Origin of the sequence: Sphingomonas glacialis, assembly GCF_006439055.1 — a bacterium.
Taxonomy (GTDB): Bacteria; Pseudomonadota; Alphaproteobacteria; order Sphingomonadales; family Sphingomonadaceae; genus Sphingomonas; species Sphingomonas glacialis_A.
The window spans coordinates 687,130-802,472 of the sequence record NZ_RCZC01000001.1; the positions used below are offsets into that span (position 1 = coordinate 687,130).

General features: G+C 63.1%; 102 protein-coding genes, 1 tRNA gene and 1 pseudogene (2 of these 104 only partly in view). 58 read left to right on the top strand and 46 right to left on the bottom strand.

Going from position 1 to position 115,343, the window contains the following annotated elements:
• Positions 1–845: the 5' portion of a hypothetical protein gene (locus EAH76_RS03095; RefSeq protein ID WP_241659528.1), read on the bottom strand. 1,369 nt of this gene lie to the left of the window's left edge; only the first 845 of its 2,214 coding nucleotides appear in the window; the start codon lies at positions 843–845; its stop codon lies beyond the left edge, outside the window.
• Between the two features lie 171 nt (positions 846–1,016).
• Between EAH76_RS03095 and EAH76_RS23865 the strand changes: the two genes are divergently transcribed.
• The 4 genes from EAH76_RS23865 (at position 1,017) to EAH76_RS03110 (ending at position 5,258) form a co-directional block, all read left to right on the top strand.
• Positions 1,017–1,190, top strand: coding sequence for a hypothetical protein (locus EAH76_RS23865; RefSeq protein WP_161988956.1), 174 nt, complete (start codon positions 1,017–1,019; stop codon positions 1,188–1,190).
• Positions 1,191–1,227: 37 nt separating this feature from the next.
• A complete protein-coding gene (locus EAH76_RS03100) occupies positions 1,228–1,572 on the top strand; it encodes a hypothetical protein (protein ID WP_140847938.1) in 345 nt (114 codons plus the stop codon).
• Positions 1,573–1,940: 368 nt separating this feature from the next.
• Positions 1,941–2,423, top strand: coding sequence for a DUF4142 domain-containing protein (locus EAH76_RS03105; RefSeq protein ID WP_140847941.1), 483 nt, complete (start codon positions 1,941–1,943; stop codon positions 2,421–2,423).
• A gap of 393 nt (positions 2,424–2,816) precedes the next feature.
• Positions 2,817–5,258, top strand: a complete 2,442-nt coding sequence (locus tag EAH76_RS03110; RefSeq protein WP_206667832.1) for an ATP-binding protein — start codon at positions 2,817–2,819, stop codon at positions 5,256–5,258.
• 151 nt (positions 5,259–5,409) lie between these two features.
• Here the strand turns inward: EAH76_RS03110 and EAH76_RS03115 are convergent, their stop codons facing one another.
• From EAH76_RS03115 to EAH76_RS03150, 10 genes are all read right to left on the bottom strand, one after another.
• Complete coding sequence (locus tag EAH76_RS03115) at positions 5,410–5,778, bottom strand: response regulator (RefSeq protein WP_140847947.1); 369 nt, start codon at positions 5,776–5,778, stop codon at positions 5,410–5,412.
• Between the two features lies 1 nt (position 5,779).
• The gene (locus EAH76_RS03120; protein WP_140847950.1) at positions 5,780–7,267 is read right to left on the bottom strand and encodes an ATPase domain-containing protein; all 1,488 of its coding nucleotides are present in this window, start codon (positions 7,265–7,267) and stop codon (positions 5,780–5,782) included.
• Complete coding sequence (locus EAH76_RS03125) at positions 7,264–8,145, bottom strand: sensor histidine kinase (protein WP_140847954.1); 882 nt, start codon at positions 8,143–8,145, stop codon at positions 7,264–7,266. The genes EAH76_RS03120 and EAH76_RS03125 overlap by 4 nt, the downstream gene beginning before the upstream one ends.
• Positions 8,146–8,898: 753 nt before the next feature.
• Entirely contained in the window at positions 8,899–9,030 is a 132-nt protein-coding gene (locus tag EAH76_RS24715) for a hypothetical protein (protein WP_277754251.1), read from the bottom strand.
• Positions 9,031–9,108: 78 nt separating this feature from the next.
• Complete coding sequence (locus EAH76_RS03130) at positions 9,109–10,503, bottom strand: efflux transporter outer membrane subunit (protein WP_140847958.1); 1,395 nt, start codon at positions 10,501–10,503, stop codon at positions 9,109–9,111.
• Positions 10,500–11,666: an HlyD family secretion protein gene (locus EAH76_RS03135; RefSeq protein ID WP_140847963.1), complete on the bottom strand. Its 1,167-nt coding sequence runs from the start codon at positions 11,664–11,666 to the stop codon at positions 10,500–10,502. Before EAH76_RS03135 ends, EAH76_RS03130 begins: the two co-directional genes overlap by 4 nt.
• Before the next feature lie 118 nt (positions 11,667–11,784).
• Positions 11,785–11,949, bottom strand: coding sequence for a hypothetical protein (locus EAH76_RS23870; RefSeq protein ID WP_161988957.1), 165 nt, complete (start codon positions 11,947–11,949; stop codon positions 11,785–11,787).
• Between the two features lie 815 nt (positions 11,950–12,764).
• Complete coding sequence (locus EAH76_RS03140; RefSeq protein ID WP_161988958.1) at positions 12,765–13,820, bottom strand: FecR family protein; 1,056 nt, start codon at positions 13,818–13,820, stop codon at positions 12,765–12,767.
• Positions 13,817–14,425 (bottom strand): RNA polymerase sigma factor, encoded by a 609-nt coding sequence (locus EAH76_RS03145; RefSeq protein WP_140847969.1) that lies wholly within the window; start codon positions 14,423–14,425, stop codon positions 13,817–13,819. Before EAH76_RS03145 ends, EAH76_RS03140 begins: the two co-directional genes overlap by 4 nt.
• A 306-nt stretch (positions 14,426–14,731) precedes the next feature.
• A complete protein-coding gene (locus EAH76_RS03150) occupies positions 14,732–15,166 on the bottom strand; it encodes a hypothetical protein (RefSeq protein ID WP_140847972.1) in 435 nt (144 codons plus the stop codon).
• A 307-nt stretch (positions 15,167–15,473) separates the two neighbouring features.
• Here EAH76_RS03150 and EAH76_RS03155 point away from each other — a divergent pair, with 307 nt between their 5' ends.
• The 3 genes from EAH76_RS03155 to EAH76_RS03165 all read left to right on the top strand — a co-directional run bounded on the left by EAH76_RS03155 (position 15,474) and on the right by EAH76_RS03165 (position 20,096).
• On the top strand, positions 15,474–18,221 hold the full coding sequence (locus EAH76_RS03155; protein WP_140847975.1) for an ATP-binding protein: 2,748 nt from the start codon (positions 15,474–15,476) through the stop codon (positions 18,219–18,221).
• A gap of 134 nt (positions 18,222–18,355) precedes the next feature.
• Positions 18,356–19,521, top strand: a protein-coding gene (locus EAH76_RS03160; protein WP_140847979.1) for an IS3 family transposase whose coding sequence is annotated in 2 segments (ribosomal slippage) — positions 18,356–18,617 and positions 18,617–19,521 — 1,167 coding nt in all. Because the reading frame shifts where the segments join, the coding sequence is not laid out codon by codon here.
• 215 nt (positions 19,522–19,736) lie between these two features.
• Positions 19,737–20,096, top strand: coding sequence for a response regulator transcription factor (locus tag EAH76_RS03165; RefSeq protein WP_206667833.1), 360 nt, complete (start codon positions 19,737–19,739; stop codon positions 20,094–20,096).
• A gap of 78 nt (positions 20,097–20,174) precedes the next feature.
• Here the strand turns inward: EAH76_RS03165 and EAH76_RS03170 are convergent, their stop codons facing one another.
• Entirely contained in the window at positions 20,175–20,579 is a 405-nt protein-coding gene (locus EAH76_RS03170; protein WP_140847986.1) for a hypothetical protein, read from the bottom strand.
• 332 nt (positions 20,580–20,911) lie between these two features.
• Between EAH76_RS03170 and EAH76_RS03175 the strand changes: the two genes are divergently transcribed.
• The gene (locus EAH76_RS03175) at positions 20,912–21,547 is read left to right on the top strand and encodes a response regulator transcription factor (RefSeq protein WP_347233082.1); all 636 of its coding nucleotides are present in this window, start codon (positions 20,912–20,914) and stop codon (positions 21,545–21,547) included.
• An 11-nt stretch (positions 21,548–21,558) separates the two neighbouring features.
• Here the strand turns inward: EAH76_RS03175 and EAH76_RS03180 are convergent, their stop codons facing one another.
• A complete protein-coding gene (locus EAH76_RS03180) occupies positions 21,559–23,583 on the bottom strand; it encodes a PAS domain-containing sensor histidine kinase (protein WP_161988959.1) in 2,025 nt (674 codons plus the stop codon).
• Between the two features lie 124 nt (positions 23,584–23,707).
• Positions 23,708–26,971, bottom strand: a complete 3,264-nt coding sequence (locus EAH76_RS03185; RefSeq protein ID WP_140847992.1) for a TonB-dependent receptor — start codon at positions 26,969–26,971, stop codon at positions 23,708–23,710.
• A gap of 129 nt (positions 26,972–27,100) precedes the next feature.
• Here EAH76_RS03185 and EAH76_RS03190 point away from each other — a divergent pair, with 129 nt between their 5' ends.
• From EAH76_RS03190 to EAH76_RS03205, 4 genes are all read left to right on the top strand, one after another.
• Positions 27,101–28,063, top strand: a complete 963-nt coding sequence (locus EAH76_RS03190; RefSeq protein ID WP_140847995.1) for a 3-hydroxyacyl-CoA dehydrogenase NAD-binding domain-containing protein — start codon at positions 27,101–27,103, stop codon at positions 28,061–28,063.
• A gap of 97 nt (positions 28,064–28,160) precedes the next feature.
• Positions 28,161–29,657: a CoA transferase gene (locus EAH76_RS03195; RefSeq protein ID WP_140847998.1), complete on the top strand. Its 1,497-nt coding sequence runs from the start codon at positions 28,161–28,163 to the stop codon at positions 29,655–29,657.
• Positions 29,658–29,684: 27 nt separating this feature from the next.
• Positions 29,685–30,587, top strand: coding sequence for a 3-hydroxyacyl-CoA dehydrogenase (locus EAH76_RS03200; protein WP_140848001.1), 903 nt, complete (start codon positions 29,685–29,687; stop codon positions 30,585–30,587).
• Between the two features lie 143 nt (positions 30,588–30,730).
• The gene (locus EAH76_RS03205; RefSeq protein ID WP_161988960.1) at positions 30,731–31,369 is read left to right on the top strand and encodes an OmpW/AlkL family protein; all 639 of its coding nucleotides are present in this window, start codon (positions 30,731–30,733) and stop codon (positions 31,367–31,369) included.
• A 128-nt stretch (positions 31,370–31,497) separates the two neighbouring features.
• Here EAH76_RS03205 and EAH76_RS03210 read toward each other — a convergent pair whose 3' ends face one another.
• The 3 genes from EAH76_RS03210 to EAH76_RS03220 form a co-directional block, all read right to left on the bottom strand.
• Complete coding sequence (locus tag EAH76_RS03210) at positions 31,498–32,361, bottom strand: HNH endonuclease signature motif containing protein (protein ID WP_140848007.1); 864 nt, start codon at positions 32,359–32,361, stop codon at positions 31,498–31,500.
• Positions 32,362–32,519: 158 nt separating this feature from the next.
• Positions 32,520–33,386, bottom strand: coding sequence for an MBL fold metallo-hydrolase (locus tag EAH76_RS03215; RefSeq protein ID WP_140848010.1), 867 nt, complete (start codon positions 33,384–33,386; stop codon positions 32,520–32,522).
• Between the two features lie 207 nt (positions 33,387–33,593).
• Entirely contained in the window at positions 33,594–34,424 is an 831-nt protein-coding gene (locus EAH76_RS03220; protein WP_161988964.1) for an alpha/beta fold hydrolase, read from the bottom strand.
• 754 nt (positions 34,425–35,178) lie between these two features.
• On the opposite strand from EAH76_RS03220, the gene EAH76_RS03225 reads away from it, so the two are divergent.
• Positions 35,179–36,636, top strand: coding sequence for an MFS transporter (locus EAH76_RS03225; RefSeq protein ID WP_241659529.1), 1,458 nt, complete (start codon positions 35,179–35,181; stop codon positions 36,634–36,636).
• A gap of 153 nt (positions 36,637–36,789) precedes the next feature.
• Here the strand turns inward: EAH76_RS03225 and EAH76_RS03230 are convergent, their stop codons facing one another.
• On the bottom strand, positions 36,790–39,570 hold the full coding sequence (locus EAH76_RS03230; protein ID WP_161988961.1) for a TonB-dependent receptor plug domain-containing protein: 2,781 nt from the start codon (positions 39,568–39,570) through the stop codon (positions 36,790–36,792).
• A 373-nt stretch (positions 39,571–39,943) separates the two neighbouring features.
• Here EAH76_RS03230 and EAH76_RS03235 point away from each other — a divergent pair, with 373 nt between their 5' ends.
• Both EAH76_RS03235 and EAH76_RS03240 read left to right on the top strand, forming a co-directional pair.
• Positions 39,944–41,371, top strand: a complete 1,428-nt coding sequence (locus tag EAH76_RS03235) for a spinster family MFS transporter (RefSeq protein WP_140848018.1) — start codon at positions 39,944–39,946, stop codon at positions 41,369–41,371.
• Between the two features lie 93 nt (positions 41,372–41,464).
• Positions 41,465–44,293: an ATP-binding protein gene (locus tag EAH76_RS03240; RefSeq protein ID WP_140848020.1), complete on the top strand. Its 2,829-nt coding sequence runs from the start codon at positions 41,465–41,467 to the stop codon at positions 44,291–44,293.
• A gap of 73 nt (positions 44,294–44,366) precedes the next feature.
• Here EAH76_RS03240 and EAH76_RS03245 read toward each other — a convergent pair whose 3' ends face one another.
• Genes EAH76_RS03245 through EAH76_RS03255 form a run of 3 tightly spaced genes read right to left on the bottom strand, consistent with a single transcriptional unit; the run spans position 44,367 to position 46,904 of the window.
• Positions 44,367–44,498 carry a DUF2474 family protein gene (locus EAH76_RS03245; protein WP_140848023.1) on the bottom strand — a complete coding sequence of 44 codons (132 nt, stop codon included), beginning with the start codon at positions 44,496–44,498 and terminating at the stop codon, positions 44,367–44,369.
• On the bottom strand, positions 44,485–45,486 hold the full coding sequence (gene cydB, locus EAH76_RS03250; protein ID WP_140848026.1) for a cytochrome d ubiquinol oxidase subunit II: 1,002 nt from the start codon (positions 45,484–45,486) through the stop codon (positions 44,485–44,487). Before cydB ends, EAH76_RS03245 begins: the two co-directional genes overlap by 14 nt.
• Positions 45,483–46,904 (bottom strand): cytochrome ubiquinol oxidase subunit I, encoded by a 1,422-nt coding sequence (locus EAH76_RS03255; RefSeq protein WP_140848387.1) that lies wholly within the window; start codon positions 46,902–46,904, stop codon positions 45,483–45,485. The genes cydB and EAH76_RS03255 overlap by 4 nt, the downstream gene beginning before the upstream one ends.
• A gap of 275 nt (positions 46,905–47,179) precedes the next feature.
• On the opposite strand from EAH76_RS03255, the gene EAH76_RS03260 reads away from it, so the two are divergent.
• A complete protein-coding gene (locus tag EAH76_RS03260) occupies positions 47,180–48,631 on the top strand; it encodes a mechanosensitive ion channel family protein (RefSeq protein ID WP_140848028.1) in 1,452 nt (483 codons plus the stop codon).
• On the opposite strand, the gene EAH76_RS03265 is transcribed toward EAH76_RS03260, so the two are convergent.
• Positions 48,583–48,882, bottom strand: a complete 300-nt coding sequence (locus tag EAH76_RS03265) for a TetR/AcrR family transcriptional regulator (protein ID WP_140848031.1) — start codon at positions 48,880–48,882, stop codon at positions 48,583–48,585. The two genes, EAH76_RS03260 and EAH76_RS03265, sit on opposite strands and share 49 nt — an antisense overlap.
• 20 nt (positions 48,883–48,902) lie before the next feature.
• Here EAH76_RS03265 and EAH76_RS03270 point away from each other — a divergent pair, with 20 nt between their 5' ends.
• On the top strand, positions 48,903–50,234 hold the full coding sequence (locus tag EAH76_RS03270; protein ID WP_140848034.1) for an NAD(P)/FAD-dependent oxidoreductase: 1,332 nt from the start codon (positions 48,903–48,905) through the stop codon (positions 50,232–50,234).
• 36 nt (positions 50,235–50,270) lie between these two features.
• Positions 50,271–50,534: a response regulator gene (locus EAH76_RS03275; protein WP_140848037.1), complete on the top strand. Its 264-nt coding sequence runs from the start codon at positions 50,271–50,273 to the stop codon at positions 50,532–50,534.
• On the opposite strand, the gene EAH76_RS03280 is transcribed toward EAH76_RS03275, so the two are convergent.
• The 4 genes from EAH76_RS03280 to EAH76_RS03295 form a co-directional block, all read right to left on the bottom strand.
• On the bottom strand, positions 50,515–51,156 hold the full coding sequence (locus EAH76_RS03280; RefSeq protein ID WP_140848040.1) for a GntR family transcriptional regulator: 642 nt from the start codon (positions 51,154–51,156) through the stop codon (positions 50,515–50,517). The genes EAH76_RS03275 and EAH76_RS03280 overlap by 20 nt on opposite strands.
• Entirely contained in the window at positions 51,153–52,046 is an 894-nt protein-coding gene (locus tag EAH76_RS03285) for a phytanoyl-CoA dioxygenase family protein (RefSeq protein ID WP_241659530.1), read from the bottom strand. The genes EAH76_RS03280 and EAH76_RS03285 overlap by 4 nt, the downstream gene beginning before the upstream one ends.
• Positions 52,046–52,654: an acyl-homoserine-lactone synthase gene (locus EAH76_RS03290; RefSeq protein ID WP_140848043.1), complete on the bottom strand. Its 609-nt coding sequence runs from the start codon at positions 52,652–52,654 to the stop codon at positions 52,046–52,048. The genes EAH76_RS03285 and EAH76_RS03290 overlap by 1 nt, the downstream gene beginning before the upstream one ends.
• Positions 52,655–52,731: 77 nt before the next feature.
• A complete protein-coding gene (locus tag EAH76_RS03295; RefSeq protein ID WP_241659531.1) occupies positions 52,732–53,475 on the bottom strand; it encodes a LuxR family transcriptional regulator in 744 nt (247 codons plus the stop codon).
• A gap of 211 nt (positions 53,476–53,686) precedes the next feature.
• Between EAH76_RS03295 and EAH76_RS24825 the strand changes: the two are divergent.
• The 5 genes and pseudogenes from EAH76_RS24825 to EAH76_RS03315 form a co-directional block, all read left to right on the top strand.
• Positions 53,687–53,887: pseudogene (locus tag EAH76_RS24825) on the top strand (transcriptional regulator domain-containing protein); the annotation flags it as partial.
• A 76-nt stretch (positions 53,888–53,963) separates the two neighbouring features.
• The gene (locus EAH76_RS03300) at positions 53,964–54,524 is read left to right on the top strand and encodes a DNA -binding domain-containing protein (protein ID WP_140848048.1); all 561 of its coding nucleotides are present in this window, start codon (positions 53,964–53,966) and stop codon (positions 54,522–54,524) included.
• Positions 54,525–55,149: 625 nt separating this feature from the next.
• Entirely contained in the window at positions 55,150–56,121 is a 972-nt protein-coding gene (locus EAH76_RS03305) for an ArdC family protein (RefSeq protein WP_140848050.1), read from the top strand.
• Positions 56,118–56,564 (top strand): DUF2958 domain-containing protein, encoded by a 447-nt coding sequence (locus EAH76_RS03310; RefSeq protein WP_140848052.1) that lies wholly within the window; start codon positions 56,118–56,120, stop codon positions 56,562–56,564. Before EAH76_RS03305 ends, EAH76_RS03310 begins: the two co-directional genes overlap by 4 nt.
• 131 nt (positions 56,565–56,695) lie before the next feature.
• On the top strand, positions 56,696–58,453 hold the full coding sequence (locus EAH76_RS03315; RefSeq protein ID WP_140848054.1) for a ParB/RepB/Spo0J family partition protein: 1,758 nt from the start codon (positions 56,696–56,698) through the stop codon (positions 58,451–58,453).
• 94 nt (positions 58,454–58,547) lie between these two features.
• On the opposite strand, the gene EAH76_RS03320 is transcribed toward EAH76_RS03315, so the two are convergent.
• Positions 58,548–59,435: a DUF4365 domain-containing protein gene (locus EAH76_RS03320; protein ID WP_241659547.1), complete on the bottom strand. Its 888-nt coding sequence runs from the start codon at positions 59,433–59,435 to the stop codon at positions 58,548–58,550.
• Between EAH76_RS03320 and EAH76_RS24410 the strand changes: the two genes are divergently transcribed.
• On the top strand, positions 59,319–59,873 hold the full coding sequence (locus EAH76_RS24410) for a hypothetical protein (protein WP_241659551.1): 555 nt from the start codon (positions 59,319–59,321) through the stop codon (positions 59,871–59,873). The genes EAH76_RS03320 and EAH76_RS24410 overlap by 117 nt on opposite strands.
• Positions 59,874–59,965: 92 nt before the next feature.
• Positions 59,966–60,208, top strand: a complete 243-nt coding sequence (locus tag EAH76_RS03330) for a hypothetical protein (protein ID WP_140848060.1) — start codon at positions 59,966–59,968, stop codon at positions 60,206–60,208.
• 51 nt (positions 60,209–60,259) lie between these two features.
• Here the strand turns inward: EAH76_RS03330 and EAH76_RS03335 are convergent, their stop codons facing one another.
• Entirely contained in the window at positions 60,260–60,679 is a 420-nt protein-coding gene (locus tag EAH76_RS03335; protein ID WP_241659532.1) for a thermonuclease family protein, read from the bottom strand.
• Between the two features lie 314 nt (positions 60,680–60,993).
• On the opposite strand from EAH76_RS03335, the gene EAH76_RS03345 reads away from it, so the two are divergent.
• From EAH76_RS03345 to EAH76_RS03380, 8 genes are all read left to right on the top strand, one after another.
• Positions 60,994–61,293 (top strand): DUF736 domain-containing protein, encoded by a 300-nt coding sequence (locus tag EAH76_RS03345; RefSeq protein WP_140848065.1) that lies wholly within the window; start codon positions 60,994–60,996, stop codon positions 61,291–61,293.
• A 333-nt stretch (positions 61,294–61,626) separates the two neighbouring features.
• Positions 61,627–61,866: a helix-turn-helix domain-containing protein gene (locus EAH76_RS03350; RefSeq protein WP_140848067.1), complete on the top strand. Its 240-nt coding sequence runs from the start codon at positions 61,627–61,629 to the stop codon at positions 61,864–61,866.
• Positions 61,853–62,437, top strand: a complete 585-nt coding sequence (locus EAH76_RS03355; protein ID WP_140848069.1) for a S26 family signal peptidase — start codon at positions 61,853–61,855, stop codon at positions 62,435–62,437. The genes EAH76_RS03350 and EAH76_RS03355 overlap by 14 nt, the downstream gene beginning before the upstream one ends.
• Complete coding sequence (locus EAH76_RS03360) at positions 62,425–63,033, top strand: lytic transglycosylase domain-containing protein (protein ID WP_140848070.1); 609 nt, start codon at positions 62,425–62,427, stop codon at positions 63,031–63,033. Before EAH76_RS03355 ends, EAH76_RS03360 begins: the two co-directional genes overlap by 13 nt.
• Positions 63,034–63,251: 218 nt before the next feature.
• Positions 63,252–63,620, top strand: a complete 369-nt coding sequence (locus EAH76_RS03365) for a hypothetical protein (protein ID WP_241659533.1) — start codon at positions 63,252–63,254, stop codon at positions 63,618–63,620.
• A gap of 264 nt (positions 63,621–63,884) precedes the next feature.
• Entirely contained in the window at positions 63,885–65,861 is a 1,977-nt protein-coding gene (gene rlxS / locus EAH76_RS03370; protein WP_140848072.1) for a relaxase/mobilization nuclease RlxS, read from the top strand.
• Entirely contained in the window at positions 65,854–66,651 is a 798-nt protein-coding gene (locus EAH76_RS03375; protein ID WP_140848074.1) for a helix-turn-helix transcriptional regulator, read from the top strand. The genes rlxS and EAH76_RS03375 overlap by 8 nt, the downstream gene beginning before the upstream one ends.
• Positions 66,648–67,889 (top strand): VRR-NUC domain-containing protein, encoded by a 1,242-nt coding sequence (locus tag EAH76_RS03380; protein ID WP_140848076.1) that lies wholly within the window; start codon positions 66,648–66,650, stop codon positions 67,887–67,889. The genes EAH76_RS03375 and EAH76_RS03380 overlap by 4 nt, the downstream gene beginning before the upstream one ends.
• Here EAH76_RS03380 and EAH76_RS24415 read toward each other — a convergent pair.
• Complete coding sequence (locus EAH76_RS24415; RefSeq protein WP_241659534.1) at positions 67,886–68,365, bottom strand: excisionase family DNA-binding protein; 480 nt, start codon at positions 68,363–68,365, stop codon at positions 67,886–67,888. The two genes, EAH76_RS03380 and EAH76_RS24415, sit on opposite strands and share 4 nt — an antisense overlap.
• Positions 68,366–68,711: 346 nt before the next feature.
• Between EAH76_RS24415 and EAH76_RS03390 the strand changes: the two genes are divergently transcribed.
• Both EAH76_RS03390 and EAH76_RS03395 read left to right on the top strand, forming a co-directional pair.
• Positions 68,712–69,365, top strand: a complete 654-nt coding sequence (locus tag EAH76_RS03390) for a hypothetical protein (protein ID WP_140848079.1) — start codon at positions 68,712–68,714, stop codon at positions 69,363–69,365.
• Positions 69,362–69,910: a PIN domain-containing protein gene (locus EAH76_RS03395; RefSeq protein ID WP_206667834.1), complete on the top strand. Its 549-nt coding sequence runs from the start codon at positions 69,362–69,364 to the stop codon at positions 69,908–69,910. Before EAH76_RS03390 ends, EAH76_RS03395 begins: the two co-directional genes overlap by 4 nt.
• A gap of 433 nt (positions 69,911–70,343) precedes the next feature.
• Here EAH76_RS03395 and EAH76_RS03400 read toward each other — a convergent pair whose 3' ends face one another.
• The 6 genes from EAH76_RS03400 to EAH76_RS03425 form a co-directional block, all read right to left on the bottom strand.
• Positions 70,344–70,853 carry a GNAT family N-acetyltransferase gene (locus tag EAH76_RS03400; RefSeq protein WP_140848081.1) on the bottom strand — a complete coding sequence of 170 codons (510 nt, stop codon included), beginning with the start codon at positions 70,851–70,853 and terminating at the stop codon, positions 70,344–70,346.
• Positions 70,838–72,265, bottom strand: coding sequence for a Shedu immune nuclease family protein (locus EAH76_RS03405; protein WP_140848083.1), 1,428 nt, complete (start codon positions 72,263–72,265; stop codon positions 70,838–70,840). The genes EAH76_RS03400 and EAH76_RS03405 overlap by 16 nt, the downstream gene beginning before the upstream one ends.
• Positions 72,266–72,303: 38 nt before the next feature.
• Positions 72,304–75,000 (bottom strand): TrlF family AAA-like ATPase, encoded by a 2,697-nt coding sequence (locus EAH76_RS03410; protein ID WP_347233083.1) that lies wholly within the window; start codon positions 74,998–75,000, stop codon positions 72,304–72,306.
• A 351-nt stretch (positions 75,001–75,351) separates the two neighbouring features.
• On the bottom strand, positions 75,352–77,199 hold the full coding sequence (locus tag EAH76_RS03415) for a hypothetical protein (RefSeq protein WP_140848086.1): 1,848 nt from the start codon (positions 77,197–77,199) through the stop codon (positions 75,352–75,354).
• Between the two features lie 40 nt (positions 77,200–77,239).
• The gene (gene tcmP / locus EAH76_RS03420; RefSeq protein ID WP_140848089.1) at positions 77,240–78,397 is read right to left on the bottom strand and encodes a three-Cys-motif partner protein TcmP; all 1,158 of its coding nucleotides are present in this window, start codon (positions 78,395–78,397) and stop codon (positions 77,240–77,242) included.
• Positions 78,398–79,135 (bottom strand): DUF5131 family protein, encoded by a 738-nt coding sequence (locus EAH76_RS03425; RefSeq protein ID WP_140848091.1) that lies wholly within the window; start codon positions 79,133–79,135, stop codon positions 78,398–78,400.
• A gap of 225 nt (positions 79,136–79,360) precedes the next feature.
• On the opposite strand from EAH76_RS03425, the gene EAH76_RS03430 reads away from it, so the two are divergent.
• The 14 genes from EAH76_RS03430 (at position 79,361) to EAH76_RS03495 (ending at position 92,646) form a co-directional block, all read left to right on the top strand.
• Positions 79,361–80,230: a DUF6615 family protein gene (locus EAH76_RS03430; protein ID WP_140848094.1), complete on the top strand. Its 870-nt coding sequence runs from the start codon at positions 79,361–79,363 to the stop codon at positions 80,228–80,230.
• A gap of 171 nt (positions 80,231–80,401) precedes the next feature.
• Positions 80,402–80,644 (top strand): hypothetical protein, encoded by a 243-nt coding sequence (locus EAH76_RS03435; protein ID WP_140848097.1) that lies wholly within the window; start codon positions 80,402–80,404, stop codon positions 80,642–80,644.
• Between the two features lie 213 nt (positions 80,645–80,857).
• A complete protein-coding gene (locus EAH76_RS03440; protein WP_140848099.1) occupies positions 80,858–82,894 on the top strand; it encodes a conjugal transfer protein TraG in 2,037 nt (678 codons plus the stop codon).
• Between the two features lie 2 nt (positions 82,895–82,896).
• Positions 82,897–83,298: a CopG family transcriptional regulator gene (locus tag EAH76_RS03445; protein WP_140848102.1), complete on the top strand. Its 402-nt coding sequence runs from the start codon at positions 82,897–82,899 to the stop codon at positions 83,296–83,298.
• Positions 83,295–84,284, top strand: coding sequence for a P-type conjugative transfer ATPase TrbB (gene trbB, locus EAH76_RS03450; RefSeq protein ID WP_140848105.1), 990 nt, complete (start codon positions 83,295–83,297; stop codon positions 84,282–84,284). The genes EAH76_RS03445 and trbB overlap by 4 nt, the downstream gene beginning before the upstream one ends.
• Complete coding sequence (locus EAH76_RS03455; RefSeq protein WP_241659536.1) at positions 84,281–84,622, top strand: TrbC/VirB2 family protein; 342 nt, start codon at positions 84,281–84,283, stop codon at positions 84,620–84,622. The genes trbB and EAH76_RS03455 overlap by 4 nt, the downstream gene beginning before the upstream one ends.
• Positions 84,619–84,891: a VirB3 family type IV secretion system protein gene (locus EAH76_RS03460; RefSeq protein WP_140848111.1), complete on the top strand. Its 273-nt coding sequence runs from the start codon at positions 84,619–84,621 to the stop codon at positions 84,889–84,891. Before EAH76_RS03455 ends, EAH76_RS03460 begins: the two co-directional genes overlap by 4 nt.
• Complete coding sequence (trbE, locus tag EAH76_RS03465; protein WP_140848114.1) at positions 84,885–87,323, top strand: conjugal transfer protein TrbE; 2,439 nt, start codon at positions 84,885–84,887, stop codon at positions 87,321–87,323. The genes EAH76_RS03460 and trbE overlap by 7 nt, the downstream gene beginning before the upstream one ends.
• Before the next feature lie 4 nt (positions 87,324–87,327).
• A complete protein-coding gene (gene trbJ / locus EAH76_RS03470; RefSeq protein ID WP_140848116.1) occupies positions 87,328–88,074 on the top strand; it encodes a P-type conjugative transfer protein TrbJ in 747 nt (248 codons plus the stop codon).
• A 114-nt stretch (positions 88,075–88,188) separates the two neighbouring features.
• On the top strand, positions 88,189–89,490 hold the full coding sequence (trbL, locus tag EAH76_RS03475) for a P-type conjugative transfer protein TrbL (protein ID WP_140848118.1): 1,302 nt from the start codon (positions 88,189–88,191) through the stop codon (positions 89,488–89,490).
• Positions 89,490–90,302, top strand: a complete 813-nt coding sequence (gene trbF / locus EAH76_RS03480) for a conjugal transfer protein TrbF (RefSeq protein ID WP_140848120.1) — start codon at positions 89,490–89,492, stop codon at positions 90,300–90,302. Before trbL ends, trbF begins: the two co-directional genes overlap by 1 nt.
• Positions 90,299–91,231 carry a P-type conjugative transfer protein TrbG gene (trbG, locus tag EAH76_RS03485; RefSeq protein WP_140848122.1) on the top strand — a complete coding sequence of 311 codons (933 nt, stop codon included), beginning with the start codon at positions 90,299–90,301 and terminating at the stop codon, positions 91,229–91,231. Before trbF ends, trbG begins: the two co-directional genes overlap by 4 nt.
• The gene (locus EAH76_RS03490; protein ID WP_140848124.1) at positions 91,228–92,421 is read left to right on the top strand and encodes a TrbI/VirB10 family protein; all 1,194 of its coding nucleotides are present in this window, start codon (positions 91,228–91,230) and stop codon (positions 92,419–92,421) included. The genes trbG and EAH76_RS03490 overlap by 4 nt, the downstream gene beginning before the upstream one ends.
• 9 nt (positions 92,422–92,430) lie before the next feature.
• Positions 92,431–92,646 (top strand): DUF2274 domain-containing protein, encoded by a 216-nt coding sequence (locus EAH76_RS03495; RefSeq protein ID WP_140848126.1) that lies wholly within the window; start codon positions 92,431–92,433, stop codon positions 92,644–92,646.
• 131 nt (positions 92,647–92,777) lie between these two features.
• Here EAH76_RS03495 and EAH76_RS03500 read toward each other — a convergent pair whose 3' ends face one another.
• From EAH76_RS03500 to EAH76_RS03510, 3 genes are all read right to left on the bottom strand, one after another.
• Positions 92,778–95,324, bottom strand: a complete 2,547-nt coding sequence (locus EAH76_RS03500; RefSeq protein WP_140848128.1) for a DEAD/DEAH box helicase family protein — start codon at positions 95,322–95,324, stop codon at positions 92,778–92,780.
• A complete protein-coding gene (locus EAH76_RS03505) occupies positions 95,321–97,651 on the bottom strand; it encodes a site-specific DNA-methyltransferase (RefSeq protein ID WP_140848130.1) in 2,331 nt (776 codons plus the stop codon). Before EAH76_RS03505 ends, EAH76_RS03500 begins: the two co-directional genes overlap by 4 nt.
• Positions 97,652–97,716: 65 nt before the next feature.
• A complete protein-coding gene (locus EAH76_RS03510; RefSeq protein ID WP_140848132.1) occupies positions 97,717–98,586 on the bottom strand; it encodes a phospholipase D family protein in 870 nt (289 codons plus the stop codon).
• A 548-nt stretch (positions 98,587–99,134) separates the two neighbouring features.
• On the opposite strand from EAH76_RS03510, the gene EAH76_RS03515 reads away from it, so the two are divergent.
• A complete protein-coding gene (locus EAH76_RS03515; RefSeq protein WP_140848397.1) occupies positions 99,135–99,341 on the top strand; it encodes a helix-turn-helix domain-containing protein in 207 nt (68 codons plus the stop codon).
• Between the two features lie 67 nt (positions 99,342–99,408).
• Here EAH76_RS03515 and EAH76_RS03520 read toward each other — a convergent pair whose 3' ends face one another.
• A complete protein-coding gene (locus tag EAH76_RS03520; protein WP_140848135.1) occupies positions 99,409–100,683 on the bottom strand; it encodes a tyrosine-type recombinase/integrase in 1,275 nt (424 codons plus the stop codon).
• A gap of 189 nt (positions 100,684–100,872) precedes the next feature.
• Positions 100,873–100,959 (bottom strand) — tRNA-Leu (locus tag EAH76_RS03525).
• Between the two features lie 109 nt (positions 100,960–101,068).
• Between EAH76_RS03525 and EAH76_RS03530 the strand changes: the two genes are divergently transcribed.
• The 8 genes from EAH76_RS03530 to EAH76_RS03565 all read left to right on the top strand — a co-directional run bounded on the left by EAH76_RS03530 (position 101,069) and on the right by EAH76_RS03565 (position 111,285).
• Positions 101,069–102,019 (top strand): complex I NDUFA9 subunit family protein, encoded by a 951-nt coding sequence (locus EAH76_RS03530; protein ID WP_140848137.1) that lies wholly within the window; start codon positions 101,069–101,071, stop codon positions 102,017–102,019.
• A gap of 37 nt (positions 102,020–102,056) precedes the next feature.
• Positions 102,057–102,866 (top strand): undecaprenyl-diphosphate phosphatase, encoded by an 810-nt coding sequence (locus EAH76_RS03535; RefSeq protein WP_140848139.1) that lies wholly within the window; start codon positions 102,057–102,059, stop codon positions 102,864–102,866.
• Between the two features lie 154 nt (positions 102,867–103,020).
• On the top strand, positions 103,021–104,475 hold the full coding sequence (locus EAH76_RS03540; protein ID WP_140848140.1) for an NAD(P)-dependent oxidoreductase: 1,455 nt from the start codon (positions 103,021–103,023) through the stop codon (positions 104,473–104,475).
• Positions 104,472–105,053, top strand: a complete 582-nt coding sequence (locus tag EAH76_RS03545; protein ID WP_140848142.1) for a DUF2059 domain-containing protein — start codon at positions 104,472–104,474, stop codon at positions 105,051–105,053. Before EAH76_RS03540 ends, EAH76_RS03545 begins: the two co-directional genes overlap by 4 nt.
• Positions 105,050–109,561 (top strand): glutamate synthase large subunit, encoded by a 4,512-nt coding sequence (gene gltB / locus EAH76_RS03550; RefSeq protein ID WP_140848144.1) that lies wholly within the window; start codon positions 105,050–105,052, stop codon positions 109,559–109,561. The genes EAH76_RS03545 and gltB overlap by 4 nt, the downstream gene beginning before the upstream one ends.
• A gap of 205 nt (positions 109,562–109,766) precedes the next feature.
• On the top strand, positions 109,767–110,207 hold the full coding sequence (locus tag EAH76_RS03555) for a hypothetical protein (protein WP_140848145.1): 441 nt from the start codon (positions 109,767–109,769) through the stop codon (positions 110,205–110,207).
• Positions 110,208–110,279: 72 nt separating this feature from the next.
• Positions 110,280–110,951 carry a glutathione S-transferase family protein gene (locus tag EAH76_RS03560; RefSeq protein WP_010185761.1) on the top strand — a complete coding sequence of 224 codons (672 nt, stop codon included), beginning with the start codon at positions 110,280–110,282 and terminating at the stop codon, positions 110,949–110,951.
• Positions 110,938–111,285 carry a tRNA-binding protein gene (locus tag EAH76_RS03565; RefSeq protein WP_140848147.1) on the top strand — a complete coding sequence of 116 codons (348 nt, stop codon included), beginning with the start codon at positions 110,938–110,940 and terminating at the stop codon, positions 111,283–111,285. The genes EAH76_RS03560 and EAH76_RS03565 overlap by 14 nt, the downstream gene beginning before the upstream one ends.
• Here the strand turns inward: EAH76_RS03565 and EAH76_RS03570 are convergent.
• The 6 genes in view from EAH76_RS03570 to EAH76_RS03595 are tightly spaced (at most 14 nt apart) and all read right to left on the bottom strand, a layout consistent with a single transcriptional unit that may run on beyond the window.
• Positions 111,277–112,749, bottom strand: coding sequence for a hypothetical protein (locus EAH76_RS03570; RefSeq protein ID WP_140848148.1), 1,473 nt, complete (start codon positions 112,747–112,749; stop codon positions 111,277–111,279). The two genes, EAH76_RS03565 and EAH76_RS03570, sit on opposite strands and share 9 nt — an antisense overlap.
• Before the next feature lie 4 nt (positions 112,750–112,753).
• A complete protein-coding gene (locus tag EAH76_RS03575; protein ID WP_140848150.1) occupies positions 112,754–113,269 on the bottom strand; it encodes a DUF2306 domain-containing protein in 516 nt (171 codons plus the stop codon).
• 14 nt (positions 113,270–113,283) lie between these two features.
• Entirely contained in the window at positions 113,284–113,715 is a 432-nt protein-coding gene (locus tag EAH76_RS03580; RefSeq protein ID WP_140848152.1) for a hypothetical protein, read from the bottom strand.
• An 11-nt stretch (positions 113,716–113,726) separates the two neighbouring features.
• A complete protein-coding gene (locus tag EAH76_RS03585; protein WP_140848154.1) occupies positions 113,727–114,263 on the bottom strand; it encodes a demethoxyubiquinone hydroxylase family protein in 537 nt (178 codons plus the stop codon).
• Positions 114,260–114,733, bottom strand: coding sequence for a disulfide bond formation protein B (locus tag EAH76_RS03590; protein ID WP_140848156.1), 474 nt, complete (start codon positions 114,731–114,733; stop codon positions 114,260–114,262). The genes EAH76_RS03585 and EAH76_RS03590 overlap by 4 nt, the downstream gene beginning before the upstream one ends.
• Positions 114,733–115,343, bottom strand: partial view of a S41 family peptidase gene (locus EAH76_RS03595; protein WP_140848158.1) — the final stretch only. 727 nt of this gene lie beyond the right edge of the window; the window shows 611 of its 1,338 coding nt (coding positions 728–1,338); its start codon lies beyond the right edge, outside the window; it ends in the stop codon at positions 114,733–114,735. Before EAH76_RS03595 ends, EAH76_RS03590 begins: the two co-directional genes overlap by 1 nt.

Here is a 115,343-nt window from a genome sequence, read left to right on the forward strand (position 1 = left end):
TCGTCCAGCGTCTTCTCTGCGCGCCACACCCAATCGCGATAGTCGGTCGGCGGCGGTTCGAGCTGGCGATAGGCTGTGCCGAGCATTTGAAGGAAACGGCGCGCCATATCCTGCTCGTCGCAGGCGGTGTCGTCATGGAACACCAAAATCGCGTCCGACATTGTGACCGTCGCGTCCGCCGGTATCGGATCGGTCGGCGGTGTGCCGCTTTGCGGCGGGGTCGGTGGCAGATAGCCTAGTTCCGGCCACTCCCCGCCAACGGCGGCATCAGGCTTGGTCTTAGTGGCAGTAAAATAGGTGTTCAGGGCCGTCAGGTTCTGAAAATACAGAACGCTGCCGAACGCGGGCTCGTCTATGTGGAAAAAGGTGATGCCGCTGTTCAAGCCGCGTTGAGCCGCTTCAACCTGACCATGGGCCGTCAACGGATCGTCGTTCAGTCCAAGTGGGTACACGTCACGCGGGTGAAACGGCACGAGCAACGGCGCATTTGGCGTGAGCGTCACCGTCGCCCGAAGTAGGCCCAGTCCTAGCGTGTCGATGCGCAATACGATCTCATGAAGCCCGATCGCGCTGCTCACTTCAATACGAAGCTGTTCATCCGAGCGTTTACGACGTTTGCGAATCTTAGCGCCACCGCCGGGACAATGTGCAAGACGCACGGCGAGGCCACCCAGGTCCGGCCGGCGTATAATCGCCCAGACCGCGTCGCTGCCAAGAGCAATAGTGACCCTGCGAATGCCGATGTCGAACAGCGCGATCAGCCGCATGCCTGCGGCCAGCTCTTCGCGCAGTGCGAGCACCGCTCCGCTCACTGCCAGCTCAGTATCGGACTGCCGCCGTACCATGTTTCCCCCTTCGAACCGCCATCGCAACGTGTCTCAGTCGAATAGGTTTCGAACCAATTTTCCGTAAAAGAAAATCACAAATCGGCATTTGCAGCCTCGCTCACGATCGCGCGATGAAACCAATTTTGAAGTCGCGTTTTGTCATCACTGTATCGCTCATTTGGAGGTGGTATGGCCGAGCCGGACGATAGGAATTATTTTCAGCGACGCGCGATCCGCGAAAGGGAGATTGCGGGCACGTGCAAGGACAAATCAATTGCGTCCGTTCATAAGCAACTTGCTGACGAATATGAAAAACGCGCCGGCGGCGAGACGGCAACCCTAAAAGTAGCACGCGATTCGTAGGAAAACCCAATATATCAGTGCGTGAGATAGTTCTGCTTTGCTCGCGGCAAAGTTCATTGCAACAGGTAATAACACCTTCACCGGGTTGGCGCCGGTGAAGTTTACGAGCCACCTGCGCGAGCGGCATTCGGACACCATGGCTAAACTATCAGCGACCTGGAAAAAAACGGGAGCAGATGGCTTACGCCCCTGCAAAGACCTGACAACCCGAAATCCAGCAATTCGTCGTTCAGTCCCATATATAAACGCCCTTATTTTTACGGGTTCGCGGCTTGGCATCAATCGCAACACCCTGATTAATGAATGCCAGCAATTGGTGATAGGAAAAGGCGGTAAAAACGGCCGGGGTTGGATCAAAAATACCTTCGTTGCCTCCCCCTGATACATCACGGAAGTAATCACAGGTGCATGTGAAAGTTTACGCGATCTTGGAAGGATTTGATCTTAATTGCAATGACCTCATCGTAGCTCAGCAGCCACAAGCGCCCAGCTCGCGAACTAGCTCGGTTTTGATCCGCGAGTACCGGCAGGAGGGACGATGACCGACAGGACGAATTTTCGATAGCGACGAGTTGATCCATCGACAGTTTTCTAAATTTCAGCAGAGACATGCGCTGGCTCAGACAGCTTCCTCCCTCCTGTGCTGGGCGGTGATAAATCCTGCCCGGTCGTGAGGGAGGTGGGCTGCGGGACCGGCAGAACCAATCCGCCGATGATGCGTTTGGGGAGCTCTACGACAGGGAGAGCTTTATGAAAATCATCGTTCTTGGAAGTATCGCCTTCACGCTGGGACTGTCCGCCGCCGCCAATGCGCAGTCTGTTTCGCCTGCACAGTTCGTCTCCAAGGCTGGCGCGAGCGATAAGTTCGAAATCGAGTCCGCAAAACTCGAGACCACCTCGGCCAATCCTGATCTCGCGAAGTTTGCGAACCAGATGATCACTGATCATACAAAAAGTACGCAGATGGTGAAGCAAGCCGCAACCGCGGATAAGCTGACGCCAAAGCCGTCTATGCTAAGCGCAAAGCAGAGGAAGGATCTCGCCGCCCTCCGTGCTGCCAAGGGTAAAGCACGCGATACGCTCTATGTATCCCAACAAAAACTGGCTCATACTGAGGCGCTGAACCTGATGCAGACCTACGCATCCAGCGGAACGGCGACGAACTTGAAGGACGCTGCCGGGCAGATCGTCCCCGTCGTGCAGATGCACAAGGATATGATCGATAAGATGTAGGGCTTGGTGCCAGGTCGCCCCGTCGTGGGGGCCTGGTACTTTCTTTGTGCGGCGCAAATTAATGATGCGGTCAATCATTGCCACGGCCGGTTTCGGACACCGACCGGCTATGGCACCAGAAACATGCTTGGCGCGACTAACGGTAAGATTCATACCTGTCAGAGGTCATTACGTTCAAAGCTGTTCCGCCGCTTCCGGATACGTTCGACCATAAAGACCGGTGTAGGGTGAATGATGCACGAAGCTGAGCCGCTAATTGCCGGAAACGCTCCCTCGGTTGTGACCGACGTCTTCGTCGGGGACAGCGGCATGGCGCGACAGATGCGGACGTTCGGCTGGGCAAGTTCGCCGGTAGGCGACCCAAACGGGTGGCCTATAGCGTTACGATCGAGTGTGACACTGCTGCTTGGTTCGCGATTTCCAATGTTCATCGCTTGGGGCGACGAACTAACATTCTTATACAATGATGCCTATTCGAGCATCCTTGGCGCAAAGCATCCGGAAGCGCTCGGCCGCTCCTTCCACTCCGTCTGGGCCGAAATATGGCCGTATATCGCGCCTCTGATCGACCAGGCGCTGGCAGGAGAAGCTGTATGGCTGGAAGACCTGCCACTACGCATGAATCGCTTCGGCTATGACGAGGATACTACTTTCACTTTCTCCTATTCGCCCGCGCGGAACGATGCCGGCGAGATCGTAGGAATATTTTGCGCCTGTTCTGAAACGACGCGACAGACCCAGGCAGAAAATGAGCTGCGCGGACGTGAGGCGCGCCTGCTTTTTTTCGACAACCTGGAGGAACGTCTGTTCCACTCGACGGAGGCGACTGATGCGATGCGCGCCGCAACCGAGATGTTGGGTTCGAGGCTCAGGGCATCGCGGTGCGCTTACGCCGACGTGGCGGCGGACGCTGATCGCTTCTGCATCCGCAGCGACTTCACCGCTCCTGGCATTGTGAGTTCGACAGGCGAATATAGCCTGGACCTGTTCGGCCCCCGGGCGGGCGGGGAGTTACGCGCCGGGAAGACTCTCGTCGTTCATGATGTTTCGAATGAACTCAGACCGACCGAAGGCAGCGAGATGTTTCAAGCGATCGGCATCGACGCGATCATATGCTGCCCGCTCATCAAGGATGGGCGCTTGGCCGCCATGATGGCCGTTCACCAGGATCGGCCCCGAACATGGACCGCCGGGGAAATTGCGCTGGTAAAAGAGGTGGTGGAGCGCTGCTGGGCGCATGTCGAACGGGTTGGGACAGAGGCACGCCTGCGCGAAAGCGAGGAACGCCTGCGACTGGCGGTCGACAATGCCGATGTAGGGTTTTGGGATGTTGATCTGATTCACGACGCGCTGATCTGGCCGCCGCGCACCAAGGCGATGTTCGGGATCTCGCCCGATGTACCCGTCACGATGCAGGACTTCTACGAAGGTCTTCATCCCGACGATCGCGAAGCGACCAGCGCGGCATACGCCGCAGCTGCCGATCCTGAGCAGCGCGCGCTCTATGACGTCAATTACCGAACCATAGGCAAGGAAGACGGGATCGTCCGATGGGTTGAAGCCAAGGGGCGGGGTGTGTTCGACGCTCAAGGGCGTTGCATACGCGTGGCTGGAACCGCGGTGCAGATCACGGCGCGCAAGGAAGCCGAAGAGGCTTTGCGCGAACTGAACACCACGCTGGAGACGCGGATCACAACCGCAATCGCCGAACGTGAGGATGTTCTGGAAGTATTGCGCCAAAGCCAGAAGATGGAAGCGATGGGCCAACTGACCGGGGGCGTTGCACACGACTTCAACAATCTGCTGACCCCGATCGTCGGCAGCCTTGACCTGCTTCAGCGGAAGGGACTGGGCGGCGAGCGGGAACAGCGATTGATCGCAGGAGCGGTGCAGTCCGCTGACCGTGCGAGAACACTTGTTCAGCGACTGCTCGCCTTCGCCCGCCGGCAGCCCTTGCAACCGATACCGATCGACGTGCCCGAGCTTATCTCCGGCATGGGAGAACTTGTCTCGAGCACCATCGGCCCGCAGATTAGGGTAGTGGTGGAGGTGCGAGACGAACTCCCGCCCGCTCTTGCGGATCCCAACCAGCTTGAAATGGCGATACTCAACCTTGCCGTAAACGCGCGGGACGCGATGCCCGACGGAGGCACGCTACGCATCACGGCCCGGCGGGAGTCGATCCGGAGCGGTCACCGCTCTAAGCTCAGGACGGGGCATTATATCTGTCTGTCGGTCGCCGATACCGGTGTGGGAATGGACGCCGCGACCCTCGCACGAGCCGTTGAACCGTTCTTTTCGACCAAGGGCATCGGCAAGGGAACCGGGCTTGGTCTTTCGATGGTCCACGGCCTCGCTTCGCAGCTCGGCGGTACGATCACGATCCAGAGCCAGCTGGGGCTGGGTACGACTGTTGAATTATGGCTTCCCCAAAGCAGTGCAATTGCGGGTGAGGAAACTCAACTTGGAGATGAGCCCATGGCGCAGGTTGGAAGCGGCACGGCGCTGCTGGTCGATGACGAAGAACTTGTCAGGATGAGCACCGCTGACATGCTTGGTGATCTCGGCTATTCGGTCATCGAGGCGGTTTCCGGCGAAGAAGCGATGCGCCTGGTAAAGGCAGGAACGCACTTCGATCTCCTTGTCACCGATCACCTGATGCCAGGTATGACCGGTACTGATCTTATTCAGGCGGTCCGGTTAGCGAAGCCCGGCACGCCGGTCCTCTTGGTGTCCGGCTATGCGGAAAATACTGCGATCGACCCAGGCATACCTCGGCTTACGAAACCATTCCGCAAGGACGAGCTTGCGTCTTCTCTGGCCCTGCTATCCTGAATGCAGGCTCGATGTCAGAATCGACCGTTTATAAAACGCCGCTACTGCCAGTAGGGTTTATTTAATCAGCTTAGGAAGGACTACCACTGGAGCGGGATATAACTCACGTTTAAGTTAATATGTTATAGTCCTACTCATGTACCTTTTATTGCTATTTTTTACTTGCTGACAACAGCGAAGACACAAGATCAATCATCGCGAATATTTTGAATGGCTTGCGAACGAAGGTCGTGTAGCCGGAGCAGCGCTCTGCTACCGACTCTTCTGGCATCGAGCTCATCAGGACAACCGGCACGTCAGCAAGTTTCGGATCGGCCGCCATCGCTTTGACCAGCGCCGCACCGTCCATGACCGGCATCATGAAGTCCGTCACAACCAGATCTGGTTTTTCAGCCATGGCATGATCGAGCGCCTGCCGTCCATTCGAGGCGACGACGACGGTGTAACCCTCGTCCTGGAGCACGTCCTCCAGCAGTCCGGCTATACCAAATTCGTCATCCACAACGAGCACAAGAGACATATTAGCCTCCGTGCTTAGAGAAGTCGCCTACCTCGGCTTCACGGTCGGAGGAACCTGATAAAATGTCCTCGACGGTGTTGGTCGTATCGCGAATCTGAAAGCCTGTGTCGCCGAGTACGTACTCATAGAGCGAGGGGTCGAAATCGCTGTCTCTGACCTTCAGGATAGAAATCAGACGATAGAGACGCGACCGTCGCTCAACGAACCGCAGCAGGATCATGTTCTCGGCAAGGCTTGAAGCGTCATCGACCGGGACGCGGACGGCCGGTCCCAAGATATCGGGGACTTCCAACGAATACACAGTTGTCACGCCGAGAACGCGGAGTTCGTTTGCCAGTGCGGAGAAGAAATTGCCGATACGTGATGGATCGATGGCGGCGCTCTGGAAAGCGGTAAGGCCATCGATGAAAAGCCTTTTGACCTTACGCCGATGCACGGCTTCAAGAAGCCGCTCCCCGTAGGCATCCATCAAATCACTCGTAGGCGTTTGCCAGAGCAACTCGACAGTCCCGTTATCGAGAAGAGGCCGTAGAGCCGGGCGGAGACGATCAGCCTTCACAGCGAGCCGCGTAGGCGTCTCGTAGAAACCGAACATAAGCCCAGGTTCGGCCTCCGACGACCCGGACAGGAAATGCATGCCCATTGTGGTCTTGCCCGCCCCCGATGGCCCCATGACCATCGTCGTCGAGGCGATCGGCACACCGCCACCAAGCATGGCATCGAGCCGATCGATGCCCATCGACGCACGGCCAGTCGATAATTCAGCTCCGCGACTTGGGTGTGCATACCGGGCTTCAATCCTCGGATATACGGTCACACCGTCGTCGCTGATCTGATAGGAATGACGCCCGCGAAGGAAGCCACCGCCCCGGAATTTGGTGACCTGAAGGTCGCTTTCCGCCTGCCAGCCATACATGCGGTCTGTCAGCACGAGCAGGCCATCGACCATCGTTTGCTCGGGCGAGACCTTGTCTCCCGCGTTGGTCGTCAGGAACATTGTGCAGTCGGTCGCGAGCGCGACTTCCTGAAGATCGTGCACGAACTCTTTGAACGCTTGGTCGCTTTTTGCGCTCGCCTGCGCCGACACCAGGCCGTCGATCACCAGCATCGTCGTGCGGCTTCGCAAAATCTCGCGGCGTAGGAGCTTGCCCAACGCTTCAAGTCCGCCATCCCGCATTTCGTTAAATGCGCTCAGATAGCTCATCTGATCGGGTATCATTGCCTCGTCGAAAAACGATAATCCCCGCAGATTGCCGATCATCCGGGCGTGATTCTCGGCCAACAGCGTGACGAACAACGCGCGTCCACCCACGCCAACGTGATGGAAGCAGATTTGGTTGGTCAGGATCGTCTTGCCCGCGCCCGGCGTCCCCTGAACGATATACATCCCACCGAGAATGAACCCGCCGCTTAATATCGTATCGAGACCATCGATGCCGCTGGTCACGCGGTCTGGTTTGGAAATTGGTATTGGCAACATATCAGTCATTCCGGCTCCTTCGAGCCTGCGAGAGGTAATGTGATGCAAAAAGTCGAACCAGCGCCCGGCGTCGATTTTATCTCGATTGTTCCATCCATTGCCTCGCAAAGCTGCTTCACGATCCACAACCCTACGCCAAATCCGCCAGAATGCTCCCCTGGCTTCACGGCACGCTCAAAGCGTTGAAAGATGCGCTCTACGTTATCCGGCGATATTCCGGGTCCGTCATCCGACACCGCAATATGAGCGACGCCTTTCCCGGTGTCAGCGGATGCCTTAATAAGGATCGGCTTGCCGCCAGCATATTTGATTGCGTTCGATACAAGATTATCGATTATCTGTTCCAGTGCCAGACTATCCGCCATCACCGTGAGCGCGTCTTGCGGAATTTTAATCTTAAGATCGGACCGTGCGTGCAAAGCTAATGGTCTGAAGTTCTCGGAAATCAGCCGGACTAACTCACATACTTCGACCGGGACTTTGGCAATCGAGACTTCTACCCCAGAAGTTAGGCGCGAAACATCCAAAAGAGTCGTGGCACGCTTTACAAACCTCGATATGAGCCAATCGATCTGGTCTAAACTCCACTCGATTTTCTCTTTGCTCGCCTTGTCGAGCGTCCGCCGCAACAGGTCCAGCCGGCCGACGATCGGCGTCATCGGATTGCGCAATTCGTGCGCGGCGACGGCGAGGAAAGCGTCGCGTGCCGCCACCGCCTCGGTGAGCCGCGCATTCTCTCGAGTCAGATCGGCGATACGTTGGTGCAGGTCGCTTGAAGCGGTGCCACCACCATTCGATGTTCGCGACTCATGGGATTGCCCGTCCGGCAATGAAGCGCTGGCTTTGCTCTTGCGGAGCGCTGACGAATCTGGCGCTGTCGTCGGCAAGATAAGACCCCTGGCTTATACCGCACTAATTGCCAGCGTCTTTTGGCGTCGGCAAGTTGAATCAGGCGGAGGTCTCGAGAATGCGCTGCACAAACGCCGGCAAGCGGTGCCAACGGAGCGTCCGATCCGATACGACCCGGCAAGCCGGTGTCGCAACCGAACGGGTCTCGCACCCGTCTACCGGCTGCCTTCGGCCTGATGGCACCGAGAAGCTCTCTGACAGCACGGGGTCAGCCGTGCCCGTTCGCGGACGTTCCGGAACCGAATGCTTGAAAGGCGGCTTCTGCGGGAAGCCGACATTCAACAGTTCGCGCGAAGATGGCAGGTAAGTCCCAAATCTCGCCGTTCCAGCGGAGTTGCAGGGCAATCCCGCACAGCTGAATGAACGTCGGAAGTTTGGGAGGCGAATAGGCGCGCGGAATGGCGGGGAACGGGTCATTCGCTGCCGGAAATTGAAGATAGCAGGCGATGCAATAAGTCGATTCCGTATGGGAGCGACCCTTCGCCACTGAGCCGCTACTGGATCACCAGTTGGCCCAAATTCGGAGTTGGCGGCAAACGCAGACAACCTCGCGACCTCCCTCTCCGTCTTTTGCGCATGTGCGATAAGAATTCCGACACCGCATTGCGCAGCTCAATCACCTGCAATTTCATATCTTCTGCGGAAGTATCGACGGCATTGGCGATGAAGCGGTTGTCGCGACCTGCTCCCTGTAGCCGGGCGATCGACTCCTCCACTACGCGGGTCGTCGGCTAATCGAATTTTCCCGAGGACGGAGGATCGCTCGCCGGAAAGCTATCCTCCTCAGCCTCGTCAATCAGCGCCTCAAGATGGTCTCGATCGGAATCAATTTTTGTTGGATCCGGTTTCAGCGGCTCTGTCATGCTCACTCCTTCGCTTTTGCCGGCTAGCAATTGCCATCCGGTCCCAAAATTCCAGTTTCTGCTCGATATTCTCGTGCTTCACTTGGCGCTGGCGATGGTCGAAGGTTCGGTCGCTCGCCAACCGCCGCCCAGCGCTTGAAAGAGCGCAATTTGCCCGGTCAGCCTGTCACTACGTGACTGCGCGAGCGCCAACTCGGCACCAAGGAGCGATCGTTGCGCGTCGAGTTGGTCGAGGTAAGGCGAGTAGCCCGCGCGATACCGCTCCGTCGCGGTCTTCAGCGCGCGATCGAGGGCGGACCGCTGCGCGACCAGTGCGACCTCCTGCTCGCGAGAACGGTCAACCGTAGCCATCGCGTCTTCGACTTCGCGAAAAGCTATGAGCGCGGTGCGTCGATATGCGAAGGCGGCCTCATCCCGTCGGGACGCGGCAACCCCCTGTTGTGCTCGGCGACGGCCCGCATCGAAAATCGGCGCAAGCAGGCTCGCTCCCAGCGAAAAGACACTGATCGGATCGGGTATCAGGCTCGATCCGACCAGCCCACCCGACGCCGACAGGCGCAGGTCGGGCAAAAACGATGCGCGAACGCTGTCGAGGCTAGCGTCGGCCGCGACGAGTTGCTGTTCCGCCTGTGCGATATCAGGCCGGCGGCGAACGAGATTGGCCGGTAGATCGTTCGGCAACGTGGGGAATCCGATTGCTGAAAGCTCCGTGCCGCGTACGACCTCGCCAGGCGTCGTGCCCATGAGGACACTAAGTCCGTTCTCCTGGCGACGTATCGCCAGCAGCGTCGCCGGAATCAACTGCTCGGCGCTCCGATATTCGGCCTCGGATTGGCTAAGATCGAGACTGGCGGCATATCCGGTTTCGTAGCGACGCCGCGCGAGCTTCAGGGCTTCGCTGCGAGCCACGAGCGTCGCGCGTAGGATAACCAATCGCGCGTCGAGTGCGCGCAGCCCGACATAGCCGCTCGCTGCGGCACCCGCGACGGCAAGACGGACTCCATCTCGTGCAGCCTCGGTCGCCAGCAGCGACGCTCGGGCCGCGTCGCTCGCCTTCGCAAGTCGTCCAAAGAGATCAGCGTCCCAGGAAAGTGTCGCTTGTGCGCTATCGACGCGCTGATCCGTGCCTATGCCGAAGGCGTTGACGTCGCGTTGGTAGCCGCCGCCGACCCCCAAAGAAAGGTCGGGAAGGCGCTGCGCGCCTGCCAGGCGGAACTGCGAACGCGCTTCCTCGACCCGTGATGCTGCGATGGCAATATCGACATTGTTGCGAAGCGCCTGCTCGACGATCGCGTCGAGTGCGGGGTCATGGAAACCAGTCCACCACGCCGCGTCCGGAGCCGGACCCAGGTCGCGAGCGTCGCGCCACCCCGCGGGTGGGACGACCGCTGCGCTCGAAGGAGCCTGAGGACGCGGGCCGGCGCAGGACGCCAGGAGAGTGGCAACCATGGCGAGCGTCGTGAAGCGCTTCATTGTCCCTCTCCCGTGTCGATGGCCATGCCGACGGACATGCCAGGTCGCAAACGTGCCGCCAGTGGTTGGTGCGGATCGACTGCGACCCGAACACCGATGCGTTGAGGCACTTTCACGAAATTGCCTGTGGCGTTGTCCGGTTTCAGAACCGCGAATTCCGAGCCGGCCGCCGGCGACAACCGTTCCACACGGCCCGTCAATGCCGCACCGCCAAGCGCGTCCACGCTGAAGTGGGCATGCTGCCCCGGCACGATCCGGGCGGTCTGGGCTTCCTTGTAATTGGCGATGATCCATCGCTCCGGGGGTACGAGCGAGAGCAGGGCGGAGCCGTTGGTGACATACTGCCCGAGGCGCACGCCAACTTCGCCCAGTCTGCCGGCTTCGGCAGCGCGAATGACGGTGTGGCCTAGGTCGATCTCTGCAAGCCTAAGCTGCGCCTGCGCCGCCTCGACCTGCGCCTGGAGCCCGCCGCGGCCGACGTCGACCGTCCGCACGTCCTGTCGTGCGATGTCGCCGGCCGCCCGCGATTGGCGCACCTGCGCTTCGGCGAGGGCGAGCGCGGCTGCCGTCTGGTCGCGCTCTCGGCGCGACACCGATCCATCGCTGACGAGGTCGTCGACGCGCGCCATATCGGCGCGGGCCTTCAGCAATTGTGCCTCCGCACCGGCAAGCCCGGCACCCTGCGACTGCACGCCCGCTTGGCGAGACGCGCGAGCCTGCCGGCTGTTCGCGAGGGCCGCAAGTTGGGCCGAGAGGTTGGCGTGGGCCTGTTCGACGCGTGCTCGGTAGATGCTGTCATCGATGCGCACCAAGATCTGGCCCGCGGCGACGTCCTCATAATCGCGTACCAACACCTGCGTAACATAGCCGCTGACCTGCGGCGCCACGGTGGTGGTACGCCCGCGCACGTAGGCATTCTCGGTGGTTATTACCGTTTCGGCAAAGGGCGGCAGCCGCCATGCGTACAGAATCGCGGCAATGGCGATCAGCATAGTTAGCGCGATGATCCCCAGCGTCGACTTCGATCGGGCCGTCGGTCGCCAGTGCGATGCTTCGGGCGTGGGGGTGGGGCCCGTGGGTGTATCCGGAGATGGCGGCGCCGGCGTTGGTGCCGGACCGGGGGATTGCGGGTCCGGCCTCACGTCGGCAACTGTCGTGCTCATAACGCCCTCCCTATGGCGGCTCGCTTGTCTTGCTGGTTTGGATGTCGTGTGGGTAGGTGAGCCGTCCGGGATCGGACCTGCATCGGTTGTGTCGGCACTGTTATGCTTACGCAGCTGCTCAGTGGGTGTGGCTCGATCTGGAATTACCCGACGAGGCCAATCCGAGGAAACCGGCGGCCAGCGCCAAAACAACGACCGCACTGATCGCGAGGTCTCCCAGAACATGGGAAAGCGCCACGCTGGCAAAGGGGATGAGGCCGAAGACCCCGAGACACATGCGCATTGTTGGACTCCTGCGTTGGATGCCACGCGACCGGCGCCGGCTACCCACAATCAATGCGCCCTCGCCACGCGGATGGTCGATCAGGCACCCTGGTATGTGGATCACCCTTTCGTATGAGCCGAACGACCCGCATGGTTGGTAGCCCGCGTGCGATCGATAAGAGAAAAGGGGTATGCAGACGGAGCCCGCCCCCCCCGCTCCGCTGCGCACGTCAACCACGGCGTGCAGGCGGGCCGGCCTCCCCCCAGCCGGCCCGCCCCCCTGCGGGGCTCGGAGGCGAAAAATGCAGGGCGCGGCCAAACAAGCCTTCAGTAGCTTTCTGGATGTGGCGCCCCCCGCGCGATCGCCGGGGTTGTCCTTGGTCGTTTCGACGGCCCCGTCACTCTCGGAGCTCGAATTGACGGCTGTACGCATCGGCATGTCCGACCCACGCTCGTCGTCCGTCCGCCCAGGTAAGCTACGACGCGCGGTGAACCGGCTTTTCGGGTTTCGAAGTCCAACAGAACTCGCGGATCCTGACCTCGAGGCACTTCGGGTCCTCGCGATCGGTGTTCGTTCCAAGCTTGCAACCAGCGTGTCGACATCAGTGCGCGAGGCCAAGCAGGCAGGAATGTCCCCCAGCCGTGTCCAACTCGTCCTCGACCTCGTGCAGGGCCGTCGATAGCGAACGGCCTCGCCCGGCGGAAATTTCGGCTAGCCGCCCGGAGTTGCTACGGTAGGTTCCCATGCGACCGCGCGCTTGCGCTGACATGGCAGGCACGCCGGGCGGTTCCATCGGCAATAATCGAGCGGTCGCCGCTTTCCGGAACCCCCTGCTACCGACCCGAACGAACGATCCGTAGGGTATGCGGAGCGAAGCGCTCTATCCGGACGGGAAAGAGTTCGGACAGCGTCCGCGCGAACGTCGCCGAGTCACCGGTCTTGAACGATCCGCTGATCCGCAGTGAGGCGACTTTCGGGTCGGAGACAATCATCTTATCGTCCGAGTAGAGGTTCATCCGGGCCACAGCGTCGACCAGACGCTCGTTTTCGAACGTCACCATCATCGGGCGAGACCCCGGCGTTGTGCTTGCTTGTACGCGGCCGGTCTCACCCGCGTTCGCCACGAACTCCTGGCCGGGTTTGAGGAACACCGCGCCGCTCGCTGGGAAGCGTCTCGGATCATTGCCACGCGCGATGGCGACGCTTCCGCGAATGAGAGCGACGCGTACTTGGGAGCCATCCAGGCTGGTGATGAAATACGTGCCTACGTCCGACACTACGCGGTCGCCGATAGCGACTCGGAATGGAGAACGCTGATCATGGTGGACATCAAATGCAGCACGGCCTTTGACCAGCCGAGCCAGCCGCTTCCCGTCGGAATACGCAATATCTACGGCGCTATCAGGCGATAGGGTCACACGACTTCCGTCCGGCAACGCGTAGCGAGTGGTTTGCCCTTGTCCGGTGGAGAAATCCGGTCGCCCGAACCGCGCCGTAGAACCTGTGTCCAGCTGCGCGACGACGGAACTGGGATCGGAAGACGATCCGCGCCGCAACTCGATAAGGGTGAAGGACCCCACACACGCCAGAAGGCTCGCGGCGGCGGCATAGGGAATCCACGCGGGACGATGCCGCTCGGGCCGCGCACGGAGCGCCGCGGCTCGCATGCTTGCAAAGGCGGAGTCATCGCCGATCGCGTCGCTGAAGTCCCAGGCGTCCCGTACAGAAGACCAAGCGCGTCTGTTCTCCTCACTGGCCGATAGCCAACGATCCAGAAGAGCATCTTCGATCGGCGCCTCGTCGCGCTGCGACCGCTCGACGAACAGAGCGGCGGCTTCGATAGGAGACAGGCCAGCGACGTCGTCCCAATCCAAGGCTGCGGGGGTCATTGCCATGACTCCATTCGCAGCGCGAGCAGTTCGAGCGCCTTTGTCACGTGCTTTTCTACGGCGCTCACGGAGATGCCCAAACGGATGCCGATCTCCTTGTAACGAAGACCTTCAACCCTCCGCAGAATGAAAACCACGCGAGTACGCTCCGGGAGCGACATCATCGCCTCTGACAGCGCGTCGAGTTCCAACCTGCCGGCAAGATCACGGTGAGGATCGATCTCGTCGGCGACCCCATGGTCATCGTCGATCGGCACCAGAACAGCTCGTCGTTTCAATCTATTCACATGGCGGTAGCGGTCGGTGAGGACATTAGCGGCTGTGCGATAGATGTAGCCGTCCAGATGCTCCATTGCATCGAGGTCGGGCTGCTGAGCAACGCGGAGAAAGCTCTCCTGGACCAGATCCTCGGCATCGTGCGCATCGGAGACCCGCCGCGTAAACCAGGATACGAGGGAGCCGCGCAGCGACGCAAAGCGTTCCGCCAGCGCTTCCGCCCGTTCTTCTGTTGCGTTGTGCGCGTCCATCACGGCGTTTTGGACCAGCCGCCATGCAAGCGCCAGCCTTTGCGGGGCGTGATCGTATGTGAGGGCAAGTGCGGCCATATACTGCAGAACGCTGTTTTCTCGGAAATCCACAGCTGCCCGGCGTGAGAAAGCGATCTATCCGGAAACTTTGTTTGGACCAGCCGCGCGTTTGGGCATTGGCGGACGATTGCTACCGGCCGCGGGCGGTCGAGCCCACTGGGTCGGTGCCATTTTCACAAATGCTTGTCGTCTGCGGATCTTGGTCAACGCATCGATAGGCGACATGGGCGCCAGCCAGACCGCGGAGACGCCAGTTGCGCGGCGGGTCAACTTGTCGTGGTTTGCTCCGGGCTAAGGTCGCTCCGGATGTATCATGTTAGCTCCTCAGCCCAGCGCGTGCAGCTGCCGGAGAGCGTCTTGGGCCAGATCCAGTGCGTCCTGAATCTCGTCGAGGGCGGAAGGGTCAATCTTCGTCCAGCGCTGCGCCGCTTCTAGCGCGCAGTTGAGCGTGGTAAGAGCGTTGGCTCGCGCCGTATTCGGTATATTCGTGCGGAGGCGTACAGCCGACGGCCGGAGAGCCGTATGACCGTAGCTTTGCAGATTGATCATGTGCATCGCGGTATCCCCTGAAGCGCTGCGGTCTATCTCGCTACCCTTCGCAAGACAGAACGGCATCGAGATCGAAATCCACATCGGCTCCAAGCTAATTTCTTTTAGGTCGGTGCCGATGCCGCTTCGGAACCCAGGCGGACCCATGCCCAACTCCGGCATCGCTCTGTCGGATGGGGAGAGCCACGCTTTCGATGTTTGATGTCGCATCGCCGTTTCCCTTGCGTTGAGGTGGACATGCTGCCGCTCAACCGTCCGAAACGCGAATTAATCATTGCTAATTCCAGCAAACGCCCTGGCCGCCAGCACCAGTGTATCCGGACGCAAACAGCGCTATGGCTGCTCAGCGGTCAGGGTAAAAACCGCCGGCTGCCGTCGCGTCGGTTGCTAATTCTACTACGGTGGTGGTCGTGGACGCGGCCGATGTTTTTGGTATCGTCATGACGAGTTTTCAGGGGAAGCAACTGCGTTGAGTGAAACGCGTAACGCATACACCTTTGGACCCTTCCGGTTGTCGGTGGTCGAGCGCACCTTGATGCGTGATGGAGATCCGCAGCCGCTAGGAAGCCGGGCATTCGACATCCTTCTTGCGCTGGTCGAGCGTGCGGGGACGCTTGTCAGCAAGCAAGAGTTGATGCGTATTGCATGGCCGGCAACCACGGTTATCGAGAGCAATCTTACCGTGCATGTCGCGGCATTGCGCCGGATCCTCTCGGATGGCCAGGAGGGCACGCGCTACATAACCAACTTACCCGGTCGGGGTTATCTGTTCGTCGCCCCGATCCATTTCGCGGAAGATATGTATATTGGACCCGTCGGTGAGACGGGAGCGCTACAGCCTCAGGATCTCCCGGCAGCCTTAGTCCGGCTGATCGGCCGGGATGAGGCGGTGTCCTCGGTGATCGAGCGCACTTTGAAGCACAGGTTCGTAACCCTTGTAGGGCCTGGCGGGATCGGAAAGACATCGGTTGCGCTCGTTGCCGCCAAACGCCTGGGCGCAGAATTTAAGGGTGGGTGTCGGTTCGTCGATCTGTCACCGCTCCAGGACCCTGGCTTGATCGCATCGACGATTGCCCAGGTGCTGGGCGTGAAGGTGGGCGACGGGGACCCTGTCGCGGCGATTGTCGAACGGCTAAGGCTTCAGCCGGTCCTGCTATTCATCGACAATTGCGAGCATCTCATCGCTGCGGCTGCAGCTGTCGTCGCGACCTTGTTGCAAGACGTGCCAACGCTTCATGTGCTGGCGACGAGCCGAGAACCCCTCGGCATTGCTGGAGAGCGCGTCGTCAGACTCGAGCCGCTTGCCGCCCCTTCGGGTGATGGCCCCCTGTCCCGCGATGTGGCTCTTTCCTACCCTGCGCTCGAGCTGTTTTTAGCTGTTGCCCGGGCAAACAACGATCGTTTCGAATTCAGCGACGCGCAGATTCCGCTTCTGGCGAGCATCTGCCGCCGGTTGGACGGGTTGCCACTTGCCATCGAACTCGCCGCTGCCCGTGTCGACCTGCTTGGCCTGACCGCCCTGCTCGGCCGCCTCGATCGGGGGCTCGCTCTTTTGACCCAGGGTCGCCGCAACGCGCGTCCACGTCAGAAGACAATGTTGGCGACGTTGGAGTGGAGCTACGATCTTCTCACGCGCGAGGAACAGCTTGCGCTGCGCCGGTTGTCTATCCTCAGAGGCTGGTTTCCACTGCAGATGGCGATTGCGCTCGCCGGCGCACCAGGCGCGGATGAGCTTGACGCCGCAGATCTCGTGGCCAGTCTAGCGTCCAAATCGCTTTTAACGGTCGAGCATCGCGGACCTTTGCCTACCTATCGCCTTGCCGAGATTACCCGCGAGTTCGGCATGGCAAAGACGGAGGAAGCCGGGGAGCTGCCAGAGCTGTGCCGGTCAAGCGCCCGATATCTGGTTGAACTTCTCACCGGCCCCGACCGGGCAGAGTTGCGATCTGGCGGTGTGTCGCGTCACCTCATCGACGATGTACGCCGAAGTCTCGAATGGGCGTTGTCGCCCGACGGCGATGTTCGAATGAGCTGCGAACTCATCATTGCGTCGGCACCAACCTGGATCGATCTTTTACTAATTTCCGAGTTTCATAGCTGGACCCAACGCGTGGCTGCGCCTGCCGCGCTAATCACACCACCGGATGCGAGCCTCCAGATGCGGCTTGCGAACATTCTAGCTCTGGCGGATCTTGAGAACGGCGTAACGCCGGTATTTTGGACAGCCCTTCTCCAAGCTTTGACGTTGGCGCAGGACATCGGCGACGCAAACCAAGAGTTGCTTGCGCTTTTTGGGCTCTTTCAGAGCCGGGGCGCCGATCTCGAATGTGAGGTAGCTGCATCCTATGCGGCACAAGTCGGCCCGGCAGCGCGGCGCGCAGGCCATCCGATGGCGCAGCTTCAGCACCAATCCCACTTGACCCACTCGCTGTTCTTTCTCGGTCGTTCGTTGGAGGCGAAGGTAGTCGCCGATGACATGTTGTGCGGCGGCGCTGCTATTGTTGGTCTGCCGCCTGCCTTGCCCTTCGAAATCGATCCCCGCATATCTGCCCTCACCAATCGCGCGCGCTCCAATTGGGTTTGCGGATTTCCGGATCAGGCGCGCGCGGATCTCGAAATGGCTTTGGCGGAAGCCATGAGCCTCGATCATCTGGTTTCGCTCTACCATGTCCTGACGAGTGGTGCGTTGGTGCCTCTTTGGCTTCGCGATTTGGCGCTGGCTGACCGCATGCTGGATATCGTCAAGACGCAGGCCGCAAGCCTGCGCGTGGAACATTGGAAGGCGTGGGAGAGCGCGTTCGAGTTCGCGTTACTACCTCTGCGCCAGGAGAACGAAGCGGAACTTCCTAGCCAGCTTGCTCGGCGAGAGATGGAGTTTCGCCCCTACGCGCGCGCCATGGGATGCACCGCGCATCCGGCGCATTTTGGGTCGTGGATCGATCATCGCGCGGAGCGTGACGATGCGATTTGGTGTCGCGAGGAGGTCTATCGCCTACGCGGCCTCCGTCATTTGAACAGCACAGGAGGGGCCGGTATCGCCGAAGCTGAGCGGCTCGTCCGGCTGGCTCTCGACATGGCAAACGGACTAGGATCGCGAGGATGGGCGCTCAGGGCCGCAATGAGTCTGTGCGTCGTTCTAGACGCGGACGGGCGATCATCGGAGGCACGAGATTCTCTTGCGGACATCTATGCGGGATTTACCGAAGGGTTCGACACGTTCGACCTCCGACAAGCCAAGCTGATATTGAACGTGGAGACAGCATGAACCGGCTGATGATCAGGTGCCGCGCCAAGTCCTGCTATCGCGCTACCGTCAATCGCACGATCGACGTTTTGACGTGACCCCCGTTTTTTCCTCCAGTTGGAGCTAGAGTCCGACCCCGAAGAAGGGACGGACAGATGAAGCGGAAGCAGTTTTCGGAAGAGCAGATCATCGGCATCCTGAAGGAAGCCGAGGCGGGCGCGGTGGTGACGGATCTGTGCCGACGGCACGGGATGTCGAGCGCGACCTATTACGCGTGGAAGGCCAAGTTCGGTGGCCTGGAGGTATCCGATGCGAAGCGGTTGCGGGCGCTTGAGGAGGAGAACGCGCGGCTCAAGCGACTGCTAGCGGATACGATGCTCGACAACGCAGGTCTGAAGGACCTGCTCTCAAAAAAATGGTGACGCCTGCCGCGAAGCGGGAAGCGGTCGCGCATCTCCAGACGGCGCTGGGGATGAGCGAGCGGCGGGCGTGTGCTGTCGTCGGGGCGGATCGCAAGAGCATGCGGTATCGCTCGAGACGGGCGGATGATGGCGACCTTCGGTCGCGTCTGCGCGAGCTGGCGCAGCAGCGCCGACGGTTCGGCTATCGGCGGTTGCACATCCTGCTTCGGCGGGAGGGCATCACGGTCAACCGCAAGAAGACACAGCGGCTTTACCGCGAGGAAGGTCTGACAGTCCGTCGCCGGAAGGGACGAAAGCGCGCCGTCGGCGCGCGGGCACCTGCGCCGGTGCTGGCGCTACCCAACCAGCGCTGGAGTCTGGACTTCGTTCATGATCAGATGGCCACGGGGCGGCGGTTCCGTATCCTAAACATTGTCGACGACGTGACACGTGAGTGTTTGCGGGCGGTGCTCGACACGTCGATATCGGGCAAGCGGGTGGTGCGCGAGCTGGGCGACCTGATCGCCGAGCGTGGCGCGCCTAGGATGATCGTCAGCGACAATGGCACCGAGCTGACCTCAAACGCGGTGCTCGCCTGGTCAGGCGATGTCGGGGTCGACTGGCATTACATCGCGCCGGGCAAGCCGACGCAGAATGGGTTCATCGAGAGCTTCAATGGTCGCATGCGCGACGAGCTGCTCAACGAGACGCTGTTCTTCACGGTCCGCCAAGCGCGCACAATCCTCGCCCGCTGGGTCGAGGACTACAACACCGAGCGGCCGCACTCCTCGCTCGGTTACGCCACACCGGCGGCGTTCGCCGCCGAACTCGAAAAGCAACGGTCGGGTTTAAACCCGACCGTTGCTTCACCCGCGCTCCTGCGCGACAATAACGGTCGGTCTCTGGTTGCAGCTGGATGAAAGGCGGGGGGCACGTCAGTTTGAGCGGAGGGCAGCAAGGATCGTCAGCCCTCCGGTGACAATGTCGCACCTTTTAAAATGGTCTCGGTTCGGCGCTAATACGTTTGTGTGATCGTCAGTACGTTTGTGTGAGCTTCGCCCGGCCACATTGGTGATAGAGAGAATGCCTTATGGCACCCGTAACGCGCCCCTTGCATAGCCCATCCCATGTCGCGGTGATCGACGATGACCTATCCGTGCGCCGATCGCTGATGAGCTTGGTTCGGTCGCTCGGGCACGTCGTGGCGGGGTACCAGTCGGCTGATGGATTCCTAGCGGAAGATGGATTGCAGCAATGTGATTGCATCGTGACGGACATTCAGATGCTAGGAAGCGACGGAATTGCGCTCAAACGAGAGGTCGTGCGGCGGGGGTCTAGCATCCCCGTGATCATGTTGACGGCACGCGATGACCTCGCGCTTCATGCGCGCGCGAAGGCAAGTGGTGCGTTCGCCGTCCTCCGGAAGCCGTTTGATGTGAATCAGTTCATCGATTTGCTCGAACGCGCGCTTGAGGTGCATTTTCCGGCCAGCTGACGGCTCAGGTCTCACCCGAGCGCTGAAGGAAGTTTCCTCTGAAGCGCCGTAGAACGCACGGGCAGTACCCCCAGCGGGTCAAGCGTAGCGTGCCGAAGTTCCACCCGCCTGAAGCTGCGTTGCGCGCCCGAGCTTTGCGACGCGCCGTGTGGTATTGGCAAGGAGGCTTGATGCCTCTTTGACCGAGCAGCAAATTAGCTCGAACTCAAGCGGCGTGATCCGCATGACCGCGGCCATGAGGGCCGGCGTGGCGGTCCGCGTATAAGCTATCGACCGGCGCAGCATTTTCCCTGACTGGCGAGTCTCCCGCAAGCGGTGACGCATGCCGACAGTCCCGCAGTCCGGGAAATCGGGGCTATGTCGGTGATCCTTTGGTTGGATGCCGCAAATCGCAACGGCGTTTGATGGCTGGGGGTGCTCCTCGCCGTCCTGATCCAAGCTCAAGGTTGCGGGAAAGCTGCGATAAATCTGTTCGTCAGCCATGGTACCATCTCCATCAATGCTGACGAAGATGGCCTGAACGAATGCGTCGTGCCATTCTACACGAGGGCACGACGGTCATGCTTTGGTATATGAGGCTGTACCTTAGCGGTGCTCGCCCGACCGGCGTCTCACTCGTAGACAGTTCAAACACCGGCATCGAAGTCTGGCTTTTCGGGAACAGGACGAATTTCTATTTTCCGCTCGTCATCACCCCCCCTCGCGATGGGCGAACGGTGTGTGGGAACTTAGCTTAGAATACGGTAATCGGCCGGGGGGGGCAAACTCGTGCGGGACCAGCACGGTTTGCTCGGTTTGTCGCAATAGGCGAAGGTATGCAGATGCTCGATCAACCAGTGGTTCACATCATAGATGACGATGCGTCGCTGCGTTTCGGCATCGAAAGCTTGCTCAGATCCGTAGGCATCGTTTCGCGCAGCTACGAGGCCGTCAGTGCGTTCCTCGAGGCGAAGCTCGACGACGCGCCAGGCTGTTTGCTGCTCGACGTCAGAATGCCTGGGATCGGCGGCCTCGAATTTCAGGCACAGCTCGAATCGCTAGGGATACTCTATCCCGTCGTCATGATCACCGGACACGCGGATGTCCCGATGTCGGTCAGGGCGATGAAGGCCGGGGCCGTCGATTTCCTGTCCAAGCCGTTTCGCGATCAGGATCTGTTGGACGCCGTCGCATCGGCGCTCGAACGCGACGGCGCACGTCGTGTCGTAGCGGCGGAGAATGCAACATTGGCGAAACGTTACGCCTCCCTGTCGCCGAGGGAGCGTGAGGTGATGTCGCTGGTCACCATCGGTAAGCTCAACAAACAGGTCGCTTTCGAGCTCGGACTTAGTGAGGTGACCGTGAAGATCCACCGCGGGTCGGCGATGCGGAAGATGTCCGCGGCGACGCTCCCGGATCTCGTAAGCATGGCGCAGCAGCTCGGGGTGAAAGCAGACAAGCCGGCCGTTTAAGAATTACGGGGTCAGCTTGGGGTGATAGGCAGGCATACACGCAGGCGCGCACCCCGATCGCTTTCCAGCAATTCGATCTCACCATCGTGTGCGTCGAGGATTGATCGGCAGATCGGAAGGCCTATGCCCATGCCATTCTCCTTGGTCGAGAAGAAGCTGGTGAAGAGGTGGTCCCGACTGTCGGCAGGGACGCCGGGTCCCGTGTCCTCGACGATAACCTCCAGCCTGCCGGGGGGGACGAGCGAAGTGGTGATAAATATTAGGCGTTCCGCTCTTGGCGTGTTCGCCATGGCCTGAACGGCGTTGATGATGAGATTGACCAGGACCTGTTGAATCTGAACGCGGTCTCCCTGAAAGGTGGGCAGTGCGTCGGTGAGCGCGATCCTCGGCTCGACGCCGCCCTTCGCCAGGTCGTTGCGAACGATCTCAATCGCTTCCAAAACCACCTCGTTGAGCGACAGCGGTTCCGATCTGGGGGCGCCCTTGACGGTCATCGACCTAATCCTGGCGATGATCGCGCTCGCGCGTTCGGCGTCCGCCACGACGTACTCAGCAAGCGCCCGGACCTCGTCTAAGTCGGGGACCGGCCTGTTGATCCACCGGAGAATGGTCTGCCCGTATGTCGAAAGCGCCGCGAGCGGTTGGTTGACCTCATGTGCGATCGATGCCGTCATCTCGCCGAGCATGGCGACCCGGGCGGCATGGGCGAAGTCGGAACGGACCTGATGCAGCGCCAACTCGGCTCGTCTGCGATCCCCAATATCGATTATGCTTGCAAGCACGGGCTCGTTCGAGCGGCTCGATTGCCCCGCCCATATGGCAAAGACGACGTCGATGCGTTCGCCATCCATTCCCGACACGGCAATTTCGAACGGCGCGACCGGCTCTCCGCGAAACCGGGCCGCCAAAACGTCCCGCATCGGCCCCTCGTCACCCGAGGGAATCATCGCCGTGCGAAATGCACCGCCTTCGACGGCGACGCGACCGTGCAGGATTTCGGTCGCCTTGTCGCTTAGCGCGAGCATGCGGATCGTTCCGAGCATTTGCCTGAGTGAACCAGGATCATGCGCGAAATGGACATTCAAGTCGGTGACCCCGTCGAGGCGGAGGCGTTCGAATTCGGCATCGACGCCTGCAAAGTCGAATTCGACGTAGCCGGCGGCCATTGCCTGGAACAGCCGCCGGTATCGTTCGTCGCTTTTTTCCAGATCGCGCTGCGTCTGCTTCAGACCTGTGACATCGACGTACCCGAAGAGTGCGATCCGTCGTTTTCGATCGCCATCCTGGGGAAGTGCGGTGAGCAGAACATCCAGCGGCGCGCCATCCCAACGGGTGAGAGCGACGTGCGCCGTGAAGGCTGGATCCCCACGCCATGCCGCCACCAGGGCGGCCGCGAAGATGCCCCGGGAACTGATGGGCCATGCCCATTTACAGTTGCTATCGAGGACCGCCACCCGCGACGGCGCTCGGAACATCTCGACACCAGCGTCGTCCACTTCGACAATACGAACGGCTTCGATCGCCCGGTCACTCATGTCGGGATGGTCTTCAACGTGCATCGCAAGATCGGTGATGCCACTGTCGGCGAGTGCATCGAGCATTTGCAGAGCTGGTCCGACATCCAATTGCCAGCAGGACCCGGACATCGCGCGAAACAGCGAGCCGAGGCGTTGAGTCTCGCCATCGTCACTTCCGTCGATTAGTCGCTCGCTTGACGTCTCGACGACGACTTCGTTCTGCTCCGAGATGGCGATCGTCCTGATAACGGATACCGCGATCTCCCGCCCATCCTTGGTCCTACGGTAGACGTCGCCTGCCCAACGTCTGTCGCGAAGCAACTTTCGTTCGATCGTTTCGGCGTCTTCGCTGGGACGCGACCGCAGCAGGGTGTCGACGTCTCGGCCCAGCGCTTCTGCGGGTGACCAGCCGTAGAGACGTTGGGCCTCTGGGTTCCAGAGCGTCGCTGCTCCGGTTCGATCGCGAACAATCAGGCTGAGAGCGAGATGCTCCGCGAGGGAGTGGGCGAGATCTTCCACATGCTTTCCTATTTCGGCCCGATCGTCATCGCTGCCGGAGCGACGAAACCGGTCCGCTCGGGATATGGCGCGACGAGGATGCGACACCATGTCACACCACTACGCCCGATTGTGCCGGCTATCGTCAAAAGGCCGACGCTACGCTGAAGGAGAAGCGACGCATGCGGGGATCTCCGTAGAAGCTGTAGCCCGGCCCGCCATACAGGGCCGGTGGCGCGTGATTGAGGAAATTCGTGACGCCGGCGCGGAAGATCATTTCGCGGGGCCTTCCCTCGCTTCGACCAACGTCGATCCTGTACGACATGTCGAGGTCCAGATAGACTTGCGCCGGAACCCGATCTGCACCCTGGAGGGCGAGTATGTAGCTCGGGGTGCCATACGAGGCGCTTACATAATAGCTCGAGTAATATTGGCCGTTCAGTCCAACCGAAAGCCGGTTTAGGGACCAATCGATCCCCGCATTGCCCTTCCAGTCCAGCGGACCGTCCGAATGATCGTCGCGCCTGATCCATGGCCCGTCGAGCGCGATTTGCTGACTGAACTCCGGTTCCCATGTTGCCGCTCCGTAGAAGCGGGCGGTTCCGAGCTTGTGAAAAGCGATCGCCCAGCTGAGATCAATGTCCACCGTCTGAACGCGAGAATGGCCGCCATTAATGGATGTAGCGTCGATCAGCGTCAGAGCGCCAGCGGTATAGCCGAGCGCCCGGTCCGCATCCGTCAAAGTCGCGCGCACGACACGGTCTGGGAAGGCCGCCTCGTTGCTGATGAGTTGGTCCGATGTAAGACCTAGTGCAACGATTTCGCGGCGCTTCTCCAACAGGACGTAGTCGATCGAAAGTCGAGGTCCTGTTCGACCGTTGGGGTTAAAGACCGCTCCAATCGAGAATGACCGAGCGCTCTCCGGCTGAAGCTGGAGGGAACCGCCATCCTGATAGGCGACCCTGTTGAAGGAATTGCCGCGCTGTGCATCCTGCACGAGGATCGAGGTTCTGTAGCCTCCGATCTGGCTAGGCGTCGGGGGCAGGCTGCCTGTTGCAACGCTCGCTCTGACCATAAGCAGCTTCAAGGGGAACGCGCGGACACCTACCGTATAGTTGGTTGTGCCGTAATGCGCGCTGGCGCGCTCGGCATCGCCCGTCGTCAAGTCGGAGAACGACGGCGCGTCCAAACGCATGCGATCGTATCTTATTGCGAGTTGCAGCTCGAGGCTTCTCAACCCCGGAAACTTCGCCTCGGGTGAGCCGATTGGCGCCCGCAACTCCGCATAACCGGAGGTGACCTGCTCCGAGACGTTGGGAGTCTGGTATGCGTAGCCGTCCGGCGCGAACTCCGTACTTCCGGTCACGGTCGAAACCGGTTCGCTTTCACGGCGGCGTTCGACGAGGGTCGTCAAGGTGAGTTCACCGCCTGGCAGACGCAATATCGGACCGGCAAGACGAAGATTTGCGTCGCTGAAGTCGTTTTTCAAAAGGAAGTGGCCGGTGAGGCTGGTGCGGTAGGCAGCCAAATTGGTGACGAAAGTCTGCCAGTCGCCAAATGGGTTCAGCGACGGCTTTCCGTCTGTACCGGGACGTCCGGTGCTAAGGCTTTGCGACGCGGTATACGAAAGGGTGGTGCCGGATTGATCTATCTCGTTGCGGACCCCTCCGAAGCTGTAGCTGCCATCGGCCTTCCACCCCTTGGGCAGCGAGGCGATCATGCCTATCGTTACCCGGGCCGTCTTGGTGCGCGTGACGAGTGCGGTTTCAAAGCCGGGCAGCGGGAAGGTAATTTGCACTCCTTGCGCGAATGGATTTGTCGGTGCGGATCCACTGACAAATCCCGAGCTTCCGGCCGTTTGACCCAGCGCGCTCCCGCGGTTCTCGAGACCTATGAAGTCTACGAAACCTTCGATGGCCGGACTGAAATGATGCCGGACGCTGCCAAGGATGGACAGCGCCGAGGATCCGCTGAGGAGCGGGCGGTCTTCGCCGTTTGCATCGGGTGAAAGCGTGGTGGGAATCGTACCCGCGTTCGCGACGAGCTCCGAGGAGACAGTCGCAGGAGTGCGCGGCGTCGTAAGCGCCAGGTATGTGTTGCCGGCACCGAGGGTGCCGCTGCCAAATGCCGGCTTGAGTGAGAGGTTTCCCGCTTGGCTGAATACAGTGACGGCGTCTGCGGTCGGGAAGTTGAAGAGATAGGCGGTGGGCGCGTTCAGGCTGGCGACCGCGTTGGTCCGCTCGGTAAGCGAACGCTGCCCTTCGCGTAGCGTGTCGATCGTCTGATACCCCACGTCGACCATCACGTCGGTCGTTCCGTGATCTGGAGTAAAGCCAAGTCTCGCCTCGACACGGCGCCGATCTCCACCACCATGCTCGCTGAGCGAGGTGTCCACCGTCAAGGCAGCACCGCGATAGTCACGTTTGAGCACGACGTTCACGACGCCGCCGGTCGCGCCTGGACCGTAGATGCCGCTCGCGGAGGTCGAAAGGGTCTCGATCCGTTCAATCGAGCCAAGCGGTAGTCCGTTGATGTCCGGCTGCAGGAGATCGGTCGTAAGGCTCGGGATGCTGGGCATCCGCAGGCCGTCCACCAGGACCAGGGTCTGTTCCGGGCCGAGCCCGTGCAGGTCGATCTCCGAACGCGTACTGCCAAATTCGTCTGCAGGGTTCTGCGACGGTGTTCGGAGTTCGGCGTTGGCCGGGAGACGGTTGCGCAGGAATTGATCGGCGTTGTCCGTGCTCGAGCCGCCGATTTCGCGCGCCGTCGCCACCCGGTAGGGTTGAATGTCGTTCGTCGTCCGCCGAATGTCGGCGTTCTGCGTGCGCCTTCCCACAACGACGATGTCGGGCAGCGCTTGTTGCGCGACCGATGCGTCAGGCACCCGGTAGATGACGAAAGCGCCGTCGGCTGTCCGGCGGAAGGCCAATCCCGATCCAAGCAACAGGCGATCGAGCGCGGAGTCCGGTGGGATGTTGCCATCCAAACCCGATGTCTGCCTGTCACCCACATCGGCGGGAGAGAACAGCAAGTTGATACCGGCCTGCGCCCCTAGCTGCGAGAGCGCGGTCGTAAGCCGGCCGGGATTAAGATGGATCTTCTTCGGCGCCGCGGCAGCCGGCATCGCGGTTAGCGCGGCTGTAACGGCGACGACATAATGGCGTCGACGCATCTGACTTTCCCCCAGCGCGCCGGTTAACGTAGCGCCATCCATTGGCAACTGAAACGACCTCGATCCATATCGTCTGGAAATGGACCGAACGCAACGATCTACGGTTGCTAAGGGCTCCGTATCCCCATCGCTGCCTTTCAGCACAGGCGTCCCGACGAATTCATGACGCTCGGTCGACGTCCCCAACCACTCCACATCCATGCGCAGATCATCTCTCCGGTCGCCCGGATCATCCAAGGGTATGATTGATGGGCCTACTCGGCTGATTCAGTCGAGCCGCGGACCCTGCCAAAACCATCGAACAGCCGGGTTAGCGAAAAAGCGCCCGGCCGGTGCGCTGACGCTTCATCCATGCGGAGACCGACCATGCCTATTTCTTCTTCGGATCGTCCTTTTGCCGGCAAGACGGCCGCCATCATCGGTGGCGGCGTCATCGGCGCGTCGTGGGCGGCGCTCTTCCTCGTCAACAGTCTGAAGGTGATCGTTAGCGACCCCGACCCGGAGGTCGAGCCGAAAGTTAAAGCGATCGTGGCGGCTGCGCTGCCCGCACTCGAAGAGCTCGGTTATAACATCGCCGACGTCGAGAGAAATTTGTCGTTCGAGAGCGACAATTCGCAAGCTGTGATCGACGCCTATCTCGTCCAAGAGTGCGGACCCGAAAAGCCGGCCTTCAAGCAGGCTCTGTGGAAAGCGATCGAAGCTGCGGCGCCGAAAAACGCGCTGCTGTGCTCGTCGAGTTCGACGATCCCTGCCTCGGTCCAGTTTACCGAGATGACCGACCAGAGCCGTCTCGTCGTCGGACACCCCTTCAATCCGCCGCACCTGATGCCGCTCGTCGAAGTGGTCCCGACGCCGAAGACGACGCCGGAAGTCACCGCGCAGGCACTCGCCTTCTATAACGGGATCGGGAAGGTCGCCCGGGAGATCAAGAAGGAGATCACCGGATTTGTCGCCAATCGGCTGCAGGCAGCGATCTTCAGGGAATCTGTGTTCCTCGTCAGCCAGGGCGTCGTGACGTTGGACGAGCTCGACGACGTGGTCACCAATTCGCTTGGCATTCGCTGGGCCACGTCGGGACCGTTCCTCTCGTTCCACTTGGGCGGGGGTCCAGGCGGCCTGACGCACTTCATCGAGCATCTCGGCCCCCCGATGGAAGCCGCTTGGCAGCACCTCGGTACGGCAGCGTTCGACGACGCCACGAAGGCATTGCTGACCGAGCAGCTGGGACGGTCATACGGGACCACCTCCTTCTACGCTCTCTCTGAGACGCGCGATGCGAAGGAGGTCGCCGTCATCAACGGCCTTTCGGCGGTCGAGGCTGCCGCCTGACGGCCGGAGAACCTACCGCTCCTACCAGGCCCCTGACATCGGCCCGCGAAGGCCGTGCGCATTCTCAATCATCATTTATTCCAATGAGGAGATCATCATGTCCGTCGAGACCGGAGAGAAGTTCACTCAGCAGCTCGAATACAATCTTGCCAACCGGTCGCACACCAGCGACTTCGACATGGCGGCGGAAACCGAGGCTGTCCTCAATAGCGTCGGCGCCTCGACCGCGGATAGCGGTGGCGCGCTCAGCTTCTACGGGAAGGATCCGATCGTTCCCAGCGTCGTCCGCTTCGGCGCGATGGCTGCGGTTGCCATGGCCGCCAAGTCGACGATGATCGCGTCGATCTGGAAGGACCGGACCGGCCGCGCGCAGGACATCCATGTCGACGTGCGCAAGGCGCTGCGCCGCTTCAGCCCGTTCATCGACCGGCGTTGGGAGCTGGTCAACGGCTACGACGGCGGCATTTACACCGAACCGGACACGCCGTTCTTCGGCACCTTCTACCAGACGAAGGACGGAAAGTGGGTGCTGCCGACCAACTTTTACCCACGGTTGCACCGCGATGCCGGGGCGTTTCTGGGCGTTCCAAGCACCGAGGAAGCGGTAGCGCGCGCGATCAAGGGATGGGACGGCGAAGCGCTGGAAGAGGCGGGTAACGCGGCAGGCATCGTGATGCCGCTCGGTCGGTCGCTGGACCAGATCCTCGGGATGGACGTGTTTCAGCAAGGTCTCCGCGACCAGCCGTTAATCTCGGTCGAGAAAATCGCGGATAGCGACCCGGTGCCGTTCACGGCAAACCCCCAAGACCCGCTTTCGGGCATCCGTGCACTTGGTTCGGCCCACGTCATCGCCGGGCCTTCCATCGGACGAGCGCTGGCGCTTCATGGTGCTGATGTTCTCAATGTCTGGGCGCCCGAGGATTGGGAGCACAACGTGTTCCTCTATACCTCTCATGTCGGCAGCCGCTCGGCGATGCTGGACATCAAAAAGGCGGAAGCGCGCGCGAAATTCATGGAGTTGGTGGCTGGAGCCGATGTGTTCTACGCAAACCGGCGACCTGGTGTTCTGGAACGCCATGGCCTGACCGCCGAGGAGCTGTGCGCGGTCCGCCCTGGCTTGGTCCATACGTCGATCGTCTATGCCAATGAGACCGGACCCTGGTCAAAGCGGGTAGGCTTCGATGTGTCGACTGGCCTCACCATGGGCCTGTTCCACCTAGAAGGTACCGAGGAACGCCCAACCCCGCCGCCAATCCAGGTCGTCAACGACTATGTCGCGGGTTGGTTGGCGACCGTGGGTATCCTCCAGGCGCTCAAGCGTCGCGCGACCGAAGGCGGAAGCTACAAGGTCGTCGTTTCGCTCTCGAAGGTAACGCTGTGGCTGATGTCGATGGGCATCTTCGACAAGAGCTATGCGCAGGCGACGGCAGGATCGGATGATGAGCACACGTATGTCGATCCCGACCAGTTCACGGCGATGACGCCGATGGGCTTGTACACCGGTGTGACCGAGCAGGTCGTGATGTCGGACACGCCCGGCAGCTACCGCTTCGTGATGGAGCCGCGCGGCTCCGCCGAGCCGAAGTGGCTCTGACCTCATCTCCGAAAGAAAGGCACTGACATGACCTCGGACCGCATCCTGCTGCTTAATATCGGCAGCCCATCCCGACTCCTATCCATCGCGCCCGATGGAACCGACGTGAAGACCCTGGTCGCCGACTTGGGCGTTGCACCGGACGGCATCTCGGTCGACCCCGTGCACGGGCATATCTTCTGGACCTACATGGGGACCAGCCACGACGGAGAGGATTTCAACGTCAACGACGGCTCGATCGAGCGTGTCGACCTAGACGGCACCGGGCATGTCACCGTGATCCCGACAGGTAAGACGTTCACGCCGAAGCAAATGCAGTGCGATGCCACGAACGGATACATCTACTGGTGCGACCGCGAAGGTATGCGGGTCATGCGCGCCGGCCTCGACGGATCGGCCCAAACGGTACTGGTGCAAACCGGCTCGACCGATGAGGACCGGCGAGACCGGCGGCGTCACTGCGTCGGCGTGGCCGTCGACCCTGCCGGCGGCTATCTCTACTGGACGCAGAAGGGCAAGCCCAACGGCAACGAAGGGCGCATCATGCGCGCGCCGCTCGATCTGCCGGAGGGCGCCGATCCAGCGGCACGGGCTGACATCGAGGTCATGTTCGACAATCTGCCAGAACCGATCGATCTGGATTGGCATGCCGAGACCAGTTCGCTCTACTGGACTGATCGCGGCGATCCCCCACGCGGCAACACCCTCAACCGCGCCCGCATCGAGCGCGACTTCACAATGGATCCGGAAATCGTTCTGTCCGGTCTTCACGAGGGGATCGGGCTTACGATCGACCGCAAGGGACACCGTGCGTTCGTCAGCGACCTTGGTGGTTTCGTCCATGCCGTCAGTCTGACGGATCCGGATGAAAGCAGCATCGTCTTCTCCGGCCATGGCCCGTTCACGGGCATCGCGTACCTACCGTCGTGATCGGCCGGGAGGAATCTGGCGGACACCTGATCATGTGGCTTCTCTGGGCGCTCGCAGCGCCCGGAGTTTGCCTCCTGACTTCGGCTCCGTCATACGCCCAAAGCGGCGCGAATGATGAAGGTGTCACCCAGGGGCTCGCATACATGGCAACTGCGGCAGGCGGGGTGCAGGGCGCATCCACCCTGCCTTCGGAGGCGGGGCCGCATCGGATCAAGGACGACTTCTATCTTCATGTCGGCCCAGGCGCGGTGCTGTTCGATGCGAATGCCGTGGTGAGGTCGCAGGGCACCACAATCCCGGGTGCAACTGTCTCGATCGATCCCAACGTCACGCTGATTACCGAAATCGGTTATCGTCGTCGGAACCTCGGTCTCTCAATCACTGGTGGTTTTCCGCCGCGCGCGACCGTCGACGGCGCGGGGACGCTCACACCGTATGGGGCGCTTGGCCGCATTCGGTACGGCACCGTAATGGCGACCGCGCACTACCACTTCACCCAGTTCGGACGCTTACAGCCCTATGTGGGCGGCGGCGCCGTGCTGCTTCTGATCTTCAAGAACGAGGATCTTGCAGTTCACGAACTGCGAGTGGACAATCATGTGGGTGGGGTGCTTCAGGCCGGCGCCGACTTCAAACTGTCGCGACACATGTCATTGTTCCTGGATGCCAAGAAGGTGATCCTGAAGACCAACGCCACAGCCGTTCTCGGCGACACGCCGATCAGCGCCAATATTCGACTCAACCCTGTCGTTCTTACGGGCGGACTATCGTACCATTTCTGAAAACTGTTGCACCGGACCAGAAGCTCTTGATCCGATAGATTTGAAAGAACAGATGGACTGGTCGAAAAGCCTGAGGCGGGGATCCCGGGCACCATGTTGCAGCACCCGGAGTGTACATGCCCTCGCGATCAGTCGAGCAGGCCGAATTTTAGATCGACGAGCAGCGCGTGAAGGGTCGTACCCTTACTTTCGGCGAATGCCATCAGCTCAGACCAGCTCAAGTTGTTACCCAGGCCGCTGATGAACAGCTCATACTCTTGGTCGTCGGCATCGATCGAGCCCAGGTTGTGCCGATCCAGAGTTTTCGCCAGCTTCCCAATCCGGTGGCTCGACAGGCGGCTATGGTTGATCCGGATCGTCTTCAAATCATCGATATGAACGGTAATCCCGTGCTCGCTCTCGCGCCGGCCGCCAAGCGCTAGCGCCTTTTCAATCACGGCCACCATGAGCTGTCGGTCCTCCGCGACGAGATGACGCAACTTCTCGACATAATCGGCAATTTCGCGAGGGGTATCCTCGTCGATGAAAGGCGTTTCGCCCCTTGCCGTCAAAAAGCTGGTATAGGCGGCTAGGTCTTTGGGAAGCGTTGCGCCGATCGTGTTCGCATCGTCCGTGATCTCGTTGAGATAGGACTTTTGGAGCAAGTCGCCGATCGCTTCGAAGCGTGCCTCCCGATCACGCTTCCACTGCCGGAGAGTCGACTTCTTGTACTTCACGGGATCTTTGTCGACGAGCGTGTGGCAGGTGGGGCACAGCAGCAGGAGGTTCTCGAAGCCGCGACGCTCCTCTTGGCTGAGCTTGGCATCCCATCGCGGACCGCCTTCGCTTTCGGCAGCGATATGCGCCACCTCAGCCACGAGTGTGCCCTCGGCGGACATCAGCACGGTCGGACAGCCAGGGCGCGCGCATTGGTTACCAGAAAGCGCGAACAACCGCTTTAAAGTGTCTGTGCCGGGTGCCTTTCGGACTTTCTTCACTGCGGCTTGCGCCATATTTTCCTTGCCTTATCGCCGCTCCGTCCGCCGTCATCGAGGGACTCATGTCCAAGGCAATCGCCTCGGCCACGAGACTAGAGCTGCCGCTCAACGGTGCCACTGCAGGCGACCCTCGGTTCCAATTACGAGACCTTCTGTTTTCGAGCGTCGAGAAGTCAACTGTCAGGAACGTATACGAAGGCGTCTCCGCGGCGCTCGGCGAAGCCGACGCCCGGATAGGTCCAATGATATCCGAGCAGTTTCGTCCGGTCCTTGGCGGCGCGATCGAGCAGAGTTTCCCTCGACCGTATGGCAAGCTCTGGCAGCGTGTCGTAGCCGAACACCCATTCGGGATGCTCGAAGGAGACGATCTCGTTGGTAGCCGCGTCCGCAGTGATGATCAGGCCGTCCCCGCCCGCGAGCTCAAAGGATAGGTGTCCCGGCGTGTGACCGGCGGTATCGATGGCACTGAGCCCCGTGACAACCTCGTCGCCCGGTTGCAACATGACGACACGATCCGAGATGGCGGTGAGGTCGCGCTGAGCACCGTCCGCGAACCCGTGAAGCTCGCTCGGCATCTTCGTCCGGAAGTCCGGATCCATCCAGAAGTCCCACTCGGCTGACCCGATGTAGTAAGTCGCATTCGGAAACCGGAGCGCGCCGTCGGCGAGCAAAGTTGCCCAGATGTGATCGGGATGGGCATGTGTGAACACGATCTTCGTAACGGCTTCGGCACTTACGTCGGCCGCAAGAAGGTTGAGCGGCAGCTTACCGTCAGAGGGCTGATATTTATCGCCGGCGCCGATATCCACGAGGATCAGTTCGCGACCCTTCCTGATCACCGGAATGTTGCACTTGGAGAATACGACCCCGTCCGCCCCATCGAGCCGAGACGCGACCGCGCTGCGGTCTTCGGTGGGCGCGCCGGCCAATACGATATCGGTCGGAACCGAGATGAAGCCGTCCGACAGGACCGTCACGTCGAAGTCACCCTGCCGAAAACGGTACACATCTGCATTGGCCATCGAGCGCGGCGTGGTCATGGAATTCTCCTGAAGGCAGTGGTTGGAAGGTTGGCGAGCACCGTGGTTAGGGCTCCGCCCTCCGCGCCGGCGGGCTTTCTGACGAGCGAAGCTGCGTCATCCACTGGCGATCGCCCGAGAAAGCGTAATACACTCGAGGCCTGAGGCCTTAAATACGCGCTTGCGGTGGCACCCGGACGTTGCTCGTCCAGGTGCCGGCCAAACGCCTTAGCTGCGCACGAAGGCGAGGAGATCCGGGTTGATGATCTCGGGATGCGTTGTGCACATCCCGTGCGGGAGCCCCTTGTAGGTCTTGAGCGTGCCCCGTTTCAGCAGCTTCACCGACAGCGGTGCGGCGTCCGCGTATGGGACGATCTGGTCGTCATCTCCGTGCATGACGAGCGTCGGAACCTGGATCTGCTTGAGGTCTTCGGTAAAATCGGTTTCCGAGAAAGCCTTGATGCAGTCGTAGTGCGCTGCCGCACCGCCCATCATCCCTTGCCGCCACCAGTTATCGATCACGCCCTGGCTGATCTTTGCTCCCGACCGGTTGAAGCCGTAGAACGGCCCCGTCGGCACGTCGATGTAGAACTGGGCCCGATTGGCGGCCAGAGCGGACCGGAAGCCGTCGAACACCTCGATTGGCAGGCCGCCCGGGTTTTTGTCGGATTTGACCATGATCGGCGGCACGGCTCCGATCAGGACGGCCTTCGAAACGCGCCCTGGTTTGGCGCGCGCGACGTAGCGCGCGACTTCGCCGCCGCCGGTCGAATGTCCGACATGGACCGCCCCCTTGAGGTCGAGCGCGTCGGCAAGTTCGATCACGTCCGCGGCGTATGTGTCCATCTCGTTGCCGATCGAGGTCTGGGTCGAACGACCGTGCCCACGCCGGTCGTGCGCGATGACGCGGAAGCCATGATGGAGGAAGAAGATCATCTGGGCGTCCCAGTCGTCGGCGCTCAGCGGCCACCCGTGATGGAACACGATCGGCTGGGCATCCTTTGGACCCCAGTCCTTGTAGAAAATTTCGGTGCCGTCCTTGGTCTTGATCATACCCATCGTCTTCGTTCCCGTCTTGGAGGTTACCGGCTTGCCGATTGCGGCGGCCATGGCGGGCGATTCGATCATCGCGGCCGCAAGGAGTGCCCCAGCCGTGCCGACGAGCACGTCCCTTCGGCTGGCATTGCGGCGCTTCGCGTCAATGATCATCGCTCGTTCCCATGTTGTTGGCGTTGAGAGGTCTAACCCGTCCTCGCTGGCCGAGCGACTTGTCCGATCGTGTGTCGAAGCACTTTTGTCGGTTGAGATAGCCATACGAAGGTATGACGCCGGATCGCCGCCCACCCCGCACGCGAAATCAATCGAACCCACATGGAAAGCGGGGCGCACCCGTAAACGAGAACGTATCGGCTGCAATCTGGCTCTCAAACAAGCCTTGTCGATCAAGGGCGGCCATACGAAGGCGTTAGCCGCGCTACCGCTCGGGTGATCGCCGGCTCGCATCCTACCGAATAGGGATTTCGATAGGAACACCCCGCGACAGCGGCGGCGAGCGCAGCGAGTCAATCGGTGCGAAGCTAACCACCGGAAGGACGACGATGGTCGAGCCGCAGACCGCGCCAATTGTCGAAGTATTCAGATCAATCCCAGCGGGATCTAGCGCCGCCCGGCGCTGCGGTGCCTTTGGTCGGTTCCTGGAAACGTCATGACCACGGAGAGCGCATACGTCTTCGCAGCCGACGAGCAGGCCGGATTTCCGGGCTCGCCTTTCTCGCCACGCCATTCGTCCGGGCGAAAGGTAGCCTATGCAGCTATGGCCGTACTGATCGGCATAGCCGCCACGTTCGGGAACGCGCTCGTGACCGTCAACCTGCCGGTGGTCGCCGGGGCCAACGGCATCGATCTGGTAGCGGCGAGCTGGCTCTCGTCCGTGTTCATCGCGTTCAACGCCAGCGGCAACCTTCTGTTGGTACGGTCAAGGATCACTTGGGGCATACCGGCGGTCACCCGGACGCTGCTCATCCTGTACATCCTCGCCGCGTTGATCGAAATCGCATATCCGGGGTTCGCAACGGCTCTTGGTGTTCGCGCAATCTCGGGACTGGCCGCCACAGGACTTACGACGCTCGCGATCTATCATCTGCTCCAGATATTCCGGGGCCGGCTGCAACCAATCGGCCTGTGTATCGGCATGACGCTTCCGCAATTCGGTACGCCGCTCGCGCGTTTGGTGCCCGTTGAACTACTTGCGGCAGGCCAGTGGCATGGTCTGCAGCTCGTCGAGATTGCTAGCGCGCTGCTTGTGCTCGCGATGACGACAGCGCTTCCCCTGCCACCTAGCCGCCGCGGTCCGGCTTTTGAACCACTCGATTTTGTCACCATCGGCTTGCTTCTACCAGGACTGACGCTGCTATGCGTCGCAGTGGGGGCCGGTCGCTACGCCTGGTGGACCGACACGCCGTGGATCGGAGCCTCCCTGGCCGCGGCCATCTTCCTTCTGATCTCCGGCATGGCGATCGAGCATTTCCGTGCGCGCCCACTGATCCAAACCCGATGGCTGGCGACAAGAGACATTCTCCGGCTCGTCGGTGTCGCGCTCATGGTCCGCTTCGCCTTGGCCGAGCAAACTTACGGTGCAGTTGGGCTTCTTGGCCTTGGCGGGCTTAACAACGACCAGTTGCACGGGCTTTTCGTCGTGATCGCGATTGCAATGGCAGGGGGTTCGATTACCGCCGCAGTCACGTTGTCGGAACGCAGATTGCCGTATCAGGTAGCGATCGCTGCGCTTCTCATCGCCGCTGGCGCGTGGATCGACAGTGGAGCCAGCAATCTCACACGGCCGGGCGAGCTATATGCCAGCCAGGCCATGCTCGGCTTCGGTGCCTGCCTCTTCCTCGGCCCGGCTCTCCTGTACGGCCTTCTCCGCGTTCTCAAGCTCGGCCCCAACTACCTTGTCAGTCTGATCGTCGTCTTCAGCATCTCCCAGAACGTGGGTGGTCTGATCGGTTCGGCGTTTCTTGGGACCTACCAAGTGATCCAGTCGAAGGCGCATGCAGCGGCGTTGGCAGAACATCTCGTCGTCGGCGACGTCCCGGTTGCTCAGCGGCTGTCGGCACAAGGCATAGGTGGCCTCTACCAGGCCCTGCAGCGAGAGGCGTCCGTTCTCGCATTTGACGACGTTTTTCGGCTGGTTGCCGTGATTGCGCTCGGGATCGCCGTCTGGGTTATCCTCGTAACTGCGACGAAGCGGCATGCCGCCAGTGGTACCTAGTGGGAGTATGGCCTGACCTGCAGACCGAACATTTGTGACGATCTATTATTCGGAAGAAGGACGGTCGGTGACGGCTGTGAAATTATGGGTGCTGCCTGTCTGGACTATGACCAAATCGCTCGCCGTCCCGGTCCGCTCTGTTTGAGAAATAGCTTAAAGCGCGAAGCGCACGCCGACAGTGATGTAGCGCCCGACAAGGTCATAGATTGCTCCATTCGAGGCGCGTGGGGTTGTCGCCGCGCCACTGGGGGCTACGGGCGGGTCCTGGTCGAACAGATTGTTCACCGTCCCGAAGATTTCCATGGTCCTCGTTTGCATCGGGAGCATGTAGCCGAACGTCAAATCCGTGTAAAACACACGCGGAATATTCGTCTCGCCGCCGTTGGCATACACGAGTGTATGATCCAGCTGCCCAGGACCGATGTAGCGCTCCTGCGCGAAGGCATGAATGTGTGCACCACGATAGTCCGCGCTTACCGAGCCGCTCCAGGCGGGGGCGCCGGCAGGTGTTGAGGTGGGGGTGACGTTGAGATCCCCGACCCTGTCGATGGTGGAGGTGCCAACCGTCAGCGCGAGCGTCCTGATGTGGGTCGCCAGTGCGCGGATGCTGAGCAAGCCGCTCAGTCCAATTCCTTCGAGGCGGCTCTTGTAATCGATCTCGTAATCCTCGCCGCGGGTTCGAAGCTGAGCGAGGTTCTGATTGGGCGTGATAACGGTGTTGATTGTGCCGTCGGCGTTACGAGTGACGAGCGAGCAATTGGCGAGACCGCAGGCGTCGACGACCTGTTGCAACGAGGGCTGGGCGATGACGTTCTTGATTGTGATGTCGTAATAGTCAACCGAAGCACTGAAGCCCCGCAGGAAGGAGGGGGTGAGAACGACGCCAAACGCCGTTGTCCTGGACGTTTCCGGTCGCAGGTCGACGTTGCCGATCTGCAGCTGCGTGACGGCGTACCGGGCATTATCGTGCTGCGGGTCGTTGACGCCCAGCCCAATGATCGGTGTGCCCGTGGTGAATCGTTCCTGGATGTTGGGGGCACGGATGTCGCGCGACAGGGTACTCCGAAAGCGAAGATCGCTGACCGGTTCCCAGCTCGCCCCCACCTTCCATGATACCGCGCCGCCGACCGAACTGTAATCTGCATACCGGATTGCGCCATCGACATCGAGCGAGCGAAAGACGGCGACGTCCTTCAGGAGCGGGATGCTGACCTCCATGAAGGTTTCCTTGACGTCGAATGCACCGGAGAGTGGCTGCGGGGGCGTCAAGACGTAATCGCCGAGGAGGTTCTTCTGGGAAGCCGGATAGCCTCGAATGCCATCTCCGGTTCTAAGCTTGGAACTAAGAGGATCAACGGTAAGCACGCCCGTTTCGCGGCGATACTCGAAGCCGGTGGCGACCGATACGGACCGGTCCAAGATCGAAATTAGGCCCCGAACCTCCAATGAAGCGACTGTCTGGCCGATACTATAATCGGAAACCGTAGTTCCCTTGATGTAGTTCTGGCTCCCCCCCCGGGTTGTAGCACCGTCACCGAACAGGTTGATGGGCACGCACCCCGCACCCGCGACTGTGTTGAGCAAAGTGGAACGGCACACAATCTTTCCGTCCGCAGGGTTCACCACAGCATCTATCGCGTTGTAGAAGTTGTCGACGATTTCGTCGTTGGTCGCCTTAATCTGGAGGTGGGTGTGTCCATATTGCGCGTACGATGAAAGTTTCCAGCTGCCACCTAGGGCAATATCGATGCCGCCCAATATCCGCTTCGTCTCGGTATTGTTGATGAAGTAGTTATAGCCGAGATCGCGATTGACACGGGCGAGCGTGAAGGATGCAACGCCGTTGTCTGCCATGGACGCGCGGACGGCGGGTGGAAGATAGGCGTTGTCGGCATAGATGGTCGCCGCTGCGCTGGTCACGTTTGCCGGTACGGATCCGAGATACCTGGCGTGCACGTTGCCATACGATCCTTCGGCAAAGAGATGGATGTCGTCAGACACATCGAAAGTGACGCGCGAGAACGTCGTCACCGTGCGAACCGCGGGCAGAAGATTGGTACGGCGTGCGGTACCGTCGCCGCCACTCATCGTGGAACTCGAGACATTCGTTCCTTGCCGATAAGCGGTAAGTGAACCGTCTGGCAGAAACTGCATGCGGGCGATCGGGCAGGCGGCCCCGGCTGGCTGGCAGGCAAGAACAAGTCCACCGTAGGTCGCGAGCGCATCCCGGACGTCTGGTGCAACGACCAGTTCCGCCGAGGTCGCGCTCGCGCCGATGACGCCGTAGCCAGCTTCAGCCCAGCCACGACCATGATAATCGAGGTCTATGCCTTTCTGATCGAAATAGTCCGCGGAGAGCAGCAGATGCAGTCGGTCCTCTGCGAAACTCTGCCCGGCAACGATGCTCGCCCTCATCGAACCGGCGTCGCTGTGGGACGACAATCCGCCTTGTATATTGCCCTTCACGCCCTTGTATTGGCTATCGAGCACGAAGTTGGCGACCCCTGCCACCGCGTCTGAGCCATAGGCGGCCGAGGCGCCTCCGGTGACCACGTCCACTCGCTTGACGAGTCCCTGCGGAATGAGGTTGGCATCGGTTGCCCCGATCAGTGTCGTCGGGACGATTCGCCGCCCGTCAAGCAGCACCAGCGTTCGGGAAGGTCCTAACCCCCGTAACGCTAACAGGTTGGCACCAGCGCCTGATGTCGTGGTTGCCGACCCTGCTGACGTGGGACGTTGAGATCCGCGGAACTGCGGGAGCTGATTGACGGCGTCGGGCAGGTTACCTGGGTTAGCCGAGGTCAACTGTTCGGATGAGGCGACGGTGACAGGCGTCGGAGCACTGGCCCCGCTGGTAATTGCGCGGCTACCTGTGACCACGATGTCGCTTCCGCCATCGCGCTGGGGTGGCGTGTTCGACGGCGCCTCGATCACGGTGGGCACCGCCAACGCCGCCTGCACATCGGTTTGCCGCCCCGCCAACGCTGGCGATGCCGTACCCGCGCAAGCACAGCTGCAGAGCAGCGCAGCCCGTATTTTGAAAGATGACTTCATCGAATCCACCCCTGCCGCTCCCGCCACGCAAACAGTTAAGCGTGATGGGGATTTGTAGATAGGCGTGAGTGCTCAATCCACTTTTTCTGCCAATGACGCGGTCAAAAGCCCCACTGTCTTGCGGTTGAAACCGTACGCTGGGGGGACGTCATGCGCGCGCGCGGACCTAACAGGATATCCGTTGGCGCCTTGCCCAGCTTGCTACTGCCCAGACCCAATCATCTGCCCCAATTTCTTTCCCCGGCGGCAACCCTTGTGGTATCGGTACCGGATTGGTTCCAGCAGGGCTTTCCGGATTGTGCGTGCCTCGAATAGTCCATCCAAACAAGACTTTGTTGCAGGTGAGATCCGCCCGGCCGCTTCCATCGGGATGCGGCAGATTCCGGCGAGCGAGGCGCGGCGCGCTCTCTGGATACTCACGGTCGTTTATACCCTGAGCTTCCTAGATCGTCAGATCATCAGCATCATGGCCGAACCGATCAAGCGGGAGTTGCATCTGGCGGACTGGCAGCTGGGCGTGCTGACGGGTCTGGCGTTTGCGATATTCTATACGACGGCAAGTTTGCCCGTCGCACGATATGCCGACCGGGCCAACCGACCTCGGCTGATCGCGGTCGCGCTGACGATTTGGAGCCTGTTCACGGCGGGTGCGGCATTCACCACCAGCTTTGCGCAGCTCGTGGCCATGCGCTTTGGCGTAGGGTTGGGGGAAGCAGGCTGCACCCCTCCCAGTCATGCCTTGATCGTCGACTACTTCCCCCGGGAGAAGCGCGCCGGAGCTATCGGCTTTTATAATATGGGGATCTCACTTGGTACCTTGCTGGGCCTCGCGGTCGGTGGCTTGGTACTTGACCGGGTCGGCTGGCGGACCGCGTTAGTCGTTGTCGGGCTGCCCGGCGTGCCGATTGCGGTGCTCGTAGCCTGGCTGCTTCGTGAGCCACGCACCCACAACGCCCGCTCGGCACCACGAACCGCTTCGTTGTGGACCATATTTAGCCATCTATGGGAAAAGCGGGCGTTTCGCTGGACCTTGCTCGGCAGTTCACTTGGCAGCCTAATGGCGTATTCGCTGGGCGCGTTCACCGCGGCATTCTTTCTTCGGGGACACGGTTCCGAGTTGGGTGTGCTGGCCGGTCGACTTGACGCCGCGACAGGTTTTTCGGTCGGAACCATCGGGTTTCTTGGCCTCTCGCTGGGCATCGCCACTGGGGTATCGGGGGCGGCCGGGACCCTAATCGGCGGACGGACGACCGACCGCTTCGCTCGCCGGGGCGTAAATGCGTATATGCTTGTGGCGGCGCTGTGCACGGTTCTTGCGATTCCGCTTTTCGTGCTCGTCCTGATAATACCGAGCGCTTGGATGGCACTGTGCGTATTTCTTTTTGCCAACTTCACGCTGTCGTTCGGTTATCCTGCTCCCTATGCCGGCGTGCAGGCTTTGGTAACTTCGGAGATGCGGGCGACGGCTTCTGCGCTTCTCGCGTTCGGCATCAATCTGGTCGGTCTAGGCCTCGGGCCGTTGAGCGTCGGAGCCTTGAGCGACGTCCTCTTTCACCGCGGGTTCGATACTACCGAGAGCTTGCGCCTCGCCCTATTTGGAGCGTGTGCGGTTGGCTTCCTCGGTGCGCTTGCCGCATTTCGCGCTAGCCGGTGTTATGCGCTCGACGCGGTCGCGGACTAAGAGAAGCGGTGCATCGTACGATCCATGACATTGCAAGCAGCCGAATGAGTACGCAATGTGTGCACTTGTCGCAGAGTTTGATAAGTTTGAATAATGGCCGCTGACATCAAGCTGGAATTCGAACGGTTCCGTCTCCTTCCGACGCAGAGGCAACTGCTCGAAGACGGTGTGGCCGTTCGGATCGGTAGCCGCGCATTCGACATACTGAACGTGCTAGCACTGGCCGGTGGGGAACTCGTCACCACACGGGATCTCTTCGACCAGGTTTGGCCGGAATCGACGGTCGACCAGAACACTCTTCGCGTACATGTCGCCGCACTCCGCGCAGTGCTGGGTCATAACAGCGCAGGTAAGTCGTTCGTAATAAACATCGCGGGACGTGGCTATCAGCTAGGGGCCGAAGTGAGACGGCTCGATGCACCGGACAGTCGCGTGATGGATGCCAGAAGCCCAATCCGGCCAATCCCGATCCGGGTGAGCCAGATTCTTGGTCGGGACGACACCATAAGCCTGCTGGCATCCGAACTTGGCACGCGCCAGTTCATTACGGTAGTCGGGTTTGGAGGAATTGGTAAGACGACAGTCGCACTGGCCGTCGCGGAGCGCTGCAAGGATCTCTACGACAATATCGCGTTCGTGGATCTTGGACTGCTTCCACCGAGCAGCCACGTTGGGCAAGCGGTCGCGCTCGCTGTCGGCCTTACGATGGACGTCGACGATACCGTCCCGGTGCTCACCGCGTTATTCGAGCACACCAAAACGCTCATCATCCTCGACAATTGTGAACACCTGATCAGCTCGGCAGCTCTATTCTCAGAGACCCTGTTCCGAAGCGCACCGAACATCGCTCTGCTTTGCACGAGCAGGGAGCCGCTTCGGGCTTCGGGGGAATGGGTTTACCGCCTGAAGCCTCTTCGGGTTCCTCCAGCAGGCAGAGAAAGCGAGACGGCTGAATCCGCGATGAGCCATTCAGCGGTCCAGTTTTTCGTTCACCGTGCGAAGTCGGCGAACATCGACTTCGCTCTTGGCGAGACTGACATCGAGGCGGTGTGCGAGATCTGCCGAAAGCTGGACGGTATCCCTCTCGCCATCGAGCTCGCAGCGAGCTGGTCGGACATGTATGGCGTGCGCGCCTTGGCGGCAAACCTGAACGAAATAATCCTGTCCCAAGGACTTGGACGGCGCGGTGCCGCGGATCGCCACACCAGTCTGCGCGCTACCATGAAGTGGAGCTATGGCCTTCTTGCCTTGCCCGAACAGCGTCTTCTGCGACGCCTCTCCGTTTTTGCCGGCGAGTTCTCGCTCGAGGCCGCAATGGTCGTGGGCGGTGACGCGGAGGAGAGCGAGGACCGCTTACGGTATGCACTCGCCGAGCTCGTCCAGAAGAATCTGGTGAACATGCGCAGTTCAAATGACCAGGCACTATACCATCTTCTTGAGGCCCCTCGGGCCTTCGCGCGCGAAACGCTGAGCGCCGCGGGTGAGCTGGATACGGTGCGCCGTCAGCATCTGCTATGGGTTTTGGACCAGCTGAACCAAGCCAAAGCGGCGTATCGCCCGGCTGCTCGAAGGCAATGGCTTCGCGACCACGTCACACTTCTGGACGAGACACGGGGTGCGGCTTTCTGGTCGCTGACCGAAGGGTGCGCACCGGACCTCGCAATCGAGCTAGGCTTCCGAGCCGTCGTCCTGTGGTTTCATTTCTCTCGAAATTTCGAAGCAAGGGAGTTCCTCGAGGCGGTGCAGGCCCGTTCAGCGACTGCGCCTGGTCGGAGCGACCTTGAGGATATGCGACTTCGGACGGCGCTGGGCGTGTCGCTGATGTTCACGCGGGCACCGAACGCGGAGGTTGTTTCCAATTGGCAAGTCGTGCTGCGTCTTGCCGATGCGAATGGCGATAGTCGCGTCCAGATGATGGCTCAATGCGGCCTGTGGCTGATGGCCTCCTTCAGAACCGACTTCGGCGCTGCCGGGCTCCACGCCCGAGCCTTCGCCGCTTTAGCACAAGCAGAAGGTAGCAGGGACGACATCGCCACAGCGGCCAGGTTGGAGGCAGGGATCCAGTTTTCTCTGGGCGAGCTGGATCGGGCCCGCGAAGCTTGCAATCAGGCTCTGACGGCCTCAGCTGAACCCGACGCCGGTAGCGGGGCGGTCTTTTTCCACTTTGACCTGCGCTCGCAGATCTTAGGGCGCCTGTCGAAGATCGATTGGCTGCAAGGGCGCTTCGATGATGCCCTTGCCAACGCTCAACTAGGGATCGATGCGGCACAACAGTCGGGGCATGACCTGTCGGTCGGATTTGCCATTCTTGATGGTCTGGCGCAACTGGCCATCTGGCTCGGCGATGCGCCGTTGACGCAAAAGGCGCTCGATCGTTTCATCACCATGCCTGAAGGTCGCGGGCTCCGCGCGAGCGAGGCCGTCGACGTGATGGGTGCAGCGGCGTTGGCTCAGCAGGGAGAAATCACCCAGGCGGCAGACATCGTCGCCCGGGTTTTCTCTCAGCCATCAGGTCTTGTGATCCTGGGACGGTTCCCGTCCCTTACAGGGCGCTTCGCAGACATTCTTGGCGAGGCAGGGCAATTCGATGAGGCTGTCAAACTTGTTGGCGCAGCGACACGGTGGGAGGATACCGAACGGGGCGACGTGATGTCTCCGGAGTTGATGCGAGCGCGCGGCCGCCTGCTCGTGGTGAGCGGCGACACTGCGGGTGCTGCCGCTTGTTATCGTGATGCGAGTCGGCTGGCGGAACGCCACGGGTCTGTCGCGTGGCAGCTGCGCATCGCGATAGACCATCTGACACTCGTTCGCGGGACCGCTGAAGAGACGCTGGCACGACGGGATCTTGAGAGTGTCGTGTCGCGTCTTGGCCCTGGGGATTCGTCTGACCTGAGGCGTGCCGCTCAGCTGCTTGCGGCGTAGATCGCGCGAAACCTGCGAGAAAGACGCTGCTCGCGCGGGCGATGAGGATTCCGGACCGACGATCCGGGTAGCGTCAGGAACGGATCCAAAGTCGGATGCCTTCCGCCGCGATCCCGAGGCACAGGACGCTCATCGTCCATATCGCGATCAGCCACAAAAGTCGTCGCCACAGCGACGCGCTGGCAGGTTTATCAATGGAAGCCATGGGTTCCAACCTTTCCTCGGAAGACCCAATACGCCCAGAACGTGTAGGCCAGGATGAGAGGCACGATGACGGCTGTGCCAACGAGCATGAACATTTGGCTGCTTGCAGGCGAAGCCGCCTCCCAAATCGTCACGTGCGGTGGGACGGCGTACGGGAACGTGCTGATGCACAGGCCTACGAAGCCGAGCATAAAAAGCCCGAGCGTTATCAGGAACGGCAGACGCTCCGCACCCCGCTTCAAGCTTACGAAAAATATGATCGCGGCAATCACGACGAGCAGCGGGACTTGGGCGGTGAGGAGCACGCCTGGCATCGCGAACCAGCGGCGCCAATACGCGTAATGGAGATAGGGGGTCGCGGCGCTCACTACCGCCATCGCAATCAGGGTCGCGCCCCCGAGCCAACCGGCAAGACGCCGCGCGTGATCCTGCTCAAGCCCGTCGGTCTTCCATAGGAGCCATGTCGCGCCCAGCAGGCAATAGCCAACGACGAGCGCGACGCCTGTCAGCAGACTGAAGGGACTGAGCCAGTCCAGCCAACGACCAGCATAGGCGTTATCGACGACGTTGATGCCCTGCAGCACAGCGCCAAGGATCATGCCTTGCGATAGAGCCGCAATCGTGGATCCAGTGCTGAATGCGATGTCCCACATCGCGCGGTGCCGTGGCTCGCGCCAACGGAACTCGAATGCAACGCCACGTAGGATTAGACCCAACAGCATTGCAATTATCAGCGGATATGTTGCGGGGAGGATGATCGAGTATGCGACCGGAAAGGCAGCGAGCAGGCCCCCTCCGCCCAGGACGAGCCAGGTCTCGTTTCCGTCCCAGACCGGCGCGAGCGAGTTCATTGCGCGATCGCGTTCCGGGCCGACGGCAAGAAGCGGAAATAGGATGCCCACGCCAAGATCGAAACCGTCCAGGCAGACATAGGCGCAGACCGCAAAGCCGAGAATGCCGGCCCATATGATCGTGAGGTCGAGTGTCATTGTAAAGCTCCCGGCAGTGAGTGGTCGGCATCCAGTGCCGGAGCGGGCGTCACGCCAGCGGCGTGTTGGGGAATGGAAGGTGGTCCCTGCTCGCCGGGCATCGGTCGCGCGGCCATCAGACGCAGAACGTAGAAGATGCCGGCCCCGAATACCGCGAAATAGACAATGACGAAGGCGACGAGCGAAGCCGCCACCGCCGGTGCTGCGAGCGGCGAGTGCGAATGCGCCGTGAGGAGGTAGCCGAAGACGGTGTACGGCTGTCTGCCGACCTCGGTCGTGACCCAGCCGGCGATGACCGCGACGAAACCCGCCGGACCCATCAGCATCGCGCCCCAGTGGATCAACCGCGCTTCATATAGCCGGCCTCGCCATCGTGCGAATAAGCTTGCTAGCCCAAGACCCAGCATTGCGAACCCTAAGCCGACCATTATGCGGAACGACCAGAACACAATCGGCACCGGTGCCCACTGGCTTCGCGGGAAGTCCTTCAGGCCCGGCAGCGAGGCGTTCGGGTCGTGTCGAAGGATCAGCGACCCGATGCGCGGGATCTCGAGCTTATAGCGGACCCGCGCTTCGGCGTTGCTCGGCAACCCGAACAACACGAGCGGCGCGCCGTGAGGGCTGGGATCGTAGTCCCCCTCCATCGCGAGCACCTTGGCGGGCTGATACTTGAGCGTGTTCAGTCCGTGGGCATCGCCTGCGAGGATCTGCAAGGGCGTCAGGAGCGCCATCATCCACATCGCCATAGAGAACATGCGACGCACGCCAGCGTCACCCGGCGTGCGCAGGAGATGGTACCCGCCGACCCCACCCACGACGAGCGCCGTGGTCAGATAGGCAGCGATCACAGTATGGACGAGGCGATACGGGAAGCTCGGGTTGAAGATGATCGTCAGCCACGATCCCGCCGGCACGAACTGGCCGTGCGCGTTGATCAGGAAGCCGACGGGGGTCTGCATCCAGCTGTTAACGCTGATGATCCAGGTCGTCGAGATAAGCGTCCCCAGCGCCACCATGCAAGTCGCGAGGAAATGCAGCTCCTTGCCGACCTTGCCCTCGCCGAACAGCATAACACCCAAAAAGCCGGCCTCGAGGAAGAAGGCTGTAAGGACTTCGTAGGCCATCAGCGGCCCGACAATAGGGCCGGCCTTGGCGGAGAAGACCGACCAGTTGGTGCCGATCTGGTAGGACAGCACAATGCCCGAGACGACGCCCATGCCAAAGGCGACCGCGAAAATCTTCAGCCAGTAGCGGTACAGGATTTTGTATGTTGCATCGCCGGTCCGAAGCCACTGAGCCTCCAGGACCATGAGGAAGCTCGCCAATCCGATCGAGAAGGACGGAAAGATGAAGTGAAACGAGACGGTGAAGGCGAACTGTGCTCGCGCCAGCGTCACGGCGTCTATGTGTTCGAGCATCCCCATGTCGCCTCCGGGAAAGCCGGCGGCGGACGGCCGGAGTGGCGCGCCGCCATGTTCCACACCTGTGGGTTCGGCTTTCAAGCACATGGGTAGCGGGAACGGTGCGGCAGGTTCCATCGTCCGCATGGGTCGCAGAACCACACTACAGTATGATCGATCTGCCGAGGCTGGTCAGTTAGGTTTGCGTGCAAATCGGGGTATCCGCGCGATGCTAAGCCGATCGAACGGGCTTGCGATCGGCGTCGCCGCAGCCCGGATCTCGGAGCCTGCCCATGAACACGATTTTCCTACCTGCAACGATCCTCGCGCTGACGCTGGTCTCCGTATTGATCGTAAGGTCCCGGCCGCTCGTCCTCAAACTGTCGTGCGAGTTGCTTCTTCTGATCGTGATCTTGGCGTGCCTCGTCGCCCGCGGCACCTCTCCACTGCCTTCTGGGACGGAACTCGCGCGGCATGCGGATGCCGCATGGCTAAGAGCCTTGGCAGTCGTCTGGTGGCTGATCGGCGCCCGGGTCGTGGCCGCGGTTGTGGCAATCGTGCTCGGCCACGACGCCCGATCCCGACCTGCGCGCCTGTTCTCGGACCTTCTTGCAGGAGCGATCTACCTCGCGACCGTGTTGATCATCCTGAATTCGGTACTCGATCTTCCGGTCAACGGCCTGCTAGCGACATCGGGTGTCATTGCCATCGTTCTTGGCTTGGCTCTGCAGAACACGCTGGCGGACGTTTTCTCCGGGATTGCAGTCGGCGTCGACCGGCCCTTCCGTGTGGGTGACCGGGTAACGATCAAAGATCACGCTGAGGGTATGATCGTCGAGGCCACCTGGCGTTCGGTCCGTATACAGACCGAGCAGGACGACATCGCTACGATACCTAACAGCGTCGTCGCTCGCGGACAGATCATCAATCACAGTTTCCCGACCGAGCGACGGGCCGCATCGATCGAGGTGCCGACACGGTCTTCCGCGCGCTCCGAATTGCTGCTCGAGCTTGTTCGGCAGGCCACCCTCCTTTCACCGAGCGTCCTCGAGCAGCCCGCGCCATCTGTCTCCCTGAAAAGGGTCGGTCTCAGCACAACGACGCTTGGCGTGCACTACTACGCGGCGACCACATCAGAGATGGGGAAGGCCAAGGGCCAATTGCTCCGCCAAGTGCGGCGTCTGTTTCGCCACGCGGGCATTGAGAATGGCAGCCCACCACCCCTAAGCGAGGTTCTGAGGCAAACAACACTGTTTGACTCACTTCCGTCAGAACAGATCGAGGCCTTATCACGCTGTTTGGCTAACCGTGCCTTGGCTCCCGGCGACGTTCTATTCGACCAAGGATCCGCTGGGGCTTCTCTCTACATCGTCAGATCTGGTGTTCTAAACGTCGAGCGCCGCCACGAAGCTGGTGCGATCGAAAGGCTGGGACGGGTCGGACCAGGCGAATATTTGGGCGCCATCAGCATGATGACGGGTGAACCCCATCCTGTGACAGTCACTGCCGAGACCTTCGGAAGCGTGCTTGAGATCCCTCGGGGTTCGCTTGAGACACTGCTAAAAAAGAACGAGGTGCTCAGCGCTGCGCTGGAGCAGGCAATAAGGCAGGGCATGATCATACTCGATGGGGCTGACGCCGCTCGGACGTGCGACCCAATCGACAGAAGTGGCACAGTGCTAGCCCGTATACGCGACTATTTGCTGTCATCATCGGGCAGGCATGGTGTTCCTAATGCTAGGTGAGGCAGCGGCAGCGGCGGCAAGTCCTCGAGTCCGGCACGGAGCTCGGCCGAGCGGATGCCGCGATACGCCTCGGTCAGCACGGCCCGGTACAGCCCCTCCTTGCCGCCGAAAATGTAGTAGATTTTCCGCTTCGACGTCGCGGTCGCCGCGGCGATCTCGTCCATCCGCGCGGCGGCGAACCCCTTGTCGGAGAAATGCGCGGTCGCGACCGCAATGACACGCGCCTGATCCGCCGACCTTTTCGAAACCATTGCCAGAGAGGTCCCGCACCATGAGCCGCCCCAGCCCCCAGTCGAACAAGATCCAGATCGTCATCGTCGGCGGCGGCGCGGCCGGGCTCGAGCTCGCGACGCGGCTGGGCAAGCGCTACGGGCGCAAACGCCACGACATCATCTTGGTCGACCGCAACCGCACCCATATCTGGAAGCCGTTGCTGCACGAAGTCGCGACCGGCTCGCTCGACGCCAATATGGACGAAGTCGGCTATCGCAGCCACTGCCACCGCTGGGGCTATCGCTACTTCTATGGGGTGCTGGCCGGGATCGATCGCGCCGGGCGCCAAGTGCATCTCGCGCCGGTGCAGGACGATACCGGGCGCGAAGTGATCGCCGCGCACAGCATCCGCTACGACTATCTCGTGCTCGCCTACGGCTCGGTCACCAACGATTTCGAAACGCCCGGCGTCGCCGAGAACTGCACTTTCCTCGACAGCCGCGCGCAGGCCGACCGTTTCCGCGATCGTCTGCTCGACCAGTGCCTGCGCGTATCGCGCACGATGACCGCCGACCCGGTGAGCGACGCGCATGTCCGCGTCGCGATCGTCGGCGGCGGCGCGACCGGGGTCGAGCTGTCGGCCGAATTGTTCAACGCCGCCGCGGCGCTCGGCTATTATGGCCTCGAAGTGTTCGACCGCAGCCGGCTCGAGGTTACGCTGATCGAAGCCGGGCCGCGAATCTTGCCCGCTTTGCCCGAACGGCTCGCGGAGGCGGCGCGGCGCGAGCTTGAAGTGCTCGGCGTGCGCGTCCTCACCAACACGCCCGTTACGGCCTCCGACGCCGAAGGCATGACCACCGGCAGCGGCGCTCGGATCGACGCCGATCTGCAGGTGTGGGCCGCTGGGGTGAAAGCGGCGCCGGTCGCGGGCGGCCTCAATGGCTTGGAAATGTCGCGCAGCGGTCAGATCGTCGTCGATCCGACGCTCCAAAGCCCGACCGACGCGCGAATCTTCGCGATCGGCGATTGCGCCTTATGCGTGTTGCCCGGCCGCGATCGCCCGGTCCCGCCGCGCGCGCAGGCGGCGCACCAAATGGCGACCGCCGTGTTCGGCAACCTCAACCGGCTGATGGACGGCCAACCGCTACGCCCCTTCGTGTACAAGGATCACGGTTCGCTGGTGTCGCTCAGCCGCTTCTCGACGGTCGGCACGCTGATGGGCAATCTTGTGGGCGGGAAGCTAGCAATCGAGGGACGGCTCGCGCGGATCGTCTATCTCTCGCTGTACCGCATGCACCTGATCACCATTCACGGCTGGCTCAAAGGCGTGGCGCTGATCGTGGTCGGGCATGTCAACAAGATCGTGCGGCCGAAGCTGAAGCTGCACTAGTCTTGCGTCGTCGGCGCGAACTCCTGGGCAGATGCGATGGCCTGCATTCTCGTATTCGAAGACGATTCTGAAACGACGGGCGAGATCGTCGCCGAACTGGCCAGCCCCGGCCCCGACGTCGCGCATGCGAGCGATGGCGTTGATGGGCTCGATCGCGCGACGCGTCAGCATTTCGACGCCATCACGCTCGACCGCATGCTGCCCGGGCTCGACGGTCTGGCGCTGATCGAACGGGTACGCACGCGCTGGATTGAAGTGCCGGTGTTGATGATCAGCGCGTTCAGCGAAGTCGATCGATGAATGCGCCGCATCCGAACGGGTTTTGCACAAGGTGCGCGACGATTGCGGCCACGGCCCCTATCCTCCGGCGATGATAGCGCGTCAGCGCGCTAGCAAGCGCCGTCCGGTCACCGGAGGCGATGATCGCCGCCAGTCCTGAAAGCTCCTCGCTCATCGCGGGCAGCGTTGCGACCTCGGCGCGGCGGGCCGTCGCCAGTCGGTCGTTGAGCGATCGGACGGTTATCGCGAGTTCGGCACTCCCCGCGGCATGCGCGACGCTGAGAAACAGCGCTGCGGTCGAGGCGACGATGTCCGACATGGCGCCACGATCCTCGACCCCCCCTGTCGCGGGATCGGGTGCGACCCGTTTCGCCGCGAGCCCGAGGACAAGCCCGTTCCAATGATAAAGGTCGCGCAGCGCCGCTTCCGACGGGACGGCCACGCGAAAGCCGTTGTGGTTCGGCGCCTCGACCAGGCGCTCGGCCGTCAGCCGGTGCAGCGCGTCGCGCACCGGCGTGATGCTGGCCGCGATCTCCTTGCCGATCACGGCGGGCTCGATCGGGGAGCCGGGTGGTAGCTCGCCCGCGACCAGCATGCGCTTGATCTCGCCATAGACGCGTTCGAAGGTTGCACCGGGGCTCATCGACCTGTCCTCCGCTGGGTGGCGACATGCGCGTCGATCAGCGCTTGCTGGTCCGGTCGCAGCGCGTCGATCGCGCCAAGTGGCTCGGCCTGGCGGTCGTCGAGCAGAATCGACGGGCACTGCCCCTCGTAATTGCCGAGATTGGGACGATGCTGACGGTAGCCGAGCAGCGCCGCGAGCGAGCGCGGGAAGTGTCGCGCCGTCTCGGGCGGATAGGCGAGCCACTGGTTCTCATAGGGCTTGAGCCAGCCCAGGCAGTAGCTGACGATCGCGCCCCGCCGGATGGTGTCAGTGCGGTTGCCACCGGCGCCGTGCAGCGTCGAACCGAGAAAGACCAGCGCGTCGCCGGGGTCGAGCGCGATCGGGACCGCGTCGGTTGCCGGATTCGGCTGCAACGCCTTCGCTCCATGGCTGTCAGGCCAAATCAAGGTCGTCCCATTCTCTTCGCGGTAAGGCGTGAACGGCCACATCACGTTGACGAGGTATTCGGTCTCACCGACCGTGCCGCGCCACATGTCCTGGTCGCGGTGCGGAACCTGCGGGAGGGCCTCCGGGTGGAGCGCGATGGCTTGCGTCAGATTGAGCTGGATGCAGTCGCACCACGGGCCCAGCACCTCGGTGGCGATATCGAGGATCTGGGGATGCATGACCAGATCGGCGGCGCGCGGCGAGCGCGCGAGAAGCCGGCCGAAGCGCTTGGTGCGCGCGCCGTAGAAGCCGCCCTGGCAGAACGGCGTCTGCGCGAAGGTCGGCGCGAGGTCGCCATCAAGGGTGGCGATGGTTTTGGGAGTGAGCGCGCCGGGCAGCACGCAATAGCCGTGATCGAGGAGCTGCCGCATAGGGTCGTGGCCGCTCCGGACTTGCGACGGGCGCTGGAGCTGGGTGGCCATCACGCTGCCTCCGCCTGCACGAAGGGGACTTGCGCATGGATGCCATTGGCAGCGAGCAGTGCTGGCGTCTCGGCACTGATATCGATCCGCAGCGCACCGAGGTGCATCGTGCCGAGGGTTCGCACGCGTCCGAGCGGCGCGGCGTGCCACCCAAAGGCGAGGATCTGATCGAGCCATGCCTGCTCGGCCACACCGACATAGGTCCTGATCCCGTGCTCCAGGGCATAACAGGCGAGCCCCTGCACCAGCGCATCGCGCCATTGGCGCCGCTCTGCCGCGCGGAGATCGCGGTCGAGGCAGAAGCGTGTAATCTCCCAGGTGTCGGGCCCGGTGGGCGGGGCTCCGTCGCACAGGTCTGCGAACAGGTCGGCCAGCAGGTGCGGCCGCTGCGTCGGCAGCAGCCGTGCCGATGCGAGGTGGCTCTGGTCGGTGTCGGCTAGGATCAAGTAGCGCGCATGCGCGTCGTCGAACTGGTCGATCTCATAGCGGTCGGCCAGGACCGGCAGGTCCCAGCCCAGCAGATCGACGAACACGCGCTTCCTCGCTTCGAACATCGCGCGCATCACTGCGTCGCCGGCTGCGGTGGCATCGCCCTGGGTGAACAACATGATCGGCTCCCTCGACTGTGGAGGCCCGATCCTGTGCCGGGGCACCGGCGGGAGCTATTCCCCAGAAATGGGGAGTTTCAACGCCGAAGCGCATCGGTGAAGGTGAGCGCCCCGTCAAACAGCGCGTGGATCGCGAGCTGGGTCCGGTTACCCACCCCGTAGCGGCCGCGCGCTTCCTTCATGTACTGGATCGCCGTGTCATGACTGATGCCGAGGATCTTCGAGATCTCCCAGTCCGACTTGCCGCGCGCCGCCCAGTAGATGCACTCGCGCTGGCGATCGCTGAGGCGCGGCCGGTCCTGGTCGATCCGGCGCACGCCCACGAGACGCCGTGCACCTTCGAAGGCGGTCGCGCCGATGAACTGCGCGAGCGGCATCCATTCGCGCCGCGGCGTCTTCCCCCGGGCGCTGGCGAACGAGCACGAACCGGCGGACTCGCCCGGGATGTGCGCCGGGACCGTGAAACCGTCGGTGAGACCGGCCTTCCGGGACTTTGCAAGAATTTCCTCGTCGCGCCGGGTGAGCACGATCAGCTGCGGCAGCATCGACCAGTGGAACCCGGCATTGGTGAGGTGGCTGGCCCGATGTACCGGGTCGGAGGGGCCGAGCCGCTCCGCGTCGAAGAACGCCTCCCAGTCTCCGGGATAGTTGTGGATGCGCAGCGCCGGCTGCGGCGCCCGGGGCACGTCGACATGGTGCGACAGCGCGAAATGCTGGAAGCCCATCTCGCGCGTGATATCGTGAAGAAGATCGTCGAGTTCATGCATGGTCGTCGCGGCCTTGACCGCTTCGTCGAACTGTTGCGCCGTGGCGATGATCATGTGCGGTGCCATATCGATACAGGGCGCGCCCCAAGCCGCCGCGCCGATGCCTCAGCCAAGCCGGCTCCGCGTGCGCCGCTTTTCCGTCGGCGTCGCAGCCCGATCGATAAGCGCCTGATATTAGACGTCTCGTGCCCCCAGGGCAAATTTCCGTGGTTAATAGGGGCGGCAAGCTGCTCGAAAGGATCGGCATTCTCCCGGCGCACTCGTGATGGGACCAGCGCCTGACCCCCGCCCTGACTGGCGGGACGGCGCGCATTACCGCGCGCTGGCCGGGATCGATCGCGCCGGCCTCGCCTGGGAATGGCTGCGCCGCGACGCGGGCTATGCGGCGATGAGCGCGCGGCTCCGCCGCGATGGCGCACCGCTGACACCCCCTCTGACGCTGGAGGCGGACGCCCGGGCTTACGGGCTCTGCTTTCGCCGAGAGTGCCGATCGTCCCGCGCCCGCGGCGCGCCTGCTGTGGCATGCGGACCTCGATCCTTTCGTGCTCGAGGTCCGCGTCACCCCTGCGGCCGGCTCCGATCCAGAGGCGATCGATCTGGCGCGCCTTCTACGCTGGGCGACGATCGTCCGCGGCGGCGGCCGCGAGCACGTCGCCTTGTCGGACGGCTGGCACCACATCCGCCTCGACGTGGTCGACGGATCGCTTGTCGAGGAAGGTCCCGCCCGGCTTGAGTATCTCCTTTCGGGAATGACCCGGGTCGACGCCCATATACTGACCTTGCGCCGGATGCTCGAGCTGTGGCGAACCGGGCGCTTCTCGCGAAGGCTCCACCCGCCCGAGCCCGGCCTTGCCCGACGCCTGGAGGCGCTTCGCGTGGGGGACGCGGTCGCAGCGGGCGCTTCGTATCGCGAGATGGCGGGCGCCTTATATGGCGAGGACCTCGTCCGCTCGGAGTGGCGGGGGCGATCGGATTTCCTCCTGTCCCGCGTTCGCAGGCGTGCGGAGGAGGCCGCGCGGATGGCGGCCGGCGGCTGGCGGGCGCTCCTGGTCGATGGAGCAGGTCCGCACGGCGATAGAGCGTCTGGCCGGGGCCATGCGTGACGGCACGCGCGCGGTTTCCGATGCGCAGTGCGCCCGCGGCATTCGGTATCGTGGCGGGAAAGCCAATGGGCCCGAGACGCGTTACGACCCTCCGTCGGACCAGGCATGCCAGCATTAGGCGCTGAGGGATTTGCATGAGAAGCGGGGCGGCGCCCCCGTGCAGACGATCATGCCGTCTTCGCCGCACCATGGCGCGGGTCAGCGATTGCGAGCGGGGGTCTTGCTGTGCGCCTCGCACTGTCGTGCGACCGCGCTCTACTTCGACCATTGCTGAAGCGCCGGTCTCCGCCGAGCCCCTCGCGGGTCTCGGCCATTCGGTGACGATCGCTGGCGTGTCCGCGGGCGCCGCGCGGGCGCGCGGCGGCGTTGCTGGTGCCTCTCCCGTTGCGGCGGGTGCGGGCGGCGCTCCCGGCTAGGCCCGTCGCGGCCGGCGGCAACCCCTTCGCTCGCGCTTCGGGGTGCTGCTCTTCGTTTCGCCCTCTGGTCCACCCCATCGCGCACGCGCGACGGGGACCCCGGGAGGTGCCGCCGGCCGCTGGAGCCGGGCCTCTTGGTCGCTCTTTGCCGCCCACCCCCGCCTTCGCGGGGAGGCTTTGTGCTTTTTGGGGTGGCGTGGAGGAAAGCCATGCGTGAAGCCGCCAGCCGCCGTTCCCGCCGCAAGGGTGCGGGCGACGATCGTCAATCCGAGAGCCGGGTGAACCTCTATGACGAGGTGACCGCGCGCATCGTTTCCGAGCTTGAGGCCGGGCGCTTGCCCTGGGTCCAGCCTTGGAGCGCGAGCGGCGGGACCGGACCCGGCTTGCCGCGCAATGCGCTTACCGCGCGCACCTATTCGGGCGTCAATGTCCTGATCCTGTGGGGCGCGGTCATTGAGCATGGCTGGCCGTCGCAATCGTGGCTGACCTTCCGGCAGGCCCAAGAAGCGGGCGGCTGTGTCCGCAAGGGCGAGCGTGGGCAGTGCGTCGTCTATGCCGACCGATTCACGCCTGAGGCGGAAAAAGAGCGCGCCACGCGCGAGGGTGGCGACCCCAAGGCTGTGCCGTTCCTCAAGCGCTTCACCGTCTTCAATGTCGCGCAGTGCGACGGGCTGCGCGCTGGCCTCGCGTCCGATCCGGCGCCCTTGCCCGAGCGCGAGATCGTGCCCGTCGCCGAGGCGGTGATCGCCGCATCGGGCGTGGATTTCCGGATCGGCGGGAACCGCGCCTTCTATGTGCCGTCGCATGATTTCGTGGCTGTGCCGCCGCAGCCCGCCTTCTTCGAGCAGGTCAATTACTACCGGACCTGCCTGCACGAACTCACCCACGCCACCGGCCATGTGAAGCGTTTGGGTCGTGACCTAACCAACGGCTTCGGCAGCAAGGGTTATGCCCGCGAGGAACTGATCGCCGAGATGGGTTCGGCCTTTCTCTGCGCCGCGCTCGGCATCATGCCGACCGTGCGCCATGCCGACTATATCGGCTCTTGGCTCGAGGTGCTGCGCGAGGACAATCGCGCGATCTTCCGTGCCGCCAGCGCGGCGACCAAGGCCGCCGACTGGCTGCTGGCACGACACCGCGAGGCGCAGGCCGCACGGGCTGACGGAAGGATCGCGGCATGATCCTGCTGCCCCCCATCCTGCGCTTCGCGCTGCGTGCCAACGACATGTCCCGTCGCGCCTGCGACGAGAATGGCAGGCAATTCGATCCGGCCCCCGTCATCAAGCTGTTCTTGTCCGTAGGCGCGGCGACGTGGCTGGCGACCGAACTCGACGAGGATGGCGACACGCTGTTCGGCCTCGCCGACCTCGGTTTCGGCTGCCCGGAACTCGGCTATTTCAGCCTGTCCGAGATTGCCGCCGTGCGCCTGCCCTTCGGACTGTGCATCGAGCGCGACATGTCGTTCGACACCACCATTTCGCTCTCGGTCTGGGCCGAAACCGCGCGCCGCGCCGGTTCGATCATCTGGGCTGAAACGCTGCTGCGCCGCGCCGCCCAAGGCGGATCAACGCCCGGCGCGGACCCTGATCTTCCGCATCGTTCGGGTGAACCGGACGGCGGATGAGGGTTCCCATCAAAGTACTACTTTGATGGGTCCCTGACGCGCGGGCGGCGCGCTTCGCCGCCAGACCCGAGAACCGAACCCGCCCCACTTCTCAAGATGAAACGGGACCGGCGCTCACAAGGAGCACTGCCATGACACTCGTTTTTATCGACCAATGCAAGCTGTCCGTCAGCAAGACCAATATGCGCTACGGCAAAAAGGCACCGGACGTGTCCGACCTGCTGCCGACCGTGCGCAAGCGCGGCATCATCCAGACGTTGCTGGTCCGCCCCAATTGTCAGGACGGCCATTATGAGATCGTCGCGGGTTCGCGGCGCTTCCATGCGGCGCGGATCGTCGCCGAGGAAACCGGCGAGGCCGAGCCGCTGCCGTGCCGCATCCTCTCCGAAACCGACGACGCCGCCGCCATCGAGGCGTCGATGATCGAGAACCTCGCCCGGCTCGACGCCGACGAGGTGACCCAATGGGAAACCTTCACCCGGCTGGTCAAGGAAGGCCGCGACGTCGCCGGCATCGCCGCCACGTTCGGGCTTCCCGACCTGACCATCGCGCGGGTGCTGGCGCTCGGCAATCTGCTGCCGCGCGTTCGTTCGCTCTACGCGGCGGAGAAGATCGACCGCGCCACCGTCCGCCACCTGACCCTTGCCAGCAAGAGCCAGCAGCGCGCGTGGCTGGCACTGTTCGACGACTCTGACAGCTACGTGCCGACCGGCCACCAGTTGAAGGCGTGGCTGTTCGGCGGGCAGTCGATCCCGGCCCGCTTCGCGCTGTTCGATCTGGACGGATACAAGGGCGCTGTCATATCCGACCTGTTCGGCGACGACCGCTATTTCGCCGATGCCGATTCCTTCTGGACCGCGCAGAACGAAGCCATCGAAGCCCGCCGCGCGGCATATCTGTCGGAAGGTTGGAGCGATGTCGTAATCGTGCCGCCGTCCGAGTATTTCCATTCGTGGGAATATGAGAAGGCCCCGAAGCGCAAGGGCGGGCGCGTCTATGTCGATGTCCGTTCGACCGGCGAGGTCACCTTCCACGAGGGCTATCTCTCCGCCAAGGAAGCCCGGCGCGCCGCGCGCGGCGACGGCCCGGAACCCGCGAAGCTCGCGCGGCCCGAGGTCACATCGACGATGCAGACCTATCTCGACCTGCACCGCCACGCCGGCGTCCGCGCCGCCTTGCTAGGGCATCCCGGCATCGCACTCCGCTTGATGGTCGCCCACGCCATCGGCGGATCGCATCTGTGGCGGGTGTCGCCCGAACCGCAGATGACACGCAACGACGAGGTGCGCGAGAGCTTGGAGACCTGTCGCGGCGAGACGGTCTTCGACGAGCGCCGCCGCGCGGTGCTCGGCGTTCTCGGCTTCTCGCCCGAGGAGCCGACCGTCACCGGCGGAAACGGTGACGACTATGGCGTGGCTGGCATCTTCCTGCGCCTGATCGACCTTCCCGATGCCATCGTCATGGAGATCATCACGGTCGTCATGGGCGAGACGCTGGCGAGCGGCAGCGCCGCGGTCGCGGCGGTGGGAACGCAGATCGGCGTCGACATGGCCGACTGGTGGCAGGCAGACGCGGCGTTCTTCGAGTTGATCCGCGACAGGGAAGTGCTGACCCGGATCGTCGCCGAAGTGGCGGGCGAGAAGGTCGCCACGGCCAATACGGGAGAGAAGACCAGGACCTTGAAGCGTATCGTTCGCGACCATCTTGATGGTGCGGACGGGCGAACCAAGGTCGAGCGCTGGGTGCCGAAATGGCTGGGCTTCCCGGCCTCCGCTTACACCGCGCGCGGCGGTGTCGGCACCGTTGCGGCCCATGCCAGAGTCGAGGCGGCGCGGCCCCCCGAGCCGGACCCCGATGCCGAGCAGGAACCCTTCGCGCAAGCGGCGTGACGGCAAGCGGGCGGGCTTCGGCCCGCCCGCCATCCGGACCCTCGAAAACCGGCCGCGCGCCTTCGCCGTTCCGGCGTCGGCGCGAGGTTTTGATTCAGGGAGCCGAAGCGGCCTGGCCAAGGCCGGTCGGCAGGAACCACTCGCGCCACACGTCCTCATAGACATTCGGCAGATGAGCCAGGCAGCGCCAGAGTTCGAAGACGTCCTGCTGCTTCATGTGCTCGAAGAACTCTTCATTTCTGAAACTCTCCGGCACAGAGTCCTCGCGCAGCTTCAGGCACCCCGGCTGTCCGGTTTCCAGAAACTGCCGAAGCCGCGCCCCATAATAGGGAATCATCTGGCACATCTCGGTGTCGTCCCAGAAATCGTACGGCACGATCCGCTCGGCGAAATAGCGTGCGAGCGGCCGCCAATCCCCGTTATCGCGGTGCTGAAGCTCGGAATATTGGTATCGGAACCGCTGGAACGCGGCGAGCAACTTGGCGCGCTTCCCATACCAGCGCAGGCCATGAAGCCCTGCTTCGGACCCAATCTCCGTCCAGACCGGAACATGGATGACCCGCGATCCGGCGGTTCGATAATCGCCGTGCCGGGGGATCAGGATCTTATCGACATAGTCGTTGAGGCACACAAAAACGCAGCGCTGCCGGGCAAGATCGGCGACCACCAGCAACACCGGCACGCCGATCCCCATGCGCTCGACGGTGACAAGCTCGCTCATCTCGAGTTGAATCCGATAGGTCTCGATCGTTCCGACCTTGTCCTTCCGATTGAGTTGCTCGGGGCCTTTTTCGACATTTGATCGCCCATAGATGTCGAGCGAATGGACTTCCGGCTCCGCCGAACTTTTCAGTTGGACGAACACATGTTCGCCAAGCGTCTCAAAGGTGGCGGGTCTACCTCCGGCACCACCGGCGTTCGCCGCCTTGAAGGTCTCGATCGTGAAATCGAGCCCGTAGTCGGGGCGATATTCTCGCAGCAACCAATGACGTGGCAGCTTCGTGCGCAGAAGACTGATCCCGTCCTGATCGATCAGATGCTGGTCCGACCTTTGCTTTCCGACCGACACAGCAACGCCACCTCTTCATTGCGGTTTGACTTCGCACGATCCTCGGTCGGCACGGTGGGCGCTGTCAATCAGACGGCGTCCGAGCACCTCGCGATCAGCGGACCGCATTCCCATATGGGGGGCATGACCGACGCCAGCCGCAAATACGCCATCCATTCCGCCCCCGACGGGAAATTCTACCTGCTCTACGGGCGCAAAGCCGTTCAGGGCCAGGAAGCCGTCGCGGCGACCACCTATCCAAGCCGCGAAAATCCGCGAGCGTTCGACAGCGCCGAGGACGCGATCGCTTTCGCCAAGGAAACCCTCGACGCGACCGACGAAGACTTCGCCGAGCATCCTGGCGACGCCTGAGGCCACTCTATTTTTGCGATCGACCGAGCCGGTGGATCGCCGAAGATAAATAGACTGGCCCCAACATCAACTCGGCGGCCAGAGGTAATTTCATGCTTAACACAAACCCCCAACCCAACCCGGTCCGTGAGGCCCAGATCAACAATCGGCTCGGCCAGATTCACCGCCGTCTCGCCGAAATCGCCGCCATCGAGGCCAAGGCTGCTCTCGTTGGCGGCTACGGCTCGAAAGGCGAGTTCGACCCCGAACGACAGCGCCTGATCGAGGAGACCGACCGCTTGCTCGACGAGCTTGCGGCGATCGGCGGCACTCTGCCCTTCGAACCGAAGCCCTGACCACACGAACCCTGCCAGCCCGAATTCGGGCTGGTAGCGGCCACCGTTTTCTCAGCCGGTACGGTCGCACCAGGACGGTTTGGCTCGGCCGCGCGGCCACCAAGCGGCAATGCCCCTCCGGACCAGCTCCGATCCGACATCCCGACCGTCGAGCGTGACGGTGGCGACGGTGCGGTTATAGCTCCGACCCACCCGGTGGAACGTCACATTGCGCCCCGCGAGTAGTGCCGTGGCCTGATCCTGCGCGCGCAATCCCAACGCTACCTCGCCGGTGCACTTGGCTTGATCGCGGTGTGTCTCCGGGGCGTCGATCCCTGCGATCCTGATCCGCTCGCCGCTCTCCAACCGGAACGTGTCGCCGTCCGTCACCCACGCCACGCGGCCCGAACCGTCATAGTCGGCGGCTTCGACCGGCGGCGACATTCCCGTCGCGACAGCAATGATGATGATGATAGACAAGACACGAAGCATGGCGTTGATTATCGTCGTGCAGGGCACTGATTGTCGAGCGTCGCCCACGCTGTCCATACCTCCAACAGTCCGGTTGCCGCCCGAAACGGACCTCTCTCGCGGCGGGTCTGGCGGGGTCCGCCGGTCCCGCAACGGCGTCGCCGACCTTCTTCCCCGGCTCGGTTCCCTCGCCTTCCTCGCGAGGCAAGAAGCTCGGCTTTGGCCGTCCTCCGCTGTGCTTCGGCCCTTCGGGTGCGCGACCGGCCTCCGCCCGCCTAATCGACCGCCTGTCGAGGCCGCATCGGGCGGCATCGCATCATCTGAAGGAGGTTATCATGGCACAGATTGGCAGCTTCACCCGCGGCGAAAACGGCGTCTACACCGGCGAAATCCGAACCCTGACGCTCCGCGTCAAGGCAACGATCCGCCCCTGTGAACGCGACAACGAGAAGTCGCCCGACCACCGCGTCAGCGCCAGCGGTGTCGAGTTCGGCGCGGCATGGACCAAGGCGGCGCGCGAGACCGGCGCGGAATATCTGAGCCTCAAGCTCGACGATCCGTCGTTCCCGGCTCCGATCTACGCAACGCTCAGCCAGGGCGACGACGGCGAGCACAAGCTCATCTGGTCGCGCTGAACCGGATGCCCCGCGCGCCACCGCGCGCGGGGCACGAGCGGTGAGCCGGATTTGCCATAGCTCGCGAGGGACCTTGCAGGCGGGGGCGTCTGCTTGTGTCAGCTTACCGTCGCACGGGACCGACAATCCCCTGCCACCCGGCATAACCCAGACCGCTCTTACCGGCGAAGGCCAGCCCCGCGCGCTCTGGCGCGCGGGGCATTTACGCCACGGCGCATCAGGTGTGTCGAAAACGCAGGTCGCGATTTCGACACTCCGCAGCCGGTGTCCCTCCCGCCATTCCCGGTGTCAGCGGCGGCAGATCGCCGTCGATTTCGGACACGGACAGGCAGAATGGACAGCGACGACGACATTTCCCGTGCAAACCGCGCCAAACGTGGTTCCCCTTATCTCAATACCGACCAGGCGGCGGCCTATCTAAAGTTTTCCAGCCGCCTGCTGAAGCGGCTGCGGCGCGCCGGCAAGGGACCGGTGTTCCGGCTGCACAGCCGCTTCGTCCAGTACCATATCGACGACCTAGACGCATGGTCGAAGGCCCAGGCAATGGGGGGTCGCGACCATGACCAGGCGTGACATTCGCGGGACGGCGACACCGCTCTTGGACTGGGGCGATGAGCTTCGTGCGTCAAAACTAAAGCGCAGGACTCTCGGTCGCCGCGTCGCGATCGTGGGAGCCGGCATTACGTTGCTCGGCCTGACGTCGCTGTTTCCACCAGCGCCGCGCCTCGTCTGGAATGCCAGCGCCAGCGCGCCGATCGGTCTCTATGCCGTGACCCCCGGGGCGCCCGTCGAGGCCGGCGACATGGTCATCGCGCACGTGCCCGATCCGTGGCGGATGATGGCGGCGGAGCGGCATTACATTCCCGCGAATGTGCCGCTGGTGAAGCGCGTCGCGGCGGTGGCGGGCGACGAGGTCTGCGCGCTCGGCCAGGAAATCTTCATCAATGGAAAATGGGTCGTCGAGCGCCGCATGGCCGACGCCAAGGGGCGACCGATGAAGTCGTGGAGCGGGTGCGTGCGGCTGCGCGGCCGCCAGCTTTTCCTGGTGATGTCGGACAGTCCCGCCTCCTTCGATGGCCGCTATTTTGGCGTGACCGATAGCCGCCTCGTGGTCGGAAGGGCGCGATTGCTATGGGCGCGCTGACCCGGTTGCTCCCGGCCGTCCTGTTGCTGGCAGCGACCCCCGCCAAGGCCGACGAGGTCGCGCGCTGGCGGCCGATGATCGAGGAAGCGTCGACCCGGTTCGGCATCCCGACGAGCTGGATCGAGCGTGTGATGCGTGCCGAAAGCCGAGGTTTCACGATACTGAACGGCCGCCCGATCCGAAGCCGTGCCGGGGCGATGGGCCTCATGCAGCTCATGCCCGCGACTTGGGCCGAGATGCGCGCGCGCCTCGGATTGGGCACCAATCCCGACGATCCGCGCGACAATATCCTCGCCGGCACCTTCTATCTACGACTGATGTACGACCGCTTCGGCTATCCGGGATTGTTCGGCGCCTATAATGCGGGACCCGGCGCGTATGCCGACTGGCTGGCCGGAAATCGGCGGCTTCCCGGCGAGACGGTGGCCTATCTCGATAAGGTCGGCGGCACCGCACAGCCGGTGTCGCTGGCCACTCAATCTGCAACTCCGCCTCCGCTGTTTATCGTCCGGCGGACCGTGTCCGAAGACCGATCCTCACCCACGGCAAGTGAGCCGCAGGCGTCGCTGTTCGCTGTCCGGAACGTCACGCCATGATCGCGGGCGGTGGAGGGCCTCGTCTCGACAGGCCCAGCATGACGGCTGCCGAAGCGCCTATCAAGGCCCGTGGGTGCCCCCCAATTTTCTGCGAAAATCGGTTCCCCCCACGTCCGCTTCGCGGCGCTCCGCTTCGCTCCGCGGCCCTGACAGTCGCTCCGCCACCCGTCTTCTTCACGATGTTCTCGATCGGGAGAACAGAAGCGAAGGAGATGATCATGGGCATGTTTCAACCTGTATCGGTGGCGTCGGCCAACGTCATGGATCGCGCGATGGCGGCGCTGGTTTCGGGACTGGCGATCGAGTTCGGCCACGGTGTCGGGGAGGCTTTGGCGCATCGGTTCCTAGAGGCGGAGGAGACAGATTTTCTCTGGGATGCACGGGATCAGGAGCGCTGGATCGGCGCATATGAGAGCACCGACGATGACGAAATTGACCTCGATCGGGTTCGGATTTTAGGGCGACTGGACGGCAGATGGTTCGTCGCGGTGATGATCGTCGATGGCGATGGAAATCCGCACGGGCTGATGAGAAGGCGCGAGTTCGGGCGGCGGAAACAGGCTCTGGCGGAATTCGCGGATGCTTGAGTATCTGCGTAGTTCGGGCCGGGGCGCGGTGCCGGTTTGGCATCGTGTCCCGGCCCTTGTTTTGAGCCGAGAGGGGGCAGAAGAAGGAAGAAGGCGAAAGCAAGAGAAAGGCAATGTCCCGTGGACATCGCTAAGTGATTGTCTGCACATCGTTTTTTCGAGAGACATCGCGCGTACGGCGCGAGACAGGATTTCGAAGGATGGCGGAAATCCGCCGTTCCTACGTCCTTTTGGCGAGACTCTGCCTGTTCGTCGGCCATTTCGATGAGCGACGACGACGAATTCAGACCGAGGGTCGGCAAACCCCGCCATCAGAACGGCAAGAAGGCCCGCCGCTACCTCGGGCGTGTGGTCGGCGCGGCGATCCGGTCGGCCGAGAAGGGCGCGGTCCGCAGCCGCCGGTTCGACGGCAGCCGCATCGGGCGCGGCGCAAGCATGGGGCGGTTGCTGTCGAGCCGCGACCGGTTCGGCGGAATGCGTGCCCGCCGCGCAGTGGTGAAGACGCGCCTGGTGCGCATCGGCACCAAGGGCATGCCTGCGGCCCGCGCGCACCTGCGCTATATCCAGCGCGACGGCGTCACCCGCGAGGGCAATCCCGGCGAGCTTTACTCAGCCGATCGCGATACCGCCGACGGCAAGGCGTTCGTCAATCGCTGCGACGGCGACCGCCACCAGTTCCGCTTCATCGTCTCGGCCGAGGATGGCTCTGAATATCCCGACATCAAACCCTTCACGCGCCGGCTGATGGCGCAGATGGAAAACGATCTCGGGACCAAGCTCGACTGGGTCGCCGTCGATCACTTCAACACCGCTCATCCGCACACGCACATCATGCTGCGCGGCGTCGACGACACCGGCCAGAATCTGATCATCGCCCGCGAGTACATATCGCATGGCATTCGCGAACGCGCCGCCGAGCTGGTGACGCTCGATCTCGGTCCACGCACCGATAAGGAGATCGAGGCGCGCCTTCGGCACGATATCGGCGAAGAGCGGATTACCGCAATCGACCGACGGCTTTTGCGGTCGATGGACGCAGATCGGCTGGTGGTGTCGGCCGATCGCGATGCGTTCCAGCAGTCGCTACGCGCCGGCCGGTTGCAGAAGCTCGCTAGCATGGGCCTTGCCGGCAATGTCGGTGGCGGTCGCTGGCAGCTTGCCGAGGATCTCGAAGGGACACTCCGCACGCTCGGCGAGCGTGGCGACATCATCCGCACGATGCAGCGCGAATTGTCGGCCCGGAAACTGGAGCGGCCGTGGGTCGGGCGTTCGCTGTTCGGGGGTGGCGACACCGATCCCGAACCGATCGTCGGCCGGGTGATCGGGCGTGGCCTCGCCGACGAACATCGTGACCGCCATTATCTGCTGGTCGACGGGGTCGATGGTCACGCCCATTATGTCGACATCGGGCGCGGGGATGCGGTCGCGCCAATCCCGGAGGGCGCCATCGTCCGCGTGTCCGCTCGAAACCTCGAGGTGCGCGATGCCGATCGCGTCGTTGCCGAGGTCGCTGCGGCGAATGGTGGACACTATTCGACAGACCTGCATCTGCGCCATGACCCGTCAGCCACGCAGGCGTTCACCGAAACCCATGTCCGTCGGTTAGAAGCGATGCGACGGGCCGGCACTGGCGTCGAGCGCGATCCGGACGGAAGCTGGACCATTTCACCGGACCATGCAGACCGGGCCGCCGCTTATGAAGCGCGACGCCACCGCGATCAGCCGGTCGAGGTGGAGACCCTGTCGTCGCGCACGATCGACCAGCTGCAGGGCGCTGACGCGGCCACCTGGGTCGATCGTGAACTGGCATCGGACGCGCCGTTGCCGATCCGCGATGGCGGGTTCGGGCGGGAGGTTCGCGCTGCGATGGCCGCGCGGCGTCAATGGCTGGTCGAGCAGCAGCTCGCCGACGGCGACGGTGACAGGATCCGGTTGCGCGCCAATGCGCTTCTGATGCTCCAGCGCCGTGAACTGATGCGCGAGGGCGCGGTGATGGCGAGCGAGACCGGCAAGACGTTCGTCGAATCCAAGGTCGGTGATCGTATCGAAGGCACGGTCACGCGGCGACTGGACCTCGCCAGTGGCCGATTTGCGGTGATCGAGAAGTCGAAGGAATTTACGCTCGTGCCGTGGCGGCCGGTGCTCGAAAACCAATTCGGCAAGTCGGCGTCCGGTGTCCTGCGCGCCGACGGCGTGAGCTGGAAATTTGGTCGCGGGCGCACAGGCCCCGAGATTGGCTGACGCGTCGCCGTCGCAAGCGCTGTCGCCCTGCTGTCGTGTCGGCTACACTGTCCGATGCCTACATATGCGGGAGATCAGAAAGGGGGAGACAGTGGCTCTCGACAGCGCATTACTTGAACCGAAAATGCTTGGCTCCTGGGTCAAGATCGTCCGCCTGACATTGAAATGGTCGCAGGACGCACTTGCCGAAGCATCCGGCTTGACCGTCCGGACCGTTCAGCGCGTCGAAGCGGGCGAGCGGGCAAGCCTGACGACGCGCCGCTGCCTCGCGCGCGGCCTCGGATATGAAAACCCTGATATGTTCGACGACCCCGCCTTCGCGGCGACTGTCATCCAGTTCTACGCAACCGTGAATGTCGACCAGATCAAAACCGAAGAAGATCGCCATCCCGATCATCTGAAGCTCGCCGTCAGCCCGCTCGAAACCGGCGTGGCGGTCGCTTCGCTGATATCGGCGTGCGACGCCTGGGTGTTCCACTGTGACGAGGACGCGCCCGCCAACGCCCAATCGGAGGCGGCGGGACTGTTCGACCTGCTGCAGGACTATGGCGACATCTGGAGCGACCTGACCCACAGTAACCGCGTCGATTCCCAGGCCGATTTCGCGCCATCGCTGGAGGCGCTTCGCCTGCTTGGCATGCGCGTCTATCAGGCGACGCGCGCGGCACGGCTGTTCGGCAAGGACTGGGTCGATCCGACGCCGATTTCTACCACGGTCGGCTATGTCACGATCGTGCCGATCGAGCGCGACCTGTCGCATATCCTCGTGCCCAAGCGGAACGGCGCATGACCGATGCGCAGAGCTGCGCCCATATGTCGGTCGCATGCCTCAACCAGCATGAGTTGGTCCGCAAATATCGCTGTGACGCCTGTGACGCCGTCATGATGTGCGCGTGCGATGAGGCAATCGGGCAAGCCCATCTCGCGCACCAGCTCTCGCACGGCGTCGATCTGGAGACGCAGGACCGCATCGCGGTCACCGACGGTTTCGTGACCGGTATCTGCAACGAATGCCGCGGCTTGCCCGCAGCGTCGGCGCCGGCTGCCGCCATCCCCGGCCGCACGACCAAGATCAAACGCTATTATTGGCGCGACCTGATGTTCGCCGAGATGGTGTTGATGGCACAGTGGCAGCCCGACCACCCGGACGCCGCGCAGGAGGACATTGCCGCAGCCCATAAGCGCTTCGAGACCGTCGCGCTCGAAACCATCAAGGCGCTTCACGCACGCGCCCCCAAATACACCATGCGCGAACCGAGCCAGGCCGATATCATCGCGCGCTATGCAACGACGATCGACACGTTTCGGCCGGCCTATGCAGAGGCGACCGAGAAAGGTGCGGTCGTCATGCTCGGCGGCGTCGTGGTGTCGCCTGAAGTCTATGCGGCGCGCCAGTACGAAGCCCAAGGCTGGTCGGTGATGCCGCTGGAGAGCGCACCGCTCCATGCGCTGTTCGGCGTGATGATGTGGCTGCTGATCGAACACCCCGGAGACCCGCGGAGTCAGCGCGTCTCGTTCGGATCGCGGACGGCATTTGAGGGAAAGGTGCCGGGCGGCGAGATAAGCATGAGGTTGCCGTCGGATTTCGGCACCGTCGGCTATGGCCGGCGGCGTGCTGCCGCGATCGACGCGCATTTTGGAATTTTCACACCCGATGGTTTTCCAGACCGAGGCGCCTTGCTCGACCTGTTCGACTATTGGCGCGGGCACAGCGAAAACCTTCGCCAGTATCTCTGGGCTCACCGCGACGCAGATGTCGACCGCGCGCGCCGCCTAGTCGAGATCCTCGCGCCGGCCAGGATCATCGACGTGCTGCGCTATCTCATCGGCGGCTATTCGGACCGCTATGTCGGCTGGCCCGATTTGTTGCTGTGGCGGGGTGAGGAGATCATGCTGGTCGAGGTCAAGTCGTCAGGCGACAAGCTGAGCGCTGACCAGATGCGCTGGATCGCCGACAATCACGACCTTCTCAAAGTGCCATTCCGGATCGCCAAGCTGCACCGCCCATCGCGCCAACCCACGCCCTAGTCGCCCAGGCGATAGCCGCCCACATCCTCGCTGAGCGCCGTCAGGCGATCGAGCGCACCGTCGCGCTCCTCATCGCGCCGTACCTTGTAGGCGAGCACATCGGCGAGACGCAGGCGGCGATGTGTGCCGACCTTGATCGATGGCAACAGGCACTGGTCGACGAGGCGGACGATATATTGGCGCGAGACATTCAATCGCTCCGCGGCCGCTTGTGTCGTCAGCATTTCGTCATCGGCGATGACCGACACCTTATGCCCTTCCGACATCAGCGACGCGGCGCGTGCGACCACCGCCGCGAGGGTGTCAGGCAGGTCGATCCGGTGTCCGTCGCGGTCGATCAGCTGTACACGTCCGCCGCGCGCAGGGCTCGGCAGCAGCGCAGTCGCAAGGCGCGCGACGACAGCCCGATCAGCCCCTGCGGTCCTGTCGGGCTTCTGTCGTGCTCGCTTCGTTGTGATTCTCGCTGCAGCAGTCATAGCCATCATATGGATGATAAACGACCCAAACGCAACCAGAGGCCCCCTTGGCAATCCCCCGACTGGAGCACATCGGAGCACAGGTCAGCACAGTGTAGCACCGTAGCACACTCAGCACATATCGATCTCGCCTAACCTTCGGGAAACACTAGGCTTTTGAAGGGTCATTTGACGCATATGAGTCATGTTGAGTGATGTTCGTGACTCATATGCGTCGTTGAGCTACACCTATGAGGCGCGGTTGATGTCGATTCGCGCATGGCATTACTTGCTTATGTATCTGTTTTTGAACGAGAATCTCTTTATATTCAAGACTATGGTGCTTGCTGTGATGGAGGATTGAACAATGGCCCTGACGACGAAGAAAGGAAAGGCGGTCCGCTCGAAGGATGTTGAGCTGCGCGATACCTACTTTGCCGATGCGCCCGACCGGCTGTGGGACCGCAACAAGCATGACGGTTATGCCACCGTACCCAAGACCATGCCAATGGTCATGCGGGCGCTGGACGACCTGTCCAAGGGAAAGCCGCTCGGCCAGACCTATTTTGCACTGTTCTGCGCGACGTGGGACAACGGCTTTGTGCGCCTCGCGCGGTCGCCCGATCTTCCTTATGCATCGGGCTTCACCGGGCCGCGCGGCGTGCGCGGCTGGCAGGAGCGCATGAAGCTGCTGGAGGGTCTCGGTTTCGTCGAGATCGAGGCGAGCGGCGCGCAGAAGTTCGGTCTGGCCTTCCTGCCCAATCCCAATATCGTTCTGCTCGACCTGTGGGAAAAGAAAAAGGCGCAGGGCACCGGCCCCTATGATCCTCCAGCGCTTGGTGGGCTGCAGGAGGCAACGATGAGCGCCTTCCTGGAGCGCGCGATCGATGTCGGCGCGAACGACGTGACGCGCGCGCAGGCCAAACGCAATGCAGCGAAGCGGCCCGCGGAACCCGAGCCGGCCCAGAAGCCGGTTGTTCTGCGGCGGCCAAAGGCGATCAAGCCAAAGGAACGACCGTGAGCCCGATTGCCGTCCTCGATGCCGATGTGCTCTTCCCGATGATCCTGCGGGACACCCTGCTGCGCGTTGCCGCGGCGGGATGCTGCCGCGTGCATTGGTCGGCGAGGATTTTGGATGAGATGGTGCGCAATCTGGTCGACCAGCATCGCATGAACGCGACGAAGGCCGCCTCGGTGGTCCAGGCGATGACGGTAGCGTTTCCCGAAGCGAGCGTCACCGGCTGGGAGCCGTTTGAAGCGGCAATGCCGAACCATCCGAAGGACCGTCACGTTGCGGCGGCAGCCAAAGCAGTGGGGGCCAGCATCGTGGTCACCTCGAACCTCAAGGACTTCAAGACAATGCCCGACGGCATCGTCGCGATGAGCCCCGATGTGTTTTTGTCCCGATGCTTCGATGAGAAACCCGAGCTCGTGATTGCCGCGCTGGGCAAGCAGGCGGCAGGCTATCGCCAGCCATCGACCACAGTGGTTGAGCTGGTCGCTTGGCTCGCGAAGGTCGTGCCGGGCTTTTCGGGAGCAGTGGCAGCGCAGCTAGCGCCGCGCTGAACGATCGCAATGCCAAGCGACAGAGCGTTCCCGCAACCAGACAGGGCCTGACACCGCGCCGCAACGTGCGCGACGCGAGCGCCGGACACCAGAAAGGCAAATCCTGCGGACGGCGCTCGACGCGTTACCCAAACCCGCATGTCGCTGGTCTATCCCCGGCACTTCTAGTGCTATGGCGCCTCCGTCTTGGAGACTCCTCCGTCCTGGAGACGCAATCTGGATCGCGAGCGGCAGTTAATCGACAGCGGTCTGGAGGTTTCAGATGATCGAAACAAGAAATCTGCCGTTTTCCGCCAGTCCGCGCTACCGACCGCTTTCGATCAGAGCAGGCCGTTCGCATCCGGGTCGATGTACGTCCGGTCCTGTCGGAATCTGCCGCTCGAGATCGTTGGGATCGTTTTCCGCACCTCATTGACCCTCGCGGCGCGAATAACTAGGCGGCCGCTCGTAGCAGGGTGCCGATCGCCTGCTGATGACGACCCGGATAGGTTTTCCCGGCGGCCACAAACCCAGCCTTTTCAAATGTCGCGCGCATCCTGCCATTGTCCATCCGGACCGTGGCGAAGACGCCAACGCCGTCGCTATGATCGAGCGCCGCCGCAATCAGGCGGTGGGAATAGCCTTTTCCTTGGTGCGAAGGCAGGACGTAGACATATCCCAGTTCGTAGGGGAAGGCAGCGGCGTCGAGATTTGTTTCTGATTTGGCGGACGTCTTGTCGCGGTAGCTGCTGCGAGGGCGCTTAAGTGCCGCTATGCCGCACACAATCCCAGCATCAATAAGCATCACCAGGATGCGCGCTTCGGCGATATTGGTTGCCAGTACAGCGCCGCCAACCTCGCCGCCTGCGACGACCAGGTCGAAAAAGCGCTCGCGCTCCGCGTCGCTGAAGTCCTCAGGCAGCGCGGCGCGTATCGTGGGCGAAGCCCTCAAGAACGATTCCAAGGCGCGGAGCCGGGAGCGGGCGGATCAATCTTCGCTCCGAGCGCTGCACGTATCTCCCGAAGCCGCCCCAAAAGCTCGTCGAATGTAATCACCGTGACCCCGGTCATCGTGCTGCGAATCAGCTCGAACGAGCGGCGCTGCGCTCCATTGTCGGGCGTCCGGCCGGCGACGACGATGCAGCGGATCCCGAAATCCTGGATATCGCCACGCCCACTCTCTTCCTTCAACATCGGAAGCTGACGTTGCAGTTTCACCCGCTGATCGAGAATCTGTGCGATAGTACCCGACAACTCGGTCGATGCCGCATACACGTCCTGACGATAGGGCTTGGCGCCGAGCAGCTCCGTCGTCGGCCGCTTGATCTCGACAATGGCGAGATTGCCGGTTGAGGCCGACGCGACGAGAAAGTCCGTTACCGCCCCGCCGCGTCCGTTCAGGCGCTTGCCGCCGGCATAGGCCTGTTCCTCGACTACGAGCGCCGGCACCGCGAACGCGAGGCTCAGAATAAACTGGTTCTGCGTGAGGAAGCCCTGCCACCTCGCCTCGGGCAACGCCTTTTCGAGCATGTCGGCGAATCGCACGATTAACTGGTCGAGCGTAACCTCCTCGATCTCTGTTTTGAGCGATAGAAGTGCGTCGGGCTCGGTTTCAGCCAAGGCCTCGAGGTTTGAACGCAGGAGGCCGACCGTCGCACGGCGATCGCGCTTAGACAGCACGACCTTATCGCGGCCGCCGCTGGTCGCGTCGGCGATCGCATCCGCGCGCAGTGTCTTCTTCTGCCGGGGGAACAGCGCGGGGTCCGCAGCGTGAAACAGCTCGTGATAGGCGTGCAGCTGCTTGTCGCGCCGGGCATCGCGCTGATATCGGTTGCTGATACGGTTGATCTCCTTGCGCATCTCATGAAAGCGGCGGATCCCGAGCACGAACATTGGCGGCTCAAATGTCGCCTCCTGCCCCCCGTGTAGGACCAGCAATTTCATATGACCCTGCGCGCCGAGCGCCTCGCAGATCGAGCGATATTCCCAGAGCAGGCCGAGACCCAGCCGAAAGTCCCTAGCGAAACCGTCAGGCAGCAGCTCCAGTAGCCCCTCGACTTCCTCCGCGCTGGAAGGGATCGGATATGGCTGATCTAGCCGCCGGCCGAGCGCAATCGTCTCTAGTGTGCCATAGCGCGGCTTCAGGTAGTCCGGGCGGTCGACGCGGACGTTGAGCGGATAAATCTGCAACAGGTCTGGAGACACGTTGAGGAGCCGTTCACAAGGATAATCACCAGTCCGGTCGCCGGGGGGCGTGTCGGTGAAGATCACGTCGACGCTGAACCCTTCATGCTCCTCACAGGGTTCGATGATAAGAAACGGACCACCATCCGCGCGGACGCGTTGATTGAAGACCGAAGGACGGACCGACGGCATACTATCAAGACTCCGCGTTGCACCGACGGGCAGGTTTGTCAGCCAAGGCCAGCGATCCCATAGACCGCGGCACGGCGGTCGAATGCCTCGCGTGATCCTTCGAGGATATTGCAAGCGGCGTCGCACGTCTGCGGATGATCAATGGACCCGCGCGTGACGACGGTCGCCTTTTCGGAGGTGGCCTTGAGTGCGATGATCAGCTCGGCATCGCCTAGAACCGCAATGTTGGCATTGTGCGTGACGACAATCACCTGCCGACGCTCTTTGGCGGCGCGGATCACCGGCACTAGCGTTTTGTAGATGAACTCGCTGTCGAGATTGTCTTCGGGCTGATCGACGATGAGCGGCGCCCGGCTTTCGCTGGTCAGCATCAGCGCGAGCAGCACCGACTGCTGCTGGCCAAGCGACAACTTCTTGAAGTCGCGGGGCACAAATTTTGCGAGTCCGCCAATGCCCGGCATCTTCTTCGTGACGCTGAGCTTGGGCCGGTCATGGACCGCGACCGTCTCGAGCTGGCTGAGGAGATCAGGCTCAGCGATCCGGTCGAGAAGCAACTCCGCCTCGTTCTGTGGGAATACCGCTGCGTTTGTTTCCGCGTTGCGCAGCGCCGTAATCGGCTTCGTGTCGCGCTTGCGCAGACATTCGAGCAGCACAGGCAGCGTGAGTTCGTTGATCAGCGCGCGCGCCTTAAGATGCTGAAGCGTCCGCCATCCCATTGCGTCGACGATCACCCGCTCTGCATCCGGAGCGAGCGCGCTTTCATCGAACTTCAGCGTCACGAACAAATCCGATAGCGTGCCTTTGAGCGCCTCGGAAGCGCGGATCGCAAACGCTTGGCGATGCTTCGCGACGACTTGGCGCGCGGCCCAGCGGCGCCTCAAGAGGTCGGCATGCTCCTTGTGCAGTCGCGCGAGTTCGGGAACCCAGGCCTTGAGATTTTTGACATTGTCGCGCGCTGTCGCCTCGTCGGAAACCAGCTTCTGAATGAAAGGCATGTCGAGTCGGATGCCGTGCTTGAGGAGCTCCTGCTTCTTCTGCTCGATCTGTGTCTGCGTCGCAGTCTCTTTCGCCCGCCACGCGGCAATCTGAGCCTTTACGCCTGCAGCGTAATCCGCGGTCACCTTCTTGAGCGCGGCGGTGGACCCCGTGACGGCCGTCTCGTAGGTCGCCGTATCTGTCGCGATCTTCGACGCCTCGGGCGCGCCAAGCTCGATCTCATGCTCGGCGACCGACGCACGAATGTCGGCGGTAATCGTCGTAATCGCCTCGCTCGTCACCGCGCCGCCCAGCTTCGCAAGCGAAGTCTCGATCGCGGCGCGGGCGCGTTTTTCGCCAACGAGCTGCTGCTGGAGCTTGATCACTTCCACGCCTTTGCCGTCACGCAGGCGTTGGAGTTGATCACTTTTGAGCTTTAGCTCCCGCTCGCGCTCCGGGATACGCGCAACGTTGCCGGCCGCCTTGGTGATCTTGGGGGTGAGCTCGACCAGTTCCTCGCGGATGGCATCTTCGGAGTCGATCTCCTTCTCGACCTGAATGAGCTTGTCGAGGAACGTCAAGAGTGCAAGCGGATCGTCCTGCACCCGTTTGCTGATTTCGTTGGTCGCGCCTTGGCGATAGCTCTCGATGGGAAAAGCGTTGGCGCCGCTCGCCGGCTCCTCAAGATTCTCAACATCGCCAAATTTGCTGCGCGCAAGGTCATGGTGCTGACCCGTCTCGTCGACGTAGCAGAGCGTGACGATGTCCGGCCACACATCGCTGTCGATGACCGTTACGTCCTCGCTCGGCGGTCCGCCAAGCAGGCAGACGCTCTCGAACGCCGTCGACTTGCCGCTGCCACGTCCACCGATGATGCAGGTGAGGTTCGGGCTGAACGTGATCGCCTCTCCATCTAGGAAGCCGCCCTGAAAATGGACCACCTGTACTACGGGTACGATCGCAGGCAGGCCTTCCTCGATCCGCACGCGCGTGTCGGCGGTCTCAAGCGCCAGACGCAGGCCCTCGAAGCTCGGCGTCTCCATCTTGAATCGGGTGATACGCTGGTCACGACTTGCGTTCCGCCCCACCGCGTTCAGCGAATGCGCATCGCTATTGAGGATGCGGGCCAGATATTGCTCGGACCTCAGCTTGAGGCGGCGAATGCGCTCGGCCGCGGTTTTCCGTCGGTCCGCATTGGCGTCGCGACCGTCATAAAGGATCGGGCAATCCGCCTTGGTCACCTCTATGCCCTGGAGCGCGGCGTGGCATAAAATGTCGACCTTCGCCGGCGTGAACCGCGGCAGGTTCGACTCAAAAGCGCCGTCCAGTTCGACATGCGCCAACACCCCGAACCCGCCCTCAGCCGCGATCAGTTCGAGACACTGAAGTGCCCCGGTCTGACACCGGCATTGATTGGTGCGTCGGTCCGCTATCTGAAGTCGGCCGAAGAACCGCTCGAGCGCATCCGCCGTCGGGGCGTAACACAAAAGATGCCCCTCCGGTGTCGATAGTTCGACCCCGGGCACGACAAAGACCCCCTTGGTGCGACCCGCCTCGATCGCGGCAGATACGTTCGATATCTCGTTATGGTCTGTCAGCGCGATAATCGAGAGGCCTTCCTTGTGTGCCGTCTCGACTATGGCTGCCGGGGTCGCTCCCGCGTCCTTGACGTCGTGCGACGCCCCGAAACTATGGATGTGCAAGTCGCCACGGAAGAATTTGGCCCCACTGCTCATCATCGCAAGTTCTTCTGAGACCACTCATCCCCCCCGTCGACTGTGTCCGCCCGGAGAGGTTGGTGTAGGGATCAGAAAGGGCGAAGTCATGGAACTTCTGTCCTGCAACATCGCCGCGGGAACGCTCGACAGCTGCCGGGAACACAATCGGCCCGTGTTGATCATGCGGAGATGCTGCGTCGTCCAGCGCCGGAGGCCTGGTCTTTACGATAACCGCCGTTCAACGGGTGTGCCCGGAACGGACGAAAATTCCCAAACCAGTCTTCCTTGCTGCTAGACGAGCAACGGCTTTCGGGATCGACCCCGTAAGTCCAGAATGACCTAATATAGGGTGCCTTGGAACACCTTCATCTGACAGTCCCTCATCACGGGTCATCATCTCGACCGCAGACGTTCGCAATAGGCGGGCCGATGCCCGGCTCGGATCTGTTCGCTCAAATGATTCTGAGGGTCGAGATATCGCTGTTCGGTCGTCCATGAATTAGGCTCGATACCGATCAGTCCGGCCAAGTAGCTCTGCTTGTGAAGCGGGTGCTGACGGTCAACACCGACACGCCGCTGAACGGATTTCAGGTACTTGGTTACCCGCTCTGAAGAAGCCACGACGGTTTTCCAGATGTTCGGCTTGTCAGTGGCTGTTGAGTAAGTCGGATGCCCGAGCAAGAAATCGCCGAGATACCGGTCGCGCGGGTCACCTTTCAGCAGCGCGCTGTCACCCCATTGTCCCGGCCCGTATCTCGAGACGAACCGCTCAAAAATCTCCGTCGCGCCATCAGCGAACGCCACTTGATACCGCCCATCGGGCTGCTGCTCCGAATCTGCGATCCTTCCACGCCGATAGCGTACGTTGGGCAAGGACATCATGACGTGGGTCAGCCAAATGTTGTAGGCGGAGAGCTGACGCGTAAACGGCGTCGGCGTCAGTCCATTCAGGGTGACCTTAGTGCCCGGTCGCATCATGTTCCTCAGAACCTGATGATCGAGGATCTCCTCAACTTTGACCTGCTCCATGAGCAGAGCTATTTCTTCGCTAATCGCATCATCGATCACCGTCGCGACCGCGTCGCGCACCGCGAGTTGCTCGTCGAAAGGCATCGCCAATGCGAACGCCTCTAGGTCGTCCCAGGTAAGGCTACGTCGATCGCGGCGCGGAAATGCAACCTTCAGTCGCGCTGACATCTGTGTATCGATCGCATGGTAGATCGCCGGGGTCGAGCGAGGCGGCGGGAAATCATCCCAATTCTCTTTGCGCCACGTCATCAGTTCGCCAGTGCGGTCGAGCCACCAGCACAGCTCGGACATTAACGTGTAGTCGTAGCGCTCCACTTCCTTGCTGCGCAGGACGTCGTTGATCCGCTCCAAGCCTTCGTCGAGCAATCGTTCGAGACCGATCTTGGCTGGCCAGAACCGCTCGACCATGCCGTGATGAAAATCAGCAAGCGCGTAGTGCATCAGCTCGATGATGCCGCTGTCGCCGCACCCGGAGACGAGGACGCGGCTCTCCGGCGGCAGATGGTCATAGATTAGCCGATGGCCACCCTCCCAATAGCTATGGTCGGCCAGGTTCATCGGATTGCTCTCAGGGCCAAAACCAGTAGCGTCGATCACCACATCCACCACTAGCGGCTTGAGTTCGACGCCCCCCTCATGGGAAAGCTGGACGACGACCTCGTGATCCCGCTCGGCAATGGAGCCCGCTTCGACCGCGCACCCGAGCAGTGTAAAAATCGGCAACTTGGCGTAATATCGGTCGAACTCGGTGAGCCAGGCCCACGCGACTTCGCTGGCCGTCCCTGGCTGCCAATCGAAAATTGCCGGATCGTACATTGGGCGCGCGTATGTCGGGCTGAAACTCTTGCGCAGATCGCGTGAATTGAGGTGCGGCGAGAGATAGCGTTGGCTTTTGTCGAGAAATCGGTCGAGCAGGCGACGCTCCTTCTCGACAATATAGACGATCACGTCACTGGCTACGGCGAGAGAGCAGGCGAGCATGAGCCCCGAGAACGAGCCTCCGATGATTGCGACGACGTCGCCCTTGCCCAGTTTGCGGCGTTTGTGAAGCGCCCATGCGAGGTTCGCGCAGCGCACCTGCTGGTGCACGATCGAGATATTCTGCTGCGAGAAGCCGGTTGCCGAATAGACACGCTCGAAACCGGTCGCCCGCGCTTCACCGAGCATTTCATCGGCCATGCCGTTCAGGATTCTACGGTCGCTGATCATCATGCGACACAATGAGTCATGGGGATTCCGCGCAAAAGTAAGGTCACGGCAAGCTGACGGTAAATTCGTCTTTCGGCCGTTTGACTGCGGCGCTCGTCCATGCCGGTACGTTGACTCTGGCATTGCTGCGCAAATCGCGGACGCAATCACCGAGCTCGTTGTGCGTGATCACACAGGCATCCAGCACGCGGGGCCAGATGTCCTTCCAGTCGATACCACCGTGTTTGTCCGCCAGCATTTGCATCATCATGGCCTGCGCGGCGACCGCGCCGCCGGTAATCTCCAGCGCGCTACGCTCGCCCGGGTTGATGGCGGTGGGGCTCGCGAACAGATCGTCCATCCCGGATTTCTGACGCCGGCTTTCGGCCTTTTTGGCGGATTTGTAGGTGGCCTGCGCTTCCAGCGCCTTGACGTGGGCGTCGCGAAACACGCGCAGCCCGACCGGATGGCGAGACAGGTAGATCAGCTTGTATAGCGGCCGCTCAGTCGCGGTCTCATCGACCGTCAGCGCCGGGGCGTAGACATAGCCGCCCATATTGCGCAGCGCTTGGCGCGCGCGGTCGGTAATCGCTGCCTCGCGCTCCTGCCCCTTGAGCTCGGCAAAGTCCCTGCGCCAGCTGCCTTCCTCTTCGGACAGGCCGCCGAGCCACCCTTCGAGTGTGGGCATGCGATCCTGTGATCCGGCGAACCGGTTGGCGAACTGGAACATGAAGTTGAGCAGCACCTCGGTGTTGCCGGGCTCGATCAGGCATTTAAACTTGCGGACGTCGGGCACGCCTTTGGGATCGATCACCACGAAACGAAAGGCACGGGTCGGGATCAAACTGGCGATCGTCGCGGCATGCAGCTCGGCAACGCCCTGATAGCAATGCACCTCGACGTCGGAAAAACGCTTCACCGCTTCGGTGAGCTCGGCGAAGTTCTTTGCATCCTTCTCGACAAGGTGGGCGACCATCTTGACGGTGCGGCCCAATCTGGCCTGCATCGCCTTCGCCTCGGTCATGCGGCCAAGCGCAATGCCGAACGAGGTATCGGCATAGTCACCGCTTTTCGACTGCCATGGGCCTGCGAACAGGTCGATATAGGTGAACTCGTTGGCCCAGCTGACGATCTTGGGAATCTGCGCCGGCATGTAGGTATCGAGGAACGTGTGCTTCACCAGCGCCTGTTCCCGGCCTTCATACCATTGCGGATCAAGCATTCAGCCGGCCACCTGCCGTGATTGCGGCCACTCGCTCCATTCGCGGCCATCGAGCTCGCGGCCGCCGGACTTCGGGCGATACCCACCCCATTGCTTGAAAAAGAACGGCACGTCCTGGTCGCGGCATGCGTCGCGGATCTCCCGCGCCCAGTCGATGTGCATTACCCGCGCATTTGGTCCGCTCTCGCCGCCGGCGATGACCCAGTGGATGCCGCTGAGATCGATGTCGCCGACCGGGCCGATCAGCGGCTCAACCGAGAGGAAGCGCACTGCCGATGGTGAATCGCGCAAGTGCTCGACGCGAGCCGCACCCTTGCGATCCTCGACCGACACCCCGGTCCAGATGTGCGATGGCGGCGCCCTATCGGCATAGCGGCCCTTGAGATAGTCGCGCAGGCGCGGGCTGCGCTTGGTCAGCACCTGATAGGTGTGCCAGTCGGCCGTTTCCATCGTCTCAAACACCTGATCGATGAACTCTTTCGGGATGGCTTTGTGGAATAGGTCGCTCATCGAATTGACGAAGATCATCCGACCGCGCCGCCAGCGGAGGGGCTGGTCGACGCGCTCTGGCCGCAATGTCAGGTCGAAGCCGTTCTCGAAAGGATGGCCGGGTACACCACGAAATCGTTCCGAGAAGCGCGCCGCATAGCAATTGTCGCAGCCAGCCGTGATCTTCGTGCAGCCCGTTACCGGATTCCACGTTGCGTCAGTCCACTCGATTGCGCTGTGATCGGCCATTCTGCTGTTCGTCGCGCCCCTCAAGGTTCAGCGCACCTGCGACCGGATCGCGCGATCCGACGCGGTTCGCGTCGCGGGGCAGAATCTCACATTACGGCGCTCAATGGAATCGAAGATTCATCGTCTGTTCCCCTTGAGAGATATGGCTGGACGAACTGGGCATTTGAAAGCCATCTAAGAAGGCAATCGCGCCGATCGTTGGTCGATATGGCAATGGGGAATGACATGCCGATCGCACCGATTTTTGCGTCACCGTGTGATCTGGCCAACCGGCTGCCAACTATGATCGCGGAATTTCTCGATATTGAAAACAGTCTGAAGCGGCGCTTTCGCGAAGACAGCATCACCGACATCTTGGTCGCCTCGATGCTGTCGCTGCCTGGCAATGATGTGATCGTGCAAACGCCGAACGAGGTCAAAACTGGCGGCGATTTCGATCTGGCGATTGTCGATCCCTTAGTGGGCGACTCGGTGCAGTTTCGCATACAGGCGAAGCGGCTTACGCCGCATGCTGGCAATTGGGCGCTGGGCTCGTATCGCGAGCTCGCGTACCCGCACAATAGCGGCAATCAGTCGCGATTGCTTATGGCGGGGGTCGGGCGTGAGACGATCCCGACAATCCCGCTGTACGCATTCTACAATCCCGCGCGAACATGTACTGCATCCGGCGCCATAATCGGAGGGATCGAGCTGGCGAGCGCAGTCGATATTCGCGATCGCATCAAGATGATGGTGCGGGTCAAGCCGAAGCGTCTTCCATTCAAGCGCATCGGTAGTTTGCAGCCGCTGTTCTTCCCCCTGGCCGACATCCTCTGCGCGCCGTCGAGTGATGTGGGCACGCGAACCATGGCGTCGCCGCGGGACGTGCGGAGGACAATTGAAAGCGCCATTGAAACTCGCAGCGGTCGTTATGGCAGGCATGAACTGGAAGGGGAGACACGCGGCGCTGTGGCTGACCAGCGGCCACGCGCCCCGCTGCGGGTACTGGACTCGTTGCCGGCGAACGTCAGGCAAGCGGTCGAACGGCGAGCCCAGCGCATTATTCCCGCGCGCGTGAAACGTCCGCGCATCATTCTCATTTCCGAAGCGCGCTGATCGAAAAACGGCGACGTGACGGCCAAGATTCGCGGGTGAGATCGCGCGCGATTTTGGCAGCTCCGGAAGCTGCGAAATCGAGAACAGTAAATGCTTTTCGCGACGGCACGCAGCGGGGCGATGGGCTTGCTCAATTTGTGTCGCCGCTTTTGGCAATGATGGAGAACGACCATGAAGAACGATTGGAAAAAGCTGATCCCGCAGTGCTTCTGTTACGGAGAACGCGAGTTTGTCGGGCATCCGAGTGAGGAGGAAACCGCGTTCGAACTTCTCGTGCAGTTACGTGCTCGATCGATCGGCTTGGCGACGTTTATGGCGGAGGTGGGTCGGCAGTTGAAAGACATGCCGAAGCTCGATGCCGCAACCGAGATGAGGACTGTCCGCGCGCGGTTCGAGCCCTGGCTCCTCGACTGACGCCCCGCCTCAAATCGAACGGATCCGGAGGATGGCCGCAGCCTATGCTGCGGCCATTTTTCGCATCCCACCACCGGTTGGCCACCGTGCGTTCACCGCTGGCCCTCAACTGACCTCCGACGTCACCAGAGAGGCTCTGACGCGGAAGGCGAGGATCGCCGATTTTAGAGGCCGAGCCCACACAGACTGATTCTGTCGCGGGCGGAGGCCCGCATGACCCCGACCAAACTCCTCATCGGACAGATCTTTGTGGTGTTCGCCATAGTGCTGGCGGGCGTCTGGTTCGCGACTCAGTGGGCGGCTGCGGAACTGGCCTATCAGCCAGAGCTTGGCCGGCCGTGGTTCTTCGCTTTTGGCCGTCCTATCTACCAGCCTTGGGCGTTATTCGGCTGGTGGTTTTCGTTCGAAGCCTATGCCCCGGTCCTTTTCGAAAAGGCGGGTGCGATTGCAGCGGCGAGCGGTCTGGTCGGATGCGGCGCGGCGATCTTTGGTTCGGTCTGGCGCGCGCGCCAGCGCAACAATCTTACCACCTACGGTTCGGCGCGCTGGGCCGACGGTCGAGACATTCGGGCCGCAGGTCTGCTCACCGAGTCCGGCGTGTTCCTCGGTCGAACCGGGCCGCGGTATCTCCGCCATGACGGTCCCGAACACATCATGGCGTTCGCGCCAACGCGGAGCGGCAAGGGCGTCGGCCTAGTCGTACCGACCTTGCTCGGCTGGTCCGGCTCTGCCGTCATCCACGACATCAAAGGCGAGAACTGGCAGCTGACGGCCGGCTGGCGCCAGCGCTTTTCGCATTGCCTGCTTTTCAATCCGACCGACGCGCGTTCGGCGCGCTACAATCCGCTGCTCGAAGTGCGCCGCGGCATCGACGAAGTACGCGACGTCCAGAATATCGCCGACATTCTCGTCGATCCCGAAGGTGCCCTCGAACGGCGCAGCCACTGGGAAAAGACCAGCCATTCGCTGCTGGTGGGAGCGATCCTCCACATTCTTTATGCCGAGGAAGAGAAGACGTTGGCGCGCGTTGCGACCTTCCTGTCCGATCCGCAGCGGCCATTTACTGCGACGCTCAAACGGATGATGACCACAAATCATCTCGGCACGGTCGAAGCCCCTGTCGTTCACCCGGTCGTGGCGTCGGCGGCGAGAGAAGTTCTCAACAAGTCCGAGAACGAGCGATCCGGCGTGTTGTCGACAGCGATGTCGTTCCTCGGCCTTTACCGCGATCCGACCGTCGCGACGGTAACATCGCGCTGCGATTGGCGCATCGCCGATCTGGTCGAAGGCAAGTCGCCGGTCTCGCTGTATCTGGTCGTGCCGCCATCCGACATCAGCCGCACCAAACCGCTGATCCGCCTTGTCCTTAATCAGATCGGTCGCCGGCTGACCGAGCATTTGCACGCCGAAAACGGCGCTAACGCCGCCAATCACCACAAGCTGCTCATGATGCTCGACGAGTTTCCGGCGCTTGGGCGGCTAGACTTCTTCGAAACCAGCCTCGCGTTCCTTGCCGGCTACGGCGTGCGCGCCTTCCTGATCGCGCAGAGCCTCAATCAGATCGAGAAGGCCTATGGCGAGCACAACGCCATCCTCGACAATTGCCATGTGCGCGTGGCGTTCGCTTCCAACGACGAACGAACCGCCAAGCGCATTTCCGATGCGCTGGGCACCGCGACCGAACAGCGCGCGATGCGCAACTATGCCGGTCATCGGCTCGCGCCCTGGCTCGCGCACGTCATGGTCAGTCGGCAGGAGACGGCTCGTGCGCTCCTGACACCCGGCGAGGTGATGCAACTTCCGCCGACCGACGAACTGGTACTGATCGCTGGCACGCCACCGATCCGCGCGACCAAGTTGCGATACTATGAGGACAGCACCTTCAAAGCGCGCGTCCTGCCGCCACCTATCTTGTCGGACGGTGAGTATGCCGACCGCCCTGGATCGCGCCCGGACGATTGGGCCGGGATCGTGCGCGGCATCGATGCGCGCTTAGGGGCTGCTGGCGATACCGAAGGCGACGATACCGGTGGCGGTCTCGAACAGGCCCGACACCCCGGTCAGGAAATCGACCGTCCGCTGACGCCCGATCCGATCACAGCCGACCCGCTTGGCCTTGGCGACGACGACGGAGATCTTGCCGCCGACAGCCGCGCGATGGATCAGGCCAGCGCGCTCGGCACCGCTCGCTCCGTTTACGCCATAGACGCCGCAGATCGCCGGCCCGGCGATCTGCAGCTGGACCTCTGACGATGGCCGAGAAAATCCGGCATCAGCTGTTCCTGCCCAAGCCAGTCAGCGACCGCCTCGAAACGCTTGCCGCAAAGCCCGGCGCGTCGAAGTCTGCAATCCTGACCGATGCCGTCACGGCCTGGCTCAACAGGCGGGGAGCGTCGGAACTGGAGGACCGCTTCGGAATCCGGCTCGATCGCCTGACGGCTGCGATCGGCAGGTTGGAGCGCGACGGCCACATCCAGCTCGAAACGATCGCGCTGTTCGTCCGCTACGAACTGGCGATCCACGCACCGCTCGCCGAGAACGACCATGCCGGCCGGGCCATCGCCGCCAAGCGGTTCGAAGCCTTCATCGCACAGGTCGGTCGGCAGATAGCCGCCGGCCGCCGAACGATCGGCAGCACGGAGCCTAGTCAATGAGCGGCGGCGTTTCCGCGGACCGGCGGCGCGCAATGCTGCGCACGGCGATGGGATCGGCGATTGCCGATGCCCTCGCCGATGCACGTGTCATCGAGATTATGGTCAATCCCGACGGCGCGCTACGCCTCGACCGGCTTGGCGAAGGGCGCACCGACACAGGTGTGCGGATGGACGCCGCCCAAGTCGAACGGATCATCCGACTTGTCGCTTCTCATGCTCGGGCCGAGGTTCACGGCGACGCGCCGATCGTCTCGGCCGAACTGCCGCCGCATATCGAGGGACGTGCTGGCGAGCGGTTCGAAGGACTGCTGCCGCCCGTATCGACAGCACCCTGCTTCTCGATCCGCAAGCCAGCGGAGCGGCTCTACAGTCTCGACGACTATGTGGCCGACGGCATCATGTCGCCAGCGGCCGCCGACCGGCTGAAGGCCTGCGTTACTCAACGCTACAACATCCTCGTGGCCGGCGGCACAAGCTCGGGGAAGACCACACTCGCCAACGCGCTTCTCGCCGAAATGGCTTGGGTGGACGAGCGCGTGATCCTGATCGAGGACACCCGCGAGCTGCAAAGCCCGGCCGCCGACACAGTGGCTTTGCGCACGCGCCCGGGTGTCGTGACGATGGCCGACCTCGTCCGCTCGACGCTGCGCCTGCGCCCCGACCGCATCATCGTGGGAGAGGTGCGAGGCCCCGAAGCGCTCGACATGCTCAAGGCCTGGAACACCGGCCATCCCGGCGGCATCGCCACCGTCCACGCCAATAGCGCGATCTCAGCACTCTACCGGATCGAGGGTCTCGTCCAGGAGGCGGTGGTCACGGTCCCGCGCCGGCTGATCGCCGAGGCGATCGACATCATTGTCTTCATCTCCGGACGCGGCCTCCAGCGCCGCATCTCGCAGATCGCGCGTGTCGCCGGGCTCGATCCCGACACCGGCGCCTACGCGCTCGCCGACTTCCTCTTGCCCCTCAACCCCCAAGGAGAATGACCATGCAGCTTGCCAAGATTCCGTCTCGCGGATCGACCTTCCTCGTCGGTGCGGCCATCGGCCTGACCCTCGCCATAGCCCCCGCCGCGCAGGCGGCCGGTTCCGGCATGCCGTGGGAGCAACCGCTCCAGCAGGTGCTGGAATCCGTCCAGGGTCCGGTCGCGAAGATCGTTGCCGTCATCGTGATCATCGTCACCGGTCTGACGCTGGCGTTCGGCGAAAGCAGCGGCGGCTTCCGCCGCCTCATCCAGATCGTCTTCGGCCTGTCGATCGCCTTCGCGGCGTCGAGCTTCTTCCTCAGCTTCTTCAGCTTCGGCGGTGGGGCGCTGATCGCGTGATCGGCGCCGGCCAACACCTCGAAGGGTTCGAGGCTCCCATCCATGGGAGCCTCGGATCGCCCATCCTGCTCGGCGGCGCACCGCGCGGGCTGGCGATCGTCAATGGAACGCTGGCAGCCGCCGTCGGCCTCGGCCTTCAGCAATGGATTGCCGGTCTCGTGCTCTGGGCGGTCGGCCACAGCATCGCCGTCTTCGCCGCGCGCCGCGACCCGGATTTCGCGCCCGTGTTGATCCGTCATCTCCGCCAGAAAGGCTATTTCGCGTGCTGAATCTCGCCGAATATCGTCACCGGCCCGACCGGTTGGCGGACTATCTCCCATGGGCGGCGCTCGTCGCAACTGGCATCATCCTGAACAAGGACGGGAGCTTCCAGCGGACGTTGCGCTTCCGAGGACCCGACCTGGAATCCGCGACCGAGGGCGAGCTGATCTCGGCCTGTGCTCGGGCCAACAATGTCCTCAAGCGGTTCGGGTCGGGCTGGGCGCTGTTCTTCGAAGCCGAGCGTCGCGTGGCATCTGCCTACCCCGACAGCGGCTTTCCCGATGCCGCGTCCTGGCTGGTCGACCAGGAACGACGCGCCGCCTTCCTCGGCGAAGGCGAACACTATGAAAGCCGCTATCATTTGACGCTGACCTGGCTGCCGACGCCGGATAGCGCCGAGGCGGCCGGCCGTTCGCTGGTCGAGCGGCCCGATGCCGACAAGGGCCGCGACTGGCACGGAGCGCTGTCCAGCTTCATCGCCGAAAGCGATCGCGCCCTCGATCTCTTCGCCAGCTTCATGCCCGAGGTCCGCGCTCTCGATGATTCCGAGACGCTGACCTTCCTGCATGGCACCATCTCAAATCGCCCGCATCATGTCGCGGTCCCGGAGACACCGGTCTATCTCGACGCGCTGCTCGTCGACACGCCGCTGACCGGCGGGCTGGAGCCGCGGCTCGGCGGCACCCACCTTCGCACGCTGACGGTGCTCGGCTTCCCAAGCATGAGTCGGCCGGGAATCCTCGATGCACTCAACCATCAGGACTTCGGCTATCGCTGGGTCACGCGCTTTCTCGCGCTCGACAAGAGCGACGCCACCAAAGCGCTCAACAAGCTGCGGCGGCAGTGGTTCAACAAGCGCAAGTCGATCACCGCGCTCCTGCGCGAGATCATGTACAACCAGCCATCTCTGTTGCTCGACACCGACGCCGACAACAAGGTGGTCGATGCCGACCTCGCGCTTCAGGTCCTCGGCGGCGACCATGTCGCGTTCGGCCACCTGACCACGACCATCACGGTCAGCGATAGTGATCGCGCCGGCGTCGAAGACAAGGTCAGGCGGGTCGAACGGATCGTCAACGGGCTCGGCTTCACGACGATACGAGAGGGTGTCAACGCGGTCGAGGCGTGGCTGTCGTCGCTGCCAGGTCAGGTCTACGCAAACGTCCGGCAGCCGCTGGTCCATACGCTGAACCTCGCGCATCTGATGCCGCTGTCGTCGGTCTGGGCCGGCCCTGTCCGCAACGCCCATCTCGACGGTCCCCCGTTGCTCCATGCCAGTACGGCAGGTTCGACGCCGTTCCGGCTGTCGACGCATGTCGGCGACGTCGGTCACATGCTGGTGGTAGGACCGACCGGTGCCGGCAAGTCCGTGCTGCTGGCCCTGATTGCGCTCCAGTTCCGGCGCTACGCGAACTCGCAGGTCTATATCTTCGACAAGGGGTTCTCCGCCCGCGCCGCCGTGCTGGCGATGGGCGGTGCGCATCACGCGCTGGGCCTCGGTGCCGATGCCGGCGAAACGCTCGCCTTTCAGCCTTTGCGCAGGATCGACGATGCCACCGAGCGAAGCTGGGCGGCGGAATGGATCGCGGCGCTGCTCGCGCACGAGAAGGTACTCGTCACGCCCGAGGTAAAGGATGCCGTCTGGTCCGCGCTCGGCAGCCTCGCGTCAGCGCCGCCGGAGGAACGCACCCTAACCGGGCTCACGCTGCTCCTCCAATCGAATGCGCTTCGCACCGCGCTTGGCGCCTACACGCTAGACGGCCCCTATGGACGGCTGCTCGACGCGGCCGAGCAGCATCTCGCCTTCGCCGATGTCCAGTGCTTCGAGACCGAGGAGCTGATGGGCCAGGCCGGCGTGGTGGCGCCGGTACTGACCTATCTCTTCCACCGGCTGGAAGAGCGGTTCGATGGTCGGCCGACCTTGCTGGTGCTCGACGAGGCCTGGATATTCCTTGATCATCCGCTGTTCGCCGCGCGAATTCGCGAGTGGTTGAAAGTGCTCCGCAAGAAGAACGTCGCGGTGCTGTTCGCGACGCAGAGCCTAGCCGACATCGCGTCGAGCAGCATCGCGCCGGCCATCATCGAGAGCTGCCCACAGCGCATCCTGCTTCCCAATGATCGCGCGATCGAGCCGCAAAGCCGAGAGGCCTACGAGCGCTTCGGACTGAACGATCGCCAGATCGAGCTGGTCAGCCGCGCCACGCCGAAGCGGCACTATTACCTGCAGTCGGCGCGCGGCAATCGGCTGTTCGAACTGGGCCTTGGTCCGGTCGCGCTAGCCCTGTGCGGCGCGTCGGACCCCGCCACGCAATCGCGGATCGACGCGATGATCGCCGACCACGGCCTCTCGGATTTCGCGGCCCGCTTCTTGCGCGATGCCGGCCTCGACTGGGCGGCCGACCTGCTCGCCGATTTTCCCGCCCCCCAAGCAAAGGAGTAATGTGATGCGTTTCCTCACCCGAAAAATTCTGATCGCGAAGGCGCTAGGTCTCGGGACAGCAGGCTCGCTCGCCATGGGCCTGGCCATGACAAGCACGCCTGCCCGCGCGCAACTGACGGTGTTCGACCCGAGCAATTACAGCCAGAACATCCTGACGGCCGCCCGGACGCTCACCCAGATCAACAACCAGATCCAGTCGCTGCAGAACCAGGCGCGAAGCCTGCTCAACCAGGCGAAGAACCTGACCACGATCGATTTCCCCGAGCTTCAGGCGCTGACCCAGACACTGCAGCAGGTCGATCGGCTGATGGGACAAGCCCAGGGCATCCGGCTTCAGGTCTCCGGCCTCGACCAGCAATTCCACCAGCTCTTCCCGCAGAGCTTCGGCCAGGCATTGCGGATGAACGATCAGGTCGTTGCTGCGCGCTCTCGCCTCGACACCGCCATGACCGCCTACCAGTACACGATGACCGTGCAGGCGCAGGTCGTCGAAAACGTCGCGGCCGATGCCCAGACCCTGTCTTCGCTGGTCGCGAAAAGCCAAGGTGCCGAAGGATCCTTGCAGGCGCAGCAGGCCACCAACCAGCTGCTCGCGCTAAGTGCTAAGCAACAGTTCCAGATCCAGAACATGATGGCCGCCCAGTATCGCGCCGAGACGATCGAGCGCGCGCGGCAGGCGCAAGCGCAGATCGATGCGCAGGCGGCGACCAAGAAGTTCCTCGGTTCCGGCAGCGCCTACACCCCCCAATAGGCGCGCCGGAGGGCGGCGACGGTCCGCCTCCCGTCGTCGTCTGCCGCGGGGCGGGGCTTCGCTCCCCCGGCTTCGCCCCGCGGCCTCTTTCACTTCGCTGAGGAACCAACAGCCGTGAACGATCTCAATGTCATCGACCGCTTCATGCAGGCGTTCATTACCTACATCGACGCCGGCTTCGGGTTGCTCGGCGGCGACGTCCACTTCCTGACCGTGACGTTGATCGGCATCGACGTGACGCTGGCGGGACTGTTCTGGGCGATGGGCGGCGACGACAATGTGATCGGCCGCTTCCTCAAGAAGATCCTCTACATCGGCGCGTTCGCGTTCATCCTGAACAGCTTCTCGACGCTTGCCGACATCATCTTCCGCTCGTGCGCGCAGGCCGGCCTCACCGCGGGCGGCGGCGGCATGTCGGCGGCTGATCTCCTCAAGCCCGGACGGCTTGCGGGGACGGGATTCTCTGCGGCCTGGCCACTCCTGCAGCAGGTATCCGAGCTGACGGGGTTCACGACCTTCTTCGACAATTTCCTGACCATCGCCGTGCTGCTGTTCGCCTGGGCGATCGTCATCATCACCTTCTTCATCCTCGCGGTGCAGATGTTCGTCACAATCATCGAGTTCAAGCTGACATCGCTGGCCGGCTTCATCCTTGTGCCATTTGCACTCTGGAACCGGACCAGCTTCCTGGCCGAACGCGTGCTCGGCAACGTGGTCTCGTCGGGCATCAAGGTGATGGTCCTCGCCGTCATCGTCGGCATCGGCTCAAACTTCTTCACCGAGTTCACGACCGCTCTGCAGGGCCAGGAGCCGGACATCGGACAGGCGCTGAGCCTGATGCTCGCCAGCCTCACCATGTTCGGTCTCGGCATTTTCGGTCCAAGCATTGCCTCGGGACTCGTCGCGGGCGCTCCGCAACTCGGTGCTGGTGCCGCGCTCGGCACGACCGTCGGCGCGGCGGGTATCACGATGCTTGCGGGCGGCGCTGCTGTTGGCGGGGCGCGCGCCCTTGGCGGCGCGGCACTCGGCGCGGTGCGGGCCGGCACCTCGATGGGATCGGCAGCTTCGACCGCCTACACGCTGGGCAAGGAAACCGCGTCGTCACCAACGATGGCGGCTGGCCTTGGCGGCGTGGCGCGCGCCGCCGGCAATGCCGCCCGCGAGCGCGCCTCGAGCGCGCTCGGCCTGGGCGAAGCCGCTTCGCAGGGTCGGGCTGCGGCCTGGAATGCACTCAATCGCAGCGGCCGGGCCGAAGCAGGATCATCCTCCGACGCCGACGGCACCCCGGCCTGGGCACGAGCGATGCGTGGCCAGCAGACCGCCCGACATCACCGCCAGATCGCGCTGCACACCTTGCAGCAAGGCGATCGCGGCGGCGCCTCCGCCACCCCCGACATCAAGGAAAGGGACGACTGATGATCTTCAAACGCGCCGTCCAGCGTTACGGACAAACCCCGGAGCCGGAGACGCCGTACCAGCGTGCCGGCCAGGTCTGGGATGAGCGGATCGGTTCTGCTCGCGTGCAAGCGCGCAACTGGCGCCTGATGGCATTCGGGTGCCTTGCCCTCACCGGCGGTCTTTCGTCAGGTCTCGTCTGGCAGTCGGTGCAGAGCCGCATTACGCCCTATGTCGTGGAGGTCGACCGGCTGGGCGAGGCGCGCGCCGTCTCGGAAGCAGAGGCGGGCTATCATCCCACTGATCCGCAGATCGCATGGCACCTGTCGCGTTTTATCGCGAACGTCCGCGGCCGATCGCTCGATCCGGTGCTGGTTCGCCAGGACTGGCTCGAAGCCTATGACTTCACCACCAAGCGCGGCGCCCAGTTTCTCGGCGACTATGCCCGAACCGCCGATCCCTTTGCCAGTATCGGCGAGCGGACGGTGTCGGTTCAGGTGACGAGCGTGGTCCGCGCATCGGATCGGTCCTTCCAGGTCAAATGGACCGAGACCGCCTATGAGCGTGGCGCGCAGTCCGGGACGCAGCGCTGGACGGCGATCCTGACCGTCGTGATGCGGGCGCCTACCGATGCGGACACGCTCCGGAAGAACCCGCTTGGCGTCTATGTCGATGCGGTCGACTGGAGCCGGGAGCTCGATCCTCCCGCGCAGTCGCGTCCGACACCGCCGCCTGCTGCCCCACCGCCTGTCCCGGCAGGCTTGCCGCTCGGCTCTCCCCTCGATCCCAATCTCGCTGCTCCCACGCAGCCCGCCCAGGAGTCACGCCCATGAAGTTCGTACTCGCAGCGTCCGCCCTCGCGATCATCGCGACGTCAGCGCAGGCCCAAACCACGACGCCTCAACCGGCACCGAGGCCCATCGCCGTCGCCAAGGCGTCGCCAGCGTCGAGGCAGCCAACTCGGCAAACGATCGCCCGCAAGCGAGTCAACCCGATGGTGGCGCGTGTCGCTGCGGCCAATCGTGCAGCCACACTGGAGCCGCAGGCACAGGGTTTCGTGAATGCGGTCCAGGTCTTCCCGTTCAGCGACGGCACGATCTATCAAGTCTACACCGCGCCCGGTGCCGTCACCGACATTGCCTTGCAGCCCAGCGAAAATCTCGTGGCGGTGGCGGCCGGCGATACGGTCCGGTGGGTCATCGGCGACACGACGAGCGGCACCGGCGCAGACAAGCGAACGCACATCCTAGTGAAGCCGTTTACCTCGGGCCTCGCTACTAATCTCGTCGTGACGACGGATCGGCGGAGCTACCACCTCCAACTCACCGCAACGTCGCGCACCGCGATGGCCGCCTTGTCATGGACTTATCCGGCCGACCAGCTGATTGCCCTGAAGCGGGCCGCCGAGCAGGTCGCCGCTGCAGCGCCGGTTTCCGAAGGACTGGCGGTCGACAACCTCCATTTCAACTATGCGATCAGTGGCGACGCGCCTGCATGGCGGCCCCTTCGTGCGTTCGACGATGGCCGGCAGACCTTTGTCGAGTTCGCCGCCAGCATCGCCGTCGGCGACGCGCCGCCACTGTTCGTTGTCGGGCCGACCGGCGAGGCCGAGCTGGTCAATTATCGTGTCCGCGGCCGATTCTATGTCGTCGACCGAATCTTCGACGCGGCCGAGCTCAGGCTCGGCACCAACAAGCAGCAGGTTGTCCGGATCGCACGCGTCGGTGACGGCACTTCCTCGCGAAAGGGGAAGCGCTCATGAGCGAGGCTACCGTCTCTCCAGCCGCGAAGCTCGATCCCGAGACGTTGGCGATCCGGACGAAGCCGGCGCGCGCGATTCGCTTTCGTCGCGGCGTTATCATCGCCGTCGCCGCTCTTGGATCCGTCAGCCTGGTCGTCGTCGCATGGATCGCGCTGAAACCGCGCGTCTTCAGCGCGGTCCCAGACGCCCGAGAATTGTCGGAGCCGAGCAATCGTCCGTCGACTGACGCTCTGAACGGCTTGCCCGCAACCTATGGCGATACCCCGAAGCTCGGGCCGCCGCTGCCCGGTGACCTGGGCAGGCCGATCCTCGAAAGCCAGCGCCGCATGGCTACGGAAACCGGCGTCGGCAATGATCCGTCGAGCCAGTCGGAGGCGCAAGAAAGGGAGCGCCGATTGTCGGAGTTGAGAGCCGCTCGCCAATCCGGGGTTTTAGTGCAAGGACGCACGACCGCTTCGCCGACAGTAGCAGCCGACGCCGCAGCAACGCCGGCGGCCCCAACGCCAGAGGCATCGGGACCAGCTCTTGATCCGGATCGGGACCCCAACGCTCAGGGGCGCAAGGCCCAGTTCGTTGGCACGCTCGATCGCTCCGGGGACATCAATCCACACACACTGACGGCGGCACCGTCGCCCTATCTGCTCTCGGCGGGCAGCGTCATATCGGCGAGTCTGATCACCGGCCTGCGCTCCGACCTGCCGGGGCTGGTGACGGCGCAGGTTACTAGCCAGGTGTTCGACAGCCCGTCCGGTCGTATTCTTCTTATCCCGCAGGGGTCGCGGCTGATCGGAAGTTACGACAGCGTCGTGGCATTCGGCCAGAAGCGCGCGCTGATAGTGTGGCAGCGGATAATGTTGCCCGACGGCAGCTCGCTCAGGATCGACAATGTCCCAGCCACAGACGCGTCGGGCTATGCCGGCCTGCAGGGCAAGGTCGACTTCCACACATGGGCGCTTCTCAAGGGCGTCGCGCTTTCGACACTGCTCGGCGTCGGCTTGCAGCTGACCGTCACGGGCGAGAGCGATCTCGTCCAGGCAATTCGAGAATCGACACAACAAAACGTGTCGCGCGCCGGCGACCAGCTTACGTCCCGTAGCCTCAATATCCAGCCGACGATCACGATCCAGCCTGGCGCGACCGTGCGACTGGTCGTCCACAAGGACATCATTCTCGCGCCTTGGCGCGGATAGGAGCAAATCATGCCCGAACTCAAACTGGCTCGGTTGCCCGACAGAACTCCAGTCAAGCTTGCGATTACCGTCACACCCGATCTGCACCAGATGTTGCAGGAGTACGCCACGCTCTATGCCGAAGCATATGGCCGCGAAGAACCCATTGCCGAGCTTATTCCCGCGATGCTGGCAAACTTCCTGGACGGCGACAGGGGATTTGCCCGGTCGCGAAACAGATCATGAAGCGCATGCTGCGCGCCGAGCTCGACGATATGGGAAAACTGCCGGACTCGGCGCAGGCGCACCCATCTGCCGATCGGGAGGCAGCCTGAAGTCATGACGTGCCCGCTTATGCTGTGGCAGATCTTCTCAGATCAATATTGCGATCGCGTGCCGCGCGCCTTGAACAACTGCACCAGATCTTCGCTCGACGTGATGTCATCCAGAACCGCCGTGGCGATTCCGGCATCATGGAGGGTTAGCCGGACCATGCCGCCCTTTGTGTCGAGCTTGCGAAGCATCTCGACGCGCCCGATCCTGGTCCGATGGTCGCGGGCAAAACGGGCAAGCCCCTTTGCCTTGGCGACGCTGTCGCCTGCATCAAGGTGCGGCTCGAGAATGTCGATTTCGATCCCCGCATCCGACCCGCGGAAGACGAGCAGATCGGGATAGCCGGCTTTCACGCCGTCATATGAATAGGCATAGGACAGCGCCCAACGCTTCCGGTCCAGATTGCGCAGGAAGCCGAGAAAGCCTGGACGCCGGCGTTCTTCGTCGAGCGTCTCCTGCTCCCATCCGTTCAGACGCAGGCGGCAACTGTCTTCCGTGCCCGGCTCAACGAATAAATGGCCATCTTGCTGCACGGCGTGCGGCTCAAGCGGAAAGAGCACGCGGCGTTCGGGCATCATCAACGCAAGCTGCACCGAACGGCCCGAGCGTTGGAGTACCGCGAACTGATCGGCCTGTGCGGGCGGCAAAGCGAGGATCTGCGGGCGGTAAGTGGCTTCGATGTCGGCGATCTGCTCCGATGCGACCTGCTGGAGTTTGGCAAGCACCGCTGGGATACCGGCAAGCTCGAGGAATTCGAGCTTGGCCTGCACGGGCACGTCGGGATCGTAGCGCTCGCGCAGCCAGCGATTGGCGACCTCCTCGGCAACGAGCGCTGCCGAGGCTTGGTAGCTGGTCTCGACGTCGGATTGGGCAAGCTCGCCGGTCGCATCGGTTTCGGCGATGATCAGGCCATCCTGCACGGTCACGCTGCTGACGACATATTCGCCGCGGCGCTGGATGCGATCGGCAAAATCCTGATCCGCGGCGCGTGCAGCGAAGGCGGCGCGGAGCACTTGGACCAGCGCATCGACGGCGCCGGCGGTCGCGCGCTCTACAAGACCATATTGTTCGAGCAGACGCGTGGTGCGCAGCAGGCGCCGGATCACCGGCGTCGGGCGTGTCGCCGGCACGACCTCGGTGGGCGCAACCTTAAGCACATCGAACAAAGTCTCGCCGCCCGGCCGCACCACCAGTTCCTGGAGGTCGGCGGCGGATTCGATCGCCGTTCCCGCTTCGCCAAGATCGGCGAGCAGATCGGCGCGAACTTCTTCCAGATTGCCGCGCTCGAAAAACGGCAGGAACAGGTGCGTCGAATTGAGCACCGCGTCGCCCGGCACCGAGCGGCCAAGCGGGGTACGTACCATACGGCCGACCAGCTGGGCGATTGCAGTGCGGTCGCGCATCGAGCGGAAGGACATCAGCACCTCCGCGCGCGGACAATCCCAGCCGGTATTGAGCGCGGTCTTGAACAGGACGACCCGGATGCCCGGATCTCCCGAAATCGAGCTCGGCTCGCGATAGGGAATGCTCCAGCCGGTTCCAAAGTTGAGATCACCGGTACCGTGGAAGCAATGGATGACTTCGGCGCCAGTCAGATCCGGCCATGCGTCGCGCAGCGTTTCGATAAGCAGCGGCAGATCGGTGGCGCTGGTCTCGCGGCCGGCACCATCCTCGACCTGGATGAGAATCGCCGGCTGGACCGGCTCAAGGGAATTCTCGAGCGTGTAGCGCCGCCAGTCGCGCTCGAAATCCTGTACGCAAGCAATCGCGCGGCCAAGCAGGCTCCACGGCGCCTCGCCGTCACGGCAGCCATGGAGTATGAGCTGGTCCTTGATCAGACCCGACCCCCGGACTTCGGCCGGATGGATGTCGACCGGCATAATCGCGCGGCCGCCCTTGTTGGTAAGATAGGATTGGAAGCGCGCCGGGGTCGCACTCATGCCGAGCACAATCTCGAGCGGCGGAAATGGCACCAAGGCACCGCCGCGCCGGATCAGCGGCTCGGGTGAATCGCCTTGCGCGCCTAGCACGAATCGCGAGGCGATCGTTTGCGAGATGCGCGCGTTGCCGAGCCCACGATGGGCTTCGTCGATGATCGCGATCAATTTGCCGGGGCGAGTTGCCTGGGTGGCGGCGATCGTTTCCCAGATCGTCGAGCTGCGATCGTCGCCATTGCGCGTCAGCAGCGATCCGGCACGCAGCTTCTGATAGTTGAGGAAATAGGCACGCCCCGTCTCGAGCTCGCTCCGGTCGAAGCTTTGGTCGATCTCGACAAGCTGGTCGAGGGAGAGGCCGTTCGCCGCGTCCTGGATGCGGACCAGCGACTGGCGATTAAGCTCGGGCAGATCGGACAACCACAGAAACGTCATGTCGGGCGAAGGCAGCAGCCCGGCGGCGGCAGAATATTCGTTACCGACCAACAGCGCCTCGATGATCGCGCCAAGCATCACCGTCTTGCCGGCACCCGTCGGCGCGGAAAACTGCACGCCTTGGGCAAGCGCGAGCGAGCGCGAGCCATATTGTGCCTGCTGAAGGATCTTCAGCAGCTTAACCACAGCGACTTCCTGATATTCGCGGAGCTTGAGCCTCATCGGTCGCCGAGGTTGATACGGAAGTTGGTCAGATAATCGCGGTACAGGCGGATGCGCCGCCGCGGCGGAATGTGTGGCGGCAGCGCCGCGCACAGCTGCTGAAACCCGTCGTCCGAATCACACACCAGAAAAGCCCAACTAACATCCTTCGCCTGTTCAAGCTCCGCGCGGAACGTGCGAAACGCGCTCTCGTCCGCGAGCAATGCAAATCCGCATTCGCAAGAGAGCAGATAGCCTTGCATATCGTCATATCGCGGAACCGGTCCCCGTGCGCCCGCCATCAACCACAAGGTTGGAATGAGATCGGCCAGGCGTTGGCCGATTTCGACTTCGCCGGGATCGAGGTACAGCATCCGCAGATAATTCAGGTTTGCCCGCAGTCCTTCCGAGGCTTTGCGCGTGACCGGCCGATCGACAACCCGGGGTCCTAGCGCTTCACGCAGCCGGACGGTCATCGCGCGATCGCGCGGATCGGTGCCCGAGGAAACCACGAAGACCTGCTCAATCTCGCCGGCTTCGGCAGCGGCGTCGGCAAAGTCGTCGATAGCCTCAAGGTCGAAGAGCAAGGCCGTCTTGTGACGGTCGCCATCGGCCGGCGGCACATAATAAGGCCAGGCGTCCCGCACCAACTTGGCCGGGAGCCCGAGAAAAGGCGCGAGCGCGGCCCGGGCCGCGGGCGCCGCTGCTTGCGCCGGTCCGACAAAGGGCAGCACCCGGATCGGCATCTCGGTTTCGACCGAGCGCGTGCCGCCAAGCTCAAGGTCCCATTCGACTGGCGCATCGTCGCGCGCGCCCGAGATCGCATTGGCAAGCCGGGGATAGGTGACCGCCCGACAGATGCCGTGGCGCTCCCAGGCGTCCTCATAGGGCTGCACGCCCTCTAGGCTCAGCTCGCGCTCCTTCGGCTCGCCCAGCTCATTGTTGGTAACGATGAAGGCTTGCCGGTGTCCGTCGTCGAACTCGTTAAGAAGCTGGAGCGCGTGCGCTGTGGTTCCCGATCCTCCGAAAAAATCGAGGACCAGCGCCTCCGGGCGATCGCCGACAGTCGCCTTGAGGCAGTCGAGAACCGTGTAGATCGATTTCGGATAGGGAAATTCGACGCCGGTCAGCGCTTCGACCAAATTGGTGCCCTGTTCGCCTGCATTGTAGCGCGCGCCCGACCAGATGCTGCGGATCGGCACGGTTTTTCGTTCGCCCGAGATTACCTGGACGATCGTGTCGTTCGCAGTGCAACGCAGGGTAAGCGTCTTCTCCACAATCCCGTCTCGCACCGCGATCCTGGTATTGCGCCAGACCCGCTCAAGCCCGTCGCGTCCCAACGGGTAGATACGCTGATGGCCTTCCGCTGTTGGGTCGGTCGGGTAGGTATCATCCTTGCCGATCTCAGGACCGACGCCGACGACTTCGCGTGTTTCCGGATCGACATGGATCGCGAAGAAACTCTTGGGGCGCCCCGAACGGCGGTTGTTGTCGCCGCGCCCGCGCCGCCGATAGTCGCGAAGCTCGTCGCTCCCCTTGGCGATAGGCGCGAGGCTCCGGCCCGGCGGCACCACGAAGACCGCATATTCGTGCGTATTGCTGATATGGTTGCCGCCGCCGCCGCGCGGATTGTGCTGGATGACGACGGTCTCGATCGTCCAGCCCCGAAACAGGCGCTCCGATCCCAGCAGCGTCACCAGATGCGCATATTCATAATCGTCGATGGCGACAACAAGCACGCCGTCGGAGGCGAGCAGCCGACGCGCGATCACCAGGCGCCGCTCCATCATGGAAAGCCATTTGCTCGACTTAAACGCGTCGTTCCGGTCGACATAGTCGTTATTGTACCGCCAGTCCCGCGCGCCGGTATTGTAGGGCGGATCGATATAAATGCACTGAAACCGGCTCGAGTGCGTCCATTCGAGGAGCTCGAGCACGGCCAAATTCTCGCCCTCGATCAGGACATGCTCGGCGATCGCATCGTCGCGGCGGTCGGAAGCGACCGGGATCAACGCCGGGTAGATCGGTTCGTTCGAGCGCTTGAGGGCCACGATCGCGTCCGGCTCGAAATAAAGCAGCTCGGTCGCCCCGTTTGCCTCCGCGGTACATACGACGCGGTTGGGCTCAAGCTTGACGACACGCAGCGGCCGAGAATGCGAACTGCCGCGGGCTGATACCATCATCCCGGGACGAATCGGCAATCCGGGAAGCGAGACGAACTCGGGAATATGGCGCTCGAAATTCAGGCCGAGCGTGACCCTGCTAGCCAGCGTGGTAGCCGTCGTGGCGAGCCGTGCGCGCAGGCTCGGATCTTCAACCAGGGCAATGAGTTCGTCGAGTTTCGCCAAAATGTCGTCCTAGGGGAATTGGAAAGACGTGGTAGCCGGGTTAGGCCCGGCGTTCAAACGTCAGCTCAAATGATCAGCCACTTGCGGCCGTGCGTCCACAGGGGATTTGCCCGGGTGTCGAGCAGGCGCCGGAAACGCTGATAGTCGGCACCGGCACGATGCACCTCGTAGACGAAGCGGCGCGCGCCGGTCTTGCGCAGCTCCAGCAGTGCCGGCCGCGGCATCTCGGCGCCGGGGATCTCGATCGTCAGGTTGTGATGGTGGCGCGAAATGGTGCCGGGGGCCGGGTTAACGACCTGAGGGCCTTTGTGTGTCAGGCGCAGGCGCGGCAGCTGCGCCGCGTCGAAATCAATCGCGAAATAATGCTCCCAGACGGGCCGCGGCGGCTGAACCTGGGTCTCGCGCCCGATTCCCTGCTCGAGCGTCAGTTCCATGATCAGCGTCGTGAAGGGCGCTTGGCGCTTGGGAAAGCGAGGCGGGCGCGGCGGACGATAGATGGCTTCGAGCGCTTGAAGTGCCGCATCGTCGAGCTCGGTGATTGCCAAGCCCTGCACGAACGTCCGCGCCGCATCGATCATCGCCGGCTCGTCGAACTTGGCGACAGCCTCGATCAGATAACGCGCCGAATTGGTCGACGCGTTGGCCGATCCAACAAAGGCCCGATTGCCGAAGACCAAGACCTTGGCATGCAGACTCTGCGCGCTGAACACCCGCACTCCGCGGGCAAGCATCCGCCTCAGTGCCGCTGGCGCCGTGCCTCCGGCCGTGACGGTATCGACGCTCGCATCGACGACGAGGATGCTGCCAACCTTGAGCGGCAGCAGGCGGGGCCCTTCAGTGCTGAAATATGCGACTGCTACTTGCGATGCGCCAGCATTGGCACGCGCGGCGGCGGTGATTTCTGACCAGACACTAGGACCGAGAAACTCTGCCATGCACTTGGCCTAGCGACTTAAAGACGAGCGGCCAAAAAGTTTCGTTACCGTTACGGCTGAATTCGTATTGCTTTCGCACTAGAGCATTGTTTGGCGACGATTCGGCCACCCCTTAAAGCTGGTCTCCGAGCGAGTTGGGACTCGAACCAATCGCCGTTGGGATAACTTACGGTATCCACCATGGCACCGGAATTTGGCGCTGCTTTTTATCCGGTCAAATCAGATATATAGGCAGAATCGCCTAGTCCACTCCTGCTCAGAAATCGGGGACAGCCCGGCGTGCTGCACGCTTCGCTCCACGTACAGCTGCTTTTCGCAAACGACCGTCGATTCCCTCGGCGGTACCCGTAGGTCCCCCGAAACGGTCTGACGATCCCATCGTGCTTTCGCTAATTTTGGTCAGCCCGGAGCGACTAAACCGCATGTGGGCCGGAGGCGCGAATGACACCGGCGACATTTCTGATCTTACAGATGACTGCCATATCCGCATTGATTCTTGCGGGCATCTGGCTCGCACTTGATGGAGCAGCGGCACTGCGGTGGCAGAAATGATCGAGCGGGGGTGGGAGCAGAAGATCGAGCCGCTCACGGTGCGCATCTCGACCGCCGTCCGGATAACCGGCCTCAGCCGATCCCGCATCTACGAACTGATTCAGTCGGGCGATCTTGCGACCGTCAAGGTCGGGCGCGCCACGCTCATTCAATTTAGTAGCCTGAGGGCGCTCACCGCGGTTTCCGGGACCGCGCGAGGCTGACTTATCGAAAGATCGGTCAATGGCCCCGCGGGCATCATCTCAATGATGTCCAGCAAGGCCTATGGCTTTACCGCCGCGGTTGACTGCGTGGGCGTCGTGCCTTCCATTTGCCAGACTTCAACTTGCAGGAAACCGCTTTCGCTGGCCGAGGTGCTTCCGCCGCGTCACGCAGGCCGTCGAGATAATCCGACCAGTGCTGCATCATCGCGACGCGCTCGTCCCAATATTCGCCCCGCGCATAGGCGCGGCGGACGGACGACACCTCCTGATGGGCAAGCTGCCGCTCGATCGCATCCGGGTTCCAACGCCCCATTTCGTTGAGCAGGGTCGCGGCCATCGCCCGGAAACCATGGGCGGTCATCTCGCCGGTCTCGTAACCCAGCCTGCGCAGCGCCTGGTTGACGCCATTCTCGGACATCGGCCGCCTCGGGCTCCCCATGCATGGGAACAGATACTGTCGATGACCGCTGATTTCGCGCAACTCCTCGATCATTGAAAGCGCCTGCCGGGAGAGCGGCACCTTGTGCGAGCGGCGCATCTTCATCCGCTCGGCGGGAATCGACCAGAGTGCCTTTTCGACATCGATCTCGGTCCATTCGGCTTGGCGCAACTCTCCCGGTCGAACGAAGAGATGCGGGGACAGCCGCAAGGCCATGCGCGTGACAGCCTGCCCGGTATACCCATCCATCGTCTTCAAGAGCACGCCGACGCCGCCGGGATCGGTGATCGCGGCATGATGCACGGTCTTGGGCGTCGTCAGCGCACCGCGCAGGTCGGCCGCCACATCACGATCGCAGCGCGCGGTCGCGATGCCATATCGGAACACACGACTGAGAATGCTCCGCATGCGACGGGCGCTTTCGTACCGACCCTTCGCCTCGACCTTTCGCAGGACGGTTAGCGCCTCGGTCGGCGATATCGCGTTGATCGGATGAGAACCGATCAACGGGTAGGCCATGCCGAGCAGCCAGCGAATCTTGTCCAATGTGATCTCGGCGCGACCTTCCCGTTCGCACTTCGCGATCCATTCGAGCGCGACATCCTTGAACGTGGTGGCGACGGCGAACCGGGCCGTTACCTTCGCCCGCTTCTTTTCGAGAGCCGGGTCGAGCCCGGCCGCTATCGCCTTTCTCGCCTCGCGGCATCTCTCGCGGGCATCGGCGAGTGAAGTGTCCGGCCATGGTCCAATATGAAGCGTCTTCTGCCGGCCGGCATATCGATAGCGGAAGCGCCAGAGCTTCGAGCCGCTCGTCTGAATGGCAAGGAAGAGTCCATGTCCGTCGGACAGGTTGTACGGCTTCGCGGTGGGCTTTGCGGACGTGATCTTGAGTTGTGTCAGCATCGTCGTGATCCTGGATTTCTCCAAGTTCACCCAGCAGACACAAAATGAGACCTTTTTTGTGTCTCTTGTGCTGAATTCCGCTGGATCAACCCGGACGGTTGCCAGCGATCGTCGATGAATTTGTGCTTTGAAACCAGCCGCTTGCTGGACGTCCCTGGACGTTCCCAGATGGAACGAACAGGAAACAGATGGTGCCCGGAAGAGGACTCGAACCTCCACGCCCTTGCGAGCGCCAGCACCTGAAGCTGGTGCGTCTACCAATTCCGCCATCCGGGCACTGGGTAGGTCGCGGGCCTTAGGGGAGGCGAGTCGGCCTTGTCAACACACTGTATGCTGGGGCAAGGGCTGATCACCCCAAGCGAACGGCAGGCACAAGGCGCACGCGATGAAGAATACACTGGTTACGCTGATCGGCGGCGGAGGGTTTCTCGGCCGCTATGTCGCACAGGCGCTGCTCGAAACCGGCGCGCGCGTGCGAATCGCGCAGCGCGATCCGCGCCAGGCGTTCTTCCTCAAGCCGCTCGGCGGGCTCGGCCAGACGCAATTCGCGGTTGCGGACATCTCCAACCCGGATTCGATCCGGCGCGCGGTCGCGGGATCGGATGCGGTGGTCAATCTCGTCGGCATCCTCAGCGGCGATTTCCAGAAGATCCAGGTCGACGGCGCGCGGATCGTCGCCGAGGCGGCCGCCGCCGCCGGGATTCCGGCGCTCGTCCATGTCTCGGCGATCGGTGCCGACCCCGCTTCGCCCTCGGCCTATGGCCGTTCGAAGGGCGAAGGCGAGGCCGCGGTGCGCGCCGCCTTCCCCGCGGCCACGATCCTGCGGCCGTCGATCGTGTTCGGGCGCGAGGACCAGTTCGTCAATCGCTTCGCCGCGATGGTCGCGACCGCGGCTTCGATGCCGCTCGTCCACGTCGTGCCCGTGCTGCGCGCCGGCACCAAGTTCCAGCCGGTCTATGTCGGTGACGTCGCCGACGCCGTGATCGCCGCCCTCACGCACCCACAACTCGCCGCCGGCAAGACGCTCGAGCTCGGCGGGCCCGACGTGCTGTCGATGGGCGCGCTCGTGCGCTGGATCGCCAAGGCGACCAACCGCGCGCCCAAGATCGTCGAGCTGCCCGATTCGATCGGCGCGGCGATCGCATCGGCTGGCTTCCTACCCGGCGCGCCGATCACGCAGGATCAATGGAAGATGTTGGCAAACGACAATGTCGTTTCGGCGCAGAACGGGCTAGAGCTGCTCGGCATCACGCCGACACCGCTCGACGCGGTCGCGCCGGGCTGGCTGGTGCGATACCGCAAGGGCGGCCGTTTCGCGGTGCCGGTGGCGGCGTAACCACCGTCTGAAGCGTCGTCTATTTGGGGGGAATTTCGTGGGCGACATTATCAGTATCATCCTGCTCGGCATCGTCGAGGGGGTGACGGAGTTTCTGCCGGTCTCCTCGACCGGACATTTGATCCTCGCGACCAAGCTGCTCGGCTATGATGCAGCGCGCTGGCAGGTGTTCAACATCGTCATCCAGCTGGGCGCGATCCTCGCGATCGTCGTGCTGTACTGGCGGACGTTCCTCGCGGTCGCGATGGGCCTGGCGCGGCGCGATCCGGTGTCGTTGCGCTTCGTGCGCAACATCCTCGTGGCGTTCATCCCCGCGGCGATCCTCGGCCTCGCGATCCATAAGCAGATCGAGGCGCTGCTGGGCAATGCGGTGGTCGTGTCGATCGCGCTGGTCGTCGGCGGGATCGCGATCATCCTGGTCGAGCGGCTCGCCCCCAAGAGCGATATCGTCGGCGTCGCCGATATCCCGCTCGGCAAGGTCGTCGGGATCGGGTGCCTGCAATGCCTGGCGATGGTCCCCGGCGTCAGCCGGTCGGGCGCGACGATCCTCGGCGCACTTGCCCTCGGGGTCGAGCGGCGCACCGCGGCCGAGTTCAGCTTCTTCCTCGCCATCCCGACGATGCTCGGCGCGACCACGCTCGAACTGGTCAAGAACCGGCACGAGCTGCTGAGTGGGCAAGGCGTGAGCCTCGGCGCGATCGGCCTCGGCTTCATCGTTTCGTTCATCGTCGCAGTGCTGGTGGTGAAATGGTTTGTCGGCGTGGTGACACGCTATGGCTTCGTCCCCTTCGCCTGGTATCGGATTATTGCAGGCACCGCCGCCTTCGTATGGCTAATGACCATTTAGGCCGTTTCGGTCCTATTTGTGGTCAAACACCTGGGTTTCACGACAGCCGAAACTCTCTGTCAATTTAATTAGGTCAATACTGCTTACCTATATTACGTTTTCGTAATGACAGCGTGACGATGGCTCGGTATTTGCGCATCCGAAAGGTGCGCATATGGCTGACACGTCCCTGTTGAAATTCGTCGATCGCGAGCAGGTCTATCCTGCGAAGCGCGAGCCCGAGCTCCGCGCCGAAGACTTTCGCGAGATTGCCGAGCGCTATCCGGTGCCAGATGCGGAAGCCCAGGCCGGGCGTTGCTCGCAATGCGGCGTGCCCTATTGCTCGGTCCATTGCCCGCTGCACAACCATATCCCCGACTGGCTGCGGCTGACCGCCGAAGGCCGGCTGCGCGAGGCGTATGAGCTCAGCAACGCGACCTCGACCATGCCCGAGATCTGCGGACGGATCTGCCCGCAGGACCGCCTGTGCGAGGGCAATTGCGTGATCGAATTCTCCGGCCACGGCGCGGTGACGATCGGCGCGGTCGAGAAGTTCATCACCGACACCGCCTGGGAAGAAGGCTGGGTCGAGCCGCTCGTCCCCGGCCGCGACCGCGGACAATCGGTCGGCGTGATCGGCGCGGGTCCGGCGGGCCTGAGCGCAGCCGAATATCTGCGCGGAAACGGCTATGACGTGCATGTCTATGACCGTTACGACCGCGCGGGCGGGCTGCTGACCTATGGTATCCCTGGCTTCAAGCTTGAAAAGCCCATCGTGATGCGGCGCGTAGAGCGGCTCAAGGCTGCCGGAATCGTCTTCCACGAGAATTTCGAAGTCGGCCGCGATGCCAGCATGGACGAACTGCGCCAACGCCACGATGCGATCCTGATCGCCACCGGCGTGTACCGCGCCCGCGCGATCAAGGCACCGGGCGTCGACGCCGACGGCGTGGTCGATGCGCTCGCCTTCCTCACCGCGTCGAACCGCAAGGGCTTTGGCGATGCGGTGCCGAGCTTCGATGACGGCAGCCTCGATGCCAAGGGCAAGCACGTCGTCGTGATCGGCGGCGGCGACACCGCGATGGACTGTGTCCGCACCGCGATCCGCCAGGATGCGGCATCGGTGAAGTGCCTCTATCGCCGCGACCGCGCCAACATGCCCGGCTCGCAGCGCGAAGTTGCCAATGCCGAGGAAGAAGGCGTCGAGTTCGTCTGGCTGTCCGCGCCCGAGAGCTTCGCCGGCGAAGGCAAGGTCTCGACCGTCAAGGCGAGCGCGATGCGGCTCGGCGCGCCCGACGCCTCGGGCCGCCGTGCGCCCGAGATCGACCCCGAAGGCGGGTTCGAGGTCAAGGCCGATCTGGTGATCAAGGCGCTCGGCTTCGATGCCGAGGATCTGCCCGCGCTGTTCGGCGCGCCCGAGCTGACGGTGACGCGCTGGGGCACGGTGCTGGTCGACAACAAGACGCTGATGACCTCGCTCGACGGCGTGTTCGCGGCGGGCGACATCGTGCGCGGCGCAAGCCTCGTCGTGTGGGCGATCCGCGACGGGCGCGATGTCGCGGCGAGCATGCACCGCTATCTCAAGACCAAGGCCGCGGCCGACATGGCGGCGAGCAAGCAGGCGGCATGACGCACCGCCCGACCCGCAGATGGCGTAGTGGCAGTGCGACGCTCGGCGTTGCATTGCTCTGCGCCAGCACGGTGCACGGCCAGGCGCGGCGCCCTGCCCTGCCCGCGCCCGCCGCCAATGCCGATGCCGCCGCCGACTATGACGAACGCCGGGCCGCGGCCGGGCGGCTGCTCGTCGTCAGCCGCTTTCGCGCGCGCCAGGCGGTGCTGATCAAGGATGCGATCCGTGCGGCCGAATCCGAGATGACCGAGGATTGCCTCAACCGTGCGGCTACAGGGCGCAACATGAAGCCGTGCGACGCGCTCGTCAGCCCGAGCGCATCGACCAAGGCTCGGCTCGCCGCCAGCGAATCGGCGATCCTCGACGATGTGATGGCGGCGAGCCAGACGATCTATGCCAAGCGTTTTACCGCGGCCGAAATGGACGAGATTTCGCGCTTCTTCCGCATGCCGGTCGGGCAGCGATATGCAGCGACATATCCGCAACTCCTCGCCGACGTCCAAACCCGCAAGCGCGAGATCGTGCGCCGCTATCTGAGCGCCGCCGCATCCGCCGACACCAAGGGGTCCCAAAGATGACCGACCAGCACGCTTATCTCGCCGAACACGGCATGTACCGCCCCGAATTCGAGGGCGATGCCTGCGGCGTCGGCCTCGTCGCCGCGACCGACGGCACACCGTCGCGCCGTGTCGTCCAGTCGGCGATCGATGCGCTGAAGGCGGTATGGCACCGCGGCGCGGTCGATGCCGATGGCAAGACCGGCGACGGCGCCGGGCTGCACATCGACCTGCCGCTCAAATTCTTCGACGATGCGATCGCCGGCTCGGGCCACCGCCCGCTGCCCAACCGGCTCGCGGTCGGCATGATCTTTCTGCCGCGCACCGATCTCGGCGCGCAGGAAGCATGCCGTACGATCGTCGAGAGCGTCATCATCGAAGAGGGCTATACCATCTACGGCTGGCGCCAGGTGCCGGTCGACGTTTCGGTGATCGGCCAGAAGGGCCTCGCGACCCGGCCCGAGATCGAGCAGATCATGATCGCCGGCCCGCTGCCGGATGATGCGAGCGCCGCCGAGTTCGAGAAGAACCTCTATCTCGTCCGCCGCCGGATCGAGAAGCGCGTGATCGCGGCGCAGATCCAGGGCTTCTACATCTGCAGCCTGTCGTGCCGCTCGATCATCTACAAGGGCCTGTTCCTCGCCGAATCGCTGTCGATCTTCTATCCCGACCTGCGCGATCCGCGCTTCGAGAGCCGCGTCGCGATCTTCCATCAGCGCTATTCGACCAACACCTTCCCGCAATGGTGGCTGGCACAACCGTTCCGCACGCTCGCGCACAATGGCGAGATCAACACGATCCGCGGCAACAAGAACTGGATGCTGAGCCACGAGATCCGCATGGCGAGCCTCGCCTTCGGTGAGCATAGCGAGGACATAAAGCCGGTGATCCCGGCGGGCGCGTCGGACACGGCGGCGCTCGATGCGGTGTTCGAGGCGATCTGCCGCTCGGGCCGCGATGCGCCGACCGCCAAGCTGATGCTCGTTCCCGAGGCGATGGCCGATTCGATCGACATGCCCGCCGACCATCTCGCGATGTACCAGTACCTCGCCTCCGTGATGGAGCCGTGGGACGGCCCCGCCGCACTCGCGATGACCGATGGCCGCTGGGCGGTTGCCGGCATGGACCGCAACGCGCTGCGCCCGCTGCGCTATGTCCGCACGATCGACGGCCTGCTGATCGTCGGGTCGGAGAGCGGGATGGTCGTCGTCCCCGAATCTACCGTTATCGAGAAGGGCCGGCTCGGGCCCGGCCAGATGATCGCGATCGATCTCGACGAAGGCGTGCTGCTCCACGACCGTGCGGTGAAGGACCGGATCGCCGGCGAGCATGATTATGCCGGCATGATCGGCGAGTTCACCAGCATCGCCGACCTGCCGCTCCCAGAGGGCGACCCGATCACGCGCTTCGACCGCGCCGACCTCACGCGCCGCCAGGTTGCCGCCGGCCAGACGCTCGAGGATATGGAGCTGATCCTCGCGCCGATGGTCGAGGGCGCCAAGGAAGCGATCGGCTCGATGGGCGACGACACGCCGCTCGCCGTTATCTCCGACAAGCCACGGCTGATCAGCCAGTTCTTCCGGCAGAATTTCAGCCAGGTCACCAACCCGCCGATCGATCCTTTACGCGAACGCCATGTGATGTCGCTCAAGACGCGCTTCGGCAACCTCGCCAACATCCTCGACACCGAGGACCGGCGCGACGGCGTGCTCGTGCTCGAATCGCCCGTGCTCGACGGGGCCGACTGGGCAAAGCTCAAGACGCATTTCGGCGCGCAGGCGGCCGAGATCGACTGCACCTTCGAGGCCGGCGGCGGCCCCGAGAAATTGCGTGCCGCGATCGCGCGGATCCGCGCCGAGGCGGTCACCGCGGTGCGCCAGGGGCATAGCGAACTGTTCCTGACCGATCGCAACATCGACCCCGAGCGGATCGGCATCGCCGGCGTGCTCGCCGCCGCGGCGGTGCATACGCATCTCGTGCGGATGGGCCTGCGCTCCTACGCCAGCATCAACGTCCAGACCGCCGAATGCCTCGACACGCATTATTATGCGGTTCTGATCGGCGTCGGCGCGACCACCGTCCATGCCTATCTCGCCGAAGCGTCGATCGCAGACCGCCATGGCCGTGGGCTGTTCGGCGAGCTGAGCCTCGAGGAATGCCTCGCGCGGCATCGCCATGCGGTCGAGGAGGGTCTGCTCAAGATCATCTCGAAGATGGGGATCGCGGTGATCTCGTCCTACCGCGGCGGCTACAATTTCGAGGCGGTGGGCTTGAGCCGTGCGCTGGTCAACGATCTGTTCCCCGGCATGCCCGCGAAGATCTCGGGCGAGGGCTATGCCTCGCTCCACCTCAACGCGCAGCTGCGCCACGACAAGGCGTTCGACGAGGGTGTCGCGACGCTGCCGATCGGCGGCTTCTATCGCCAGCGCCATACTGGCGAGACGCATGCCTACTCGGCACAGCTGATGCACCTGCTGCAGAACTCGGTCGCGACCGACAGCTACTCGACCTATCTGCAATTCTCGCGCGGCGTGGAGGCGTTGCCGCCGGTCTATCTGCGTGACCTGCTGCAGTTCAACTTCCCTGCCGAGGGCGTGCCGGTCGACCAGGTCGAGGCGATCACCGAGATCCGCAAGCGCTTCGTGACGCCGGGCATGTCGCTCGGCGCGCTCTCCCCCGAGGCGCATGAGACGCTCGCGATCGCGATGAACCGCATCGGCGCCAAGGCGGTGTCGGGCGAAGGCGGCGAGGACAAGGCGCGCTACCAACCCTATGCGAACGGCGACAACGCCAACTCCGGCGTCAAGCAGATCGCGTCGGGCCGCTTCGGCGTGACCGCCGAATATCTCAACGCCTGCGACGAGATCGAAATCAAGGTCGCGCAGGGCGCCAAGCCCGGCGAGGGCGGGCAGCTGCCCGGCTTCAAGGTGACCGAGTTCATCGCCAAGCTGCGCCATGCGACGCCCGGCGTCATGCTGATCTCGCCGCCACCGCATCACGACATCTATTCGATCGAGGATCTCGCGCAGCTCATCTACGACCTCAAGCAGATCAACCCGATCGCGCGGGTGTGCGTGAAGCTCGTCTCCTCGGCCGGCATCGGCACCGTCGCGGCGGGCGTCGCCAAGGCGCATGCCGACGTGATCCTTATCGCCGGCCATGTCGGCGGTACCGGCGCATCCCCGCAGACCAGCATCAAATATGCCGGCACGCCGTGGGAAATGGGGCTCTCGGAGGTCAACCAGACGCTGACGCTCAATGGTCTTCGCGGTCGCATCAAGCTGCGCACTGACGGCGGCCTCAAGACCGGGCGCGACATCGTCATCGCCGCGATCCTGGGGGCCGAAGAATTCGGCATCGGCACGCTGTCGCTCGTCGCGATGGGCTGCATCATGGTGCGGCAGTGCCATTCGAACACCTGCCCCGTCGGCGTCTGCACGCAGGACGAGAAGCTACGCGCCAAGTTCAGCGGCAGCCCTGAGAAGGTCATCAACCTGATGACCTTCATCGCCGAGGAGGTGCGCGACATCCTCGCCCGGCTCGGCTTCCGCAGCCTCGACGAGGTGATCGGCCGTACCGAACTGCTCCGCCAGGTCAGCCGTGGCGCCGAGCATCTCGACGATCTCGATCTCAACCCGATCCTCGCCAAGGTCGACGCACCCGACGATCAGCGCCGCTTCAGCCTGACCGGTCGCCGCAACGAAGTGCCCGACAGCCTCGACGCGCAGATCATCAAGGATGCCGCGGCGGTGTTCAGCCGGCGGGAGAAGATGCAGCTGACCTATTCGGTGCGCAACACGCACCGCGCGGTCGGCACGCGGCTGTCGAGCGAGATCACGCGGACCTTCGGCATGTCGGCGCTCGCCGACGGGCATGTCCATGTGCGTTTGCGCGGCTCGGCGGGGCAGAGCCTCGGCGCGTTCCTGTGCAAGGGCATCACGCTCGAAGTGTTCGGCGATGCCAACGACTATGTCGGCAAGGGGCTGTCGGGCGGCATCATCGCGGTGCGCCCGGTGGTGAGCTCGCCGCTCGCCAGCCAGGACAATACGATCATCGGCAACACCGTGCTCTACGGCGCAACCTCGGGCAGCCTGTATGCCGCAGGGCAAGCGGGCGAGCGCTTCGCGGTGCGCAATTCGGGCGCGACCGTCGTGGTCGAGGGCTGTGGCGCGAACGGGTGCGAATATATGACCGGGGGCACCGCGGTGGTGCTCGGCCCGGTCGGTGCGAACTTCGGCGCTGGGATGACCGGCGGGATGGCGTTCGTCTATGACGCCGACGGCAGCTTCGCACGCCGCGCCAACCCCGAGAACATCACCTGGAACCGGCTATCGTCGCTGCATTGGGAAGCGGTGCTGCTCGGGCTCGTTCGCGCGCAGCATGCCGCGACCGATTCGAAATGGTCGGGGGCATTGCTCGACGATTGGGGTCGCGTGGTCGATCGCTTCTGGCAGGTGGTGCCGAAGGAAATGCTCACCCGGCTCAGCCACCCGCTCGACGACCGCGAGGAGCAGGTCGCGGCGGAGTAACCCTCGCCCGTCAGGGAACAGCCCCCCGTCACCCCCGCGAAAGCGGGGGTCCCGCTTCTTCTGCCGGCGCTGGAAAGGAGCGGGATTCCCGCTTTCGCGGGGATGACGGGGTAGGTGCATCTGTCCCGATGCAACTCGATGATCGACAAAACGCCCCGAATCGTGCTATTGGCCAAGCTCGATCGGGGGCGTTCGAGGGTTGATTATGCGTACGCTTCTGCTCGGTCTGCTCGCTTGCGGCATCGCCACCCCGGCGTTCGCCAATGACAGCGCCCCACCCCCGCCCCGTCCGCTTCCCGATGCCGCCCAAGTCGGCGCGCTGCTGTCGAGCCCGCTCGTCCAGGAAATCATCGCGACCACGGTCGATCAATATGCCGACGCGCTGCTCCAGACGCATGTCGGCCCGCTCGCCAAGCTCACCGACCAGCGCGCTAACATCCGCCCCGAGGATACGCTCGGCGATCTCGCCGCGCGCAGCCACCCCGACTATCGCCGCGATCTGCACAACCAGACCCGCACAGCAGTCGCCGCCACGGGCCAGGCCGCGCGCGACATCGCCAGTCTCAGCGCCGAGCTCAAGCACACCACCGAGCGTCTGCGCGCCGCGATCGCGCTGACCCAGGCCGAGGTCAACGCAGTCCGCTGATCCGTGGCCGTGGACGGACACAAAGTCGTGTGACGCCTTCCCCTCGGGCCCCCCGCGTTCTACCAAGCGGGCATGTGGCAACTCTATCAATTCCCGCTCTGCCCGTTCTCGCGTAAGGTCCGGCTCCTGCTCGGTGAGAAGGGCGTCGGCTGCGAGCTCGTCCGCGAAAATCCGTGGGAGCAGCGCGACGAATTCCTCGACATGAACCCCGCCGGCCAGGTGCCGGTGATGACCGATCCGCAGCGCGGCATCCGCCTGATGGATTCGATGGCGATCTGCGAATATCTCGAGGAGACGGTCGAGAAGAACGCGATGATCAACGGCACCGCGGTCAACCGCGCCGAGATCCGCCGCCTCGTCGCCTGGTTCGATTCGCAATTCTTCGCCGATATCGTCGCGCCGCTGCTCCACGAACGGATGGAAAAGCGCCTCGTCACCAAGGAGCCGCCCGATTCGAAGCGGCTGCGCGATGCGATGAAGGCGGCGGTGCGCCACCTCGATTATACCGATTACCTGCTCGACCATCATAACTGGATGGCCGGCGCGACGATGAGCCTCGCCGATCTGGCGGCGGCGGCGCAGATTTCGGTCGCCGATTATCTCGGCGGGATCGACTGGCGCAACCACGAGCAGACCGCGAAATGGTATCGCGGCTTCAAGAGCAGGCCGAGCTTCCGGCCCTTGCTGTCCGAACGGATGGAAGGCATCATGGCGCCGAAACATTATGACGATGTCGATTTCTGAGCAGGTCACCTTCGACGATTTTGCGAAGCTCGACATCCGGGTCGGGACGATCGTCGAGGCATTGCCCTTCCCGCAGGCGCGCAAACCCGCTTACCGGCTGACGATCGATTTCGGGCCCGAGATCGGCATCAAGCGCTCCTCGGCGCAGATCACCGCGCGCTACACGCTCGACGAATTGCCCGGGCGGCAGGTCGCCGCAGTAATCAACTTTCCGCCGCGCCAGATCGGCCCGATGATGTCCGAAGTGCTGACGCTCGGCTTCCCCGACGAGAATGGCGAGGTCGTGCTGGTCCAGCCGACGCTGCCCGTGCCCAATGGCGGCCGCCTATACTGAGCCGCGACGCTCCGCGCGGCGCGTCCACCACAGCATCAGGCCGAGCATCGGCAGCGCCAGATCGAGATACAAGAACAGCCCGAGCCACGGCGACACGCCCCAATAGAGGCTCGGCACGGTATTGAGATAGCCGTGCGCGAGCAGCCCGAGGATGTTGCGCGACCAGACCGGCATGATCATTCCCTCGGGCGCGAAAATGTCGGTCGCCGCGACGATCAGATTGAGCAGCATCGAGACGCCGAGCAGCGCCGCCGCCCCGATCCGGGCGGCAGGGCGTCGTAGTGCGGCCCAGAACGGCGCGAGACCGAGCGCGAGGAACGGGATCGCCGGGACCGAATGGCGCGGGCCGGTCGAGGCGCCGCCGTCCCAATAGGCGTAGGACGCGTTGATCGACAGCACGATCGCGATCACGACGAGCGCCAACACGCCGAGATCGCGCGTCCGACGGTCGCGAACCATCCGGATCAGCCCGACCAGCCCCAGCAGCAGGACCGGCGCGACCCACAGCAACCCGCGCCGAGGGCCGAGCGTGATGCCGAACAGCGCGCTCGCCTTTGGATAGGTCAGCCCGAACAGCCCCTGGTTCATCCCGTTGAAGCCGACCACGCCGGTATAGCCCGTCATGAACGGCGTCCCGAACGCGAACTGGTTATAGGCGAGCATCGGCGCCACCGCGACGAGCGCGGTCAGCACCGCCACGAGGTACAACCGCCGCCGCACTGGCCAGGCCGCGTCGCGGCTGCGCCACAAGGCCCAGCCGCCGATCGCAAGCCCGCCCAGCGCAGCCTGGAACTCGATCGTCACCGCCCAGCCGAGCGCCGCCCCCGCCATCAGCGGATAGCGCCAGCGCCCGAACTCGCGCTCGCCCGACGTCCCGCGCCAGATCGCCCAGGTCGCAATGAGGAACAATGCGGCGACGGGCGCATGGCCGAACAGCGTCGTCGACCAGCCCCACACGATCGAGCCGAGCGCATAACCGAGCGCGGCGAACAGCCCCGCCGCCGGGCTGCCGGTGATCCCCGTCCCGAGATCGAGCAGCAGCACCGCGGCAAACGCCGTCAGGATCGCCGCGCCGCACGCCACAGCAAGCTGCAGCCGCAGCCGCAGGAACTCGGCGAGCCGCGGATTGGTGATGTCGATCACCTGATCGTACGATCGCGCGCCGGTAACGTGGTTGGTCGCCCACACCACCGGCGCCGCCATCAGCGTCATGCCCGGCGCCTTGTCCATATAGTAATGCGTCACCGCGCCCTGTTTGAACGCGGCCTTGTCGATCGTCAGCGTCTGGTAGCGATCGATCGTCGCCTCGCCGCGCTCGACCAGCGCCAGCGCGCCGAACATCCGCGTCGCGGTGTTGGGATTGAACACGAACGATCCGAACGACACGCACGACAGCCAGACGAGCGCGAACACCAACAGCGCGACCGCGTGCGGCGCGCGAACGATGGGAACGGCGGGCGTCATGCGATCAGGCGGTCAACCACTGGCCGAGCAGCCGGAACGGCGGCAGCGTGAAGAACCCGGCGATCAGCAGCGCGCCGGTGACCATCCCGCGGACCTGCCGGCGATGCGACGCAATGCGGTGCGTCCGCGCGGTCCACCAGATCAGCGGCGCGGCGAGCACGACATAGGCCGAGATGATGTGGATGAAGCTGAAATGCCCCGAATGCGCCGTCCGCACCAAGAACGATTCGGCCGCGGTGAGGAACATCGCCGCGACCCATACCTTGCCGAGCGCACGGTGGAGCGCGTCGCCGCGCGGGCGCAGCAGCATCACTGGGGTCAGCACGAGGGCGATCAGCACCGTCGCGAGATGGATCCAGATCACCAGCGGCACCCGCGCCCATTGCGCCTGCCCCTTGACCAGCGCGACTAGGATCGTCGCGAGCAGCACAACGGCAGCGCCGGCGAGCACACGCTCATACCGATCCGCGCCGATCGAAGTGCCTACCGCCTGCCTGCCGGCCCCCGCCAGCGTCGCCATCCCCCCGCTCCCGATCAGGGGACGAGAGCGGCGTCGACGGCGCGCTGGTCTGCCTTGGCGTCCTGCTTCTCGCGCTTGTAGAAGCGGCCGGCCTGCGCAGCGCAGCCCATGCCGCCGCCCGGCCCGACATTGCTGCAGCTGCCGATCCCGGTCGCGCCGACCCGATCATTGGCGGCATTCCTGGAAGCCCAGCTCTCATTCTCGGGGTTGACCTTCAGGTCGCGCAATTCCTTGGGGATGCGGAACTGCTCGCCGGGTGCGCGACGGACGCAGACGACGATCTCGTTGCCGTCGGCATCGGTCGGGCATTTCTGCTTGCCGTAGATCACCAGCGGCGGGTTGCTCACGCCCTGTGCCGCAACAGGCGCCGAGGCGACACCGCCAGCGCCGAAACCAGCGAGCACGAGCGCGGCAAGCGCGCCCTTCGTCATCAGGCCCTGCATCATCCTGTCTCCCGTCAAATACGTTTCGCGGTCGCGATCGCGACCTTGCAGCCAAGCCGGATCAGCCCGCTCAGCAATGGATAGCCCGGCGTGTTCTCGGCGCCCGCGGCGAGCGCAGTCTCGCGATGCTCGACCTCCTCGGCCTGGAAATCGCGGATCGCCTCGACCAGTTCGGGGTCGCTGTCGCCGAGCACGACGAGCTGGTCGGCATAATGCTTGTCGATCTCGGTCTCGACCGCGGCGGTGCAGGCCATCGCCGCGTTGGGACCGAGCGCGGCGGTCACCGCGCCGAGCGCGAAGCCGGCGACGTTCCAGATCGGATGAAGCAAGGTCGGCCGCACCGAGCGCCGCGCCATCATCGCATCGAAGAACGCGCGGTGACGCGCCTCCTGATTCGCCATGCCCGCGATCGCGCGCGCCGCCGGGCTGCGATCGCCAAGCACCGCGAGCTGCCCCGCATAGATCCGCGTCGCGCCGAATTCGCCCGCCTGATCGACGCGCACCATCGATCGCGTGTCGCGCTTGGGGTCGCCGGGCTTCCAGCCGCTCATGCTTTTGCTCCTCGCATCAGCGCAAAGATGGTGATCGCCCCGCCGACCGAAAAGAGCGCGTTGAAGCCGGCGAGCGAAACATGGAACAGCGTCCATTGCGCGACGTCGCAACGGATGATCGGCGCGGCCATGATGCTCTCGAGCGTGATCGCGCCGGACACGGTCGATGTGCAGGCAGTGACACCCGCCCACCAATGATATTCGACCCCGGCATGGTACACGCCGATCAGCCCGCTCAGCAGGATCGCGATCGCCGCGACGCTGACGAGCGTCTCGCGCTGCGCGCGGCTGGGCACGACGAAGGCGAGCGCCGCGAGCGGCAGCGCGACGATGTGCGGATAGCGCTGCCACCAGCACATCTCGCACGGATAGAGCTTGCCGACATATTGGAAGAGCAGCGCACCGCCGAGCAAAGCGAGCGGGATCAGCAGCGCCAGCAGCCGCGCGAGGATGAAGCGATCGCGCGCCATTAGCGGGCCGCCACCGCTTGCGTCGTGCTCGACAGCCGCGCGAGCGTCTTCAGCGCGTAGCTGAGCTGGAAGTCCTCGATCCCCTTGGCCTTCAACTGCTCGGGCGTCATCGCGAAGCGCGGATCGGGCTTGCCGTCCTCCTCGATCGCGGCGTTGGTGGTCTTGGCCTCGTTGATCAGGTGGCGGCGCAGATCGTCCTCGCGGAACACGGGGCGCGACTTGTAATCAGGGTCGGAGAGCTGCGGCACCGCGATATCGGGCTCGATCCCGCCTTCCTGCACCGACCGGCCCGATGGGGTGTAATAGCGCGAGGTGGTAAGGCGCAGCGCGGCGTTGGGCCCCATGTCGATCACCGTCTGGACCGACCCCTTGCCGAACGACCGCTCGCCCATGATCAGCGCGCGGTGGTGATCCTGCAGCGCGCCGGCGACGATCTCCGAAGCCGAGGCGGTGCCTGCATCGGTCAGCACGATCACCGGCAGCCCATGCGCGAGATCACCCTTCACATAGGATTCGGCGTAGAACGGCTCGACATCGGCCTTGTCGCGACCGCGCTGCGAGACGATCTCGCCCGACGACAGGAAATTATCGGCGACCGCGATCGATTCGT

What these genes read in the sequence shown, in the direction of transcription:
- EAH76_RS03565 (WP_140848147.1), top strand. Translation starts at nt 110,938, where the DNA reads ATGTCGATTTCTGAGCAGGTCACCTTCGACGATTTTGCGAAGCTCGAC.
- EAH76_RS03415 (WP_140848086.1), bottom strand. Translation starts at nt 77,199, where the DNA reads ATGATGATCAGCGACCGTAGAATCCTGAACGGCATGGCCGATGAAATG.
- trbF (WP_140848120.1), top strand. Translation starts at nt 89,490, where the DNA reads ATGATCTTCAAACGCGCCGTCCAGCGTTACGGACAAACCCCGGAGCCG.
- EAH76_RS03405 (WP_140848083.1), bottom strand. Translation starts at nt 72,265, where the DNA reads ATGCCGTCGGTCCGTCCTTCGGTCTTCAATCAACGCGTCCGCGCGGAT.
- EAH76_RS03190 (WP_140847995.1), top strand. Translation starts at nt 27,101, where the DNA reads ATGCCTATTTCTTCTTCGGATCGTCCTTTTGCCGGCAAGACGGCCGCC.
- EAH76_RS03455 (WP_241659536.1), top strand. Translation starts at nt 84,281, where the DNA reads ATGACCATGCAGCTTGCCAAGATTCCGTCTCGCGGATCGACCTTCCTC.
- EAH76_RS03225 (WP_241659529.1), top strand. Translation starts at nt 35,179, where the DNA reads ATGGCCGTACTGATCGGCATAGCCGCCACGTTCGGGAACGCGCTCGTG.
- EAH76_RS03290 (WP_140848043.1), bottom strand. Translation starts at nt 52,654, where the DNA reads ATGTTGTTCACCCAGGGCGATGCCACCGCAGCCGGCGACGCAGTGATG.
- EAH76_RS03355 (WP_140848069.1), top strand. Translation starts at nt 61,853, where the DNA reads ATGACCAGGCGTGACATTCGCGGGACGGCGACACCGCTCTTGGACTGG.
- trbJ (WP_140848116.1), top strand. Translation starts at nt 87,328, where the DNA reads ATGCGTTTCCTCACCCGAAAAATTCTGATCGCGAAGGCGCTAGGTCTC.
- EAH76_RS03490 (WP_140848124.1), top strand. Translation starts at nt 91,228, where the DNA reads ATGAGCGAGGCTACCGTCTCTCCAGCCGCGAAGCTCGATCCCGAGACG.
- EAH76_RS03425 (WP_140848091.1), bottom strand. Translation starts at nt 79,135, where the DNA reads ATGGCCGATCACAGCGCAATCGAGTGGACTGACGCAACGTGGAATCCG.
- EAH76_RS03495 (WP_140848126.1), top strand. Translation starts at nt 92,431, where the DNA reads ATGCCCGAACTCAAACTGGCTCGGTTGCCCGACAGAACTCCAGTCAAG.
- EAH76_RS03345 (WP_140848065.1), top strand. Translation starts at nt 60,994, where the DNA reads ATGGCACAGATTGGCAGCTTCACCCGCGGCGAAAACGGCGTCTACACC.
- EAH76_RS23865 (WP_161988956.1), top strand. Translation starts at nt 1,017, where the DNA reads ATGGCCGAGCCGGACGATAGGAATTATTTTCAGCGACGCGCGATCCGC.
- EAH76_RS03205 (WP_161988960.1), top strand. Translation starts at nt 30,731, where the DNA reads ATGGCAACTGCGGCAGGCGGGGTGCAGGGCGCATCCACCCTGCCTTCG.
- rlxS (WP_140848072.1), top strand. Translation starts at nt 63,885, where the DNA reads ATGAGCGACGACGACGAATTCAGACCGAGGGTCGGCAAACCCCGCCAT.
- EAH76_RS03295 (WP_241659531.1), bottom strand. Translation starts at nt 53,475, where the DNA reads ATGATCATCGCCACGGCGCAACAGTTCGACGAAGCGGTCAAGGCCGCG.
- EAH76_RS03390 (WP_140848079.1), top strand. Translation starts at nt 68,712, where the DNA reads ATGGCCCTGACGACGAAGAAAGGAAAGGCGGTCCGCTCGAAGGATGTT.
- EAH76_RS03285 (WP_241659530.1), bottom strand. Translation starts at nt 52,046, where the DNA reads ATGGCCACCCAGCTCCAGCGCCCGTCGCAAGTCCGGAGCGGCCACGAC.
- EAH76_RS03170 (WP_140847986.1), bottom strand. Translation starts at nt 20,579, where the DNA reads ATGGCTGACGAACAGATTTATCGCAGCTTTCCCGCAACCTTGAGCTTG.
- EAH76_RS03245 (WP_140848023.1), bottom strand. Translation starts at nt 44,498, where the DNA reads ATGGCTTCCATTGATAAACCTGCCAGCGCGTCGCTGTGGCGACGACTT.
- EAH76_RS03545 (WP_140848142.1), top strand. Translation starts at nt 104,472, where the DNA reads ATGACGCACCGCCCGACCCGCAGATGGCGTAGTGGCAGTGCGACGCTC.
- EAH76_RS03515 (WP_140848397.1), top strand. Translation starts at nt 99,135, where the DNA reads ATGATCGAGCGGGGGTGGGAGCAGAAGATCGAGCCGCTCACGGTGCGC.
- EAH76_RS03335 (WP_241659532.1), bottom strand. Translation starts at nt 60,679, where the DNA reads ATGCTTCGTGTCTTGTCTATCATCATCATCATTGCTGTCGCGACGGGA.
- EAH76_RS03150 (WP_140847972.1), bottom strand. Translation starts at nt 15,166, where the DNA reads ATGCGACATCAAACATCGAAAGCGTGGCTCTCCCCATCCGACAGAGCG.
- EAH76_RS23870 (WP_161988957.1), bottom strand. Translation starts at nt 11,949, where the DNA reads ATGCGCATGTGTCTCGGGGTCTTCGGCCTCATCCCCTTTGCCAGCGTG.
- EAH76_RS03365 (WP_241659533.1), top strand. Translation starts at nt 63,252, where the DNA reads ATGGGCATGTTTCAACCTGTATCGGTGGCGTCGGCCAACGTCATGGAT.
- EAH76_RS03510 (WP_140848132.1), bottom strand. Translation starts at nt 98,586, where the DNA reads ATGGCAGAGTTTCTCGGTCCTAGTGTCTGGTCAGAAATCACCGCCGCC.
- EAH76_RS03140 (WP_161988958.1), bottom strand. Translation starts at nt 13,820, where the DNA reads ATGACCCCCGCAGCCTTGGATTGGGACGACGTCGCTGGCCTGTCTCCT.
- EAH76_RS03305 (WP_140848050.1), top strand. Translation starts at nt 55,150, where the DNA reads ATGCGTGAAGCCGCCAGCCGCCGTTCCCGCCGCAAGGGTGCGGGCGAC.
- EAH76_RS03270 (WP_140848034.1), top strand. Translation starts at nt 48,903, where the DNA reads ATGAGCCGCCCCAGCCCCCAGTCGAACAAGATCCAGATCGTCATCGTC.
- EAH76_RS03580 (WP_140848152.1), bottom strand. Translation starts at nt 113,715, where the DNA reads ATGATGCAGGGCCTGATGACGAAGGGCGCGCTTGCCGCGCTCGTGCTC.
- EAH76_RS03590 (WP_140848156.1), bottom strand. Translation starts at nt 114,733, where the DNA reads ATGGCGCGCGATCGCTTCATCCTCGCGCGGCTGCTGGCGCTGCTGATC.
- EAH76_RS03430 (WP_140848094.1), top strand. Translation starts at nt 79,361, where the DNA reads ATGCCGATCGCACCGATTTTTGCGTCACCGTGTGATCTGGCCAACCGG.
- trbG (WP_140848122.1), top strand. Translation starts at nt 90,299, where the DNA reads ATGAAGTTCGTACTCGCAGCGTCCGCCCTCGCGATCATCGCGACGTCA.
- EAH76_RS03145 (WP_140847969.1), bottom strand. Translation starts at nt 14,425, where the DNA reads ATGGCCGCACTTGCCCTCACATACGATCACGCCCCGCAAAGGCTGGCG.
- EAH76_RS03310 (WP_140848052.1), top strand. Translation starts at nt 56,118, where the DNA reads ATGATCCTGCTGCCCCCCATCCTGCGCTTCGCGCTGCGTGCCAACGAC.
- EAH76_RS03440 (WP_140848099.1), top strand. Translation starts at nt 80,858, where the DNA reads ATGACCCCGACCAAACTCCTCATCGGACAGATCTTTGTGGTGTTCGCC.
- EAH76_RS03560 (WP_010185761.1), top strand. Translation starts at nt 110,280, where the DNA reads ATGTGGCAACTCTATCAATTCCCGCTCTGCCCGTTCTCGCGTAAGGTC.
- EAH76_RS03220 (WP_161988964.1), bottom strand. Translation starts at nt 34,424, where the DNA reads ATGGGTATGATCAAGACCAAGGACGGCACCGAAATTTTCTACAAGGAC.
- EAH76_RS03360 (WP_140848070.1), top strand. Translation starts at nt 62,425, where the DNA reads ATGGGCGCGCTGACCCGGTTGCTCCCGGCCGTCCTGTTGCTGGCAGCG.
- EAH76_RS24715 (WP_277754251.1), bottom strand. Translation starts at nt 9,030, where the DNA reads ATGACAGAGCCGCTGAAACCGGATCCAACAAAAATTGATTCCGATCGA.
- gltB (WP_140848144.1), top strand. Translation starts at nt 105,050, where the DNA reads ATGACCGACCAGCACGCTTATCTCGCCGAACACGGCATGTACCGCCCC.
- EAH76_RS03350 (WP_140848067.1), top strand. Translation starts at nt 61,627, where the DNA reads ATGGACAGCGACGACGACATTTCCCGTGCAAACCGCGCCAAACGTGGT.
- EAH76_RS03280 (WP_140848040.1), bottom strand. Translation starts at nt 51,156, where the DNA reads ATGAGCCCCGGTGCAACCTTCGAACGCGTCTATGGCGAGATCAAGCGC.
- EAH76_RS03380 (WP_140848076.1), top strand. Translation starts at nt 66,648, where the DNA reads ATGACCGATGCGCAGAGCTGCGCCCATATGTCGGTCGCATGCCTCAAC.
- EAH76_RS03215 (WP_140848010.1), bottom strand. Translation starts at nt 33,386, where the DNA reads ATGACCACGCCGCGCTCGATGGCCAATGCAGATGTGTACCGTTTTCGG.
- EAH76_RS03240 (WP_140848020.1), top strand. Translation starts at nt 41,465, where the DNA reads ATGGCCGCTGACATCAAGCTGGAATTCGAACGGTTCCGTCTCCTTCCG.
- EAH76_RS03570 (WP_140848148.1), bottom strand. Translation starts at nt 112,749, where the DNA reads ATGACGCCCGCCGTTCCCATCGTTCGCGCGCCGCACGCGGTCGCGCTG.
- EAH76_RS03105 (WP_140847941.1), top strand. Translation starts at nt 1,941, where the DNA reads ATGAAAATCATCGTTCTTGGAAGTATCGCCTTCACGCTGGGACTGTCC.
- EAH76_RS03575 (WP_140848150.1), bottom strand. Translation starts at nt 113,269, where the DNA reads ATGGCGACGCTGGCGGGGGCCGGCAGGCAGGCGGTAGGCACTTCGATC.
- EAH76_RS03585 (WP_140848154.1), bottom strand. Translation starts at nt 114,263, where the DNA reads ATGAGCGGCTGGAAGCCCGGCGACCCCAAGCGCGACACGCGATCGATG.
- trbB (WP_140848105.1), top strand. Translation starts at nt 83,295, where the DNA reads ATGAGCGGCGGCGTTTCCGCGGACCGGCGGCGCGCAATGCTGCGCACG.
- EAH76_RS03315 (WP_140848054.1), top strand. Translation starts at nt 56,696, where the DNA reads ATGACACTCGTTTTTATCGACCAATGCAAGCTGTCCGTCAGCAAGACC.
- EAH76_RS03530 (WP_140848137.1), top strand. Translation starts at nt 101,069, where the DNA reads ATGAAGAATACACTGGTTACGCTGATCGGCGGCGGAGGGTTTCTCGGC.
- EAH76_RS03540 (WP_140848140.1), top strand. Translation starts at nt 103,021, where the DNA reads ATGGCTGACACGTCCCTGTTGAAATTCGTCGATCGCGAGCAGGTCTAT.
- EAH76_RS03255 (WP_140848387.1), bottom strand. Translation starts at nt 46,904, where the DNA reads ATGCTCGAACACATAGACGCCGTGACGCTGGCGCGAGCACAGTTCGCC.
- EAH76_RS03435 (WP_140848097.1), top strand. Translation starts at nt 80,402, where the DNA reads ATGAAGAACGATTGGAAAAAGCTGATCCCGCAGTGCTTCTGTTACGGA.
- EAH76_RS03260 (WP_140848028.1), top strand. Translation starts at nt 47,180, where the DNA reads ATGAACACGATTTTCCTACCTGCAACGATCCTCGCGCTGACGCTGGTC.
- cydB (WP_140848026.1), bottom strand. Translation starts at nt 45,486, where the DNA reads ATGACACTCGACCTCACGATCATATGGGCCGGCATTCTCGGCTTTGCG.
- EAH76_RS03130 (WP_140847958.1), bottom strand. Translation starts at nt 10,503, where the DNA reads ATGAAGCGCTTCACGACGCTCGCCATGGTTGCCACTCTCCTGGCGTCC.
- EAH76_RS03115 (WP_140847947.1), bottom strand. Translation starts at nt 5,778, where the DNA reads ATGTCTCTTGTGCTCGTTGTGGATGACGAATTTGGTATAGCCGGACTG.
- EAH76_RS03135 (WP_140847963.1), bottom strand. Translation starts at nt 11,666, where the DNA reads ATGAGCACGACAGTTGCCGACGTGAGGCCGGACCCGCAATCCCCCGGT.
- EAH76_RS03330 (WP_140848060.1), top strand. Translation starts at nt 59,966, where the DNA reads ATGCTTAACACAAACCCCCAACCCAACCCGGTCCGTGAGGCCCAGATC.
- EAH76_RS03175 (WP_347233082.1), top strand. Translation starts at nt 20,912, where the DNA reads ATGCAGATGCTCGATCAACCAGTGGTTCACATCATAGATGACGATGCG.
- EAH76_RS03120 (WP_140847950.1), bottom strand. Translation starts at nt 7,267, where the DNA reads ATGACTGATATGTTGCCAATACCAATTTCCAAACCAGACCGCGTGACC.
- EAH76_RS03445 (WP_140848102.1), top strand. Translation starts at nt 82,897, where the DNA reads ATGGCCGAGAAAATCCGGCATCAGCTGTTCCTGCCCAAGCCAGTCAGC.
- EAH76_RS03195 (WP_140847998.1), top strand. Translation starts at nt 28,161, where the DNA reads ATGTCCGTCGAGACCGGAGAGAAGTTCACTCAGCAGCTCGAATACAAT.
- EAH76_RS24415 (WP_241659534.1), bottom strand. Translation starts at nt 68,365, where the DNA reads ATGACTGCTGCAGCGAGAATCACAACGAAGCGAGCACGACAGAAGCCC.
- tcmP (WP_140848089.1), bottom strand. Translation starts at nt 78,397, where the DNA reads ATGCTTGATCCGCAATGGTATGAAGGCCGGGAACAGGCGCTGGTGAAG.
- EAH76_RS03200 (WP_140848001.1), top strand. Translation starts at nt 29,685, where the DNA reads ATGACCTCGGACCGCATCCTGCTGCTTAATATCGGCAGCCCATCCCGA.
- EAH76_RS03555 (WP_140848145.1), top strand. Translation starts at nt 109,767, where the DNA reads ATGCGTACGCTTCTGCTCGGTCTGCTCGCTTGCGGCATCGCCACCCCG.
- EAH76_RS03265 (WP_140848031.1), bottom strand. Translation starts at nt 48,882, where the DNA reads ATGGTTTCGAAAAGGTCGGCGGATCAGGCGCGTGTCATTGCGGTCGCG.
- EAH76_RS03500 (WP_140848128.1), bottom strand. Translation starts at nt 95,324, where the DNA reads ATGAGGCTCAAGCTCCGCGAATATCAGGAAGTCGCTGTGGTTAAGCTG.
- EAH76_RS03275 (WP_140848037.1), top strand. Translation starts at nt 50,271, where the DNA reads ATGGCCTGCATTCTCGTATTCGAAGACGATTCTGAAACGACGGGCGAG.
- EAH76_RS24410 (WP_241659551.1), top strand. Translation starts at nt 59,319, where the DNA reads ATGTTCGCCAAGCGTCTCAAAGGTGGCGGGTCTACCTCCGGCACCACC.
- EAH76_RS03210 (WP_140848007.1), bottom strand. Translation starts at nt 32,361, where the DNA reads ATGGCGCAAGCCGCAGTGAAGAAAGTCCGAAAGGCACCCGGCACAGAC.
- EAH76_RS03520 (WP_140848135.1), bottom strand. Translation starts at nt 100,683, where the DNA reads ATGCTGACACAACTCAAGATCACGTCCGCAAAGCCCACCGCGAAGCCG.